General features: G+C 69.2%; 104 protein-coding genes, 1 tRNA gene and 1 pseudogene (2 of these 106 cut by a window edge). 66 read left to right on the top strand and 40 right to left on the bottom strand.

The window, feature by feature from the left end; genetic code table 11:
* Together Ate02nite_RS47675 and Ate02nite_RS47670 are read right to left on the bottom strand one after the other, a co-directional pair.
* Positions 1-1,586 carry the 5' portion of an NACHT domain-containing protein gene (locus Ate02nite_RS47675; RefSeq protein ID WP_203814634.1) on the bottom strand. 496 nt of this gene lie to the left of the window's left edge, so 1,586 of the gene's 2,082 nt are visible here — the first part of the coding sequence; its start codon is at positions 1,584-1,586; its stop codon lies off the left edge, out of view.
* 20 nt (positions 1,587-1,606) lie between these two features.
* Entirely contained in the window at positions 1,607-2,398 is a 792-nt protein-coding gene (locus Ate02nite_RS47670; protein ID WP_203814633.1) for an SAM-dependent methyltransferase, read from the bottom strand.
* Between the two features lie 141 nt (positions 2,399-2,539).
* Here Ate02nite_RS47670 and ald point away from each other — a divergent pair, with 141 nt between their 5' ends.
* The 7 genes from ald (at position 2,540) to Ate02nite_RS47635 (ending at position 9,409) form a co-directional block, all read left to right on the top strand.
* A complete protein-coding gene (gene ald / locus Ate02nite_RS47665; protein ID WP_203814632.1) occupies positions 2,540-3,655 on the top strand; it encodes an alanine dehydrogenase in 1,116 nt (371 codons plus the stop codon).
* The gene (locus Ate02nite_RS47660) at positions 3,637-4,554 is read left to right on the top strand and encodes a site-specific tyrosine recombinase XerD (protein ID WP_203814673.1); all 918 of its coding nucleotides are present in this window, start codon (positions 3,637-3,639) and stop codon (positions 4,552-4,554) included. Before ald ends, Ate02nite_RS47660 begins: the two co-directional genes overlap by 19 nt.
* Positions 4,555-4,675: 121 nt before the next feature.
* Positions 4,676-5,608, top strand: a complete 933-nt coding sequence (locus tag Ate02nite_RS47655) for a ParA family protein (protein WP_203814631.1) — start codon at positions 4,676-4,678, stop codon at positions 5,606-5,608.
* Positions 5,609-5,611: 3 nt separating this feature from the next.
* On the top strand, positions 5,612-6,280 hold the full coding sequence (locus tag Ate02nite_RS47650) for a zinc metalloprotease (RefSeq protein ID WP_203814630.1): 669 nt from the start codon (positions 5,612-5,614) through the stop codon (positions 6,278-6,280).
* A 24-nt stretch (positions 6,281-6,304) separates the two neighbouring features.
* The gene (locus tag Ate02nite_RS47645) at positions 6,305-7,501 is read left to right on the top strand and encodes a segregation and condensation protein A (RefSeq protein WP_239148242.1); all 1,197 of its coding nucleotides are present in this window, start codon (positions 6,305-6,307) and stop codon (positions 7,499-7,501) included.
* Positions 7,502-7,794: 293 nt separating this feature from the next.
* Positions 7,795-8,637: an SMC-Scp complex subunit ScpB gene (scpB, locus tag Ate02nite_RS47640; protein WP_307873308.1), complete on the top strand. Its 843-nt coding sequence runs from the start codon at positions 7,795-7,797 to the stop codon at positions 8,635-8,637.
* Positions 8,606-9,409, top strand: coding sequence for a pseudouridine synthase (locus Ate02nite_RS47635; RefSeq protein WP_203814628.1), 804 nt, complete (start codon positions 8,606-8,608; stop codon positions 9,407-9,409). Before scpB ends, Ate02nite_RS47635 begins: the two co-directional genes overlap by 32 nt.
* Here Ate02nite_RS47635 and Ate02nite_RS47630 read toward each other — a convergent pair.
* Complete coding sequence (locus Ate02nite_RS47630; protein ID WP_203814627.1) at positions 9,389-10,330, bottom strand: NADP-dependent oxidoreductase; 942 nt, start codon at positions 10,328-10,330, stop codon at positions 9,389-9,391. The two genes, Ate02nite_RS47635 and Ate02nite_RS47630, sit on opposite strands and share 21 nt — an antisense overlap.
* An 82-nt stretch (positions 10,331-10,412) precedes the next feature.
* On the opposite strand from Ate02nite_RS47630, the gene Ate02nite_RS47625 reads away from it, so the two are divergent.
* From Ate02nite_RS47625 to Ate02nite_RS47615, 3 genes are read left to right on the top strand one after another with little or no spacing between them, the layout of a single operon-like run.
* The gene (locus Ate02nite_RS47625; protein WP_203814626.1) at positions 10,413-11,006 is read left to right on the top strand and encodes a TetR/AcrR family transcriptional regulator; all 594 of its coding nucleotides are present in this window, start codon (positions 10,413-10,415) and stop codon (positions 11,004-11,006) included.
* 33 nt (positions 11,007-11,039) lie between these two features.
* A complete protein-coding gene (locus Ate02nite_RS47620; protein WP_203814625.1) occupies positions 11,040-12,101 on the top strand; it encodes a hypothetical protein in 1,062 nt (353 codons plus the stop codon).
* A 1-nt stretch (position 12,102) separates the two neighbouring features.
* Entirely contained in the window at positions 12,103-12,816 is a 714-nt protein-coding gene (locus tag Ate02nite_RS47615) for a TIGR03943 family putative permease subunit (protein WP_203814624.1), read from the top strand.
* On the opposite strand, the gene Ate02nite_RS47610 is transcribed toward Ate02nite_RS47615, so the two are convergent.
* On the bottom strand, positions 12,817-13,509 hold the full coding sequence (locus Ate02nite_RS47610; protein WP_203814623.1) for an enoyl-CoA hydratase-related protein: 693 nt from the start codon (positions 13,507-13,509) through the stop codon (positions 12,817-12,819).
* A 121-nt stretch (positions 13,510-13,630) separates the two neighbouring features.
* Here Ate02nite_RS47610 and cmk point away from each other — a divergent pair, with 121 nt between their 5' ends.
* The 8 genes from cmk (at position 13,631) to Ate02nite_RS47570 (ending at position 21,366) form a co-directional block, all read left to right on the top strand.
* Complete coding sequence (gene cmk / locus Ate02nite_RS47605) at positions 13,631-14,308, top strand: (d)CMP kinase (protein ID WP_203814622.1); 678 nt, start codon at positions 13,631-13,633, stop codon at positions 14,306-14,308.
* On the top strand, positions 14,309-15,697 hold the full coding sequence (gene der, locus Ate02nite_RS47600; RefSeq protein WP_239148235.1) for a ribosome biogenesis GTPase Der: 1,389 nt from the start codon (positions 14,309-14,311) through the stop codon (positions 15,695-15,697).
* Positions 15,698-15,747: 50 nt separating this feature from the next.
* A tRNA-Pro gene (locus Ate02nite_RS47595) sits at positions 15,748-15,821 on the top strand.
* Positions 15,822-15,928: 107 nt separating this feature from the next.
* Positions 15,929-16,894 (top strand): tyrosine-type recombinase/integrase, encoded by a 966-nt coding sequence (locus Ate02nite_RS47590; RefSeq protein WP_203814621.1) that lies wholly within the window; start codon positions 15,929-15,931, stop codon positions 16,892-16,894.
* Between the two features lie 81 nt (positions 16,895-16,975).
* The gene (locus tag Ate02nite_RS47585; protein WP_203814620.1) at positions 16,976-17,608 is read left to right on the top strand and encodes a hypothetical protein; all 633 of its coding nucleotides are present in this window, start codon (positions 16,976-16,978) and stop codon (positions 17,606-17,608) included.
* Between the two features lie 167 nt (positions 17,609-17,775).
* Positions 17,776-18,735 (top strand): tyrosine-type recombinase/integrase, encoded by a 960-nt coding sequence (locus tag Ate02nite_RS47580; RefSeq protein WP_239148234.1) that lies wholly within the window; start codon positions 17,776-17,778, stop codon positions 18,733-18,735.
* Positions 18,736-18,770: 35 nt separating this feature from the next.
* Positions 18,771-19,052, top strand: coding sequence for a hypothetical protein (locus Ate02nite_RS47575; RefSeq protein ID WP_203814618.1), 282 nt, complete (start codon positions 18,771-18,773; stop codon positions 19,050-19,052).
* Positions 19,053-19,200: 148 nt separating this feature from the next.
* The gene (locus Ate02nite_RS47570; protein ID WP_203814617.1) at positions 19,201-21,366 is read left to right on the top strand and encodes a hypothetical protein; all 2,166 of its coding nucleotides are present in this window, start codon (positions 19,201-19,203) and stop codon (positions 21,364-21,366) included.
* 642 nt (positions 21,367-22,008) lie between these two features.
* On the opposite strand, the gene Ate02nite_RS47565 is transcribed toward Ate02nite_RS47570, so the two are convergent.
* From Ate02nite_RS47565 to Ate02nite_RS47555, 3 genes are read right to left on the bottom strand one after another with little or no spacing between them, the layout of a single operon-like run.
* A complete protein-coding gene (locus Ate02nite_RS47565) occupies positions 22,009-23,511 on the bottom strand; it encodes an alpha/beta hydrolase (protein ID WP_239148241.1) in 1,503 nt (500 codons plus the stop codon).
* A gap of 32 nt (positions 23,512-23,543) precedes the next feature.
* Positions 23,544-26,636 carry a CHAT domain-containing protein gene (locus tag Ate02nite_RS47560; RefSeq protein ID WP_203814615.1) on the bottom strand — a complete coding sequence of 1,031 codons (3,093 nt, stop codon included), beginning with the start codon at positions 26,634-26,636 and terminating at the stop codon, positions 23,544-23,546.
* Complete coding sequence (locus Ate02nite_RS47555) at positions 26,633-29,491, bottom strand: CHAT domain-containing protein (RefSeq protein ID WP_203814614.1); 2,859 nt, start codon at positions 29,489-29,491, stop codon at positions 26,633-26,635. Before Ate02nite_RS47555 ends, Ate02nite_RS47560 begins: the two co-directional genes overlap by 4 nt.
* Before the next feature lie 340 nt (positions 29,492-29,831).
* On the opposite strand from Ate02nite_RS47555, the gene Ate02nite_RS47550 reads away from it, so the two are divergent.
* Together Ate02nite_RS47550 and Ate02nite_RS49330 are read left to right on the top strand one after the other, a co-directional pair.
* Positions 29,832-30,818, top strand: a complete 987-nt coding sequence (locus Ate02nite_RS47550) for a hypothetical protein (protein ID WP_203814613.1) — start codon at positions 29,832-29,834, stop codon at positions 30,816-30,818.
* Between the two features lie 124 nt (positions 30,819-30,942).
* Complete coding sequence (locus Ate02nite_RS49330; RefSeq protein WP_239148233.1) at positions 30,943-31,068, top strand: transposase; 126 nt, start codon at positions 30,943-30,945, stop codon at positions 31,066-31,068.
* Between the two features lie 181 nt (positions 31,069-31,249).
* On the opposite strand, the gene Ate02nite_RS47545 is transcribed toward Ate02nite_RS49330, so the two are convergent.
* On the bottom strand, positions 31,250-32,026 hold the full coding sequence (locus Ate02nite_RS47545) for a DUF8608 domain-containing protein (protein WP_203814612.1): 777 nt from the start codon (positions 32,024-32,026) through the stop codon (positions 31,250-31,252).
* A gap of 77 nt (positions 32,027-32,103) precedes the next feature.
* Positions 32,104-32,763, bottom strand: coding sequence for a DUF6308 family protein (locus Ate02nite_RS47540; RefSeq protein WP_203814611.1), 660 nt, complete (start codon positions 32,761-32,763; stop codon positions 32,104-32,106).
* Between the two features lie 128 nt (positions 32,764-32,891).
* On the opposite strand from Ate02nite_RS47540, the gene Ate02nite_RS47535 reads away from it, so the two are divergent.
* A complete protein-coding gene (locus Ate02nite_RS47535) occupies positions 32,892-36,566 on the top strand; it encodes an NACHT domain-containing protein (RefSeq protein WP_203814610.1) in 3,675 nt (1,224 codons plus the stop codon).
* A gap of 617 nt (positions 36,567-37,183) precedes the next feature.
* Here the strand turns inward: Ate02nite_RS47535 and Ate02nite_RS47530 are convergent.
* Complete coding sequence (locus Ate02nite_RS47530) at positions 37,184-38,596, bottom strand: lipase family alpha/beta hydrolase (protein ID WP_203814609.1); 1,413 nt, start codon at positions 38,594-38,596, stop codon at positions 37,184-37,186.
* Between the two features lie 88 nt (positions 38,597-38,684).
* On the opposite strand from Ate02nite_RS47530, the gene Ate02nite_RS47525 reads away from it, so the two are divergent.
* Positions 38,685-44,027, top strand: coding sequence for a tetratricopeptide repeat protein (locus Ate02nite_RS47525; protein ID WP_203814608.1), 5,343 nt, complete (start codon positions 38,685-38,687; stop codon positions 44,025-44,027).
* A gap of 40 nt (positions 44,028-44,067) precedes the next feature.
* The gene (locus Ate02nite_RS49695; RefSeq protein WP_275423008.1) at positions 44,068-44,193 is read left to right on the top strand and encodes a hypothetical protein; all 126 of its coding nucleotides are present in this window, start codon (positions 44,068-44,070) and stop codon (positions 44,191-44,193) included.
* A 62-nt stretch (positions 44,194-44,255) separates the two neighbouring features.
* On the opposite strand, the gene Ate02nite_RS47520 is transcribed toward Ate02nite_RS49695, so the two are convergent.
* From Ate02nite_RS47520 to Ate02nite_RS47505, 4 genes are all read right to left on the bottom strand, one after another.
* Complete coding sequence (locus Ate02nite_RS47520; RefSeq protein WP_203814607.1) at positions 44,256-45,866, bottom strand: WD40 repeat domain-containing protein; 1,611 nt, start codon at positions 45,864-45,866, stop codon at positions 44,256-44,258.
* Between the two features lie 443 nt (positions 45,867-46,309).
* Positions 46,310-47,809, bottom strand: a complete 1,500-nt coding sequence (locus tag Ate02nite_RS47515) for a M4 family metallopeptidase (RefSeq protein WP_203814606.1) — start codon at positions 47,807-47,809, stop codon at positions 46,310-46,312.
* A gap of 494 nt (positions 47,810-48,303) precedes the next feature.
* Complete coding sequence (locus Ate02nite_RS47510) at positions 48,304-48,489, bottom strand: hypothetical protein (RefSeq protein ID WP_203814605.1); 186 nt, start codon at positions 48,487-48,489, stop codon at positions 48,304-48,306.
* 54 nt (positions 48,490-48,543) lie between these two features.
* Positions 48,544-48,690: a hypothetical protein gene (locus tag Ate02nite_RS47505; RefSeq protein WP_203814604.1), complete on the bottom strand. Its 147-nt coding sequence runs from the start codon at positions 48,688-48,690 to the stop codon at positions 48,544-48,546.
* 272 nt (positions 48,691-48,962) lie between these two features.
* On the opposite strand from Ate02nite_RS47505, the gene Ate02nite_RS47500 reads away from it, so the two are divergent.
* Positions 48,963-50,405 carry a protein kinase domain-containing protein gene (locus tag Ate02nite_RS47500; RefSeq protein WP_239148232.1) on the top strand — a complete coding sequence of 481 codons (1,443 nt, stop codon included), beginning with the start codon at positions 48,963-48,965 and terminating at the stop codon, positions 50,403-50,405.
* Positions 50,406-51,094: 689 nt separating this feature from the next.
* Here Ate02nite_RS47500 and Ate02nite_RS47490 read toward each other — a convergent pair.
* A complete protein-coding gene (locus Ate02nite_RS47490; protein ID WP_239148231.1) occupies positions 51,095-51,829 on the bottom strand; it encodes an MBL fold metallo-hydrolase in 735 nt (244 codons plus the stop codon).
* 96 nt (positions 51,830-51,925) lie between these two features.
* On the opposite strand from Ate02nite_RS47490, the gene Ate02nite_RS47485 reads away from it, so the two are divergent.
* Positions 51,926-52,252, top strand: coding sequence for a helix-turn-helix domain-containing protein (locus Ate02nite_RS47485; RefSeq protein WP_203814602.1), 327 nt, complete (start codon positions 51,926-51,928; stop codon positions 52,250-52,252).
* Between the two features lie 18 nt (positions 52,253-52,270).
* Positions 52,271-52,576 carry a hypothetical protein gene (locus Ate02nite_RS47480; protein WP_203814601.1) on the top strand — a complete coding sequence of 102 codons (306 nt, stop codon included), beginning with the start codon at positions 52,271-52,273 and terminating at the stop codon, positions 52,574-52,576.
* Between the two features lie 7 nt (positions 52,577-52,583).
* On the opposite strand, the gene Ate02nite_RS47475 is transcribed toward Ate02nite_RS47480, so the two are convergent.
* The 3 genes from Ate02nite_RS47475 to Ate02nite_RS47465 form a co-directional block, all read right to left on the bottom strand.
* Positions 52,584-53,000: a hypothetical protein gene (locus Ate02nite_RS47475; RefSeq protein ID WP_203814600.1), complete on the bottom strand. Its 417-nt coding sequence runs from the start codon at positions 52,998-53,000 to the stop codon at positions 52,584-52,586.
* A gap of 788 nt (positions 53,001-53,788) precedes the next feature.
* The gene (locus Ate02nite_RS47470) at positions 53,789-54,352 is read right to left on the bottom strand and encodes a YbhB/YbcL family Raf kinase inhibitor-like protein (protein WP_203814599.1); all 564 of its coding nucleotides are present in this window, start codon (positions 54,350-54,352) and stop codon (positions 53,789-53,791) included.
* Positions 54,353-54,372: 20 nt separating this feature from the next.
* Positions 54,373-55,785, bottom strand: a complete 1,413-nt coding sequence (locus Ate02nite_RS47465; RefSeq protein WP_239148230.1) for an MFS transporter — start codon at positions 55,783-55,785, stop codon at positions 54,373-54,375.
* Between the two features lie 73 nt (positions 55,786-55,858).
* On the opposite strand from Ate02nite_RS47465, the gene Ate02nite_RS47460 reads away from it, so the two are divergent.
* Complete coding sequence (locus Ate02nite_RS47460; RefSeq protein ID WP_203814598.1) at positions 55,859-56,302, top strand: MarR family winged helix-turn-helix transcriptional regulator; 444 nt, start codon at positions 55,859-55,861, stop codon at positions 56,300-56,302.
* Positions 56,303-56,695: 393 nt separating this feature from the next.
* On the opposite strand, the gene Ate02nite_RS47455 is transcribed toward Ate02nite_RS47460, so the two are convergent.
* On the bottom strand, positions 56,696-57,274 hold the full coding sequence (locus tag Ate02nite_RS47455; protein WP_203814597.1) for a TetR/AcrR family transcriptional regulator: 579 nt from the start codon (positions 57,272-57,274) through the stop codon (positions 56,696-56,698).
* Positions 57,275-57,356: 82 nt separating this feature from the next.
* Between Ate02nite_RS47455 and Ate02nite_RS47450 the strand changes: the two genes are divergently transcribed.
* The 3 genes from Ate02nite_RS47450 to Ate02nite_RS47440 all read left to right on the top strand — a co-directional run bounded on the left by Ate02nite_RS47450 (position 57,357) and on the right by Ate02nite_RS47440 (position 59,998).
* Positions 57,357-58,406 carry an NAD(P)-dependent alcohol dehydrogenase gene (locus Ate02nite_RS47450; RefSeq protein ID WP_203814596.1) on the top strand — a complete coding sequence of 350 codons (1,050 nt, stop codon included), beginning with the start codon at positions 57,357-57,359 and terminating at the stop codon, positions 58,404-58,406.
* Between the two features lie 352 nt (positions 58,407-58,758).
* Positions 58,759-59,094 (top strand): hypothetical protein, encoded by a 336-nt coding sequence (locus Ate02nite_RS47445; protein ID WP_354261872.1) that lies wholly within the window; start codon positions 58,759-58,761, stop codon positions 59,092-59,094.
* Positions 59,095-59,161: 67 nt separating this feature from the next.
* The gene (locus Ate02nite_RS47440) at positions 59,162-59,998 is read left to right on the top strand and encodes a helix-turn-helix transcriptional regulator (RefSeq protein ID WP_203814595.1); all 837 of its coding nucleotides are present in this window, start codon (positions 59,162-59,164) and stop codon (positions 59,996-59,998) included.
* Here Ate02nite_RS47440 and Ate02nite_RS47435 read toward each other — a convergent pair.
* Positions 59,950-60,729 (bottom strand): DNA alkylation repair protein, encoded by a 780-nt coding sequence (locus Ate02nite_RS47435; protein ID WP_203814594.1) that lies wholly within the window; start codon positions 60,727-60,729, stop codon positions 59,950-59,952. The genes Ate02nite_RS47440 and Ate02nite_RS47435 overlap by 49 nt on opposite strands.
* 2 nt (positions 60,730-60,731) lie before the next feature.
* Positions 60,732-61,094 (bottom strand): nuclear transport factor 2 family protein, encoded by a 363-nt coding sequence (locus Ate02nite_RS47430; protein WP_203814593.1) that lies wholly within the window; start codon positions 61,092-61,094, stop codon positions 60,732-60,734.
* Between the two features lie 39 nt (positions 61,095-61,133).
* On the opposite strand from Ate02nite_RS47430, the gene Ate02nite_RS47425 reads away from it, so the two are divergent.
* The gene (locus Ate02nite_RS47425; protein WP_203814592.1) at positions 61,134-62,420 is read left to right on the top strand and encodes a low temperature requirement protein A; all 1,287 of its coding nucleotides are present in this window, start codon (positions 61,134-61,136) and stop codon (positions 62,418-62,420) included.
* Positions 62,421-62,505: 85 nt separating this feature from the next.
* Positions 62,506-63,231 (top strand): SDR family oxidoreductase, encoded by a 726-nt coding sequence (locus Ate02nite_RS47420; protein WP_239148229.1) that lies wholly within the window; start codon positions 62,506-62,508, stop codon positions 63,229-63,231.
* Positions 63,232-63,240: 9 nt separating this feature from the next.
* On the opposite strand, the gene Ate02nite_RS47415 is transcribed toward Ate02nite_RS47420, so the two are convergent.
* The gene (locus Ate02nite_RS47415) at positions 63,241-63,852 is read right to left on the bottom strand and encodes a TetR/AcrR family transcriptional regulator (RefSeq protein WP_203814590.1); all 612 of its coding nucleotides are present in this window, start codon (positions 63,850-63,852) and stop codon (positions 63,241-63,243) included.
* Positions 63,853-63,962: 110 nt separating this feature from the next.
* On the opposite strand from Ate02nite_RS47415, the gene Ate02nite_RS47410 reads away from it, so the two are divergent.
* Both Ate02nite_RS47410 and Ate02nite_RS47405 read left to right on the top strand, forming a co-directional pair.
* A complete protein-coding gene (locus Ate02nite_RS47410; RefSeq protein ID WP_203814589.1) occupies positions 63,963-64,943 on the top strand; it encodes a saccharopine dehydrogenase family protein in 981 nt (326 codons plus the stop codon).
* A 13-nt stretch (positions 64,944-64,956) separates the two neighbouring features.
* Positions 64,957-66,012, top strand: a complete 1,056-nt coding sequence (locus Ate02nite_RS47405) for an aldo/keto reductase (protein WP_203814588.1) — start codon at positions 64,957-64,959, stop codon at positions 66,010-66,012.
* 241 nt (positions 66,013-66,253) lie between these two features.
* Here the strand turns inward: Ate02nite_RS47405 and Ate02nite_RS47400 are convergent, their stop codons facing one another.
* The 3 genes and pseudogenes from Ate02nite_RS47400 to Ate02nite_RS47390 all read right to left on the bottom strand — a co-directional run bounded on the left by Ate02nite_RS47400 (position 66,254) and on the right by Ate02nite_RS47390 (position 68,300).
* Complete coding sequence (locus tag Ate02nite_RS47400) at positions 66,254-66,631, bottom strand: DUF2255 family protein (protein ID WP_203814587.1); 378 nt, start codon at positions 66,629-66,631, stop codon at positions 66,254-66,256.
* 24 nt (positions 66,632-66,655) lie between these two features.
* A pseudogene (locus Ate02nite_RS47395) lies at positions 66,656-67,380 on the bottom strand (SDR family oxidoreductase).
* A gap of 425 nt (positions 67,381-67,805) precedes the next feature.
* The gene (locus tag Ate02nite_RS47390; protein ID WP_203814586.1) at positions 67,806-68,300 is read right to left on the bottom strand and encodes a nuclear transport factor 2 family protein; all 495 of its coding nucleotides are present in this window, start codon (positions 68,298-68,300) and stop codon (positions 67,806-67,808) included.
* Positions 68,301-68,382: 82 nt separating this feature from the next.
* Here Ate02nite_RS47390 and Ate02nite_RS47385 point away from each other — a divergent pair, with 82 nt between their 5' ends.
* Complete coding sequence (locus Ate02nite_RS47385; RefSeq protein ID WP_203814585.1) at positions 68,383-68,898, top strand: winged helix-turn-helix transcriptional regulator; 516 nt, start codon at positions 68,383-68,385, stop codon at positions 68,896-68,898.
* Positions 68,899-68,911: 13 nt separating this feature from the next.
* Here the strand turns inward: Ate02nite_RS47385 and Ate02nite_RS47380 are convergent, their stop codons facing one another.
* Positions 68,912-69,517 (bottom strand): TetR/AcrR family transcriptional regulator, encoded by a 606-nt coding sequence (locus Ate02nite_RS47380; protein ID WP_203814584.1) that lies wholly within the window; start codon positions 69,515-69,517, stop codon positions 68,912-68,914.
* A gap of 115 nt (positions 69,518-69,632) precedes the next feature.
* On the opposite strand from Ate02nite_RS47380, the gene Ate02nite_RS47375 reads away from it, so the two are divergent.
* Both Ate02nite_RS47375 and Ate02nite_RS47370 read left to right on the top strand, forming a co-directional pair.
* Positions 69,633-70,073, top strand: a complete 441-nt coding sequence (locus tag Ate02nite_RS47375) for a universal stress protein (protein WP_203814583.1) — start codon at positions 69,633-69,635, stop codon at positions 70,071-70,073.
* A gap of 68 nt (positions 70,074-70,141) precedes the next feature.
* On the top strand, positions 70,142-70,987 hold the full coding sequence (locus Ate02nite_RS47370; RefSeq protein WP_203814582.1) for an SDR family NAD(P)-dependent oxidoreductase: 846 nt from the start codon (positions 70,142-70,144) through the stop codon (positions 70,985-70,987).
* On the opposite strand, the gene Ate02nite_RS47365 is transcribed toward Ate02nite_RS47370, so the two are convergent.
* Positions 70,963-71,631 (bottom strand): TetR/AcrR family transcriptional regulator, encoded by a 669-nt coding sequence (locus Ate02nite_RS47365; protein ID WP_239148228.1) that lies wholly within the window; start codon positions 71,629-71,631, stop codon positions 70,963-70,965. The genes Ate02nite_RS47370 and Ate02nite_RS47365 overlap by 25 nt on opposite strands.
* Positions 71,632-71,769: 138 nt before the next feature.
* Between Ate02nite_RS47365 and Ate02nite_RS47360 the strand changes: the two genes are divergently transcribed.
* The 3 genes from Ate02nite_RS47360 to Ate02nite_RS47350 all read left to right on the top strand — a co-directional run bounded on the left by Ate02nite_RS47360 (position 71,770) and on the right by Ate02nite_RS47350 (position 74,507).
* The gene (locus tag Ate02nite_RS47360; RefSeq protein WP_239148227.1) at positions 71,770-72,225 is read left to right on the top strand and encodes a MarR family winged helix-turn-helix transcriptional regulator; all 456 of its coding nucleotides are present in this window, start codon (positions 71,770-71,772) and stop codon (positions 72,223-72,225) included.
* Complete coding sequence (locus tag Ate02nite_RS47355; RefSeq protein ID WP_203814581.1) at positions 72,222-73,871, top strand: MDR family MFS transporter; 1,650 nt, start codon at positions 72,222-72,224, stop codon at positions 73,869-73,871. Before Ate02nite_RS47360 ends, Ate02nite_RS47355 begins: the two co-directional genes overlap by 4 nt.
* Before the next feature lie 66 nt (positions 73,872-73,937).
* Positions 73,938-74,507: an NADPH-dependent FMN reductase gene (locus Ate02nite_RS47350; protein ID WP_203814580.1), complete on the top strand. Its 570-nt coding sequence runs from the start codon at positions 73,938-73,940 to the stop codon at positions 74,505-74,507.
* Between the two features lie 721 nt (positions 74,508-75,228).
* Here the strand turns inward: Ate02nite_RS47350 and Ate02nite_RS47345 are convergent.
* Positions 75,229-76,173 carry a helix-turn-helix transcriptional regulator gene (locus Ate02nite_RS47345; RefSeq protein WP_203814579.1) on the bottom strand — a complete coding sequence of 315 codons (945 nt, stop codon included), beginning with the start codon at positions 76,171-76,173 and terminating at the stop codon, positions 75,229-75,231.
* Between the two features lie 63 nt (positions 76,174-76,236).
* Here Ate02nite_RS47345 and Ate02nite_RS47340 point away from each other — a divergent pair, with 63 nt between their 5' ends.
* Positions 76,237-76,653, top strand: coding sequence for a VOC family protein (locus Ate02nite_RS47340; RefSeq protein WP_203814578.1), 417 nt, complete (start codon positions 76,237-76,239; stop codon positions 76,651-76,653).
* Between the two features lie 68 nt (positions 76,654-76,721).
* Positions 76,722-77,666, top strand: coding sequence for a phosphotransferase family protein (locus Ate02nite_RS47335; RefSeq protein ID WP_203814577.1), 945 nt, complete (start codon positions 76,722-76,724; stop codon positions 77,664-77,666).
* Positions 77,667-77,756: 90 nt separating this feature from the next.
* Here the strand turns inward: Ate02nite_RS47335 and Ate02nite_RS47330 are convergent, their stop codons facing one another.
* Positions 77,757-78,797, bottom strand: coding sequence for a LacI family DNA-binding transcriptional regulator (locus Ate02nite_RS47330; protein ID WP_203814576.1), 1,041 nt, complete (start codon positions 78,795-78,797; stop codon positions 77,757-77,759).
* Positions 78,798-78,979: 182 nt separating this feature from the next.
* Here Ate02nite_RS47330 and Ate02nite_RS47325 point away from each other — a divergent pair, with 182 nt between their 5' ends.
* From Ate02nite_RS47325 to Ate02nite_RS47295, 7 genes are all read left to right on the top strand, one after another.
* Entirely contained in the window at positions 78,980-79,342 is a 363-nt protein-coding gene (locus tag Ate02nite_RS47325) for a cellulase family glycosylhydrolase (protein WP_203814575.1), read from the top strand.
* Positions 79,339-80,322: a glycoside hydrolase family 5 protein gene (locus tag Ate02nite_RS47320; protein WP_203814574.1), complete on the top strand. Its 984-nt coding sequence runs from the start codon at positions 79,339-79,341 to the stop codon at positions 80,320-80,322. The genes Ate02nite_RS47325 and Ate02nite_RS47320 overlap by 4 nt, the downstream gene beginning before the upstream one ends.
* Positions 80,323-80,461: 139 nt before the next feature.
* Positions 80,462-82,159: an ABC transporter substrate-binding protein gene (locus Ate02nite_RS47315; protein WP_203814573.1), complete on the top strand. Its 1,698-nt coding sequence runs from the start codon at positions 80,462-80,464 to the stop codon at positions 82,157-82,159.
* Position 82,160: 1 nt separating this feature from the next.
* Complete coding sequence (locus Ate02nite_RS47310; protein WP_203814572.1) at positions 82,161-83,150, top strand: ABC transporter permease; 990 nt, start codon at positions 82,161-82,163, stop codon at positions 83,148-83,150.
* Positions 83,151-83,161: 11 nt separating this feature from the next.
* The gene (locus Ate02nite_RS47305) at positions 83,162-84,121 is read left to right on the top strand and encodes an ABC transporter permease (protein ID WP_203814571.1); all 960 of its coding nucleotides are present in this window, start codon (positions 83,162-83,164) and stop codon (positions 84,119-84,121) included.
* Positions 84,118-84,996 (top strand): ABC transporter ATP-binding protein, encoded by an 879-nt coding sequence (locus tag Ate02nite_RS47300; protein ID WP_203814570.1) that lies wholly within the window; start codon positions 84,118-84,120, stop codon positions 84,994-84,996. Before Ate02nite_RS47305 ends, Ate02nite_RS47300 begins: the two co-directional genes overlap by 4 nt.
* Positions 84,993-85,811, top strand: coding sequence for an ABC transporter ATP-binding protein (locus Ate02nite_RS47295; RefSeq protein ID WP_203814569.1), 819 nt, complete (start codon positions 84,993-84,995; stop codon positions 85,809-85,811). Before Ate02nite_RS47300 ends, Ate02nite_RS47295 begins: the two co-directional genes overlap by 4 nt.
* On the opposite strand, the gene Ate02nite_RS47290 is transcribed toward Ate02nite_RS47295, so the two are convergent.
* Complete coding sequence (locus Ate02nite_RS47290; protein WP_203814568.1) at positions 85,794-86,984, bottom strand: ROK family transcriptional regulator; 1,191 nt, start codon at positions 86,982-86,984, stop codon at positions 85,794-85,796. The genes Ate02nite_RS47295 and Ate02nite_RS47290 overlap by 18 nt on opposite strands.
* Positions 86,981-89,173 carry an alpha-galactosidase gene (locus Ate02nite_RS47285; RefSeq protein ID WP_203814567.1) on the bottom strand — a complete coding sequence of 731 codons (2,193 nt, stop codon included), beginning with the start codon at positions 89,171-89,173 and terminating at the stop codon, positions 86,981-86,983. The genes Ate02nite_RS47290 and Ate02nite_RS47285 overlap by 4 nt, the downstream gene beginning before the upstream one ends.
* Before the next feature lie 77 nt (positions 89,174-89,250).
* Between Ate02nite_RS47285 and Ate02nite_RS47280 the strand changes: the two genes are divergently transcribed.
* The 5 genes from Ate02nite_RS47280 to Ate02nite_RS47260 all read left to right on the top strand — a co-directional run bounded on the left by Ate02nite_RS47280 (position 89,251) and on the right by Ate02nite_RS47260 (position 96,424).
* Positions 89,251-91,728: a glycoside hydrolase family 2 protein gene (locus tag Ate02nite_RS47280; RefSeq protein ID WP_203814566.1), complete on the top strand. Its 2,478-nt coding sequence runs from the start codon at positions 89,251-89,253 to the stop codon at positions 91,726-91,728.
* Between the two features lie 8 nt (positions 91,729-91,736).
* The gene (locus tag Ate02nite_RS47275) at positions 91,737-92,579 is read left to right on the top strand and encodes a LacI family DNA-binding transcriptional regulator (RefSeq protein WP_203814565.1); all 843 of its coding nucleotides are present in this window, start codon (positions 91,737-91,739) and stop codon (positions 92,577-92,579) included.
* Positions 92,580-92,661: 82 nt separating this feature from the next.
* Positions 92,662-94,593 carry a cellulase family glycosylhydrolase gene (locus Ate02nite_RS47270; RefSeq protein ID WP_203814564.1) on the top strand — a complete coding sequence of 644 codons (1,932 nt, stop codon included), beginning with the start codon at positions 92,662-92,664 and terminating at the stop codon, positions 94,591-94,593.
* 41 nt (positions 94,594-94,634) lie between these two features.
* Positions 94,635-95,195, top strand: coding sequence for a lysozyme family protein (locus Ate02nite_RS47265; RefSeq protein WP_203814563.1), 561 nt, complete (start codon positions 94,635-94,637; stop codon positions 95,193-95,195).
* A 23-nt stretch (positions 95,196-95,218) separates the two neighbouring features.
* Positions 95,219-96,424 (top strand): SGNH/GDSL hydrolase family protein, encoded by a 1,206-nt coding sequence (locus Ate02nite_RS47260; protein WP_203814562.1) that lies wholly within the window; start codon positions 95,219-95,221, stop codon positions 96,422-96,424.
* 39 nt (positions 96,425-96,463) lie between these two features.
* Here the strand turns inward: Ate02nite_RS47260 and Ate02nite_RS47255 are convergent, their stop codons facing one another.
* Positions 96,464-96,787, bottom strand: a complete 324-nt coding sequence (locus Ate02nite_RS47255; RefSeq protein WP_203814561.1) for a hypothetical protein — start codon at positions 96,785-96,787, stop codon at positions 96,464-96,466.
* Between the two features lie 58 nt (positions 96,788-96,845).
* Here Ate02nite_RS47255 and Ate02nite_RS47250 point away from each other — a divergent pair, with 58 nt between their 5' ends.
* A complete protein-coding gene (locus Ate02nite_RS47250) occupies positions 96,846-97,469 on the top strand; it encodes a hypothetical protein (RefSeq protein WP_203814676.1) in 624 nt (207 codons plus the stop codon).
* Positions 97,466-97,600 carry a hypothetical protein gene (locus Ate02nite_RS49690; protein WP_275423007.1) on the top strand — a complete coding sequence of 45 codons (135 nt, stop codon included), beginning with the start codon at positions 97,466-97,468 and terminating at the stop codon, positions 97,598-97,600. Before Ate02nite_RS47250 ends, Ate02nite_RS49690 begins: the two co-directional genes overlap by 4 nt.
* A 71-nt stretch (positions 97,601-97,671) precedes the next feature.
* Here the strand turns inward: Ate02nite_RS49690 and Ate02nite_RS47245 are convergent, their stop codons facing one another.
* Both Ate02nite_RS47245 and Ate02nite_RS47240 read right to left on the bottom strand, forming a co-directional pair.
* Positions 97,672-98,490: an ABC transporter permease gene (locus Ate02nite_RS47245; protein ID WP_203814560.1), complete on the bottom strand. Its 819-nt coding sequence runs from the start codon at positions 98,488-98,490 to the stop codon at positions 97,672-97,674.
* Entirely contained in the window at positions 98,487-99,440 is a 954-nt protein-coding gene (locus Ate02nite_RS47240) for an ABC transporter ATP-binding protein (RefSeq protein WP_203814559.1), read from the bottom strand. The genes Ate02nite_RS47245 and Ate02nite_RS47240 overlap by 4 nt, the downstream gene beginning before the upstream one ends.
* A 242-nt stretch (positions 99,441-99,682) precedes the next feature.
* Between Ate02nite_RS47240 and Ate02nite_RS47235 the strand changes: the two genes are divergently transcribed.
* The 6 genes from Ate02nite_RS47235 (at position 99,683) to Ate02nite_RS47210 (ending at position 105,657) form a co-directional block, all read left to right on the top strand.
* Positions 99,683-100,399 (top strand): response regulator transcription factor, encoded by a 717-nt coding sequence (locus Ate02nite_RS47235; protein ID WP_203814558.1) that lies wholly within the window; start codon positions 99,683-99,685, stop codon positions 100,397-100,399.
* On the top strand, positions 100,396-101,961 hold the full coding sequence (locus Ate02nite_RS47230; RefSeq protein ID WP_239148226.1) for a sensor histidine kinase: 1,566 nt from the start codon (positions 100,396-100,398) through the stop codon (positions 101,959-101,961). The genes Ate02nite_RS47235 and Ate02nite_RS47230 overlap by 4 nt, the downstream gene beginning before the upstream one ends.
* Before the next feature lie 106 nt (positions 101,962-102,067).
* The gene (locus tag Ate02nite_RS47225; protein ID WP_203814557.1) at positions 102,068-102,580 is read left to right on the top strand and encodes a hypothetical protein; all 513 of its coding nucleotides are present in this window, start codon (positions 102,068-102,070) and stop codon (positions 102,578-102,580) included.
* Positions 102,544-103,764, top strand: a complete 1,221-nt coding sequence (locus Ate02nite_RS47220; RefSeq protein WP_239148225.1) for a peptidoglycan-binding protein — start codon at positions 102,544-102,546, stop codon at positions 103,762-103,764. The genes Ate02nite_RS47225 and Ate02nite_RS47220 overlap by 37 nt, the downstream gene beginning before the upstream one ends.
* A complete protein-coding gene (locus Ate02nite_RS47215; protein ID WP_203814556.1) occupies positions 103,757-104,458 on the top strand; it encodes an ABC transporter ATP-binding protein in 702 nt (233 codons plus the stop codon). The genes Ate02nite_RS47220 and Ate02nite_RS47215 overlap by 8 nt, the downstream gene beginning before the upstream one ends.
* Positions 104,455-105,657 (top strand): ABC transporter permease, encoded by a 1,203-nt coding sequence (locus Ate02nite_RS47210; RefSeq protein WP_203814555.1) that lies wholly within the window; start codon positions 104,455-104,457, stop codon positions 105,655-105,657. The genes Ate02nite_RS47215 and Ate02nite_RS47210 overlap by 4 nt, the downstream gene beginning before the upstream one ends.
* Before the next feature lie 530 nt (positions 105,658-106,187).
* On the opposite strand, the gene Ate02nite_RS47205 is transcribed toward Ate02nite_RS47210, so the two are convergent.
* Positions 106,188-106,838, bottom strand: coding sequence for a TetR/AcrR family transcriptional regulator (locus Ate02nite_RS47205; RefSeq protein WP_203814554.1), 651 nt, complete (start codon positions 106,836-106,838; stop codon positions 106,188-106,190).
* A 198-nt stretch (positions 106,839-107,036) separates the two neighbouring features.
* On the opposite strand from Ate02nite_RS47205, the gene Ate02nite_RS49935 reads away from it, so the two are divergent.
* Both Ate02nite_RS49935 and Ate02nite_RS47195 read left to right on the top strand, forming a co-directional pair.
* Entirely contained in the window at positions 107,037-107,240 is a 204-nt protein-coding gene (locus Ate02nite_RS49935) for an MBL fold metallo-hydrolase (RefSeq protein WP_354261887.1), read from the top strand.
* A 55-nt stretch (positions 107,241-107,295) separates the two neighbouring features.
* Positions 107,296-107,667 carry an MBL fold metallo-hydrolase gene (locus tag Ate02nite_RS47195; protein ID WP_203814553.1) on the top strand — a complete coding sequence of 124 codons (372 nt, stop codon included), beginning with the start codon at positions 107,296-107,298 and terminating at the stop codon, positions 107,665-107,667.
* A gap of 24 nt (positions 107,668-107,691) precedes the next feature.
* Here Ate02nite_RS47195 and Ate02nite_RS47190 read toward each other — a convergent pair whose 3' ends face one another.
* Genes Ate02nite_RS47190 through Ate02nite_RS47175 form a run of 4 tightly spaced genes read right to left on the bottom strand, consistent with a single transcriptional unit; the run spans position 107,692 to position 111,260 of the window.
* Complete coding sequence (locus Ate02nite_RS47190; protein ID WP_203814552.1) at positions 107,692-108,237, bottom strand: hypothetical protein; 546 nt, start codon at positions 108,235-108,237, stop codon at positions 107,692-107,694.
* 1 nt (position 108,238) lies between these two features.
* On the bottom strand, positions 108,239-109,354 hold the full coding sequence (locus Ate02nite_RS47185; RefSeq protein WP_203814551.1) for a hypothetical protein: 1,116 nt from the start codon (positions 109,352-109,354) through the stop codon (positions 108,239-108,241).
* A 26-nt stretch (positions 109,355-109,380) separates the two neighbouring features.
* On the bottom strand, positions 109,381-109,779 hold the full coding sequence (locus Ate02nite_RS47180; RefSeq protein ID WP_203814550.1) for a hypothetical protein: 399 nt from the start codon (positions 109,777-109,779) through the stop codon (positions 109,381-109,383).
* Positions 109,776-111,260 (bottom strand): DUF8832 domain-containing protein, encoded by a 1,485-nt coding sequence (locus Ate02nite_RS47175; protein ID WP_203814549.1) that lies wholly within the window; start codon positions 111,258-111,260, stop codon positions 109,776-109,778. Before Ate02nite_RS47175 ends, Ate02nite_RS47180 begins: the two co-directional genes overlap by 4 nt.
* Before the next feature lie 108 nt (positions 111,261-111,368).
* Between Ate02nite_RS47175 and Ate02nite_RS47170 the strand changes: the two genes are divergently transcribed.
* Both Ate02nite_RS47170 and Ate02nite_RS47165 read left to right on the top strand, forming a co-directional pair.
* Positions 111,369-112,547, top strand: coding sequence for a sensor histidine kinase (locus Ate02nite_RS47170; protein ID WP_203814548.1), 1,179 nt, complete (start codon positions 111,369-111,371; stop codon positions 112,545-112,547).
* Positions 112,544-113,203 (top strand): response regulator, encoded by a 660-nt coding sequence (locus Ate02nite_RS47165; protein WP_203814547.1) that lies wholly within the window; start codon positions 112,544-112,546, stop codon positions 113,201-113,203. Before Ate02nite_RS47170 ends, Ate02nite_RS47165 begins: the two co-directional genes overlap by 4 nt.
* Before the next feature lie 522 nt (positions 113,204-113,725).
* On the opposite strand, the gene Ate02nite_RS47160 is transcribed toward Ate02nite_RS47165, so the two are convergent.
* Positions 113,726-115,343: the 3' portion of a glycoside hydrolase family 127 protein gene (locus Ate02nite_RS47160; protein ID WP_203814546.1), read on the bottom strand. 143 nt of this gene lie beyond the right edge of the window; the window shows 1,618 of its 1,761 coding nt (coding positions 144-1,761); its start codon lies off the right edge, out of view; it ends in the stop codon at positions 113,726-113,728.

Genomic DNA, 115,343 nt, shown 5'->3' with positions numbered 1-115,343 from the left:
CTGAGGCTGATGGCGGCGACGGGGATGAGCGCGACGACCAAGATGCCGTTGACCTGCCGGATGCTGCGTGTGGACCGCACCGAACCGACGGCCGCCGGCGCCGGCCGCCGATGCAACCAGGGAATGAACCAGATGGCGGCGCCGGCGATGAGGCCGAAGAGGGCGCCGAGGAGCAGGCCGCGCTCGAGACCGTTACGAAGACCGAGCACGACGGTTGCCGCCACGGTGGCCAGCACCGCCGTCGTGGCCGCCAGCACCACCCGCACGGCCCGCCCCGCGAGGATGTCCGGCATCTCCCACCAGCGCAGATTGTGGCTGCCTCGTCGATCAAGGAGCGCGGCCAGGTCGGCCAGCCACTGTTCGGCACTCGCGGCGGAAACCCTGAGCCGGCGGTGCCGGCCGGGGTCGGCATAGGCCGCCGCCACGAGCCCGTCGAGCAGGTGCAACCTCAACGCCCGCGGCTCGCGGAACTCCCGGTGCAGCAGCCGGGCCGGGTCGGCCTCGGTGTCGCTGTACTGGACTCGCGCGAGCCACACCATGAGCGGCGTCGACAGCACCTCGGCGAGGCTGCGGCTGCTCGGGCTGTCCGGCCGGTCGCGCAGGTTATCCAGCACGGGAGCCCACTTCGTGCCGGCGCTCGCCGTGCGACCCTGCTTGGTTGTCCGCGGAAGGTAATCGGCCAGGGTATCGGGTCGCAGAGGCTGCAGCTCGATCACCGCCGCGCCGGTGAGCACGTCGCCCGCCTGCACTCCGGCGCGATACTGTGGGGTGCGGCTGGTGAGGACGATGTGTTCGTCCCGATCCAGGACGGCGTTGAGAGTTCGCAGCACACCGGCCTTGAGCCGGGTTGGCAGTTCGTCCAGGCCGTCGAGGACCGGGAGGATGCCGCGCCGGTCGACGAGCCGCCGTGCCCAGGGGACACCATCGCGATCCAGTTCGGAGAGCCGAGGGTCGAGCTCCGTCAGGCGGCCGCAGATCCAGTCCCGGAAGTCTTGGCTCTCCGGGTCCCAGGTGCTGAGCGACAGGACCACCGGAACCGGCTCGCCTGCGAGCCGGACGGCCAGGGATTCGGTGGCGAAGGTCAGTGCGGCGACGGTCTTACCCGCGCCCGGCCGGCCGAGCACGACCAGCCGCCCGGTCGGGACCTGCAGGTATGTCTCCAGAATCGACGTCGTGGGCCGCAGGTGCGGTGAGTGGCCGTTGGAACCGGGCCAGATGTTGGTGGGATGGTCCATCAGGTCGCGGTCGGCAGGCGCCCAGTCCACGGGCAGCAGATCGGGATCCTGCAGCCGCCGGAGCGAGGACTCGGCCGTATAGCCCTCGGACACCATCGTCGCCAGGTTTTCCAAGTAGTCGGCGTCCGGCCGGACCTGGTCGGTGGCGAGCCCGCGCCTGATGCCGACCATGGTGTAGATGGTGAGCAGGAACGATGCGATGTTGAGGAAGAACCCGAAGATGCTCGACCACTGATCGGCGTTCTCCCGGCCCTCGCGGAGCAGGAACACGCCCAGCCCGGTGCTCACGACAATGCCGACAACGAGCACGACGACCCGCGGCTTCCGCCAGGGACGTCGTTGCCGGTTCACCTCACAAGTATCCCGTGGGATTACGCCGCGTTCTTGACGGCGACGCCGCCGGACATCTGGACGTGGGCGTCGTCGACCGGGTCGGTGTCGGGGCGCCAGCGGTTTACCAGGACCACGCCCGGGTCGAGCAGGTCCAGGCCGCGGAACAGGTCGGTCACCTCGGCGTCGGTGCGCTCCTTGGCCGGGATGCCGCGGGCCCGGTAGGAGGCCGCGGCCGCCACCGCCTGCGGATTGTGCGCGGTCACCGTGGAGATGGACAGCGTGCTGCCGGCCGGGAACGGGGCCAGCAGGCCGTCCAGGATCTGGTGGGCCTCGTTCTCGTCGGTGATGAACTGCAGCACCGCGATCAGGCTGATCGACACCGGCCTGGTCGGGTCGATGTTCAGCTTCACCTCGGGCGAGGACAGGATCTGCTCGACGTTGCGCAGGTCGGCGTCGAGATAGGCGGTCGCGCCCTCGGGGGCCGAGGTCAGCAGGGCCCGCGCGTGGACCAGGACGATCGGGTCGTTGTCGACGTAGACGATCTTCGTGGTCGGGTCGACCTTCTGGACCACCTCGTGCAGGTTCGGCGAGGTGGGCAGGCCGGTGCCGATGTCCAGGAACTGGCGGATGCCCCGCTCGGCGGCCAGGTAATGGGCCACCCGGGCCATGTACTGCCGGTTGGCCCGCATGGAGATCGGCAGGCTCGGTGAGCTCTCGACGATGGCGGCCGCGGCCTGGCGGTCGGCCTCGAAGTTGTCCTTGCCGCCGAGCAGGTAGTCGTAGATGCGGGCCGAGTGCGGCACCGAGGTGTTGAGGTCAACCGGGGGCATGCGGCGAACTTACCGCACCGTCTATTTCGTACCTCGATACAGTTCGATCTTCAAACCGGACGAAACGGTCGTTTGCTGGGGGTGGTGCGGGGTAATCTTCGGCTACAGCTCACTCAGCGTCGAGAAGGGCGGATCCGGGTCGTGAAGGTCGGCATTCCCACCGAGATCAAGAACAATGAATTCCGTACGGCGATCACGCCTGCGGGTGTCTATGAATTCGCCCGATCGGGGCACGAGGTCTACGTCCAGGCCGGCGCCGGGGACGGCTCCTCGATCACGGACAGTGACTATCAATCGGCCGGTGCGACCATTCTGCCCGGAGCTGAGGATGTCTGGCAGACGGGTGACCTGATTCTCAAGGTCAAGGAGCCGATCGCCGAGGAATACCCGCGCATGCGACCCGGTCAGGTGCTCTTCACCTACCTGCACCTGGCCGCCTCCAAGGAGTGCACCGACGCGCTTGTCGACCGCAAGGTCACCGGCATCGCTTACGAGACCGTCGAGCTGCCCGACCGGTCGCTGCCGCTGCTCGCCCCGATGTCCGAGGTCGCCGGCCGGCTCGCCCCGCAGGTCGGCTCGTACCACCTGATGCGGTCGGGCGGCGGTCGCGGCGTACTCATGGGTGGGGTCCCCGGGGTCTATGCCGCCAAGGTGGTGGTGATCGGGGCCGGCGTCTCCGGGATGAACGCGGCCGCCATCGCGCTCGGCATGCAGGCCGAGGTGCTCGTGCTCGACCGCAACATCGCCCGGCTGCGGGCCGCCGACGCCGACTACCGCGGGCACCTGCAGACGATCGCCTCCAACGCGTACGAGATCGAGAAGGCCGTCGTCGACGCCGACCTGGTGATCGGCGCCGTGCTGGTCCCCGGCGCGAAGGCGCCGAACCTGATCTCCAATGAGCTGGTCAGCCGGATGAAACCGGGCAGCGTGCTCGTCGACATCGCGATCGACCAGGGCGGCTGCTTCGAGGACTCGCGGCCGACCACGCACGCCGACCCGGTCTACCCGGTGCATCAGTCGATGTTCTACTGCGTGGCCAACATGCCCGGGGCGGTCCCGCACACCAGCACCTACGCGCTGACCAACGTCACCCTCCCGTACGCTCTGGAGCTGGCCAACCTCGGCTGGCGGCAGGCCCTGCGGGCCGACCCCGCGCTGGCCCTGGGCCTGAACACCTTCGACGGCAACGTCACCTACGGTCCGGTTGCGGAGGCGCACGGCATGCGAACCCTGCCGACATCCGAGGTGCTCAGCTGAGCGTTCAGCGGGCCATCGACACCTGGCTGGACCACCTCGCCGTCGAGCGGGGACTGTCGAGCAACACCCTCGCGTCCTACCGGCGCGACCTGGACCGATATGCCGCGTTCCTGTCCACCGACGATCTTGCGGCCGTGCGCGCCGCCGACGTGACCGATCACCTCGCCACCCTGCGCGAGGAGGGCCTGGCGGCGGCGAGCGCGGCCCGGGCGATCAGCGCGGTCCGCGGCCTGCACCGCTTCGCGGCCCGCGAAGGCCTGGTCGCGGTGGACGTGGCGGCCGAGGTCAAACCGCCGTCGCCGCCGAAGCGGCTGCCCAAGGCGCTCGACGTCGACCAGGTCACCCGGCTGCTCGCGGTCAACGACGACACCCCGCTGGGCATGCGGGACCGGGCGCTGCTGGAATTCCTCTACGGCACCGGCGCGCGGATCTCCGAAGCCGTGGGGGCGGCGATCGACGATCTCGATCTCGGCGACGAGGCCGCCGCGATCCTGCACGGCAAGGGCGGGCGCACGCGGTTGGTCCCGGTGGGTGATTACGCGAAGGCTGCGTTGTCCACCTATTTGGTACGGGCGAGACCGGCGCTCGTGGCCAACGGTACGGGCACCCCGGCCGTCTTCCTGAACGCGCGCGGCGGTCGGCTGTCGAGGCAGAGCGCCTGGACGATCCTGCACCGGGCGGCCCAGGCGGTCGGTCTCCCGGTCGAGGGACCGCACGCGGTGAGCCCGCACACGTTGCGCCATTCCTATGCCACCCATCTCCTCGATGGAGGCGCCGACGTGCGCGTCGTCCAGGAGCTGCTCGGGCACGCCTCGGTGACCACGACGCAGGTGTACACGCTGGTCACGGTGGATCGACTCCGCGAGGTGTACGCGACCGCACACCCGCGCGCTCGTTAGACGCTGCGCACCCATAGATGGCGACACGCCGGAGAGGCGCCCCGTTCGGGCGGCGCGTGTGGCGTACAGTCGGGCCACGGCTCCGGCGGTGAGCCGCGAGTCGGGAGGGGGCTAAAGGCGTATGTCGGACAACGGTTCACGGGCTGAGGCCTGGACCTCCGCGCTGCGCGATCAGCAGAACTCCCTGGACCTCGGCGCCGATCTCGGCCCGGCCGACCCCACCGCGTACACCATGCGCCGCCCGATCCCCGAGCCGATGCCGACCGACCGGCACGGCCCCGCGCGGATCATCGCCCTGGCCAACCAGAAGGGTGGCGTCGGCAAGACCACGACCACCATCAACCTGGGCGCGGCCCTCGCGGAGTACGGGCGGAAGGTCCTCCTCGTCGACTTCGACCCGCAGGGTGCCTGCTCGGTCGGCCTCGGGGTCAACCCGCACAACCTCGACCTGAGCATCTACAACCTGCTCATGCAGGACGACGTCGCGACTGAAGACGTCATCATCAAGACCGATGTGGCCGGCCTGCACCTGCTGCCCGCCAACATCGACCTGTCGGCCGCCGAGATTCAGCTGGTCAACGAGGTCGCGCGCGAGATGGCGCTGGCCCGGGCGCTGCGGTCGGTCCGCAAGGAATACGACTTCATCCTGATCGACTGCCAGCCCTCGCTGGGCCTGCTGGCGATCAACGCGCTGACCATCGCGCACGGCGTGCTCGTCCCGCTCGAGTGCGAGTTCTTCTCGCTTCGCGGGGTGGCACTGCTGCTCGACACCATCGACAAGGTGCGCGAGCGCCTCAACTTCGACCTCGAACTCGAAGGCATCCTCGCCACCATGTACGACTCCCGCACCACCCACTGCCGCCAGGTGCTGCAGCGCGTGGTCGAGGCGTTCGGCGACAAGGTCTACCAGACCGTCATCACCAAGACGGTCAAGTTCCCCGAGTCCACCGTGGCCGGCGCGCCGATCACCTCGCTCGACCCGGCCTCGTCCGGTGCCCGCAACTACCGGCAGCTGGCCCGTGAGGTCATCGCCGCCCAGGTCGAACGCAGCTGATCCGTGCTCTTCGCCCTCGGCACTCCGGTGGCTTTTGCCGCCCTACTGGTCTCCTTCCTCCTCGGGTTGGTCGTGCGCGCGGCCGCTATCCGGCTGACCGCCCGCAGTCTGGGCCTGGCCGACCGTAAGGAGAGCATCGGGTTCCGGCCCCGGGAGGACATCGACCCGTTCGGCGCGGTCGCCGCCGCCCTGGGTGGCATGGGCTGGGGCAAGATGCTCTCGGTCGACGACATCCCGCGCTACCGGGGCCGCGGCCGGGCCGCCGCGGTGTTCGCCGCCGGGCCGCTGAGCTGCATCGTTCTCGGCGAGGTCCTGATCGCGGTGTACTCGGTGGTCTACCCGGACAATTTCCTCGGCGTGATGGGCCCGGCCGACGTGCTGCTCGGCATCTCGCTGCCGTACGCCGAGACCGTGCTGCTGTCGCTCGGCGTCGGCCTGCTCTCCTTCGGCCTGCTCGCGATCATCCCGATCCCGCCGCTCGACGGCTTCGGCGTCCTCTACAACGCGCTGCGCCGGCCCGGCCCCAGCATCCAGTGGATGCGGCTGTGGTTCGAGGAGAAGAACGTCGGCGTCCTGATCCTGCTGATCTGCTGCTTCTTCCCGTTCGGCTACCCGTTCCTGCTGCGCATCCTCAACGCCTTGGGCCTGGTCTTCATCCGCATCTGGGGCTGACCCTCCGTCACCCTTGTGATCTTGATGCGTTGTGCCGATGTGAGCCCGGAACAGGTTGTCGTACCGGTGGTCTACGGTCAGCAGGTGCCTGAAGAGCCCGTCGCCCCCGACGCACCCGAGATCCCTGCGGAGGATTCGGGCAAATTCACTGTGCGGCTCGTCAATTTCACCGGGCCGTTCGACCTGTTGCTGCAGCTGATCGGCAAGCACAAGCTCGACGTCACCGAGGTCGCGCTGCACACCGTCACCGACGACTTCATCGCCTACATCCGGGCGATGGGCGACGACTGGGACCTCGACGAGACCAGCGAGTTCCTGCTGGTCGCGGCCACCCTGCTCGACCTGAAGGCGGCCCGGCTGCTGCCCGCCGCCGAGGTCGAGGACGAGGAAGACCTCGCCCTGCTCGAAGCCCGCGACCTGCTCTTCTCCCGGCTGCTGCAATACAAGGCCTTCAAAGAGGCCGCGGCCTTCATTTCCGAACTGGAGGGTACGGGGGGCAAGCGCTACCCGCGGGCCGTGTCGATGGAGCCGCGTTACGCCGAGGCGCTGCCCGACCTGGTGCTCGGCATCGGGGTGGAGCGGCTGTTCAAGCTGGCGCTCAAGCAGTTCACCCCCAAGCCCGGGCCGCCGCTGGTCTCGATCGCCCACATCCACCAGGCCCGGGTCAGCGTGCGCGAGCACGCCCAGCTGCTGCGCGACCGGTTGCGCCGGGCCGGCAGCGCGACGTTCACGCTGCTGATCGCCGACTGCGAGAACACCCTCGAGGTGGTGGCGCGGTTCCTGGCGCTGCTGGAGCTCTACCGCGAGGGCCTGATCGAGTTCGAGCAGCCGGTCTCCCTCGACGAGCTGACCGTGCGCTGGGTCGGCGGCGAGGCCTCCGACGCCGAGCTGGACATCGACGACTACGAGGGCAGCAAACCCGAGCTGGACACGGCGGCCGAGCCACTCCCGGGCGACGAATCGGACACGGAGTTCGATGAGGTGGACCTCTCAGGCTCCGACGGCGACTGGGACGACCTCGACGAGGACGAAGAAGACGACGAGGACGAGGACGAGGTCGGCGGCGACGGTTCGGCAGTTGCTGGGGAGGGCACATCCGGTGCGATTGTGTCCGACTTGGGGGACAACCCGGCGGGCAGATTTGACTTGCCCGAGGACCGCCTTGATCTTGGCGGGGATGACGACGCGGCTTCGGTCGTGGTGGAGGAAGAACGATCGTGAGTGACGACGAGCGGCCCGACACGCTCGCGGACCAGGCCGCGGCCTGGGTGCCGCCGTGGGAGCGCCAGCAGCGGCCGCCGGACCGCGCCTACCAGGCTGCCGCCGAACAAGAGGCTCGTCGGGGCAAGGACCCTGAGTCGGCCGACGACGAGGAGCTGTCGGAGGCCGGGCTCGCCGACGATGACGACGACTTCGACGAGGAGTTCGAGGGCGCCAACCCGCCGGGCTACAACGAGCCCGACGAGGACGAGGGCGAGGACGACGAGGAAGAGGGCGAGGACGAGCCGGGCGACCTGGAGCCGGAGCGGCCCGCGCTCGGGGACGACGAGTCGGTCAGCGTCGATGCTCCGGTCGAGGTGGAGGACGAGCCGGCCGAGGTGGCGCCGGAGCCCTCGGAAGCCGAGATCGGGCCCGTTCTCGAACTGCCGGAGGCGGTGGAGGAGGCCGTGCTCGTCGCCCCGCCGGAGCTGGCGCGGGCCGCGGCGGTGCCCGAGCAGGCACGCGGTAAGCGGGGCGGCGCTGCTGCGGTTGTGGAAGTTGATGCCCGTACAGCTGGAGATGCGGAACCGGATGATCTGCCGGACCTCGCCGATGATGCGGAATTGACCGCGGCGCTGGAAGCTATTTTGCTCGTCGTCGACGAGCCCGTCGCCGAGATGCAGCTGGCGCAGATCCTGGAGCAGCCCACCGAGCGGGTGGGGTTGTTGCTGGAGGACATCTCGGCGCGCTACACGGCGGCGGGGCACGGGTTTGACCTGCGGCGGGCCGCGGGTGGCTGGCGGCTGTACACCCGGCCGGAGTACGCGGCGTACGTGGAACGATTCGTGCTGGACGGGCAATCGGTGCGGCTCACCCAGGCCGCGCTGGAGACGCTCGCGGTGGTCGCCTACAAGCAGCCGGTGACCCGGTCTCGCATCTCGGCCATCCGCGGCGTCAACTGTGACGGGGTCATGCGTACCCTTGCTACGCGCGGCCTGATCGAGGAATGCGGCGTCGAGGGTGAAACCGGGGCACATCTGTACCGGACCACCGACCTCTTCCTCGAGAAGCTCGGCCTCAACTCGGTTGACCAGCTTCCGCCGCTCGCCCCGTTCCTGCCCGACGATGTGGAAGAAGTACTCGATGCCCCAGGCTGACACCGCCGAACGCCTCCAGAAAGTGCTGGCATCCGCCGGTTTGGGCTCCCGCCGTGCCTGCGAAGACCTGATCTTCCGCCGGCGGGTCACCGTCAACGGAAAGGTCGCCAAGCTCGGCGACAAGGTCGACCCCGCCAACGCCGAGATCCGGGTGGACGGGCAGCGGGTGATCACCGACACCAAGCTGATGTACATCGCGCTGAACAAGCCCCGCGGCGTGGTGTCGACGCTCGACGACGAGAAGGGCCGCAGTGAGCTGGCCGACTTCCTCGCCCAGTTCCCGCAGCGGCTGCACCACGTCGGCCGGCTCGACGCCGAGAGCGAGGGCCTGCTGCTGCTCACCAACGACGGTGACCTGACCAACAAGCTGACCCACCCGCGGTACGAGATCACCAAGACCTACCTGGCCGAGGTCACCAACGGGCCGCTGGCCCGCAACGTGGGCCGGCAGCTGCTGTCCGGCGTCGAGCTGGAGGACGGGCCGGCCCGCGTCGACGCGTTCAAGCTGGTCGGCGCGCTCGGCAAGTCCGCGCAGGTGGAGCTGGTCCTGCACGAGGGGCGCAAGCACATCGTGCGCCGCATGCTGGAGGCCGTCGGCCACCCGGTCACCCGGCTGATCCGCACCGCGATCGGCCCGATCCGGCTCGGCAACCTGCGGCCGGGCGGTTTCCGGCACCTGTCCAACGCCGAGATCGCGGCGCTGTACAAGCAGGCCGGCGACGGCCCGGCCGGCGAGTCGCGCGAGTCGGAGTCAGCGGACGAGGACGACTAGTTTCCCGGTCGTGTGCCGGTTCGCGAAGTCGGCGATGGCCTGGCCGGCCTGCTCGAAGGGGTAGCGCCGGCCGATCGTCGCGACCAGACCCGCCTCGGCCACCTCGCGCATCCCGGCGAGCTTGCCGTCCATGTCCAGGACCAGCTCGAACCGCACGTCGTCGCGGTCGATGAAGCCGGGCTGCGGCATCGGGAACGTGATCGTGAACAGGCGGCCGCCCGGCTTGAGGGCGTTCGCGACGTCGTTGAGCTGGTCGCTGGGCAGCACCAGGTTGAGCGCGACGTCGACATCCTTGGGGTAGTCGCCGTAGTCGATGACCTCGGCGGCGCCTCGTTTGCGCAGCAGCTCGGCGTCCGCGGGTTTGCCTGTGGCGATCACCGTTCCTTGAATTAGTGGGAGCACCGTCGTGCCGACGCCGCCGGTCGCTCCGATCACCAGGACCGTTTCGTGGGGTTGTACCTGGGCGGTCTTCATGAGGGCCAGCGCGGTGATGCCGACCGTCGGTAGCGCGGCGGCCTGGACAATGTCGAGGGTCCCCGGCCGGTGGGCGATGAACGGGGTGTCGGCCTCGAAAACCGCGTACTCGGCCAGGGTTCCGGTGGTCAGCGACGGCTTTTCCGCGCCGGCCATCGCCCGCAGCGCGTGCGGAACCGCGTGGCCGAACACCTCGTCACCTTCCTGGTAGCCGGTCACACCCGCGCCGACCTCGGTGACCGTGCCGGCGAAGTCGTTGCCCGGCACGTGCGGGAACGTGACCGGGAGCTGGGCGAAGTCGCCGCGCGGCAGGCGCAGGTCGAGCGGGTTGATCGAGGCGGTGGCGATCCGGACCTGGATCTGGCCGGGCCCGGCGTGCGGAACCGGCAGGTCGCCGAGCTCGAGCTGCTCGGGCGGGCCGTACTGGTGGGCGATGAGTGCCTTCATCGGGTGGGCTCCTCGGTTAAGCGGACCGTGCGGTCACGTTAGGCTTAAGCGGACCGCGCGGTCAACTTGTTAGTGTTCGAGGGTGACCCGATCCCTGCGTGCCGACGCCGCCCGCAACCGATCCATGCTGCTGGCGGCGGCCGCGGAGGAGTTCGCGTCGCGGGGGATGAGCGCGTCGGTGGCCGACATCGCCCGGCGGGCCGGGGTGGGCAAGGGCACGGTGTTCCGGCACTTCCCGACCAAGGACGATTTACTTGCCGCGATCGTGCTGGACCGGATCGAGTCGCTCGCCGCGCTGGCCCGGAAGCTCTACCTGGCCGACGATGCCGGCCAGGCGCTGTTCGACTTCCTCGACGAGGCGGCCGGGCGGCAGCAGCAGCTCGACTTCTCGTTCCTGCGCGACTCGGGCGACATCAACGACCAGCTCCGGGACGCCCGCGAGGGGCTGTATGTGGCGATCATCGCGCTGGTCGAGCGGGCGCAGGCGGTCGGCGCGGTGCGCACCGACGTCACCGGCCTCGACGTGATCCTGATGATGTGCGTCCCGGCCCACGTGGTCAGCTTCGTGCCGGGCGCGGCGCCCGACCTGTGGCGGCGCTACCTGGCCATGGTGATCGACGGCCTGCGGCCGGAGGGTGCCCATCCGCTGGGCCCGCCTTCACCGGCCGCGGTCTGACCCGTACGGTCGTCGGGTGCGTAGTAGGTGGTTGTGACGACTCGTCTCCAGCCGGCCGGGACTCTTACCGCGATCGCGGCCAGCCTCGCCCTGCTGGTGCTGCCCAGCATCGACCGGTCGCCGCCGCCGGCCCCGGTGGCCGCGGCACTGGCCTGGCCGCAGGCCAAGCGGGCCGCGCTGTCGCCCACGCTGGCCGACGGCACCGCCTACCGGCCGCTCGCCTTCCTCGACGCCGAGACGTCGGTCGGCAGCGCGCCCAGCCGCGACGGCAAGCAGCAACGGCTGCTCCTGCGGCAGCCGAACGGGTCGGTGCGGGCCATCCGGTCACTGCCGCAGAAGGACTACCCGTCGTTCCCGGCGGTCGTCACCGACGGGAAAGTGCTGGTCTGGGTCGAGCAGAGCAATCGCACCGCGGCCACCCTGTGGCGCGCCGACCTCAGCGGGGGAGCGGCCCGCCCGCTCACCACCGCCGTCGGCGACCTCAAATCCGACGACTCCGACTCCGACCTGGTCCTCGCGGACGGGCGGGTGCGCTGGGTAGCGGGCGGGCCGTCGGGCACGACCGTGGTGCACTCGGTCGCGCTCGTCGGTGGCGCGGTGGACAGTCAGTCGGTGGCCGGCGACTGGAAGCTGACCGCCTCGCCCTGGCTCGCCGACGGGATGACCGCCGCCTCCGGCACCACCCAACTGCGCAACCTGGTCACCGGTGAGGTGCGCAAGATGCCGGCGGCCTGGCGCGGCGAGACGCAGTGCGACCCGGTCTGGTGCCGGGTCACCCGGATCGACAAGGACGGCACCGTGGTCGACCTGCAGCGCGCCGACGGGAGCCAGAGCCGCCAGGTCGGCGACGGCACGGTGGCGGCCGTGCTGAGCGACCCGGCGCCGCTCGGTAGGTTCACCATCCTCGGCAAGATCGATCAGAACGCCCAGCTGACCAACCACGTCCAGCTCATCGCGTACGAGATCGGCACCCGCCGGTCGGTGGTGATCAGCCCGGACGCGTTCGACGTGGGCTACCGGGCCGGCGTGATCTGGTGGTCGGCGGGCAACGACAACGACTTCATCCGGCACGCGCTCGACCTCCGGACGGTGTGAGATGAATCGGCGCATCCAGGGCATCCTGCTGCTGCTCCTCGGCGGGGCGGTGGTGAAGATCAGCATCAACGGCACCTACCTGCGGTACGTCAAGGCCGGCCTCCGCCCGCTGCTGATCGTGGCCGGGGTGCTGTTGATCGCGGTCGCGGTGGTCACGCTCTGGCAGGAGCTGCGGCCTCATGCACACGCCGAGCACGATGACGACGATGGGCACGGTCACCATCAGTCGCGGATCGGGTGGCTGCTTCTGCTGCCCGCGCTGGGCCTGCTGCTGGTCTCGCCGAAGCCGCTGAGCTCGTTCGCCGCGGCCAAGTCCGGCACCGTGACGGTCTCCGCCCAGTCGGACTATCCGCCGCTGCCGGCCGGCGATCCGGCGCCGCTACCGCTGCTTCAGTACGCGGCCCGGGCCCTGCTCGACGGCGGGCGCAGCCTGACCGGGCGGACCGTGCAGCTCACCGGCTTCATCACCGGGGGACCGGACGGCAAGCCCGCGCTGGCCCGCATCGTGCTGAACTGCTGCGCCGCCGACGGCCGGCCGATCAAGGTCGCGCTGACCGGGGCGCCGCCGACCGGGCTGGCCGACGGCACCTGGGTGCAGGCGGTCGGTCGCTACAGCACCCAGGTCGGCAAGGATCCGCTGAACGACGCGGCCATCGCCTACCTCGAGGTCGCGTCGTGGCAGGAGATCCCGGCGCCGGAGCAGCCGTACGAATAATCAGTTCCTCGGCAACCGGGCGTCCGGCCCGTTCTCCGACTCGGCCGCGAGGGCGGCGAGCACGGAGGCGTACATCCGGGTCTTGATGGTTTGCAGGGTGGGGCCGGCTTTGCCGGCATTGGCCGCGGCCAATGCCACCGCCTTCTCCCGGATCTCGGACTCGGGCAGGGCGCCATCGACGATCTGATGCGTGTACGCCTCGTCGCCGCCATAGCGCCGGGCCGTGATCATCGCCACGTGGGCGGTCTGCGGCGTCAGCCGCGACTGGATGAGCGCGCTCATGCCCACCGAGAAGGGGATATTGATGTCGGCTTCCGGCAGGCACCAGAATCCGCGATCGGCGCGCATCAGCCGGAAATCGTGGCAAAGCGACAGCATCGCGCCGGCCGCGAAGGTGTGGCCCTGCAGGGCCGCCACCGTGACCAGGGGCAGGCTGAGCACGCGGGCGAAGAGTTCGTGCACACTTGCGGTGTACGCCGGGAATTGCTCAGGGTGCTCGCCGAGCCATTCGAGGTCGAGTCCGTTGGACCAGAACTTGCCGCTGGCGGTGGTCACCAGAGCCTTCGGGTCGTCGGCCTTCTCGACCTCGTCGAGCAGGGCGTTCACGCCGGCGAGCCAGTCGGGGTGGAAGCGGTTCTCGCTGTCACCCAGATCGAGGACGAAGACGGTGTCGTGGCGGTCGAGCGTGGGCATGACGACTCCCTCCGGGTTACCGGCAAGTAACATACCCTAGTTAGTCGATGCGCGGGGCGACGGGCACAATGGGACGGTTGGGTGGGGGCTTTTTCCTTGGTGGGCTAACTCTGGAGGAACGGTGGCGGAAGAAGTGCGGCCGGAGAAGTGTGTGGTGGCCGTCGACGGGCCCTCCGGCTCGGGTAAGTCCACCGTCTCCCGGCGCCTGGCCTCCGCCCTCGACGGCGTCTACCTCGACACCGGCGCCATGTACCGGGCGGTGACCTGGTCGGTCCTGCAAGCGGGCGTCGACCTCACCGATCCCGACGCGATCACCAAGATCGCGCTGGAGACCGAGCTCTCGATCGGCACCGACCCGCTCGCGCCGCACTTCGCGGCCAACGGCACCAACGTCGACGAGCCCATCCGCGGGTCCGAGGTCACCGGAGCCGTCTCTGCGGTTGCGGCCGTCCCCGCCGTACGCAAGCAGTTGGTTGCCCTTCAGAAGGCCATCATCGCCGGCCACCCCCGCATCGTCGTCGAGGGCCGCGACATCGCCTCGGTCGTCGCCCCGAACGCCGACCTGAAGGTGTATTTGACAGCTTCCGCCGCCGCCCGCGCGGCCCGGCGCAGCGCGGAGGACGCCACCGACGTCGCCGCCACCGAGGCTTCTCTCGCCCGTCGAGACAAGCTCGACTCCTCCCGTGCCACCGACCCGCTGCGGGTCGCCTCCGACGCCGTCGAAGTCGACACCACCGGGATGGGCATCGACGAGGTCGTCGCCTTTTTGTTGAAGCTTCTGAATTCCAAAGGTGTTTAAGTGAGCGAGCTTCCCGTCGCCGATCTCGACTCCTCCGTTGAGTCGCTCGGCCCGGTTCCCGTGGTCGCTGTCGTGGGCCGCCCCAACGTGGGCAAGTCGACGCTGGTAAACCGCATCATCGGCCGCCGCCAGGCGGTCGTCGAAGACGTGCCCGGGGTGACCCGGGACCGCGTGCCCTACGACGCTCAGTGGAACGGTCGGCGCTTTACCGTCGTCGACACCGGCGGCTGGGAGCCGGACGCTAAGGATCGCGCCGCGGCTATCGCTGCCCAGGCCGAGATCGCCGTGCAGACCGCCGACGTCGTCGTCTTCGTCGTCGACGTAACCGTCGGCGCTACCGACGTTGATGAAGCGGCCGTTCGCATGCTTCGCCGGTCGCACAAGCCGGTCATTCTGGTCGCCAACAAAGCGGACAACCAGAACCTCGAGCTGGAGGCTGTTTCCCTCTGGTCGCTGGGGCTGGGGGAGCCGCACACGATCTCCGCGCTGCACGGGCGCGGGTCGGGTGACCTGCTCGATGACATCCTCAACGCGCTGCCGTCGCCGCCGCCGATCATCGAGGACGGGCCGCGCGGGCCGCGCCGGGTTGCCCTCGTCGGCCGGCCCAACGTCGGCAAATCCTCGCTGCTGAACCGCGTCTCGAAAGAGGAGCGGGCGGTCGTCGACTCCGTTGCCGGCACCACCGTCGACCCGGTCGACAGCCTCGTCGAGATGGATGGCGAGGTCTGGCAGTTCGTCGACACCGCCGGGCTTCGCAAGAGGGTCAATCAGGCTTCGGGTACGGAGTATTACGCGTCCCTGCGTACGGCCGGCGCCGTCGAGGCGGCTGAGATCGCCGTGGTGCTGCTGGACGCCGGCGAAGTCATCTCGGAGCAGGACCAGCGGGTTCTGACCCAGGTTGTCGAGGCTGGTCGTGCTTTGGTGATCGCCTTCAACAAGTGGGACCTCGTCGACGAGGACCGGCGGTTCTACCTCGACAAGGAGATCGACCGGGAACTCAAGCGGATCCCGTGGGCCGTCCGGGTGAACATCTCCGCCAAGACCGGGCGGGCGGTCGACAAGCTTGCGCCGGCCATTCGCCGGGCTCTGGCGTCGTGGGAGCAGCGGGTTCCTACTGGAGCTTTGAACCAGTGGCTTACCGCGCTTACCCAGGCCACGCCGCACCCCGTACGTGGTGGGCGGGCTCCGCGGATCCTGTTCGCGACGCAGGCTGGGGTGGCGCCGCCGCGGTTCGTGCTGTTCACTACCGGGCCGCTTGACGCCGGGTACCAGCGGTTCATCGAGCGCAAGCTCCGCGAGGAGTTCGGGTTCGAGGGGTCCCCGATCGAGCTGTCGGTCAAGCCGCGAAAGAAGCTGGGGCCGGGGGGTCGCGGGAAAGCCCACGGCTAGGGGTTGGTAAGGTGTAGTTGTTGCCGCGCGGTGAAGCTGCCGGGTGGGATCGGGCTGTAGCGCAGCTTGGTAGCGCACTTGACTGGGGGTCAAGGGGTCGCAGGTTCAAATCCTGTCAGCCCGACAGCGAGAGGGTCTCTGCAGGTCAGAGGCCCTCTTTTGTGATCATGGGACGTTCTGCCGGGTCGAGCACGCCGCTTGTAGACCCCTTGACTCGGCAGGTGACGATCCATGGCCCTGTACCAGCTCGACACCCTCTGTGACGGCCTCGACGAGACCGACTGGGGCGGCCTGATCCGCGACTGGGACCGGTCGCTGAAGGCCGCGAACCACCCGGAGACGACCCGCTACAACTATCTGATCGCCGCCGCGCAATTGGCCCGGTATCTGCGCTCGGAGGAATCCGAGTACGCCGGCTCCGCCGCCGCGCAGGGCCCGGCCGCGGTGAAGAAACGGCACCTGGAGGCGTTCCAGGGATGGATGCTGCAAACGCGTAAGGCGACCACCGCGCTGAACAAGCACAAAGCCTTGCAGCAGTTCTTCAAATGGCTTGTCGGTGAGGAGGAGATCGAATCCTCGCCGATGCTGCGGGTGCCGCAGCCGAAGACCGAGGACAAGTTGGTCCCGGTGATGAAGGACTGGGAGACCAAGAAGCTGCTCGACAGCGTTCGCGAGAAGAAGGACTTCTCCGCGCTGCGCGACGAGGCGATCATCCGGCTGTTCTACAACACCGGCTCCCGGTTGTCGGAGATCGGCCTGCTGATGCTGACCGATCTGGACATGAACACCCAGTCGATTCTGCTGCACGGCAAAGGCGCCAAACAACGGCGCGTGCGGTTCGGCCCGAAGACCGCGAAAGCGATCAGCGCGTACCTGCGGGCTCGGGCCAAGCGGCGTTACGCCGACGAGATCCCGCAGTTGTGGATGGCCGAGCGGGGCAAGGTCGCGCTGACCCCGAACGGGATCAAGCTGATGCTCAAACGGCGCGGCAAGGCCGCCGGGCTCGGGCACGTGTATGCACACCGGTGGCGGCACAACTACGCCCACGAATGGCACCGCGCCGGCGGCAACACCGGCGACCTGATGCTGCTGCTGGGCTGGTCGTCGGATGCGATGCCGCGCCGCTACGGACGTAGCGCCGCCGCCGAACGTGCTCAGGAACTCCAGACCCAGCTTGGCATCGGCGAGAGGGTCTGAACCGGGGGTGGCGGGACCGGGCTCCTGGTCCCGCCACCGCTCGGGCTGATCATCAGCCTGTAAACGCGGATCGAGGATGCGATGAGACGAGAAATTCCCTTTCCGGTTCCGGCCGGCACTTCTCCTTCCTGCCTGCGCTGCGCACGCCCCGACCGGCTGTCGCGAGTCGAAGCCGTTGTCCGCCAGCAGCGCACCACGACCGTCGTGCACGGCCAGGTGACCGGGCCGTACGGCTACGCCGTACCGGTGCGGGCCCACGCTGTCCACACCAGCCGACTGGCATCGGCCCTCGCGCCACCCCGAGGCCCGCGCCCGCCCGCGAGCCTGGCTCTCCTCGCCATTGTGACGACGCTCGGCGCAGCGAGGAGTCTGGACACCGTCGTGGCTTCCGCCGGCGCACACGGCAAGACCGGCGCCATGGTGATGGTCGCGCTTGCGGCTGCCGGCTGGTTGCTGGTTCGCGCACGTAGCGCCGACCTGAGCAGATCGCGGACGGTGGCCGACCGCGCGCTGTGGCTGTGGAAGCGTTGCTGGTACTGCCACCGGTGCGGCGGGGTCAGCCTGTTCACGCCGAACGGCTCGGCGACGCTGGCCGCCGATGCCCTCGCGCTGACCCTGCTGGATTTGGCATCCCATCTGGTCTGGCCGCCGGGTTCGGTGCCCGCCAGAACGGCGGAGCAGGCGAGTCCCGCGGCGGGACAGGCCGCGAAGTGATGATCTGGCGAGTCAAGGGTCGTCCCCTCCCGTCAGGTCGGCACAGGTGGTGACAGGTTCCCCCCGGCGGCAGCGCGAATCATGCTCGAGACAGTTGATCGGCCGCGGCCCCGCTGATGCTTGCCGCACGCGGACGTCGCGGTCGATCACCTGTCGGTGTCGAGGGGGTGACGGATGTGCTGGACCTGACCAAGGTCTGCCGCGGCGTCACACCGGTGTGGTTCGACTACATACGCGACTGGGACCGGAGCCTGCGGGCGGGCAACTATCCGGAGACCACCCGATACAACTACCTTCTCGCGGTCGCGCAGCTCGACCGGTACCTGCTCGACGAGACAGACACACCGGACGTGCAGGCGGCCGCCAGCGATCCAGCCGACGTGCGGCGCGGCCACGTGGAGGAGTTCCAGGCGTGGATGGTGCGCACCCGGTCCGCGTCGACGGCGCTGAACAAGCACAAGGGACTGCAGCAGTTCTTCAAGTGGCTGGTCGCGGAGGAAGACCTCGACCGGTCCCCACTCGATCGGGTGAAACAGCCCAAGACCGAGCAGCGGCTGATCCCGATCCTCGGCGACGACGACACCGCCAAGGTCCTCGGGACCTGCCGGGGCGGGGACTTCCTGGCGCTGCGTGACGAGGCGATCATCCGGGTTCTCTACAACACCGGGGCACGTCTGTCGGAGGTCGCCGGCCTCGCCCTCGACGACCTCGATCTCGATCACGATTCGCTGCTGTTTCACGGCAAAGGCATGAAAGACCGCCGGGTCCGGTTCGGTCCCCGCACCGGCCGCGCCCTGAGCAAATATCTGCGGGGCCGCGCCCGGCGGCGTGCTGCCGCCTCGCCGGCGGTCTGGCTGCCCGCGAACGGCGACACGCCGCTGTCGTCCAACGGCATCAAACTCATGCTGCGACGCCGCGGACAGATGGCTGGCGTCGACAACGTGCACGCGCACCGGTGGCGGCACAACTTCGCGCACGAGTGGAAACTGGCCGGCGGTGATACCGGCGACCTGATGATGGTGCTCGGCTGGGCGTCCGACGAGATGCCGCGCCGCTACGGTGCCAGCGCCGCGGCCGAGCGGGCGCAGGTGACTCATGCGCGGCTGCGGATCGGTGAGCGGGTCTGACAATGGGGGAGGGGCGGGGGAGTGGCGAGGGCGGGTTGACGCTGGCGCAGCGTAGCCGCCGGGCGCGGATCGCCGCGCATGCGTCGTGGGCGAACACCGCCGACCGGGCCGGTCGTACCGCGCCGGCGACGGCGTCGTTCCTGGCCCGGTTCGAGCGCCAGGTGGATCCGCTGGGCGTGCTCGAGCCGGGAGTGCGTGAGCAGATGGCGTTGCACGCGCGCAGGGCGTACATGCTGCAACTTGCTGAGCGCTCTGCCAAAGCGCGCCGCAAGGCAGCCTCCAGAGCACCTGGCACGAGCCGTCGCTCGGCCGGGTGACTTGCCCAGCGATGGCTGCGCCGGGAACATCGGTGGACATCGGTGGACATCGGTAGGGATCGGACGTCAAAAGCCTGACTGCGCTGTTGGCACATTCACCGAATGATCGACACACATCCACACATAGCCGCAGGGGAGAGCGTCACTGATGCCTGAGCCGAGTCAGCCCGATATCGCCGCAGCCCGCAAGGACGGGGAAGCCGCGTTGAGCCGCCTGCTGCGGTTCAACGAGCCGGGCCGGCTGAGCCTGGCCGGCGCCTACGCCCAGGGCTACGGCGCGCTGGGCATGGCGCAGATCGACGACGACGCACCGGACTGGTACGACCAACTGGATCCGTTGGACGCTCTGGTGCTGGGAACCGCATTCCCGCAGCGGTTCGCCGATATTTACGAGTTCGCCAACACCCGTGACCGCTGGCTGGACCTCCTGCGCGGCACGGTGCACGGCAAAGGCATCGAAGCGTTCGTGCGTACCGCTGTGCGCGCCAGCGAACAGTTCGGCCGGCCGGTCGACGATGGCGAGCTGATGCTGATCATCGCCGGGCTGGTGGAGGACGCGCGACTCGATCAGCGCAAGCTTCCCCGTGAACTGCTGCCGGGTGTTGCGTTGGCCAGCAGCCGGGCGGTAACCGGTCCCTCGGAGCGGGCCGCGTTGCCGCCGCCCGCGGACAACGCCGCCGAACGGGTCGAGCGTTTCCTCGCCTCCGTCACCTCGGAGTTGGACGTGCCGCACGACGGCACGGCCGCTGACGCGCTCCGTCAGGGCATGTCGGTACTCGGCCGGGCCGGGATCAACGCCACCACCGAAGCTGCCGCGCTGTTGCCGGCCCTGTATCTGGCGCTGGTCGCGCAGCCGGACGAGTTGCTGGCCGACGCCGGTGAGCGGGCCGAGGCATGGGCGCAGGGTCTGGACGACGACTCGCCGCTGGTCCCCGTGGTCGACACCATCCGCAACGGCGCAGCCCGGCAGTTGAGCACACCAGACATCCTCGCCCGGCTTCATAGCCTGCCCGCGTTCACCGCCGACGTGCGTGCGCAGGACCGCCGCTGGCACAGCAGCCCCGGCCTGGCCTTGCCGGCGCTTGCCTTCGAGCTCGGCTTCGGGCAGGTCAGCACCCGTGAACACACCGTCGTGAAACTCGGCGAGGGCGCAGCTGCGACGCTGCGGACACAACGGGAACGCTTCGAGGAAAAGTTCGGCCGCCCCCCGGCTCCCGACGAGCCGATCTTCTTCGACCCGGCTGCGGACGAGCCCACCCCCATCGACCCACTGACAGCGGAAAACAGTAGCGTCGCCTGGCTGGAGGCACTCGACATGTCCCCAGCCTGGATCTACGCCACACAGCACACCGATGGGCTGCTGCCCGGCCTTGACGGCAACTTCCGCAACGACAGCGATCGCCGCGAATGGCACGACGCCATCACCCGCTACCTGAGCACCCACCCCGGCACCGTCGTCGACCCCAACGAGCAACTACGCAAACTCCGCATCGGAGCGGCCATCTCGGCCCTGCACACCGCAGCCGGCAGCCCGAGCTACGCCGCCTCGCTGCTGGACCGGATGCCACAGGCCACTGCCACGCAGATTGATGACGCCTACCTGGCCCGGACCGTTCTCGACAGCATGGCCACGGACCTGCTCGATCGGCTCACCCAATCGCCCTCAGCGGCCGCTACGGCCAAGGAGTTCGCCCGAGCATGGGCCGACGCCGACCTCACCGCCGCTGTGGACGCCGCCGCCACCGGTGTGGTCACTCCCGAGACCCGTCTTGCTGTTCTGCTGGCGGCTTTCGCCGCGACCAGCAGCAGCGGCAACCACGACCCCGGCGGGGACGCCGTCGATTTCAACCTCGAGGCCACGGATCTCTGCGAACAACTGACCGCCGCGATCCTCGATCGCCGAACGCCGGGCATCGCCCGCGACCTCATCGAGTCGCTGGTCAAGCTCGACGACCCGGACGAAGGCGGACGCCTGATCGCTCACGTGATCGCCCAAGGGATGGGCTACCTGCTGGCCATGCGTGACCTCGACGTCACGCCGCAGCAACTGGACGGCGCTGTCACCTGGCTCGGCACCACCTTCGGCGCCGGCTACGCAGGTCCCGCGGCGGTCGTCTCCTCCATCGCCGGCCATCCCGAAGGCCGTGCGATCCTCGCCGACCGTACGGGCACCGATGATCCCACCGTGAGCGACTTGAGTGACCTGCTGGGCATCGACCTGTTTCCCGCGATGATCTGGCTCTGCGCTGGCCTGGTCGCGACCGCGGGCAACTACGACATTGGTTGGCTGCATGCCTATCGCAGCGGCGAGTGAGCGTGTCGCAAATGGGGCAGCACTGAATCGGTTATTCTCGATATTGGCCGGTAGGGGTGATGGGTGACCCCCACACTGCCAGTGTGGTGCGCAAGGTTCGTCCTGGCTGAGGAATCGTTCCTGCCTTCAGGCTAGAGGATGGAACGAACCGGTGTCCGGCAGGCGCCGGCGGTCCGGCATCACAAGATCGCGCTCAACGAGAGCTCGGCTGTTGTTGTAGACGTTGCGGCCAGTCGCCGCGATGTGTCGCGCTCACCTTTCCCGGAACGTCCGCGGCTGACGCATGTCGTCGGGCGCGGTGCACTCGAATCGTTGCATTCGTTTCTTCGAAGCGCGGTAGTCGGTTTTGTGCCGACGCGCCGCCCGCGCAGGGTGACCAGGCGACGGCCGGCGTCGAGTTCGCGGCGGATGAGCTGGGCGGCCTGCGCGTCGCTGGGGCGTTCCAGGCGGATCGCGCTGGAGGCGGGGATGAGGTCGTTGTCGAGGTAGGCGCGGCAGCGGTTGACGGTGTCGGGTTGGCAGGCCGGCGCGCGCCTCGGCTTCGAACCAGCGAAACACCCAACGTGCGATGGCTCACTGGCCAGCCACGCGAATGCGGCCAGGCAGCCATCCTCAATATCGTCGTTTTGATGGCCGCGAAGGTCAGGGGCGGAACTTCCAATAGGGCTTCCCGGTGGGGGAATCCATCGCCTGCGCGAGTCCGACTCGCGACTGCGGGTCGTGGCGGCCGTACAGGACGGCATTAATGTCTGCGAGGACTTCTCGGGCTTGGGCGTAGTAGCTGTGGCCGAGCAGATCGAGGTCGAGGTCCGTGGTCTCGATGGTGGTGATGCCGTCGACCAGTGTCAGCGGCGGTGTCAGGCCGGCTCGTGCCACGTGGTGCATGATTCTGCTGGCTTGCAGGGCGCGGTCGGCGGCGCCGGTGTAGGCGGTGACCGTGTCGCTGATGCGCGGGTAGGCCGGTGCCTCGGTGGTGAAGAAGCGGCGTCCGACGTCGGCTGCGGCCAGGATGACGTTGCCCAGCCGTAAGTCGGTGGAGTGGGGCAGGGCGTCGGCGATGCGCATGGCGACCCGAAGCATGGCCCGGTTGCCCATGCTGTGGGCCAAGATATCGATGCGTTCGGGGTGCACGTCGTCATGCAGCTGGGTGAGGAATTGCAGGAGGTAGCGTTCGGCGTGCTGGACGGCTTCCTCGTCGGCCCAGTAGCCGTTCGCGGTGCCCTGTGACGGCCAGCTGAACGCGGCGGTCGTGCCGGGATACTTGAGGTCGCTGTGCAGTTGCGCGGCGCGGGTGACGGCTTCTTTGAAGCGGGTTTTGTATCCGTGGATATAGACGAGGGCGCTGCGCCGGCCGACGGATTCGGCCTCGAGGCCTTCGCGGAGCAGGGTGAGGGTGTCGAGAGTTTCATGCTCGGTGATCTGGTAGCTGCTGGGTTCGGTGCCGCGGCGTGAGCGGCGTCCGCGCAAGCGCCCGACTGGCACACTGGCCGGGACGTGTACGACGCAGCGGCCCAGGTGCAGCTGGTCGTCGGGCTCAGCGGTGTAGTAGTCCGCGTCGTCGCTGGGCTGCCGGTTGGTGCCGTACCAGACGGTGACCTTCGTGGGTTCCACGTCGGCCGGACCCCGGAAGACAGCACGGGCGGCCGGGTCGCGGTCGTGCCAGTGGGGTTGCAACTGATCGGGCAGGTGGTGCAGACCGGTGGCGGCGAGTGCCTCGTCGAAGGCCTCGCGCGGCGGCATGGTTCGCGCGGCGCTGTACCAGGTGACGGCGAAGGCGGTGGCTCGTTCCCGGCCAAGACGGCCCGGCAGGCCCAGAACACTGATACCGGATACGGCCAGGCGGTCGGCCAGCTCGGGCTGGTAGCAGCCGTCCAAGACGACGGTCTCGACGGATTCGGGGAACTGTTCGGCGTCGCGAATGGCATCGCGGTAGGCGTCGGATGGTTGCGGGGGCGGGTCGATCGGGGCGTCGGAGCCGTCGTCGGGCACCACCAGATGCACCGTCCGCGCGCCGAGGTTCTGCGCAGCGGCGATGACCGGTTCGCTTTGTACGTGGTGGACGTAGCCGGGGAGCGCGGCGGCGAGATCGCCGGCGACGCCGGCGGGGTCAGCGACCACGATCGGGGTGAACGGGACGGACGGCACAGTCAAGAAACTCCTCCGAGGACGTGACGGACTTACGGGCCCATGTGCACGAACGGCGCCCAGATGGCAGGCCGGTCCGGATGGGCGGTGCGCAGCTGCTGCACGGCGTCGTACAGGGCATGGGCCGGCGCCGCGTCGTGGGTGAGGGCGGTGTGGAAGGTCTCGGCGACGTCGGCGGCTTCCCGGTCGGACACCGGCCAGAGGGCTGCGATGACGTGCTGCGAGCCCGCAACCACGAATGCAGCCGCAACCGTCAGGGATTCTTCCGGCAGTAGGTCGCTGCCTTGGGCGGTGGAGCACGCGGATAAGTAGGTCAGCCAGGTTCGGGTCAGCGGCAGCTGGCTGATGTCCTCGACGGTGAGGTCATCGTCGGCCAGTTCGAGGCCGCTACGAGAGGGTCGGTGGGCGTCGGTGACGCCGTGAGCGCAGATGTGGGTTATCGCGGCATCGGGCAGGGTTTGCCGTGCCCGCTCGACGGTGGCCTGCGCTGCGGTGAGGAGGTCGGCGTGCGGGTGGTGCCGGGTGACCGCGGTGATTTCACGGTCGAGTTCGGGTAGGTCGTCGGCTGGGGCGAGGATCAGCGCCTGGTGTTCTGGCCGGTGTCGGGTGACGGCGGTGGTGAGCAGTTGCAGGGTCGGCGCATAGGAGGAGATCGTGCCGGCCGGTACGGCGGCATGCAGGGGGAGGGCGGTGAGGGCGCCGGTGGGGGACCACCAGAGGCGTTGCGGCAGGTGTCCGCGTTCGGCGAGTCGCTGTAGGACCGGGCCGGTGACGGTGTCTGCGAGCCAGGTGATCGTGTCCTTGACCAGCTTGTTGGCTTCGGCTTCCAGGACCCGGTGGGCCGATGATCCCGCATCCTGTAGCGCCTGGACCGCCCGCCGGATGGCGGCGGCGCGCGTGCGGACGGTGTTGGGGTCCAGCTGCGGGAGCGGGACGACGGTGATGTCATTGCCGGTGAGGATCAGAGCATCGCTGCGGAGCTCTTCGACGTTGACGACCACGACCGGGCCGTCCACACCCGTGCCGAGCGCGGTGTCCGACGCTGTGAACAGGGCTGCCAGGTCCGGGCGGCCCTGGATGCGCTGCAATGCCGTACCTGGTTGGACGGTGAGCAGGTCGGCCAGCTCCGGCGCGTGGTGGCGCAGCGTGCGGGAGGCGGCGTCGGGGTCGGTGCTGGCCCGCAGCAGTACGCCGCGGGCTCGCTCGAGCAGCCGGCACGCCAGCGGTGGATCGTCGGCCGTCAGCGCCCAGGCGGCGCCTTGAGGCCCGAGGCCGCGGGCGAGAAGCAGCGCGTCCACTTGATCGGCCCGGTCCAGCGATGCGGCCGCGAGCTGTGGCAGCAGCTCCACGGCCCGGCCCAGTGCTTCGGCGACCGCGGCCGGGTCGCCGCGGCGGGACTGGAGTTCGGCTGCTGTCCGCGCTGCTTCGACGCGCAGCCGGACCGGGGCGCGCTCATCGTCGGCGGCTTGCTGGGCGTACGTGATTGCTTCGGTGATCTCGTCGCCGGTCACGGCGGTCACGGCGAGAGCCTCGGCGAGGTTGTGCCGGTGCAGTGCGCGGTCGAAGTCCTTGGCGCCGGGCAACTCGGCCGCCGCGCGCAACAGTTCGACCGCTCGTGTCAGATCGGTGGGGTTGTGGTCGTGGCGGTAGCGGGCGAGCAGCATGATGCCAAGGTTGCCCAGGCGGGTGCCGCGGTCGATGTGGCCGTCCGGGGTGAGGTCGTGGGCGAGGCCGGCGGCGTGCAGGGCGGCGTCGAGGTCGCGCCGGTGGTGGCCGCGTTCGTACCTGGTCCAGTACCCGTTGGCGACGTTGCCGGCGAACCTTGCCCGTTCGGCGTGCCCGTCGGGGGTGCGGTCGAGGACTCGGGCCAGCACGATGATGCTTTCGTCCAGCGCGCCGCTGTCGGGTTCGCGGGTCGACAGCGTCCACAGGGCCAGGCCGAGGTTCGTGCGGTAGCGGTTGGCGTCGGGCTGTTCGTCGTCGGTGTGTTCGACGGCCCGGCGGGCGGCCGCGACGGCGTGGTGCAAGGAGCCGACGTGCCCGGAGCGTTCGTAGCGGGTCCATAAGGCCAGCGACAGGTTGGAGGCGTAGCCGGCGTAGCGGTGATGGTGCTCGGGGGTGAGCTGCTCGGCCTGCTCGGCGTAGCCGATGGCCTCGTCCAGGGTTTCCGATGTGCCGGTGTGCTCGTACTCGAAACGCAGCGCCGACGCGAGGTTCGAGGCGTAGATCGGATACTTGGGATGCTCGGGACCAGCGAGGTCGACGGCGTCGCGGCTGTGCCGTACGGCGTCGGCGAGGCTGTTCAGATCGCCGGTGGCTTCGTAGGTCATGCGCAGCGCGAGCCCGAGATGGGTGAGCCGGCCCGGCAACGCGGGGTCGTCGCGGGCGGTGCCGGACACTGCTGTTTCTCCACAGGTGACGGCGTCGCGTAGCACACCCTGGTCGCTGGTGGCCTCGAACCGGTCCTGGTACATGGCGCTCAGGTTCGAAGCCCACAACGGCCGGTCGGGATCCGGCTCGGGCATCGCGGCGAGCATGCCGGTCATCCGGCCGATGGCCTCGTCGAGCGCGTCGGTGCGGCCGGTCTGCTCGGCCCAGTCCTGCAAGGCCAGGGCCAGGTTCATCGACACCGCCGGCCGGTCGTCGTCGTCAACGGCGGTCTCGGCGTCGCGCAGTACCCGGATGGCCTCGGTCAGGGTGGCCTGATCGCCGGTGACATTGAACAGGTCCCGTAGCAACAGACCGGCGTTGGCCAGGTGCCGTGGCCGCTGTGGGTGGTCCACCGCGTCGTCGTACAGAGCGTGCAGCGCGTCGGCGGTCTCCTGGAGTGCGGCCGGCTCACCGGTCAGGTCGGCTTTCGCCCACAACGCGAGGCTCAGCGCCTGCCCCGCTTCGGCACGGGCGCTGCTCCCGGTCGCGGCGGCGTCGCGAATGTGCCCGGCGATGCCAGCGGCGCGGTCGAGCACCGCGACGTCCTCGGTCTGTTCGCCGAGCATCCGCAACGCCTCAGCCAGCGGGAGCGAATCGGCGGCCTCGTTCTCGAGGGCGGTGACCGCCGCGCGCAGCAGCTCTAGGTCGCCGGTTTCCTCGAACCGGGCCAGGAGGTATTCGCCGGGGCTGTTCACGCGACGCTCCGGGCGCGCACCTCGGCAAAACCCGCCCAGTGATAGGCGACCGCGCTGTCCGGGCGGTGCCGCCAGGCCGCCAGTCGGTCACGGAGGAATGCGGCGTGCCCGCGCACCGGATCGACGACCATGTGCCGCACGAGCAGACGCTCTGCCTCGGTAGCGGCCGGGTCGTCGAGACTGGGCCACAGCGTACCGACGACCCGGCTACCGCCCGCGCGCAACAGGGCGAGGGCGACGCTGGTCCACTCCGCTCCGGTTGATGCCCCCAGCGACTCACAGCCGAGTAACACCGTGGTAGGCGGGGCGGTGATGGTCGCGGCGGCCAGATCACGGGCCGTCAACACCGCCTCGCCACTATCGTGGTCGGCCAGCAGGACACCCGCGCCGGCCGGGTTGTCGTCGGTCGGCTCGTCGACGTGAGCGGCTAGCACCAGCGTGCCGGGGCGCTCCTCACGTAGAGCATGTAGAACACGGTCGGGCGTGGCGAGCCGGTTCGGATCGTCCAGCCAACGGCCGCCGAGCACCCGGTCGGCCGTCGCGGTGTGGGCTCGGGCTGCGGGAAGGTCGCCGAGTGGATCGGCCACCACCAGCACATCAGCGTGGCCGTCCGACGACGCCACGGCGGCGGTGCCAGCGGCAAACACGGCCGGCGGAACGTGTACAACATCGGCCACGTCGGCCAGCCGCGGAGTCAACCGGCCCTCGCCGTCACCCGGCGCGCGCAGCGGCAGCAGCGCCCACGGCACCCGTCCCATCGCCGGGACCGGCGCCACCGCCAGCACCGGCCGAACCGGTGCGGCGCTGGCGTCAAGCAGCACCCGGCGTAACGGTTCCGGCACCAGGACTTGAGCCAGCCGCCACAACAGGCCAGCCTCGCCTTCCCGGCGAGCGAGCGCGACCGCCGGATGCTCATCGACGGCCCGCCGCTGCGCCGCCGAAAGCCGCTGCGCCCACCGCTCCCGCAGCGCGCTGTCGGTCAGGAGCACCCCGCGGGCGGCACGGTAGGCGGCCACATCCAGCGCATCACCGCGACCGTCGGCTGCGATGCGCGCATCGACTGGGAACACTGTGCCCATCGACGCCAGCAGTGCCAGATAGGCGTCGACGTCGAGCGCGGTGTCTGCGATGAACGTTGGCTGCGGGCCCAGGGCGGCCATCACGGCCCGCTCACGGTCGATCCAGCCGTTCACCCACCATGTGCCCGGACCGCCCACCGTCTCGGCCAGCTCGGACAGCACGACCGTGCCTTCGCGTTCGTATCCGGCCGCCCGGCCGCCCGGCCGGCCGGCAACTGCGCGCGGCACGGCGAGCGGGAACGGTGCCCCGGCGGCGAGAAGGCCCAGCCCGCGATCCGTGCCCACCTGGTCGGCCGGCACGGCATGAGTACGGGTGATCTCGATCAACGCCGCGACCAAGTCGACCTCACCGGTAGCGGCTGCAGCATCGATCGCTGTGGCGTAGGTCGTGCGTTCCTGGCCCGACAGCACACCCTCGCGGTGCCCGGCCGATTGCAACGAGTACCGGAACGCCTCCACTTCGGCGACCGCCGCCAATACCGGGTTGAGGACCAGGTCAGGATCCGGGGCGACGCCCGCCTGCTGAGCAGCCCGCAGACCGAACGCGGCGATGTTGGTCTGCACATGAGCGGCGATCAGCCCACTCAGCCGCCCCGTGCCAAGGATCTGCCAGCCCAGGTCGGCTGCCTCGCCGGGCCGGCCCGCGGCGTCAAGGCCCACCGCACGCGCCATCGCCGCGCGTATCACGTGGACGGGCAGATCTGCTTCAGTGAAGATCCGCGTCGCCTCGCCGAACGCCGACTCGGCGGTGTCATCGTCGTCCAGCCGGGTCGCCAGCAGGCTCCGGTTGAGCCACCAGTCACCGGCCTCGACAACGCACGACGGGTCGGTCAGATCCTCGTCGGTGACCGACTCGGTCAGCAGGCGCAGCGCGGCACTCGGGTCGGCGTCGGCGCGCACCGCCGACCTGCCGATCACTGAGCGAAGGAACAGTTGCCGGTCGTGCGCCGCGCGGGCGTAGCGCAGCACGATGGCGTAATCGGACTCGGACTGCTCTGCTCTGCCCAGCCGATCGGCCACCGCCGCGGCGCCCGACAGCGCCTTCATGGCTGCCGCGTGGTCACCGGCCCGGTCTAGCATGTCCGCAGCCCTGCGATACAGGTCGAGGGCCAGCTCCGGCTGATCCGAACGGTTCGCCGCGAACGCCTGGTTCAGCAGGACCGTCGCGCCTCGCGCTGGCATACCCAGGCCCTCGTAAAGACGCGCGGCAACACCGAGCTCGCGTCGGGCTCGGGCGTCCTCACCCAGCGTCAGTCGTGCCCCGCCCGCATTCGAAGCGGTCAGCGCCGCGAGCAACGCCCGGTCCTCGGCGGCCGTCGTGCGATCAGCCCGCAGCTGCTGCCACAGACCGTCCAGAATCCGCAGCGCCTCTCGCAACCGCGACGCGGAAATCAATGCAGCCGCGCGATTCACGATGCTGCGACGCGCCGACGACACATCACCCAGACGAGTGAATGCCCTCTCCGCCTCAGCGTACGCACGGGCGGCCCCAACCGGGTCCCCACCAGCGGCCAGCAGAGCCCCGAGGGCGCCGTTGCCCCGCGCCGCCTCACTGGACCAGCCCTCCCGATCCAGCACGCTGGCCGCCTCGGCTACGTCCTCAGGGCGGGCGCCCGTGTCCGGCACGAACGCGCGCCGCACCACCACGAGCGCACGCTCAAGATCACCCGCCGCCCGGCCGGCGGCTTGAACCAGCAGCGATCGTGCGAGGCCGAACTCTCCCTGCTCGGTAGCAACATCAATCTGCTCGAGAAGCAACTCGACCGACGGCTGCACGCCACGTCCTTTCAAGCCACGCGCCGACGCAGCGCTGCCCAGCGGCGGAAGGTATGCGCAGGGTAGCCAAACAAGACGCTGCCGGCACCGCCAACTCGTCCGAAGGACACCCAACCGAACGCACGAAAACGACAACGATCATCGCCACGACGACAGCCACCGGGTGCCACGGCCGGTACTGAACTGGCCAGGTGAAGTGAACGCTTTTCCATGAGGGAGAAGATGTGAGACATTTGTTGCTATGCCCAGCCTCTTTTCTCCGAAGGTGTCAGACAGTAAAGCGAACCCATTGTTCCTGCAGGTGCGAGATTCTCCCGCATATCGGCCTTGCCGAGAATTGATGGACGCTATCTTCGCGGAATACAGGGATAAAGACAAGAACTTCATCAAAGACTTTCAACAAACTGGATTCTCGGCGCGAGTTTGGGAACTCTCCCTATTTGCGTTCCTGCGGGATTGCGACCTTGATCTAGACGAGTCGTATCGCTATCCCGACTACGTGGTGACGCGACCTCATGAATTTGCGCTTGAGGCGGTCACCAGTCAGCCGACCCAAGGTGTGGTTGCAGATCCCAAGCCGAGTGCGCTTTCACTGGTCCCCGAGGACGTCGAAGCAGGCCAAAAAGAGCTTGTTTTCCGGGTTGGAGACGCGATTCAGAAGAAGATCAACAAGCGAACAGCTACGGGACAGGCATACTGGGAACTCGACCACGTGGCAGGCAAGCCATTCGTGATTGCTGTCGAGGCCTTCCACAGCGCGAGCTCACTATTCCATGCCGTCACTTTCGTTAGCCAATACCTATACGGCCAACAGGCAGTCGGGACACGTGGCACTGATGGGCGGCTCGCGGTTAGCGCCAAGCCGATCACGGAACATGTCTGGGGAAAGAAGTCGAAGCCAAGTGGCCTATTTAATAGTCCCGATGCGGAAAATGTGAGCGCTATATTGTTCTCGAATGGGGCAACTGTTGCTCAATTTAATCGTATTGGAATCCAGGAGGGGTTTGGGCTAGACGACGAGATTGTGGTGCTGCGTCAGGGCACCTGCATGGACTACGATCCAGACGCGAGCGAGCCTGTAACCTTCGCTTATATCGTCGGCGACCCGAACAGTCCGTACGAGGATTTCAAGCAGGTGATGAATGTCATGTACAACCCGAATGCAAAGATTCCGCTACCCGAAGGGGCGTTCCCTGGAGTGGCGGAACATCACTTCGAGGCGGACGGAAGAGTTTCGGTGACTTGCCAGGGCTTCCATCCATTTGCAAGCGTCACGCAGATTTTCACAGGCCGCAAAGCCGCCAAAATTCGAGCGCAACTCACGTAGCGTACGGCGTGTTGCACGGTCTCAGCAGGTGTTTTGGAGGGCTGTCGGACGGCGTGTCCGCGGTGATCTGGGGCTGTTCGGCGACGGTCTGGGTGTGGGTCGTCACCGTGCTTACCCGTCGGATGTGACTGACGAGCAGTGGGAGATCATCGAGCCGATGCTCCCGCTGATCAAGGAGCCCCGGCCGGATCCCGAAGCATCCGTTGCGCGACATCGGAAGATCGCGGTCGCTGACGTCTGCTCCGGCTGATGCCGGGCCATAGCTGTGCCCGGAGCGCACTGTGGCGTCCTGCCTGCATCGCTGACTCCGGCTTACTCCACGCTCGTCCCCCGCGCGGTGGCGGTTGTCCGCCATTGTGGCCGAGTGCTGCAAGATCCCGTGCGCCGCGGCGATTGGGTAGCCGGAATGGACGGTTGCGGCGACGGCCCAGTCACGGCTTGGGGCGTGCTGCCGTAGCAGGGCGGCGAGGTGCCGGTCCTTTGCGCTGGTTGACCATCTTGACGCGGTGCGCGAGTTCGGCCTGGCTCGGGTCGTAGATCAGGTGCAGGGCGTGAGTGAGCATCTGCGCGCCCTCTAGTACGTCTTCCGTACTGAGACCGGATTCGTGCGCGCCGCTGTTGCCGATCCACTTAACCGCCATGAGTACGTCGGCGACGTCCGGGTTAGCTGCGGCGAAAAGTCTGATCCGCGCGTCGGTGGTCAGTCGCTTGCCGCGCATGCCAGCCTTGGCCGGCCCGAACTTTCTGACCTTCCGCGCGTTGAGCAGCTCCTCGACGGCGACGCGGAGCCGGCCCGCGGCCCCGGATGGGTCGGCCCAGATGACCTCGGCTGCGTCGCGGGTGGCAGCGCGGATCGCCTCGGGCGTCCTTTTCGGGCAGGTCACGATGTCCAGCGGCGGGCGGGCATAGGTGAGCAGATAGTGCCCGATCACGTCCAGCGTGCCGGTCCGGTCGTCAGCGAGGCGGAAGTCGCCAGCGACGACGACGCGTTCGTTGCACGGCGAGTGAGCGCATACCAGTACGCGGTGGAACACGCCTCTGACCCAGGTCGGGTCCCAATCGGGGTTGCTGTGCACCCGCTGGGACGCTGCCGACTCATGAGTGACGAACTCCTTCACCCGGCGCAAGTGCCCGAACGAGCACGTCGGGCACCGCATGCGGGGAAGATCCACGAACCAGTTCGTCAGCTCCGCAAGAGGGTGATCCATGCCGCGCACGGTATCGCGGCACGCCGATCAAGGTCGGTCGGGTCCGCCCGGGTGTGCACCAGTCGGGCGTGTGCCCATCACAGCGGTCTGACGGTGCCGCGGCCCGGGCAGGCGAGGTCGGCGTTGCGGCGATGCTGCTGGTGGTGGCGCATCCACAAAACGACGTCGAGGACCCGCAGCAGGCTGACCGCGGAGGGCAGCCCGGCTTGCTCGTGTAGCCCGGCAAGCGTGGCACGGACGCGGTCGTCGCGTTCCAGCCGGTCGTGCAGCAGTTGCCAGACGTGCCGGGGGTGGCCGAATTGGCAGCGGACTACCCGGTCGTACACAGGAATCAGGTGCGGGCGTTTACGAGCCAGAATCTTCCCGGCGATCACGAACTCGACACCGTCCTGGGCAACCAGCAGCGACCAGGCCCGTTCGGCGGAACCACCGTCGGCGATCAGTTCGGCCGCTGCCGGGCTGCCGAGGGTTACGCCGACGTCGATCTCACGCAGGCAGTCGGCGATGCTATGTCCGACCTGCCCGTCGAGCAGGTCGATGCTCACTTCGGCCGGCACGCGCACGCTGAGCATCTGAACGGCGACCAGGTCGCTGGGGGCGATCCGGTCGCGTATGTCCGGGCGGGTGCCGCCGCCATCCAGGGTGTCGAATCGCCGGCCGGTGTAGCGCGTGTTTGTGTTCTCGGCGAAATAGGTGTGCACAGCTATGGCGGCGGCCGGCTCACGCAGCACGTCCACCAGATCGACACCCATCCCGCTGAGCCTAGTGCCGGCTGCCGCGGTCCGCCCGGCTCGGGTCCGCGAGCCTTAATCAACCAGCTAGTACGGCCGTGGAGTCACACTGAATCGCCTCGTACGATCCTCCGGTGACTGGTCTTCCCGAGGTGTCCTGGCAGCGGTACTGGCGTGCGCGTGACGGCAATACGATCGCGGCCGAGAGCGCGGTGCTGCTGGATATCGGGCTCGTCGACCAGGCAGGACTGATCCCCACTCAGCGGGTAGCGAGCAATCGCTGCACCGTTCTGCTGGCGCCGCCCGGCGCGGGTAAGAGTTACGAGCTTCGGGTGCTCACCGGCAGCTGGCAGGGCGACGCGCGGCGGATCTCCCTGGGCGGCGCGGGCGGTCCCGAACGGCTGTTAAGCCGGATCGACGAGGCGCTGTGCGACCTGGACACACCGGGTGCGATGCTCGCCCTGGACAGTGTCGACGAGACGTCACTAAGGGTCGCCGAGCTGATCGAATTCATCGACGACGTCGCCGCCCGCCTCCCCGAGGCCGCACGTCTAGTCCTGGTTTGCCGTAGCGCGGCCTGGCTCGGCTCGGTAGAAGACGTCCTGCGCCGACATTTCGACCGAAGCGTCGGAGTCTTCGTGCTGCAGCCGCTGACCGACGCCGACGTACTGCTCTACGCCCGGGCCGCCGGAGTGGACGCCGCTGCGTTCCGGACGGCGGTGCGCGCCTCGCGAATACCCGGTCTGGCGGGCAGTCCACACACGCTCTCCCTGCTGGTGGAGGAGTACCGAGCCGCGGGCGACCCCGGCCGGGCCCTACCTGGGAGCCAGCGGGACCTGTTCGCGCGCAGCTGCCGCAGGCTGGTGTCCGAGCCCGCTGGCCGGCACGACCCTCGCCGTCCTGCCGATGTCGAGAACCTCCTGATCACGGCGCGTCACCTGGCGACACTCAGCTTGTTCTCCGGACGTCACCTGTTCACCCTCTCCGACGTCGCCGGGGCGGATCACCTCACCGCCGCGGACTGCGGCGTCGAAGGCTATGCCGCTGTGCTGGGCACCGCCCTGTTCGACACCGCCGGGGAGGACCGGCTCGCCTTCTCCCACCAGACCGTCGTGGAGTTCCTGGCCGCCGAGCACCTGGCGGGCACCGGCCACTCGGTGGAACTGCTGCGGAGGTTGATGCACGGTCGTGGCGGGCGGCTCGCGCCGCAGATCCAGGCGGTCGCGGCCTGGCTGGTCGTCATGGCGCCGGACCGTTTTATCAGCCTACTTGACACCGATCCGGTAGCGTTCATCCGCAGCGGCGTGGAGCTCACCGAACCTGGCTACCGTGAGGCCCTCGTCGATCGACTGATCGATCTCGCGCAGGCTCACGAACTGCTCCGCATCCACGAACTCGACGTGGCCGCCCTCGGTCATCCCGGTCTCGCCCGGCGACTGCGAGCGGTTCTCACCGACCCGGCGAGTACGCAGGACGCCTGCGCCCTGGCGATTCGCATCGCCCGGCACACCTCGCTCGTCGAGCTCAACGATGTTCTGATCGCCACGGCACTCAACGATCACCGGATGACCGCCACCCGATCCGCAGCCGGGTCAGCCTCTCTCGCCCTCGTCCCAGCAACGCCGGACAGCCCCCTGCTAGCACTGGTGAATCCCTCTCTCGACCTCGACGATCCCGACGACCAGCTGCTCGGCGTGGGTCTGCGCGCTCATCTGAACGCGGGAACTCGGGTACCCGCCGTGCTGCGCCTTCTCCGGGAGCCGAACAATCGCGACCTCTTCGGCACCTACCGGGTAGTTCTCCTCAAGGACCTGCCGGAGAAGTTCGCGAACGATGAAATCAGCACCGAAGAGGTCCGCGACTCGCTGGCCTGGGCGGCTGCCACGCAACCGACCGTGGACGACCACCGGGGTCTCTGGGGTATCACCGAGGAGCTGCACGACGCTATCCTGGCCGCCGGCCTTCGTCATCTGCTCGACGATCAGGTCCGGGAGGCGGTAGCAGACCTGCTGGTAATGCGGCTCGACAACCACCGGCCGGTGCCACGGAGCCGAAGAATCCGAATGCCCGTTCCACCGGACAAAACCCGCCAAAACCTGATCGACGCGCTCCGTGACCGAGGGCTCGAACGTCCTGATCTGTTTCGACTCGTTCGGGCGGGCATCCTCGTTCCGGACGATGTGCCCCTCTCCGCTGCGGTCTTGGCCGCTGAACCCGACGACGAACCCAACGACGAACCGGAGTCTCTCACCGAGGACGAACTACGCGGACACCTGACCCAAGCACTGCGGCAGAAGGCCGGCGAAGCCTTCCCCATGTTCTGCTACTGGGCCCGATTCACGCCGGGCGCAGCTGACGACGATCCGAGGAGCAGCCTTCGAGTCGTGACGCTGCCGGGCTGGGCTCTAGCTGAACATGACGACGTACTGGCCTCGGCCCGGGATCACCTCGCGGTTGCCTCCGACGATGGGCAGGCGTACTCCACGGCTCAGGCTCTGGTCCTACTGTCCGAGGACGGTGACCGGCCTACTTTGCCGGACTCTCAATGGCGATCACTGGCCCGCACGATGATGGGGGTTATCGCTCCGTCCAGCGACGATCCCGCCTTGGCGCCGTCGCTTCAGTGGATCTATGGCCGGGCACGGCGCGAACTTCTCGACGCGACGAGCGCCCGCATGCGCGAAAGCCCGGACTTCGCGCAGTTCCCGTTACGGCGGCTGGCCCCGGTCCTCACCGAGAAGGACGTGGCCTGGCTTCGCTGGATCATCACCGATCCGGTCCACCATGACGAGACCGCCGCGGTCGCCTGTGACCGGCTCGTCAATCTCGCCCCAGCGACAGCGATTGACCTGTTGCCGAGGATCGGGCCGGACCGAGAACGCTGTCTCGCGGTCGCCCTCCTCCGGCATGCAGGTCCGGCCGGATGGCCCGCAGTCCGCGATCTCATGGTCGGAAACGACGAGTTGATTAGGCAGATCATCGGGAACATCGCCGGCCACGGCGAGGCGATCGCCCGGCCCCTGGACGCGGAGCAGACGGTCGAGCTGTGGATGCTCACCGACAGACTATTCCCCCGCGGCGGTGACCCCGACGTACAGGGAGCCCATCTGGTGAGTAACCGGGAGAGCGTGGCGATCCTCCGAGACCGCATGTTGCCCGGCCTCGCCGAGCGCGGGACACCAGAGGCAGTGGCGGCGTTGGAACGCATCGCGGCGGAACGCCCTGACGAACCTCTGTACAAGCGCATCGCTACGCTGGCGCAGGCCGCCTTGGCACGCACCGACTGGCATCCCCTCCAACCCCGCGAGATCGTCGAGATCCTTGCCTCGGAGGAGGTGTTGGCGCTCACCACGGACGAACCTGCCGACCGGACCGGATTCCAGCTGTTCAGTGCCGATGTCCGCGGGATCTCGGCCGGGCTCGTTTTCTGCGCACTCATCGCGGCGGGGTTGTGGGGGCGTGACGGTTTTGAGGTCGCGACTTGGATCATCGCGGGAGCGCTGACCGTCGGCGGAGTTACGGGATGGCTAGGGGACGGCAGTCTTCCGAAACCGCAGAGCCATGGATGGCGCCGAGTCCGGCGCCATGGGACCTTCTTTCTCGGCAGCGTCTTGGTATCGGTGTTGCTTGTCGCGTTTGTGCAGCGTGGCGAGGGCAGACGCGAACCGGCGACCAGGCCCACTCCCGCGCCGCCCTCGGCCAGCGCCTCGACCGCGGTGAAAGCGACCCCTGGGGTCGTGCAGCCGGGCGCGGCCGGATCCGGGCCTAGTGTGTCGTTCTCCGGAGCCGGCCCTCCGCCGGGCCGATGACCCCGGCGGTCGTGGTCAGGTCGGCGGTGCTGGAGTCGCTGACGTAGAGGTCGAAGGTCGGCGCTCAAGGACTTGGGCTCGGCTGAAGAAGTGTCAGTAGCGGCGCTTGGTGGGACCGATGGTGAACCGTACCGGCAAGGCGGTCTTTGCCGGGATGGCAGCCCAAGAGGGGCAGCAGGTCGCCCTTGAGTTGGCCCTCTTCGGCGGAGCGGCTCCGCCAAAGAGGGGAGAACTCGGCTGGTGCGTCGACGGGCAGCGCTGTCGCTCGTGCCCCGAATGGTGGGGAGCACGCCGAGGCGATCTGGCGCCTCGAGTTGCTCTGGCGATTCTGGGAGGCCAGCCGTCTGTCCGCGACCGGCATGTCCGGACGGTCCGCCGAGCTCAGCCGGCACACCGCGAGCTGCAGGGCGAGGATGGCACTTCCGCCAGTGCAGGGGAGCGGAGGACGACCGCGACGCAAAGCAAAGGGAACTCGCCACCGCTACGGCCGAGCCCGCCCTCGACGGCTGGTGGGACTAACGACGTCCCGGAGGGCAGGCCAAATCATCGTCGAGGTGATCCTGATCAGCCGATGGCGAGGCTGGTCGACCGTTCCACGCTCGCCGAAGGCTGCCGGATCAATCGGCTTCGACAACCGCCACAACGTCGCTGCTCCAGAGTGTGCTCCCGTCTGGGGTGCTGCCTGCCTCGATGGTGACGTGGTAGTCGCCAGGTGGCTGAGGGGGGAGTTCGCCGTACCAGCCGCCGCCGGGATCGACATCGAGGTCCGTGGTCTGGGTGGCGGCGCCGCCGTCGAGGGGGCGGATCGTCGCGGTGACCCGGGCGCCGGGCGGCGCGGTTCCTCCCCACAGTCGAGCGCCCACCGGGATCGGCGTGCCGGCCGCCTCCAGGTCGTTGAGGTCGAGGCCGAGCCACGGCTCTGCCGGGGCGGTTCCCCGGATGGGCTGCAGGGATTCGCCGGCATAGTTGCGGAGGGCATCGAGCACGGCCGGCGCGGTGGCCATCGGCAGATGTCGCTGAGCGACAGCCTGCCACCCGCGGCGGTCGTCGGCTTCGTCGTTGGGCAGGGCGGCGATCGCCGGCACGGTTCCGTCGCCCAGCCAATCCTGGTTGGGCAGCCACTCGGGGCTGTGTTTTCGGCTGACGTAAAGGTGGTCGTCTTCGATCCAGGCGCGGTGGGGTGTGGCATGGCCGCGGCCGAACAGGGCGACGATCTCGGGACGGTGCCCGTCGATACGCTGCCAGGCCTCGTCTACTTCCTGATGGGTTCGGTAGGCCCTCTGCGCAGCGTCGGTGAAGGAGCCGTCGACGACCGTGCTCAACTCGTGCGGATAACGGGCTTCGCCATCGACCAGTACGGCCGGATAGCGGGGGAGCAGGTCAAAGACAGACGGCCAGGAGCGCAGCACGTCCGTGGCCGTACGGAGCGGCAGCCCTCCCGCCCTGACACCGTTGACGAGCCAGTCCAGCGCCTTCGGTGCGCCGCCGTAGGGCGTCCCTACGGTGATCAGCGCCCGGCATAGCGGTGCCCCGTTCAGACGGCCGAGCCAGTACCTGGCGACCAGACCTCCCATCGAGTGCCCGATGACGATGACCCGTCGCTGGCGTTGGTCGTGCGTCAATGCCGACAGACGTGACTCGACCGCATTGCTGAGCTGTTCGGCAGCCGCGGCGACGCCAAGCCGGAAGTCGTACGGAAACAGCAGGATGCGGACATCATTGCGGCCGGTACGGCCGGGAGCGGCGACGTCGACCTGCTCGGCCGGGATCCGCAGCTGACGACGTACGGCGGTGACGAGCTTGTCGTAGCCCGGGACAAGCAGGGGAGGGGCGACGCCGATGGTCGGCAGCAGACCGACCGGGGTGAGCGCGGGCTCGGTGAGCAGCTCCAGGCGTCGCGGCCGGGGAAGGGTCGTGGCGATGCCGGTCGCGCTGCCCCAGACGATCCGGCCCGAAGAATCTTGCAGGACGCTGCCTCCGATGCCCGGCACGATGACGATCAGGTGCTCGTTGGTCACCACCGGTTCCATGGAAGAACGGTAGCGCCCGACGGCCCGGGCGTCCCTCGTGCGTGCACCGTGGTGGCTTCGAGGTCACCGGATCGGTAAGGATCACACGATGGAGTCGCGCACGGAGGGAGGCCGGATGATGGCGCAGTGGCCCCCGTGGGACCGTCGTCGGCCCGACTATCTCGCCCGCTATGTCCAGCCTGGCGTCCTCGGCAGACTGCTGCCGGTCGAGCTTGCCCGCCGGCTGCCCGGACCGTCTGCGGGGCCCGTCCTGGGCCGCCTGCGTCAGATCTTCGAGGTGCTGGCCGACGCCGGTCTGCAATACGCCGACGAGGAAGCGGCCGTCGACGGCCACGTCCAGCACCTGCGACCGCCGGACCAGATCTTCGTCCGTGGCGGCGTAGGCAACTGCGTCGACCTGGCGGTGGCCTTTTCGGGCGCCTGCCTGGACGCCGGCCTGCATCCGTCGATCAGCGTCACCGCCCCGCGCGGCCGTCACGGCGCCGCGCATGCGTTGGTGGTCGTCTGGCTCGCAGGCTCGTGGGCCGGGTTCGCCTCCGCCGACTACCCCGGGTCCGAGAACGTCAGCGACGGAGTTCCCCCGGAGATCCTCGGCTCACTGCGGACTGCCGTGGACCAACCCGGACAGTTTGTCGCAGTGGACGTCACGGCCGTGACCGGCGACGTGACCTTTGACGAAGCTGTCACCGAGGCGGCTCGGCTGCTGCGCACCGGCGCACGCTGGACGGTCGACATCGGCAGCCTCTACGAGGCGACCCACCGCTACCCGATGCCCGCCGGCAGCGACGAGGACCCCCTGGTCGCGCCCTACCTGCCGCTGTCCGGATCGGTGGCTCCGCTGCAACAGATCCGCGCGAGGCACGGCCTTGTCAGGTTCTGCGCGCGCGACGAGCTCACCCTGCTGCTCGACTGGTGCCTGCACGACAGCAGCGGTGCCCTGATCACCATGCGCGTGATGCACGGTGTCGGCGGCGCAGGCAAGACTCATCTCGCCGCCGAGCTCTCTCGCCGCCTGGCCGAGGAGGGCTGGCACACCGGCTTCCTGGCGCGGCATCCCAGCGCAGCCGGCCTGGTCTGGCTCGGCACGGTGGTGAGCCCGCTGCTGATCGTCGTCGACTACGCCGAGACATGGGAACCGGCAGCCCTTCTCGACCTCGTGAAAGCGCTGGCCGGCAAGCCCGGCGGACCGGTGCGTCTGCTGCTCACCGCCCGCCGCGTCGGCAACTGGTGGCACGAGAGCCTCGCCGACACCCTCGATGCCGACGGCCACCCCTACCAACTCGACGCCCCGGTCCCGCTGTCGCGCCATCACCCGCTACCTCGGCAGGTCTTCGCCCACGGCGTGCGGGCATTCGCAGCGCTTCGCAACCGGTCGGCCGTCACCACGCAGCTCCCGCAGCCGCGCGGCGAATGGACCACTCTCGACCTTGTCATGCTGGCCTGGCTCGCCGGGCAGGGCACAACATCCTTGCCGCAGGACCGCAACGACCTGTATCGCGAAGTCCTCGGGCAGGAACTGCGCTACTGGAAGCGAACCATCAGGTCGCGGACCGGCGCCGACCTGCCGCGAACCGTATTGGAAGCCGCGGCCGCCGGCGTCAGCCTGCTTACCCCGCAACCGCCGCGCCTCGACGCCGTCCTGACCGCGATCCCTTCGCTGAGCCGGGTCGCCGCAGCGCTGCCCGGCGTGACGGCGTCGATCGCCACCTTGATCCCGGCGGACAGCGACGACGGATCGGTCGCGGTGCGACCCGATCCTGTCGCCGACTATCTGATCACCACGGTGGCCGCCACCCGGCCCGCCCTGCTGGCCGCCTGCATTGCGGTTGCCGACCCAGCCGAACGCGAGAACCTGTGCACCACGATCACCCGCGCCGGCGACACCGAACCCGACGTCGCCGGGCAGCTCGCCGCCGACGCCGTTGCCGTGCAGCCCGAGCTACTTCAGCCCGCGCTCAAGGTCTCCAGCGCCCAGGCGGGCCCGTTCCTGGCCGTTGTCGAAGGTGAGGCGGCCAGGCCTGGTTCTCGTGTCGACCTGACCGAGATCGCGCAGAGCACCCCGCCCGGACACGGGGCGCTGCGGCGCCTGGCGCGACTCGCTGCCGAACGGACCCGCTCCCTGATCGACTCCGCCGGCCTCGCGGAACAAGCCGCATGGTGGAACAACTACACGATCCGACTGAGCGACAGCGGCGAGCACGATCGGGCCCTGCAGGCCGCGCGGGAGACCGTCGGCCGCTACACCGACCTCGCCGACACGGACCCGAACCATGCGACGTCGCTGGCGATGGCTCTGAACAACCTGGCGATCCAGCTCTACAGCACCGGCGCCTACGGCGAAGCCGCCGACGTCGCCTCCCAGGCCGTCGAACGCTACCGCTCCCTGGTCTCCGGCTCGGCGAACCGCCACCTGCGACGTGACCTCGGCGCCGCACTCAACACTCTGGCCGTAGCCCTGTCGCACCACGACGAGCATCGCTCCGCCCACGCCGTCATCCAGGAGTCCGTCGACCTGCACCGCCAGCTCGCCAACGACGGCACCCCCGCCGACCAAGCGGCGCTGGCCGCGGCCCTGAACACCCTCGCGAACGAAGAATTCCGGCTCGGCAGCGCCGTCGACGCGTGCGCCGCAGCACAACAAGCCGTTCGCATCTACGGCAGCCTTTCCGAGAATTCACCGCAGACCTACCTACCCGATCTCGCAATGGCGCTGAACACGCTGGCCAACCGGCAAGCGGCCCTCGGGGAGCATGACCAGGCACTGGACGCCTCCGACCGATCTGTCCGGGCCTACGCTGAACTCGCCCGGCGCGATCCGCAGGCGTTCGAGGCCAACCTGGCCATGGCGCTCAACGGCCTGGCCAACCGCCAGGCGGCCTACGGCGACCTGGCCACCTCCGTAGTGACCGCCGAGCGCAGTGTCAACCTGCGCCGCCGGCTGGTCCAGACATCGCCGGCTGCGCAACCGCAACTGGCCATGAGCCTCAACAGCCTCGCGGTCCGCTACCGGGACGCCGGTGACCTCGACCGGTCGATCGAGGTCGCAGGCGAGGCCGTCGGCATCTACCGGCAGCTCGATCCGAGCGGCGCGGACGTAGCCCGCGCTACAGCGATGGCGCTGAGCAACCTCAGCGTCGCCTTGGCCGACGACGGCCGGCGCCACGAGGCGCGCACTGCGGCTGCCGAGGTCGTCGCCACGTACGAGGCAATCCGGGACACGATGCCCGGCGCGTACGAGCGGGAGTACAGCGTCGCCCTCAACAACCTGTCCCACCGTGAACTCGCGATCGGCGCCGAGGACGCCGCCGCGCAGTACGCCGAGGCAGCGGTCGCGATTCGCCGTCGGCTGCTCGCCGGCGACGTGGAGTCGCGCGCCGACCTCGCCTCGGCGCTGACCAATCTGAGCAACCGCCAGACGCGAATCGGATATATCGACGCCGCGTTGGGCAACGCCGTCGAGTCGGTCGAGCTCTATCGCGTCCTGGTCAGCGCCGACCACGCGACCTGGGAGGATGAGCTCACCCGGGCCCTGAACAACTACGCGATCGTCCTGAGCATCGCGCATCGCCACGACGATGCGCTCGCGGCGATGCGGGAAGTCGTCCACCGCCGCCGCAGGATTGTCGAGCAGCAGCCCCACCTGCTGTCGACTCTGGCGTCGGCGCTGAACAATCTCGCCGTACGGCATGCGGCAGTCGGCGATCTACCGGCCGCGTTGCGCAGCGGTGAGGAAAGCGTCCGTCTGCTCGAAGCTCTCGCCGCTGCACGGCCAGCCCGCCACGAACCTGACCTTGCGCTGGCGCTCGGTACCCTGGGCAGTCGATACTCCGAGGCCGGCCGGCACGACGACGCCATCGCCGCTCACCAGCGCAGCGTCGCCATCTACCGCCGGCTTGCCACCGACGACCCGGTCACCTACCAGCCGCGGCTGGGACCGGCTCTCACCCGGTGTGCCGAGGCCCTCGGCGCGGCCGAACGGCGTCTGGAGGCAATCGCTATCGCCCGCGACGCGGTGGCTCTCACCGCTGCCCTGGTCGAACAGGACCGTGCTCGGCGCCCGATCCTGGCGTCCGCGCTCGTCGCACTCAGTGCCCAGCACGCCGCCCGCGGCGACCTCGGACCCGCCGTGCGGTACCAGCAGGACGCCCAGCGTATCTACCGGGAGATCTCCGCTATCGACGCCAGCACCTACCTGCCACGACTGATCATGACGACCGAGAACCTCACCAGCCTCCAGGCCGCGGACGGCCGTCCGGCCGAGGCCGCAGCTCACCGCGCCGAGGCCGTGCAGCTGTGGCGTCAGCTATTCGCCAGCCGGCCGACCGCATCGGTCGCCAAGGCGGCGGCGTTCCTGCTCAGCGAGCCCGGCGTAGTCGACGAGCCGGCACGGGCGAACGAGGTCAGAGCCGTCGCCGGGTGCGCGTCTCCCGGCAGGGGCGCCCAACTGCTCGCGGCCTACGGGGCTTACCTGCTCGGCCGCGGCGGCCACGACGCTCCCGCGGTCCTCCTCGATCTGGCCGTCACGCAATGCGATAGGGAGGAGAACAGCACGGTCCAGGGGGAGGCGCGGCGCAGCGTCCGCCGTGCGGTCCAGGCTCTGCTTCGCATGCAGCAGCCTGGCGCAGCGGCCCGTCGTTGGCCTAATTGGGCCGCGGCACCGGCCGATACGGCGCTGCTGACGGCCGTCGACGCGTGGCTGGCCGCCGACCTCGACGGTCGCGAGGAACTGCTGCGGTCGATGCTGGACACCTTCACCGGTCCGGGCGCCGCGGATACTCGCGCGATAGCGCAATTGTTGCATCCCGAGGACGCCGGTCACGCCGAGCTACGCGATGCTCTCGATGCTATCGCCGGCCGGGGCCTGCACGAGGGTATCGCGCGGTACCGCGACGACGCCGAACACCGCCGCCTGATCGACGAGTGGACAACGCTCACCGACGCTGCGACGTCGCTTTCATTCCTGCGGGAACACCCGTCGCTGCCCACCGACCCTCGGACTCCTGCGCGGCTTGCGACGCGAGTCTCTCCTGACAGTGTCCAGGTGTCGCTTCAGCGACTCGCCGGCCATATTGAGCTGGGCGACCTGTCTGCCGCGATCGGTGACCCCGACGCTGCGGAGGATCTTGTCCTGCGTCTCATCGACGGCGGCGAGCTGGAGTATCTTGCACCGCTTCTCAGCTTGCTGCCGGACCGCGTTCTCAGCCCGGTACGCCGCGCTGAGACAGCTGCCCTCGCTGCGCTCGCGATGGACCCGCCGGACATGCTGGCGGCCGAGAGGCAGATGGAAGTCTTCCGGGTTCTCGCCAGCGCAGAGCGCCTCGCCTTCGCCGTCAGTCGGCTCCGACTGCTCGCCCGACGCCACCTGAACCTCCGCGACCACCTCGCCGCGATGACCGAGATACTCACCTCGTCCAGTAGGTCCGAAAGCTGATGTTCAGCCGAGGTTCCACATCGGGGCGCATGAGCTTGCCTTGTCCGCGAACTACCGCACGATCGGCCCGCACCAGGTCCGGCATGTGATCGCGTCGACCCTGCTCGACCCGGCTACGGCGTCCACGAAGTCGCCGGGCGCCTCGGTCACGAACCGGCCCTGGTAGCGATTCTGATCCCGAGCTACGGCGCTCGAATTCGATGTCGGCCTGAGTCTGCCTGCGTCGGCTCAGCCCGGCGCCGCCCGCAGCAGTGCCACCTCCCAGCCGAAGGCGACGAGTAGGTCACCGAGGTCAGCCGGTGTCAGCACTCGTACTGCATCGGGCAGGTGGTAGGTGCCGAGAGGCCGCCCGCTGAGCGGGTGCCAGAGCCGCAGCGTTCGGTCGTTGCCTCCGCTGACGAGTACCGGGTCGGGGCCGGGCAGAAGCGCGAGTGCGTGTACTTCGTCGGTGTGCCGGTCGAGGCGGTGCAAGATCTTGCCGTGTTCGGCGTCCCAGACCCGTACGAGGTGGTCGTCGCCGGCGCCGGCCACGATGAGGCGGCCGTCGACCTCGGCCAAGACAACCGCGTTGATGCAGTCGGCGTCATCCAGTAGAGCCGGGCCGAGCTGGTCGCCGGTGCCGGCGTCCCAGAGCCGTATGGCGCCGTCGTTGCCGCCGCTGGCGACGATCGGACGGCCGTCGACGACCAAGGTCGACAGCGACGTGACCCAGTCCGTGTGCCCGTCCAGGATGTGGAGCTCTTGTTGGGTGCTGGGGTTCCAGACGCGCACGGTCTGGTCGTCGCCACCGCTGATCAACAGCTGCCCATCGGCGACGTCGACCGTGGCGAGGGCGTTCACCGCATCGCGGTGGTGAGTGACGCTCCAGGCCGGGGAGCCGTCGGCGAGTGACCAGGCGGCAATGGTGCCGTGGCTGCCGCCGGCCACGACGAGGTCGCCGTCGGCAAGATACGCGACTGCGAACGGTGTGTCCTCGCCTACCAGGTCCGGCCAGTCGGCGAAGTCGACGACGCGCGGCCGGGCGCCGGTGGCGAGCTCCCAGACGGCGACGCGGCCGTCGTCAGCTGCGCTGAAGGCGTGTCCCCGGTGAACGGCCAGAGCGTTCACGTCGCCGTGATGGCCCACGGCCGGCGGCCGGGTGAGGTCCGACGCGGCGTCCCAGAGCCGGATCGTCTCGTCGCGGGCGCCGCTGAGGATGACGATGTGGTCGCCCATGCGCCCGGCGGCCATGGCAGTGACCGTCTGGGTGTGCCCGGTGCGTGGCAAGCTCCGTCCGAGCGTCACGTCCCATTGGCAGACGACAGAGTCTCGCCCGGCTACGGCAACCTGTGGATGTTCGCCGTCGCCGGGCAGGACGGTCAGGGTTGCGAAGGAGTCGTTGTCCGACTGCAGGGTGGCGACCTTTTCCCCGGTGCGCGGATCCCACAGTTCGACGCGGTCGCCGGCAGTGGCGACCAAATGCCGGTGGCCATCGTGCAGCAGCGCCACGTCTCTGATCTCGGATTGCGTCGTCAGCGCGGCTACCTGCCCGTTGGTGCGCGGGTCCCAGATCCGGACCGTGTGATAGGTGCCTGCGCTCACCAGGACCGCAACGCCGTCGAAAACGCCGGCCCGCAGCGCAGTCACGGTGCCCTCGTGGCCGGCGAATGGTCGCCGGGGCTGACCGTCGAGTGTCCATACCTGGACCGGGCCGCCCCGGACCGCGGCCGCCACCAGCGGTGGCTCGTCTGCCACCAGCGCTGCGGTTCCCAGAGGGCCGCCGCCGTTGATCGGCTCGTGCTGCTGGATGCGGGCGCGCAGGTTCCAGACCCGGACGGTGCCGTCGTCGCCGGTGGTCACTGCGGTTGGCCGGCCGCCGGGTGTCCCGACCGCGAGGGCGGGCGTAGGAATTGCAGCCCCAGATGGGGACCGATGTGCCGCCTGGCCGCAGGTCGCCCCAGCGGTGCCATTCAGTCTGAACCCGCTACCGCCGCAAGGTTGGACCGAATCATTGGGCCTCGCCGGCCTCCATTCAAGTTGGTCGGATAGATCAAGCAGTACTTCGGCCGCAGCTCCTCCAGCACGTTGATCGGCAAGATGCGCTCTCTCGGCCTGCTGGAGGCGTCATCGAACCTGGCCGACAAGCGCAGTGTCATCGTGGGCTCAGCGAGGATGGCCGCGAACGGGTCGCCGCGACGCTGGACGACCGCGGCGAGGTGTTCCGCGACCGCACCCGGGACTGGCCCGACGAGGACCTCGTCCAGCTACTCCGCCGGCTCACGTCCGAGCGACACGACCGGCCGTCACGAGCAGGTGTAGGCGCGGATGTCGTCGAGCCACCATGCTGAGATGTAGTTCTTGTCAATGACGGAAACGAAGCGGATCTGGACTTGGTGCCCGGCCAGTGGGGTCAGGTTCAGCCGGCTGGCGGTGTAGCCGTGGGTGCTGCCGGTGAAGCCCGTGCGGGCGCCGTAGCCAGTGGATTTGTCGAGGGCGCCGGTGTACCCGTTGTCGGTGAACAGCTTGCCGGCGTCTTGCCATAGGCCGCCGTCGAGCCGGAATTCGACGTAGCCGGCTCCGAGGTTCTTGCCCTCGTCGACGGACATCTGCCGGGCCTGCTGGAATCGCAGATAGGTGGTGGTCGCGGCCGGGACGGTGAGGGTGGTCTTCCACGTCGCGATGCTCTGGCGCGGTGGCGGCTTGTCGAGCAGGTCGCTGGGGGTGTAGGACTCCAGTGCGCGTTTACCCTCGCGCGCGTAGGCGTGGTACTCGATGTCGGTGTAGGCCGGGTCGGTGCCTTGGGCCGGCGGGTTGCGCCACTGTCCGGTGATCGTCCAAGGACCGGTTCCGGGGTTTTCGAAGCCGTCGGCGGCCAGGACCGTGGCGCTGGTGTCGGTCGGGCACACCGGCGCCGGGGGAACGAGCGCGGCCGCGGGCGACAGCGGCGGGAGTCGCATCTCGGTGGCGATGACGGCCCGCTCGACCTGGAGGCAGTCGGTGGTGGTGATGCCCTCGGTTTGGTGCGCCGAGAGGTAGGCGCAGGAGGTGGTCAGTGCGTCAGCCAGGTCGGGGTAGTTGGCCGCCGACGGCAGCGTCTGCAAGACGCGGTAGTAGATCCGGGCGGCCTTGGGAATGCCGATCCCGGTTACCCGCTGCCCGTTGAACACGTGGATGCCGGGCGCGGCGATCAGCCAGGCGGCCTTGTTCCCGACGCCGCTGTTGTAGTGCACTCCACCGCTGTCGTCCGGTGAGCCCGGGTCGATGTCGGCTGCGGACACGAAGTAGTGGGGCGAGTGCATCCTGTCCGGCGAGCGGTAGCCGTTTCGGCCCAACGCCCTGGTGGGGTCGGCCAGGCTGCGCACCGGTTGGTAGCGGGCCTGGTCCTCGCCGAACAGCCAGTCGTTCTTCGGCTGGTCGTTGGTGCCCGGGACCGCGGTGACCTGGTCCTCGAACTCGCCGAAGATGTCCGCGAACGATTCGTTGATCGCGCCGGACTGGAAGGTGTAGGCGAGGTTCGACGTGTAGTCGATGATGCCGTGCGTCAGCTCGTGGGTTGCGATGTCGTCGCCGGCCGCGATGTCGTCGCCGACGACGAAATGGTCGGTCGCCCAGAAGCTGCCCGCGACCGGGCAGCTCGTTCCGTCGCAGGCGCGGACCAGCGCCCTGAGCGGAATGCCGTTCCCGTCGACGGAATCCCGGCCCAGATACGTGGCAAGGAAGTTGTAGGCGGCGCCCAAGTTGTCGTAGGTCTGGTTGACGTCAGCGAGTTCGACCGCGGGTCCGCCCTCGACCCTGGCGGCCACGGCGGGAGTGCAGCCGGACTTCAACGACGAGATTTCCTTGCCGTTCAGATCGCAGACGACGCGGTACAGCGAATGAGGCCTCGCGATTGGCACCGCACTCGACGCAGCTGACTGCGGACTCGTCCCGCTCGCGACCGAGTGCGGACTCGTCCTGCCCGCGACGACCACCACCGCGACCACCACGACTGCGGCAACGAACACAGCCAAAACCAATGTGTACCGTGATCGACTACGCACGGCGGCAGGGTATCATCGTCCTGATAGGACACCGCAGGAAATGTCACGAATGACCGTTCATCGGACGTCGGTACGCATCAGTCGGTAGGCGGCGGCTCATGCGGCGAAACCACCAATCCAGCTCCCGGGCTCAGGGTGTTGCTGTCGTGGGCGCTGAAGGGCAACGTGCGGGTGGTCGGCGCCGTTTCGCTCGGTGTGGACGGTCCAGTAGTGCTCGGCGATGGTGTCGGGCTGGGTTTCCGTGCCGCCGTGGCGATTCAGACGCTCAGCGGGACGTACGCCACGTTAACGCCGTGTTCGGCGACGGCGGCGTTCAGGCTGAGGGCGTACGTCCGCAGGCTGCCGGCACCGATGGTGATGTTGCCGAAGGTCCGCATCATGCCGGGGTTGGCGGAGAATCCGCCGGTGGTGGACAGGATCGTCCCGGCGCCGCGTTCGGTCATCGCGGGAAGCACCTGCTGTGCCGCGGCGATGCCGCCGCCGAGGTAGAACTCCAGCTACTGGACGCTCCCGGCACTCATCGTCGGCACCGCGTCGCCCTCATCCAGCGCCGGGTCGCCGACCTGCTCGCCGCCGTCGAGCCGGTCCGGGTCCTGCCGTGCCCGGTCCCGGTCGCTCCGTTGAAGCTCGCCCTGTGGTGGCATCCTGTGAACGCCGCCGGCGCGGCCCACCGCTGGCTACGCGGCGTAATCGTCGACGCCGCCCGCGAAGTGACGTGATCATGGGGCCTCGCGGCTCGCCGCGACCAGATACTGTGCACCCCGGCATCGATCGAGACCGTGGGGGAAAGCATCGTGTCGAGGCAGCCGTTGGGCGCGAACGATCCAGACCACCTGGGCGTTCACCAGTTGCTCGCCCGCCTCGGCTCGGGTGGCATGGGCACGGTGTTCCTGGGCGCACGCCGCAGGGCCGGCTGGTGGCGATCAAAGTGGTACGGTCCGACCTCGCCCACAACGAGGAGTTCCTCGGCCGGTTCCGCAGCGAGGTCACCCGGGCCCGGCAGGTGCCGCCGTTCTGCACGGCTGAGGTGCTCGACGCCGACGTCGACCACGACCCGCCGTACCTGGTCGTCGAGTACGTCGACGGGCCAAACCTGTCCACCGTGGTCCGTGAGCAGGGCCCGCTCGCCGAGAGCGCGCTGCACAGTGCGGCCGTCGGCATCGCCACCGCGCTGACCGCGATCCACGGAGCCGGGGTCATCCACCGCGACCTCAAGCCGGCCAACGTGCTCTTCGCACTGGGCGGCCTCAAGGTGATCGACTTCGGCATCGCTCAGCCGCTGGAAGCCACCAGTCAGCACACCGGTACCGATCAGCTGGTCGGGACGGCCGCATACATGGCACCGGAACGCTTCGACGAGGATCCCGGGCTGCGGGTCGGCCCCGCCTCCGACATCTTCGCCTGGGGCGCGGTCGTCACCTTCGCCGGCACCGGCCGCACACCGTTCGGCGGAGACTCACCGCCGGCCACCGCAATGCGGATCCTGACACAGCCACCGGCGCTGGACGGCCTACCCATGCCGCTACGCCTCATCGTCGCCCGGACCCTGGCCAAAGACCCGGCCGAACGCCCGACCGCTCGGGAACTGCTCGACCTGCTACTGGCCGTGGCCGAACCGGCCCCCGCGCCACCGACCGAACCACCCCGCCCACCGGCGCGGCGGATCAAGCGCCTGGGCATCATCGCACTCGCCGTCGTCGCCCTTCTCGCCGCCGGCCTGGCCGGCTACCGCCTGTTCCCCAGCGGCGACGACAGCGTTCCGCAATCCGTCAGCTCGCCGGCGACCGGGACACCCTCGGCCAATCCGGGAACCACCGGCGACCAGCCCGCTGCCGGCTCACCGCACCCCGCAGCCCCGATCCCCGACACGCCACCGTCGTCCTCGCCGTCCTCGTCGTCACCACAACCGACCCGCCCGGCCTCGACCCGCCCAACCCCGGCCGCCTCATCGGCACCGGCCAACACTTCTGGGCGCAACCTCGCGCTGGACGGCACAGCCACCGCCTCGAGCATGGAGGGCACCGGGCTGGCCCGGCAGCCGTCGTACGCGATCGACGGCGACCCGGGAACACGCTGGAGCAGCGGATTCAGCGACCCCCAGTGGTTACGGGTCGACCTCGGCACCACCTGGCCTATCAGCGAGATCCGGCTGAACTGGGAGAACGCCCACGCCACGGCGTACCGGGTGGAGCTGTCGACCGACGGCACGGCCTGGAAAACGGTCTACAGCACCACCAACGGCCAAGCCGGCGAGACCAGTGTCAAGGTCGCGAAGCTCTCCGCCCGTTACGTGCGGATCTACTGCACCCAGCGCTCGACCGACTACGGCGACTCGTTATGGGAGCTCGAGGTCCGCTGATCTTCTGGGCAGGCCAGTAAACGTTTACCACGAAGCCCTTGTAGCATCGGTCCGCCGCCCATAGCGTGCCCTTGGTAAGCGCTTACCAGGGAGGCTCATGCCCGCGCCGACGATCGCCGGGCTCTACCCCACCATCCGCGCCGCACGCCTGTCACCCACGGAAGTCCTCACCGCGACCTGACGCACCCGCCAGGCCGTCCGCGCACCGAGGGCCGACCCGGCCCTCGGCATTCACCGGCAGCGTGCTGGCCGTCACTGCCCCTCCCAATGCGGCAGTGACGGCCAGCCGCAACACACCCCGCTCCGACTGAACCCATGACTTCCGGCGCCGTCGGCGTGCGGCCGTCTGGCCGGTATTCACAGGTACCCACACGCGCTCGACACCAGTTCCTTGGCCTCATCCTGGCCGTCCCTGTCGCCTCCAGCCGTATCCCCGCGGGGGGCTGGCGCCGCGAGCCGCATGGGCGCGCCCGCGCCGCAACCGCCAGCCGGCCCCGGTCAATTCCAGGGGTCATGGATGCGGGCGCAGGTCAGGCCGCCGGGGCCGGCGCCGATGATGCTGGTCCCACCGGACAGTTGCGAACTATCTGTATGGGATCTACCCGAAGCTAAGGGATCACCAGCCGTTTCCACCTGCTGACGCCATCGGCGACGCCGAGGCCTGATTCAGCGTGGATGTCGCCGTCCGGTCAGCGCTGACCGGCTAGGCGGGCCTGCTCGACGGCGGCCTGGGGGCTGCCGGTGAACGGCTCGCCGTGACCGGTCAGCACCAGCGACGCCGGCACCTGCGCCAGCCGGTCGAGCGACGCCAGGGCGTTCGCGCTGTCCTGGGTGAAGCCGCGGTTGACCAGTGTCGGGCCGGTGTGCCCGGTGAGCCCGTCCGCGGTGACCAGGGCATCGCCGGTGAACAGCAGTCCGAACTCGGCGAACAGGTAGGCCGTACTGCCTCCGGTGTGCCCGGCGACGACGATCGCTTCCGGGCGCCCGGGCACCTCGGTGAGGATGCGGTCGGCGTCGAAGGTGCGAACCTCGCGCACCGGCCCGGCAGTGAAGGCACCCATCCGGGCCAGGTGCAGCGGCGTCCCGATCGCGGCGGGGCGGCGCAGCAGGTACGGCATCATCGAACGCTCCGGCTTCGCGTGACGCATGGCGCTGCGCGGCCCGTCGGCCAGGATCGGCGCGTCGTGCTCGTGGAGCCAGATGTCGGCGCCCGCGGCGTGCAGTGCGGCCGCGAGGCCGGTGTGGTCGGGGTGTCCGTGGGTCAACAGGACGGCGCGGATGTCACGCTCGGTGCGCCCGGTGCGGGCCAGATGTTCCCGCAACTGCGCCAGGTGCCCGGGTAGGCCGGCGTCGACGAGGACCAGGCCGTCGGGGTGGTCGATCAGGTAAAAGTTGACTATGCCGTCGCCGAGACGTTCGACCACGGATGTGTGCTGGGACATTGCTCCCCCGATTTCCGGCGGCCACCCGGCCACCAATTGAGTACAGTACGCTGTAATCAACTTGAAGAGGTGTGAGCCGTGCCATCATCCGGATCACCTGAACGGGCGTACGACTCCCGCCAGCGCCAGGACCTCGCCCGCCGGAACCGGACCGCGGCGCTCACCGCGTACGAAAGGTTGTTGTTTGATGTTGGTCATCGAGCGACGACCGTCCGGGCGGTCGCCGAGCAGGCCGGGGTCTCACCGGAACTGATCTACAAGACGTTCGGTGGCAAGGCCGGCCTGTTGAAGGCGTTGTGGGACGTCACCCTCGCCGGCGACGACGAACCCGTGGCCATGGGCGAGCGCGCACAGCTGCGCGAGGTCTGGGCCACGGCCGATCCGAGAAGAAAGCTTCATCTGTAGGCGGGGTTCGTCCGCGGTGTGCACGAACGGCTGGCCCCGTTGCAGACGATGCTCGTTCAGGCCGGGCCCGAGGTCGCCGAACTGCTGCGTGTCAGCGAGCACGAGCGGCTGGTCGGGGTGGGCAATTTCGTCGCCCACCTGGATGCGAAAAGCGTGTTGCGCGCCGGCGTCAAGCAGTCCACGGTCACGGACACCTGCTGGGTCCTGACCGGCTCGGAGGTTTTCACCCGGCTGACCGCCGACCGCGGCTGGGACGGCGACGCGTATCAGAACTGGCTGGCGCAGATACTCGCGGCGAGCCTGCTGGGCCCCGTCACAGCGTGAAAAGCCGTTAGGTGCTTGCCGTCTCCAAGCCCATCCGGTGGTAGACCGGTTCGCCGCCCGCCCTGGCCTGCAAGGTGGTGCGGAGCCGGGCGAACAGCGCGGCCGGTGCGTGGCGCCGCGATGCGGATGCGGCGCCTGCCATCTGGGCGGCTTCGGCTCCGTTTCCGAGGTAGGCCGCTTGAGCCGTTTGACTCGGAGTTCGGTCCGGCGCGCCGAGGATCAGCCGACAACGACGGCCACGGCGTAGTCCGGACGCTACCGTCCCGACGATGTCCCGCCGCGCCGGCATGGTCTCGTCGACCGCCTCCAGCGCGCTCAGATCGTTGACCGGGAGTGCAGGACCGGGGCGAGATAACCTGACTTGATCAGCGCCCAGCACCGACTCCTCGCCTGCGTCGTCGTCCGGCACCTCGACCGCGACCAAGGCCCGGAGCCGGGGGGCCCTTCGACGGGCAGCCGCACCGCAAGCCGGCCGGTCAGCGCCTGCCCGCCCTGGTGCAGCGCTGAGCGCACGATCCGACCGGCTGCCGGCGGCTCGATCCTCTCGGCCCGGCACCGGCCGAGCAACTCGTCGCGGACCAGGTCCGACCGGCGCTCGGCCTCGCACACCGCGTCGGCCGGCCACGGCGTCAGCTGGTCGGCATCGGCCACCGTGCACTCACGGAAGCCGAGATGGCTCCGGACTGCGCCCAGCGATACGTGATCGTCGAGCCCGTCCACTCGTAGAGCCCAAGCTCCGCCGGGTCCGCACCGACCAGCCGGGCCACCAAGTCGACCGGCTCGTCGGGCAGTTCCCTGCGTCCGCGGGGGAACCGGCCGACCCGCATTTTGATCGCGCCATGGCCGGAGATCATGGCTTACCCGACGTCGAACTCATCGCACGGGCTCGCCACGCTCGCGGTCGCTGCTCTGGCCAGGACGATCACGCTCGTTTGCGGGTGGTGACACGTTTCTTAACAGCACTCCGGTCGGCGCACGCGGGCTCGCTCCCCGACGCTGCTCTTGGAGATGGCTGGTGTGATGACGGCCTGGGTGGCGCCGCGCCCGGTCAGGTGCGCTCGTAGAGCCTGGTGTCGTAGAGGGCACTCCAGCGCGCCCTTCGAGATGGCGGGGTCGGGCTTGTGGCGTACCAACTCGGGCGGCAGGCCGGCCCGGCCGTCGAGGAGCGGGCCGCCGATGCTGTTTCGGTTCAGGTTCTGCTTGGGTGCGCAGTTACCGGATTTCGTAGGTGCCGTCGAGGCGGGCACGGGCGATGACGTGTCCGGTCATGGCGTGCAGGGTGTCGGTGAGGGTGAACGTGTCGGGCAGCTTGGCACGGTGGTCGAGGGCGAAGAGTTGGAAGACGTAGTTGTGGGGGCCGTGAGACGCGATGGGCATTGGGCCGGCCCAGCCGCGGCGGCCGAGGGGGCCTTTGCCGTGTTTGAGTCCGCTGATCGGGCTGGGCTGGGTGAGAGCATTCTCGGGGATTTCGTGGAGCGCCGGGTCGATGCCGACAGTGAGCGCGTGGGTCGCGGGTTTCCCGAACGGTACGTCGGGGTCTTGCACGACGAGCACGAGTTCCGCGGTGCCCGCCGGTGGTGCTGTCCAGGTCAGGGCCGGTGAGATGTTGGCACCGAAGAGCCGGCCGCGGTGGCGTTCGGGGATGGGGGTGCCGTGGTCGAAGGCGGGGCTGGTGAGGGTGAAGGTCTCGGGTGCTTGCAGGTCGGGGTTGGCCCAGACGAGGGTGTGGTGTCCGGCGTGTCGATTGCGCAGCGCACGGCCGAGTGGGTTGGGCATGGGTTGGACCTTCTTTCTTCTCAGGTTTGGCTGGTGGGCCGGCCTGGGCTGTTGAGGGTTCGGTCGAGGACGGTGAGGGCGACGGCGGCGATGCTGACGCTGATCATGATGAGGGCGATGTGGTGGACGCCGCTGTCGGTGACGCTGGTGTGGAAGACGATGCCGGTGATGGCGGAGGAGGCGATGGAGCCGATGTAGCCGAAGGTGCGGAACAGCCCGGATGCGACGCCGAGTTGTTCGGGTGGCGCCTGGGTGTAGAGGGCGATCTGGTTTCCACTGACCCCGGCGCCGAGAGCGACGCCGAAGAGCAGGGTGATCAGCACGATCCAGCCGGTGGGAGTATCCGAGGTCAGCAACAGCACGCCGGCGGACCCGGCCAGGCAGGCCACAGCGGCGACGATGACGGGGCCGCGGACCAGGTTGCGCCGCGAGATCGGTACGACGACGACGCCGGAGATGACGCTCGTCGGCAACAGCAGCAGCCCGGCGGCAAGGGCGGAAGTGCCGCGGCCGGCCTGCAACCATTGGGTGATGCCGTACAGGACGAGGTACACGCACAGGGCGACCAGGGCGTACCGCAGGTAGGTACGGGTCAGCGCCCCATTGCGGACCAGCAGCCGCACGTCGACGAACGGGTGCTCGGCGCTTAGCTCCCACCCGGTCAGGACGACGAACAGAACCACCGCAGCGGCCAGAATGATCCAGTTCGGTTCCGGGATCGAGAACAGGAACGCCAGCAAGGCCGCCATCGCCAGGGCGAAGCCAATGATGCCGGTCAGGTCGATCCGGGAGAGGACCTCGCGGGCGTTTCTCGGGGTCTGCTGCGCGGGGTCGCGGGGGATCCAGATCAGTGCCGCGGCCAGGGCGATCAGGGCCACGGGCACGTTGACGAGGAACACCCACCGCCAGCCGGCCGTCTGGACCAGGACTCCACCGATGGGCAGGCCGAGGGAGGCGGTGGCGACGCCGGCGATCTGCAGACCGCCGAGCACACCACCGGGTGGTTTCTGCATTCCGGCTGCGTTGGCACGGCGCTGGATGAGCATCATCGCCGTCGGATAGGCGCAGGAACTGCCCAACCCGATCAGCACCCGAGCGATCAGTAGGGTGAGCAGGTTCGGCGCCACCCCGCCGAGGACACCGCCGAGCAGGACCAGCACGATCCCGACCAGGAAGACGCGGCGGGCGCCGAAGACCTCCGCAACCTTCCCGGCCGTGGGCTGGGCAATCGCGCTGGCCAGGTACAGGGCAGTCACCAGGGATGCGGTCTGACCCACCGAGACGTGCAGGCCGGCCGCGATCGGCACGAGCGCGGTGGCGATCATGGAACTGTTGATCGCGTTCAATGCGGAGCCGACGAACAGCGGGGTGGTGAACCGCCACGAGAACGGACTTTCCGTGCTCGCCTGGCCGACGGCGATAGGTGATGTCACGGCGCTCCGATCGACACGTCAACCTTGGACCTTAGGTATACTAAAGACTGGTGTTTAGGTACACTAATGACCCATGGAGACGGATGCAACCGGCACCCCCGACGGGGCTGGGCTCGGCGGTCAAGTGAGATCAACGGTGGCGCGGCTCTACCGCCGGTTCCGCAGCGAACGCCCGGAAGGAAGCCTTGGAGACACGGCGCTCGAGGTCCTCACCCGGCTGCACAAGCACGGCCCGCAGACCCTGACCCAGCTCAGCGACCACGACCGCGTCGCCCCCGCCTCGATGAGTCAGAGCGTGAACCGGCTCACCTCGGCCGGCTACGCGATCCGCACTCCCGATCCGAACGACCGCCGCAAAGTGCTGTTCAGCACCACACCCCAAGGGGCCGAACTCGCCCACGCCGCCCGCACCCAACGCAACGCCTGGCTGGACGCCCACCTACACGCACTCAGCCCCGAAGATCAGAACACGATCGCCCGCGCCTGTGTGCTGCTCGGCAACATCGCCGACTCCTAACGCGGCCGGGTACGCCCAGTGACTCGGGTACTGGTAAAACGTGTCACCAGCACAAACGAGGTTGATCTTCCTGGTCAGCGGCTGTCCCCCGCCGGCACCACGGCGATGACGTCGACCACCGAGCGGCACGCATGTTCCTGCGTTGAAGTCCTTGTGTCAGTAGGTCATCCGGGCGATGCTGTCGCGCCTTTGTGCAAGTGAACCTCGACCGTCCGGGAGCATTCGATGCAGGCGGCTTGCTCGCCGAGTTGGCCGCCTGGTGCGCTGAACCAGCTCGCCGTCGACCGCCCGTTGTTGCCGGGCCGATGTCCGCGGATCGGGCCCGGTGTGCGGGCTCTTCGCAGTTGACGGTGTGACGGCCGACACCTCAGGTCGCGGCGGGAGGCGGGCGTGTCATCGGTTGGTGCGGAGTCCGGTGAGGTGGATGCGCAGGAAGCGGCGCCAGGCGTTGTCGTCTCCGTCGGGTGAAGCGGAGACGACCCCTCGGAGGGCGATGATGAGTGCCTTGATGTCGTCGCCGGTCGTGCCCGGCGCGAGGACTCCCGCGTTGACCGCCTTCTGTGTGAGCTGCCGGACCTTTTCCGCTGTCTGCGCGCTCACGTCTTCACTGACGACCCGGTCGGTCAGGGCGGCGGCGTAGCGCCGTTTTTCGGCGTTGAAGACGCCGACGAACTCGAGGAACCCTTCCAGGCCGGTGCCGGGGTCCGGGTCCTCGAGCGCGGCTGTGGCGGCGTGGTCCATCTCCTCGGCGAAAAGCTGTGCGATGGCGTCCAGCAGCGCGTCTTTGCTCGCGAATCGCCGGTAGATCGTGCCGACGCCCAGGCCGGCGCGGGAGGCGATGGATTCCATGCTGGCGTTCGGTCCCTGTTCGGCGAAGACCGCGCGGGCCGAGTTGATCAGGACCGTGTCGTTGCGGAGCGCGTCCCGGCGCGGTGCGCGGGACCTGGGTACGGAGTTCGATCGTGTGGCCACCGGCACAAGTCTACTAAACGGAACCTTGCTTCAGCATCGTGTTATGGTGAATGCAGATTCCGTTTAGTGAAGGAGCATGACCATGAGGACGACCACCGGCTGGCAGAGCCTGGACCCGACTACTAACGCGCTGACCCGCGTCACCATCGAGCGGCGTGATCTGCGCCCGGACGACATCGCCGTGCGCATCGACTACTGCGGCGTCTGCCACAGCGACCTGCACCGCATCCACGGGATGCTCGGCGAGAAAGACCTCGTTCCCGGGCATGAGGCGACCGGCGTCGTGGTCGCCGTCGGCCCGGCGGTCACCGGGTTCGCCGTCGGCGAGCCGGTGGCGATCGGCACGATCGTGGACTCGTGCGGCGAGTGCGCCATGTGTTCGGTCGGGCAGGAGAACTACTGCTACAACCGCCCGACCACCACCTACGGTGGCACCGACCGCATCGACGGCACCCCCACGAAAGGCGCATACAGCCGCGAGTACGTGCTGCGGGAGAAGTTCGCTCTCCACCTGCCCGCAGGGCTCGACCCGGCCGCGGCGTCGCCGCTCCTGTGCGCCGGCGTCAGCGTCTGGGAGCCCATGCGGGCGGCGGGGGTCGGCCCCGGCAGCCGGATGGCGGTCGCCGGTCTCGGCGGGCTGGGTCACCTCGCCGTCAAGATCGCCGCGGCCCTGGGTGCGGAGGTCACCGTCCTGAGCCGCAGCGCGAACAAGGAACAGGACGCCAAGGCTCTCGGAGCGACGCAATTGCTCGTCACCACCGACGAGACTCAGGTCGCCGCCGCGCGTGGCAGCTTCGACTTCATCCTCGACACCATCTCGGCCGACCACGAGCTCACACCGCTGATCGGCATGCTGGGCCTCGACGGAACCCTGTGCGTACTCGGCAACCCCCTGCTCGCCGGGCCGAAACTGTGGGAACTCGGCGCCGGCCGCAAGAAGATCACCTCTTCCGGCACGGGCGGCCTGCGGCAGACCGTCGAGATGCTCGAGTTCTGCGCCGTACACGGCATCACTGCCGACGTCGAAATTCTGCCCTCAAGCGAGGTCGAGACGGCCCTCGACCGGCTGGCCGCCGGCAATGTTCATTACCGCTTCGTGCTGGACATGTCCGACCTCGACGCATCCGTGTGATCGCCCGCCCCGGTCAACGGTGGGGCGCCGTCGCACGGTAACGACGAAAGACGCCGATTTACGGAAGCTTCACGTCGTCCAGCCGAAAGACCTTGGAGGTGCGTGACGCTCCGCCGAGGCCGCCGCGTACGCGGATGGTCGGCCAGACGTGGCGGAGGCCGTGTTCAGCGGCGTGGTCGGGCAGGGGCCGGCGCCGGTGGTGTCGGGGCGTTCGCGGGGGTGGCGTGCACGCTGATGAGGTGTCCGTTGGTGTCGACGATGATGTGGCGTTTGCGAGGACCCCTTCCGGCGCGACTGGGACCGCACGCTGCGGGCCGGAAGTCACCCGGAGACAACCCGCTACAACTACCTCTTGGCCGCCGCCCAATTGGCGAAGTATCTGGCCGACGAATCACCGGATCCGGACGCCGACGACGCAGCCCAGGACCCGACCCTGGTGACGAAGGTGCACATCGAATCGTTCCAGGCCTGGATGATCGAAACCCGGTCGGCTTCGACCGCTCTGAACAAGCAGAAACTCGTGCCGATCATGGGCGACGACGACACCAAGAAACTGCTCGACTCCACCAAAGGCAAGACGTTCATGGCATTGCGGGACGAGGCGCTGATCCGGCTGTACTACAACACTGGTGCCCGCCTGTCAGAGATCGGGAATCTGCTGCTGACCGGGTGCATGCAGCTCGGCTGATGTGACCAACACTGCCGGGGTGTGCGACACCCTGGCAGGCGGCGCGGATCTTCCTTAGGCTCACCGCATGGCACATGCGAGCCCGCTCGGGCAGTTTCTGCGGGCCCGCCGGGCGCAGGTCGACCCGGCCGACACCGGCCTGCTCGTGGGCGGCGATCGCCGGGTGCCGGGTCTGCGGCGTGAGGAGGTCGCCGTGCTGGCCGGGGTGAGCGCCGACTATTACGCCCGGCTGGAACAGGGCCGCGAACGCAATCCTTCGCCGCAAATCCTCGACGCGATCGCGCGGGCTTTCCGGTTCGACCCGGACACCCGCGGACACCTTTACCGGCTGGCCGGGCTGAATCCAGGGCTCACGCCGACGGCAACCGGTGATCACGTCCACCCGACTCTGCTGACCCTGATGGGCGGGTTTCCCCGAGCGGCCGCGTACGTCTTCGGGCCGGCCTTCGACGTGCTGGCGGCCAACCCGCTCGGCGCGGCGCTGCTGGCCCCGTTCGGCGATCGGCCCAGCATGGTCCGGGTGGTGTTCCTCGACCCGCAGGCCCGTACGTTCTTCGACGACTGGCCCTCGGCTGCCGACGCCGTGGTGCACGCACTGCGTCTCAATGCAGGCCTGTTCCCGGACGACCCGGACATTCTGGCGGTGCTGGACGATCTGGTCGACTGCAGCGAGTTCACTCAGCGCTGGGGCCGGCAGGGTGTCGGCGCGCTGCTGCGTACTGACAAGACCTTCCACCATCCCCAAGCCGGTCGCGTCGATCTCACCTACCAGACCTTCGACGTACGCGACGCGCCCGGCCAGCAGTTGCAGGTGGGCACGGCGGAGCCCGGCAGCCGCAGCGAGCAGGCCCTGACCTACCTGGGAGCGCTCGGGACGCCGGCGAGCCGGCATGCCTCCGGGTGACCTTGCCGCACCAGGCGCCTGAGCCCTCGTGCCACCAGGCGGTGCAGGTCGTCGTCCGGGATCGTGAGCCAGCGGTCCGCGGTTCGCAGAGCCAGGTGCGGATCCTGGCGGGCCAGATCGGCCAGATGGTCGGCGACGGCCCGGCGTACGTACTCGCTCCGGTCGCGGTGCAGCAGCTCGAGGATCGGCACGGTGCTGTGCGGGCCGGCCAGGATCGCCGGCACCCGCTGCGCCCACGGCAGGTGCGGGCGGGTGCCGGCCACCGCGAGCCGGCGCAGATCCTCGTCCGGAGAGCGCGCCCAGTCCTGCGCGATCCGCAACCCGTGGCGCAGGTCGTGAACCAGCAACGGGCGCACCGCGAACTCCGAGGTGAACCTTCCGGTGATCTCGCCGAGCAGAGACATCGCGTCGGCGTACGCCCGGCTGCTGCCGTCACCGCGGGCGCGCGCGGCGACGGCCGTCGTGACCGGCAACAGCATCCAGCCGCGGAACAGCACGGGGGAGTGGTACGCAGCGCGGACGGGAGCGGCCAGGCCGGCGTACGTGCAAGGCAGGTCGGCCAGCAGCGCACGCCGCAGCAGATCGCTGCGCGCGCGCAGGGTCCCGGACCCGGCCGTCCGGGCTGTCGCGGCGAGCGTGCGCAGCGACAACCCGGGCGCGACGGCACTGAAGGCCGCGACGAGCTCCCGGACAGTGTGGGTGCCGAGGAGATCGTCCGCGTAACCGGCCATGGCTACTTGATCTCGTTGTTCCACATACGGAGCACCACGCACTTGCCGGCCTCGTTCAAGGTGACGACCCACAGGTTGTCGAAGTTCCCCAGCTCCCGGTAGGCGCCGACGCCCTTGACCGCGAACGTGTCGCCGTTGATCGCGAGCAGCTCCCAGTCGAAGGTCCAGCCGCCCTTCTGCCAGTCCTGCCGTGACTGCCAGCCCGTCACGATGGCATCCAGGCCGATCCACGCGGTGTCGTAGGGCCACTCGTGGGACTCCGCGTCCTCGGCGAAGACGGCGGCGATGTCCGCCGGGTCGGTGCTCTTCCAGGCCTTGACATATCCGGCGACCCAGTCCGCTGCCTGCTTCTCAGAAATCCTCATGAGCTGAGCCTGGCGCTGGTGCGGCGAACGGAGAAGGTCGTGTCTTCCCGGGTGCGCGGCACCCAGGAAGCCGTGGCCTTCTGCCGGTCCTTCCCGCTGCCCACACTCGGCCGGGCCATACGACAACTGCTGAGGGGTACGGGCATCGTGCACAGCCGGACAGCATCACCAGTACGGACGGCGCCTTCGGAGGACCATCGGGCCACGCCGCTCGAGCTTTTCTTCGACGTCATCTACGTGTTCGCCTTCACCGAGGTGACCCACTTGGCGGTCGAGGACGCGAGCCTGCTGGGCGTGTTGCGGGCGCTCGCCGTCTTCGGCGTCCTGTGGTGGTCGTGGGCGTCCTACGCGTGGCTGGCCAATCAGATGCATGTCGGACGAGGCATCGGCCGGCTGGGCACCCTGGCCGCGATCGTGTTGGTGTTCATGCTGGCCCTCGCCATCCCGGAGGCCTTCCACCGCCTCGTCGGCCCCTTGGTCTTCGCCGTGGGCTTCATCCTGGTCTCCGTCATCTACACCGCTGTCACGTTCGCCGCGGCGGGTACCGACGCCCGGCTCCGCCGGCAGGTCGTCCGCACCATGGGCACGACCTTGCTTCCGGTGTCCGTCGCCCTGCTCGCCGGAGCGCTGATCGGCGGCACCGCGCAGCTCGTGCTGTGGCTCGCCGCCGTCGTGGTCGAAGGGGTGACCATCCGTATCACCTCGCGGGGCGGGGCCTGGCGGCTGCCGTCCGCCGGTCACTTCGCCGAACGTCACCAGCTCGTGGTGATCCTGGCGCTGGGCGAGTCCATCATCTCGATCGGCTCCGGTGCCGGCGCGCACCGCCTCGACGCGGGCGTCCTGACCGCGGCGCTGCTCGCCGTCGGGCTGGCCGTGGCCATGTGGTGGACCTACTTCCCGCACCTCGCGCAGGCCGCCCAGCGCGCGGTGGCCGGCCGGGCGGGGGAGAGCCGGGCGTCGCTGGCCACGGCCGGCACCTATCTGCACGCCGGGATCGTCGGTGGCATCCTGCTGGTCGCGGTCGGCCTGGCGACGGCGTTGCACGGGGCCGAGACCGGCGGTGCGCTCGGGGGCTTCGGCGCCGCCACCCTGGGCGGCGGCCTCGCCGTCTACCTGGCCATCACCGCGCTGTACGAGCGCAGCATGACCGGCCGCGCGACGGCGGCGCGCTGGGTTGCCGCGCTGCTGGCGGCGATCTCGGTACCCGCCCTGGCCGCGATGCCGATCGTGGCGGGACTGCTCCTGGCGGTCGTGATCGGGCTCTGCCCGGCGATGCCTTGGGCGTCACGGCTGTCACTTCCTGGGCGCCTCACACCCAGGAAGTGACGGCCTTCTCCGCGCCGGTAGCGCGCCACAAACTCTGTTGCGGTGGCCGGAACGGGTCGCCGTGCCGAGACCTGGGGGAGTAGTCGTGTCGATCAAAGTCATTCTCATCACCGGTGCCAGCAGCGGAATTGGTGAGGCGACCGCTCGGCGGCTCGCCGCCGACGGCCATCAGGTCGTGCTCGGGGCCCGCCGTATTGACCGGCTCAAGGCCCTGGCCGAGGAGCTGATCGCGGCCGGGGGTGCGGCCGAGTTCCAGGAGCTCGACGTCACCGATCTGGAGAGCTTCCGCGCGTTCACCGCGGGCGCCCACGACCGGCACGGTCGCATCGACGTGCTGGTCAACAACGCCGGGGTCATGCCCCTGTCGACCCTGGACGCGCTACGCGTCGAGGACTGGAACCAGATGATCGACGTCAACCTGCGCGGGACGCTGCACGGCATTGCGTCGGTGCTGCCGATCATGCGGGCGCAAGGGTACGGGCACATCGTCAACGTCGCCTCCACCTCGGCGTACCGGGTCGACCCCACGGCGGCGGTGTACTGCGCGACCAAGTTCGCGGTGCGGGCCGTCTCGGAAGGGCTGCGCCAGGAGAACACCGACGTGCGGGTAACTGTGGTCAGCCCGGGCTTCACCCGGTCGGAACTGACCGACCGGGGCGGTGACCCGGACGTCCGGGCCGCGGTGCAGGCGGCCTCCGACGAGCTCGCGATCCCCGCGTCGGCGGTCGCGGACGCGATCGGTTACGCGATCGCCCAGCCCGCGAATGTGGATGTCAGCGAACTGATCGTGCGGCCCACCGCGCAGCGGTGACGCCTGGGTTCATTCCGGGGGCAGGGTGCTCGTCGCCGGCCCCCGGAGCCCGTCGAGCGCGATGGCGATCGTCCGCCGCCACTGACCCTCGCCCCGGGTGGCACCGAGGCACTCCTCGCCGCCGATCGGGGCGATCGAGATCAGCACCAGGTCCCGCCAGGTCACGTCGACCCGCAAGGTGCCGTGCTCCTGCGCCCGGCGTACCAGCCGGTCGATGGCGGCCGCGAGCTTCGAACCATGCTCGGCCACCTCCGGCGGAAGCTCGCGTGCCTGGCCGCTGGTGAACTCGGCCAGCCCGAGATTGGCCAGTTGTGCTTCGGTGAAGGCGTAGAGGAAGCCGGACAGGCCGGCCCAGGGGTCGGGATCGTCCAGGGCGGCGTCGGCCCACGCCTGGATCTCCGCCAGGCCGTCGATCAGCACATCGGCGACCAGCGCCTCCTTCGAGCCGAACCGCCGGTAGAGCGTGCCGACCCCGACCTCGGCGCGTTCGGTGATGTCGGTCGTCGACGCCTGGAGCCCGTGCTCGGCGATCGCCGAGCGGGCCGCCTCGATCAGACGCAGGCGCTTGCGCCGTGAATCCGCTCGCTCCTTGGGCGCCTCGTCGGTCACCGCATTCACCATTAGCCAATCCTAGCTCAGCGGACGTTATCCCTCCCGACGGACCAAGTCGCTCCGGATGGACTATCTCACTCCGAACGGAGAGCACCTCTCCGTTCTGCTACGTTCGGTCCATGGAAACGATGCTTCTCATCTACGGCGCCACCGGTTACACGGGGCGGCTGATCGCCGAGGAGGCCGCTCGCGCCGGGCTCGACTTCGCTGTCGCGGGTCGTGACCGGAGCAAGGTCGAGGCGCTGGCTGAGCGCCTCGGCGTCCCTGGCCGGACCTTCGCGCTGGACGACCCCGCTACCGTGCGGGAGGAGCTGCGCGGCGCCCGGGTCCTGCTGAACGTCGCTGGTCCGTTCAGCGCGACCGCCGAGCGGCTCATCGACGCGTGCATTGCGGAAGGCGTGCACTATCTCGACACGACCGCCGAGTTCGCGACCTTCGCCCTGGCCGAGGAGCGGTCTGCGGCCGCGGCGGAGGCCGGGGTGATGCTCGTGCCGGGCGTCGGCTGGGACGTCGTGCCGAGCGACGCGGTCGCCGTGCACGCGGCCGGCCGGACGAAAGAACCGGTGGCGCTCCGCGTGGCCCTCAAGGTGACCGGCGGGTTTTCCCGCGGCTCGGTCGCGAGCTCCGCCGGGATCGCCGACCTGATCGGGCTGGTGCGCGCCGGCGGGCAACTGGTGCGCAAGGCCGACACGGCGCCCGCGGCCTTCGACTTCGGGGCCGGCCCCGAGGATTGCGTTCCCGTACCGATGGGCGACCTGATCACCGCCGTGCACTCCACCGGGCTCCGCGATGTCGAGGTCTTCATGCGCTCGGACGGCGCCATTCCCGCCCCCGGCGCCGAGCTGCCGGAGGGGCCGACCGCCGCCGAGCGTCTCGAGGGCCGTTACTGGGCGCTAGCCGAAGTCACCGACGCGGACGGAACCGTCGTCCGCTCGATCATCGAAACCCCGACCGGCTACACGTACACCCAGCTCTCTGCCGTCGAGGCCGCTCGCCGTGTGCTCGCCGGGCAGCACTCCGCCGGCTTCCGGACGCCGTCCTCGGCGTTCGGCCGGGGATTCGCCACCAGCATCGCCGACAGCAAGATCACCGACCTCTGAGAGGGACACTCGCATGCGCTACACGACCTTCGGACGGCGCTCGGGCCTGCGGGTCTCCGAGTACGCGCTCGGCACGGGCAACTTCGGAACGGCCTGGGCCAGCGGCACCGACGCCGCGGCCGCCCGCACCATCTTCGACCGGTTCGCCGAGGCCGGCGGCACCCTGCTGGACACCGCGGGCATGTACCAGGCCGGAGAGTCCGAGACGATCCTCGGCGACCTGCTGACCACCGACCGGGACCACTTCGTCGTCTCGACCAAGTACGCCGCGAGTGACACCACGCAGCCGCACGTCTCGCTGACCGGCAGCGGGCGCAAGAACCTCGTGTCCTCGGTGGAGGCGAGCCTGAAACGGCTGCGGACCGACCACCTGGACCTGCTGTTCGTCCACTTCCCCGACGGCGTCACGCCGATGGACGAGATCGTCCGCGGGATGGACGACCTGGTCCGCTCCGGGAAGGTCCACCACATCGGACTGTCGAACTTCCCGGCGTGGCAGGTCTCCGCCGCGGCGACCCTGGCCGACCTGCGCGGCTGGGCGCCGATCGTCGGCATCCAGACGGAGTACAGCCTCGTCGAGCGGACCGCCGACCGTGAGCTGCTGCCGATGGCCGAAGCCCTCGGGCTGGCGGTGAATCTGTGGTCACCGCTGTCCGGCGGCCTGCTGACCGGCAAGTACCGCACCGGTGGCGAAGGCCGGGCGACCGACCCCAGCCGCTTCGTGACCCCGGAGTCCACCACCCAGCGCACCGCCGTCCTCGACACCGTCCTCGCGGTCGCGAAAGAGTCCGATGCGAGCGCCGCGCAGGTGTCCATGGCCTGGCTGCGCGAGCGCGGTGAACGGTCCTCGGCCACTCTGGTCCCGATCGTCGGGCCGCGCACCCTGGCCCAGCTCGACGACTACCTCGGCGCGCTCGACGTGACCCTCACCGACGACCAGTACCGTCGGCTCGACGAGGTCAGCGCCGTCGAGCCGGGCGTCCCGCACGGCATCAACGCCATGATCCGCCCGAGCCTGCTGGGCGGTGACGTGAGCCGATTCATCACCCCGCTGATCCCGATCGGCTGACTGCGGCTGACTTGGTCCAAGCTGCGCCGCTCGTGCGAGTGTGGCCACCGCCCGACCCGTTCCGCGGTGGACGACGTACTCGATGGTCTTGGCCAGGGGGCTGGCGTCGTTGACGGCGTCAGGCTTGCGGTGAGAGGCGACGACGACCGGGGATCGCCGCTCTAAATCTCCGTCAGGGTGGCGATCCAGCCCCTGCGGGTATCGGGGGCGCTTTCACAGGGGCGGGCGTCGGGACCCCGCGCTACTCGGGGCTGAGTCGCAGTGTGGTCGCCACGGCGGTGGCGTTGACCATGGAATCGGCACCACCGCGGCCGTATTTGGTGCGGTAGGCCTGGGTGACGTCGGCGGTGACTTGTGCTGACGTGTCGGCGATGTCCTCGATGGTGATGTCGGCTTCCATGCCCGGCACACGGATGCGTGCACGCTGAGCATGCACGGCCTGGCCGAACCAGCCGGTGTCTCGACGGTGCCAGGTCCGCACGTATACCTGTTCGCCGGCGCACACGACCCAGATCGGCACCCACCGCCGCAGGCTGCCGTCGGGGCGCCTGACGGCGATCTCCAACTCTGCGGCTGCACTGACAAGACGCAGATCCGCTGCGGACCATTGGGTAGTCAACGGCGTCGAAACCTTTTTCGGTAGTCACCAGGCAACCGTCCCGTCGTCGTCGAACAGGCCGCCGGTCGGCCCGTCGTCCGCTAGTGCCGCGAGCCGCACGGCGATGGCCGCGCCCTGCTGGGCAGTGCTGGTTCCGGCGAAGCCGTTGAGGTCGGTCGCCACGTATCCGGGGCATGCGTTGTTGATTTTGCTGTCGGTTTCGGCGAGTTCCTTGGCGTACTGGATGGTGACGGCGTTGAGCAGCGTCTTCGACGGCGTATAAGCACCGTTAGCCGCTCCTAGGTCGACACCCGGGGTGGTCTGCAGGGTCAGGGAGGCGACGTGGCTGGACCGGTTGACGATCCGGGGGTGCGCCGACTGGCGCAGCAGCGGCAGCATGGTGTTGATGACGCGGACGACACCGACCACGTTGGTCTCCAGCACCGCCCGCAACGCCTCCGGGGTGACGGCGGTGGGTGCTCCCGGCACACTCCCGCGACACCGGCGTTGTTGACCAGCACGTCGAGGCGACCGAAACGCTCGTCGATCAGCCGGGCGGCGGCGGCCACGCTGGCGTCGTCGGTCACATCAAGGGCGACCCCGAACGCGTCCACGCCGTCCGCGCGCAGCTTGGCCACCGCCTCATCGCGCCGCTGTTCGTCGCGGGCGCCGACGCCGACAACGTAACCGGCGGCGCCGAGGCCGGCCGCGATCTCGTATCCGATTCCCTTGTTGGCGCCGGTGACCAGCGCAATCGTCTGCTCGCTCATCTCCCGATCGTGACCGGCAACGATGCGGGCACCAACACCGCCTGGGCGGCGCACCGATACCTCAGAAGTATCGATGCAGGCTAGTGTGATGGTGTGGATATCAGAGAGCTGCGACAATTCGTCACCGTCGCCGAAGAACTCCACTTCGGCCGGGCCGCCGTGCGGCCGTGAACCAGTAACCTGCCAGGATTCCTTGACGTCAAGCGGGCCGGGGCTGGACTACCGAGGGCCCGATGACGGGCGGGAGGGGACGTTCCGGCCCGGGCCGGAGATCAGCGGTCCAGGTTCCTAGGATGCTCTGCACGAGGTGCGCACTGACCGGGTCGTTGATATCGATGCCGAGCCGACTGGTGGGCCCGATTGTTCGCGCGTGTACGTCAGTGCACGTTTCTCGGACGCGAGTGATCCTGACAACGTGAATGGTTCTATCGGGGTGCGGCTCTGGGCATGATCTTTCGTTCGCCGGTGTCGGCCATCGAGTGCAGCAGGCCGCCGGCGAGTGGGATCAGCCGCGCGAAGGCCGGCTGCCCGTTGCGCCGAGCCAGTTCGGGTCCGAGGCGGGTCATCAGCCGGGTGAGTGCCGGAAGGGGCCGGATAAAGAGCGTGATCTCGGTGATCAGGCCGTCGTCGTCCAGGCGTAGCCGCTGGGCTTCGTAGAGGCGGGTCCCGTCGACGTTCGCCTCGTAGAACAGTGCCACCGTGCGGTCCTCGGCGACCTGATCGGTGTAGGTGATGCCGTCGATCGCGGTCAGGGCGACCTCGAGCAGGGAGAGCACCTGCTGATGACCGCGGAAGGTGAACTGTTCGGTGATCGGCGAGATCAGGGTGATGTCGGGGCTGAGGGCGGTGACTGCCCGGGCGGCGTCACCGGCCTCGCCGGCCGCCCGCCAGGTGGCGACGGCGTCGAACTGTTGATCCACGAGAGGCTCCTCAGTGACGGTCGAACCGTGGGTCCACGGTGCCCGAGTAAGTTCAATCGTGCAACCCACTACCCTGGGGACCATGCGGCAGACCAGCTTCTCGGAGATGCACTGTTCCCTGGCCCGCAGCCTGGACGTGGTGGGCGACTGGTGGTCCCCGCTCGTGTTGCGCGACCTCTACCTCGGTATCGACCGCTTCGACGAGTTGGTGCGTGACCTGGGTATTTCCCGAAACCTTCTGACCGTACGGCTGGACCGGCTGATCGCCGGCGGTGTGGTGTGCAGGCAGCGGTACAGCGAGCATCCGCCCCGGGACCTCTATCGCCTGACCGCCGCCGGACGGGACCTGGTGCCGATCCTGATGGCGCTGACAGCCTGGGGCGACCGATGGACCGATCCCGAGGATGGCCCACCTATCACCTTCGAACATCGCGCCTGCGGGCACCGCTTCGTCCCGCAGGTCCACTGTTCCCACTGCGGCGCCCAGGTCAGCGCGGACGAGGTCGCGCCGCTGCCGGGCCCGGGCGGGCGGCCGGGCCCGGGCACGATGCGCGTCGGTGACTACCTGGGCGGAGAAGGAACCGCGAACAAACCGTAACGCCGCTGCTCGCTCACTGAAGAGCCGAAGTGGTGACGGCGTTGAGCAGGAAATCGACCAGTTGCCGGGCGTGCCGGATGATGTCCCGGGCCGTCATGGGCCGTTTGTCGGCCGGGGAGGTCAGTGCCCGCATCATGGCGCCGCCGATCAGAGTGTTCAGCAGCAGCGTGACCGACGTGCCGGCCGGAAGCTCGCTGCGCGCGATGCCGCGGCGGACGATGGCGCGGGCGGCGCCGATCTCGGCTGTGCGCATCGCGTCGTAGTGTCCGGCCAGGCTGGGGATGGTGGCAGCCTCCAGCGTCAGACGCAATGCGGCCCGTCCGGTGTCGCCCGCGTAGGCCCTGAGCACCTGGGCGGCGAGTTCGGTGAGGTCACCTGGCAGGGTGCCGGTGTCGACATCGGCCACCCGGCCGATCCGGAGCGTCAGCGCGTCGGCGAGCATGGCCTCTTTGCTGCTCCAGCGCAGGTAGAGCGAGGCCTTGCCGACCCCGGCGCGCCGGGCGACGGTCTCCATGGCGAATCCGGACCAGCCGGCCTCGGCGAAGACGTCCAGTGCGGCCTGGGCGATCCGGCGGTCGACCTCAGGATCCCGCGGCCGCCCGACAGGAGCCGTCTCCATGCTCATCATTCATCCCCGGGACCCGATTGCTGAACGGTTTCCGTCAGGATACCGTTCGAATAAGTGAACGTGAATCGTTCAACTATTGGAGGCCGGCAGGAGCGGGAGGGATGGGATGAACGGTGTCTGTAGTCCGGCGGCGATCGTCGTCGGCATCGACGGCTCGCCGTCTTCCCTGCGCGCCGGGGCGTACGCGGCGGGGCTCGCGCGCCGGCAGCATGCGCGGCTGGTGGCGGTCTATGCCCGGGCCCAGCCCGGTGGACTGCTGGCGGTCGTCGACACCAGCGGGGCCGCCGTCGCGACGACGATGGAGATCCAGGACCAGATCGAGACGGAGCTCGTGGCCGCGGCGCGGACACAGTTGACGCGGGATGTCGACGCACAGCTGCTCGTGCGGTTCGGCGACCCGTTCACGGTGCTCTGCGAGGTGGCCCGGGAAGTGCAGGCGGGGACCGTGATCGTCGGCCGTTCGGACAGCCTCGCCCATCGCATCGCCGGATCGCTGGCCCTCCGTCTCGTCAAGTGTGGTCGCTGGCCGGTCACTGTCGTTCCTTAAATGGGGAGTAAGTCCCCGAATAGCGTTACGTTCAGTGAACTGAGCTGCGCTTACGAGGAGGATCCGACATGGCTGGAGAGCTTTCCGGAAAGGTTGCCGTCATCACCGGCGGGACCAGTGGAATCGGTCTGGGCACGGTCGAGCTGTTCGTCGAGGAGGGGGCGAAGGTCGTCGTCGGGGATGTGCAGGACGATCTGGGCGCCGAACTCGAGAAGCGGTTCCCCGGCGACGTCAGTTACCGGCACGCGGACGTCACCGACGACGACCAGGTGGAAGGCCTGGTGGCGCACGCGGTAGCCACCTTCGGCCGGCTCGACGTCATGTTCAACAATGCCGGCGCCGGCGGCGACCAGTCGCCGATCCTGGAGCTCGGGTCGGCGGGACTGGACCGCACCCTGCGCCTGCTCACCGGGGCGGTGGTGGCCGGGCACCGGTTCGCGGCCCGGCAGTTCATCGCGCAGGGGACCGCCGGATCGATCATCACCACGGCCAGCGGTGCCTCGTTCGAGGGCGGCTGGTCCAGCGCCGGCTACACCATCGCCAAACACGCGGTGCTGGGTGTGATCCGGCAGGCCGCCGGGGAGTTGGGCGGCTACGGCATTCGCAGCAACGCCATCGCCCCCGGGATCATCGTCACGCCCATCATGACGAAGCCGCTGGGCCTGTCGCCGGAGCGGACCGAGGAGTTCCGGCAGTTCCTCAGCAACCGGCTGGACGGTTCGCAAGCCCTCGGCCGGGTCGGTCAGCCGCGCGACATCGCGCAGGCGGCCCTGTTCCTCGCCTCCGACCGGTCCACCTGGATCACCGGCACGACGCTGCCGGTCGACGGTGGCCTGCTCGCCGTCACGCACAGCACCCTCTACGGCGACATCGGTGCCGCCGCCCGCGACTACCTCGGCGGTTCCGCCGCCTGATCGGCGGGCCCACGGTGCAGCCGCATCGCGGCGAGCATCGCCGCCTCCGACGGTGGCGGGGGAGCGGCGGTGGCGGCGGCTTCGCGAAGACCGTCGAGGGCGAAGGCCAGCTGCCTTCGCCAGCCCTCCGGGGCGTACGTGGTGGTCCTGCGCACCACTCCGGCGTTCGCCATCAGCAGCAGGGCGAAGTCCTGCGGGGTGAAGTCCGGGCGCAGGCCACCGGGAGTCTGCGCCCGGGTGATCACCTCGGCCGTTCGCTCCCGGCCGAGTTCCCGCAGCCGGGTGAGCCGGTCGTCCACGTCGACGATGGTCGTGGTCAGCAGCTCTGAGATGCCGCGGTCGGTGGCCTGCAACTCGCACAGGTAGGCCACGTAGTCGACGAACGCCGCCCACGTGTCGGCCCTGGTCAGGGCGTGGTCGGCGGCGCGCAGGTAGTCGGCCATCCGGTCGGCGAAGACCTCCCAGATCAGCTCCCGGCGATCCGGGAACCGCCGGTAGAGCGTGGCGTTGCCGACGCCGGCCCGTTTGGCGATGTCGTCGAGCGGCGCGTCGAGCCCGTGCTCACCGAAGACCTTCTTGGCCGCGGCGAGCAGGGCGGCCCGATTGCGCTGGGCGTCCGCCCGCATCCGATTCCCCGCGGCCACACCCCGAGCCTACCCAACTTAACGGGGAGTAATCCCCCGTTTGCTGTCACGTCTAGTAACTTTCTCGCCGGGAAAACTTGCGCACTGAGAAAGGTAAGAGGATGCTTGCGTTCAACAACCGGTGGCATCGGAGGGGACGTGGACGCGAAACGTGAGCTCGGGCTGCGGCTGCAGGACCTGCTCAAGTGCATGCGCCTGATCAAGCAGAGTCGTGCGATGGAGCGACCGGGGATCCCGGCGGGCCTGCTCGCTCAGATAGACGACCTTCCCGCCGGCTGCCATGCCCGGGAACTGGCGGCTCGCACCTCGCTGGACCCGTCCACGATCAGCCGGGCGGTTGCCGCCCTGGTCGCGCACGGACTGGTGGAGCGGCTGCCCGATCCGCACGACGGCCGCGCCAGCGTGCTTGCCGTGACCCCGGCCGGGCGGGTCGCCCTGGCCGACATCGCCGACTGGCTCGGCCGGGTGCTCGATCGGGCCCTGTCCGGCTGGTCGGCCGAGGAGGTCGCGGCCCTGACCGTTGCGCTCGCCCGTTTCACCCACGACATCGAGGCTTCCTTCGCCTCCCACGACAATCTGGAGGTCGCGCGATGAGCGCACCCGCACCGACGATCGACGACGCGGCCGAGGGCGCGGCGCCGATGAACCACCGGCAGACCCTGGAGGCGCTCTCCGGTCTGCTGCTGGTTCTCTTCGTCGCCATGCTGAGCAGTACGGTCGTGTCGACCGCACTGCCGAAGATCATCGGCTCGCTGAACGGCTCGCAGACCCAGTACACCTGGGTCGTCACGGCGACCCTGCTCACCGCGACGGCGACCACCCCGATCTGGGGCAAGCTCGCCGACCTGTTCAACAAGAAGCTGCTGATCCAGCTGTCCATCGTGATCTTCGTGCTGGGCTCGGTGATTGCCGGCTTCAGCCAGAGTGCCGGTCAGCTCATCGCCGCACGCGCCTTCCAGGGCATCGGTGTCGGCGGCCTGCAGGCCCTGGTTCAGGTGGCGATCGCGGCGATGATCCCGCCCCGCGAGCGCGGCCGCTACAACGGCTACCTCGGCGGCGTGATGGCCCTCGCGACCGTCGGCGGGCCACTGCTCGGCGGCCTGATCGTGGACACCTCTTGGCTCGGCTGGCGCTGGTGCTTCTTCATCGGCGTCCCGGTGGCGATCGTCGCGCTGATCCTGCTGCAGCTGACCCTGCACCTGGCGACGATCCGCCGGGAGAACGTCAAGATCGACTATGCCGGCGCGTTCCTCATCGCCGCCGGTGTCAGCGTGCTGCTGGTCTGGATCTCCTTCGTGGACGACTCGTTCGCCTGGTTGTCCTGGCAGACCTTCGCCATGGTCGGCGGGTCGATCGTGCTGCTCGCGCTGGCTGTCTGGGTCGAGTCCCGCGCGGCCGAGCCGGTCGTGCCGTTGGACATCATCCGCGAGCGCACCACCGCCCTGTCCATCATCGCCAGCCTCGCGGTCGGCATGGCGATGTTCGGCGGCGCCGTCTTCCTCGGTCAGTACTTCCAGATCGGCCGCGGCTACAGCCCGACCGAGGCCGGCCTGCTGACCATCCCGCTGATGGCCGGCGTCCTGGTCACCTCGATCGTGAGCGGCCGGATGATCACCGTGTCCGGCAAGATCAAGCCCTACATCATTGCCGGTACGGTCGTGCTGGTCGCCGGGTTCGGGATGCTCTCCACCATCGACCACGAGACGCCGCTGTGGTTCGTCGGTATCGGCATGTTCCTGGTCGGCAGCGGCGTCGGCATGTCCATGCAGAACCTCGTGCTCGCGGTCCAGAACACCGTCGCGCTCAAGGACATCGGCGCCGCCAGCGCCTCGGTGGCGTTCTTCCGGTCGCTCGGCGGCACCATCGGCGTCTCGGTCCTCGGTGCTGTGCTTGCCCGCCGGGTGACCGACCAGATCACCCACGACCTGGCCGCGTCCGGTGTCTCCGCCCCGGCCGGCGGCGGCGCCAGCACGCTGAACATCAGCGCGCTGCCGGAGTCGTTCCAGCACATCGTCCGGGCCGCGTACGGCGATGCCACCGGGCACATCTTCCTGATCTCGGCGATCATCGCGGTGGTCGGTGTCATCGCCGCGGTGCTGCTCAAGCCGTCCACCCTGCGGACCAGCGTCGACCTGCCCGACGCCGGCCGATCCATTGCCGTCGCCGCCGACGCCATCGACGGGGCGCCCGCCTTCGACGAGGTGAGCATCGACCCGGGTGAAAAGCCGACCCGCCGCTGATCCCGGTTCTGCCGGCCCCGCCACGGACCCGTGGCGGGGCCAGTTCCTTGATGGGAATCGAGAAACATGCTTATTCAGATCATCACCGGCACCACCCGCGAGGGGCGCTTCAGTGAACGCGTGGCCGGCTGGGTGTTCGATCACGTGAGCAAGCGGGCGGACGCTGAGATCGTCGACCTCCGCGACCATCCGCTGCCGTTCTTCGACGCGCCGCCGCCGGCCAAGGCGCCGCGGGAGTACGCGAACGACGCGGTTGCGAGGCTCGGCACCACCCTCGACCGGGCCGACGGCTACATCGTCCTCACCGCCGAGTACAACCACGGCTATCCCGCGGTACTCAAGAACGCCATGGACTGGACGTTCGTCGAGTGGACCCGTAAGCCGATCTCGTTCGTCGGCTGGGGGAACGTCGGCGGTGCCCGGGCCGTCGAGCAGTTGCGTCAGGTCGCCGTGGAGTTCGAGATGGCGCCGCTGCGGCACGCCGTGCACATCCTGCCGGACACCATGATCGCCGCCCGGCAGACCGCCGACCAGGCCATCTTCAGCCCTCTCGAGCCGAGACTCGAGCTGCTCACCGAGGACCTGCTGTGGTGGGCGGCCGCGCTGCGCGCTGCCCGGCCGCACCAGGTCTCCTGAGCGCGTTGACGGTCGTCCCGCGCTGGTACTGGAGAACGGCGTGGGGCGCACCGGGGCGGCATGACCGACACCGAGATGCGGAGCCACCGCGCGCTGACCGCCGTCAACGACGTGCGATCGATGACCTCGGCGACGAACGCTGGACCGCGGCCGCCTGACCGTCACCCCGCGGCGACGAGGTCCTCGTCCAGTTCCTCTCCGAGTCCCGGGACGGCTCCGACCTGGCCGACACCCGCGGCACCCGCGACGGCGACGTGTTCATGCTCAACGCCTCGAAGATCCGGAGCTCCAACGCGTACGCCGCGGACTACGGCCTCTGCCTGGCCCCGCACCGACTGGGACGCCCCGAAGCACCGTGGCCTGACCATGCTCATCGTCAAGGCGCACCAGCCAGTCGTCGAGATCCGGCGCATCGAGCAGGTCAACGGCAACATGGAGTTCTGCCAGGAGTTCTTCGACGACGTGCCGACCAGCTCGCCGTGCGGGTTACCGACGGCATCAGTGCGGGCGAGTTGCCCGACGCGGCGTCAACTTCCTGTTCCGGCAGGGAGCCAGCCTCGGCGGTGGCAGCAGCGAGATGTCCCGCAACCTGATCAGCGAGCGCCTGCTCAACATGCCACGCGAGTACGCCGCCGACCGCGACGTGCCGTTCAGCCAGGTACGCCAGAGCAAGACCCCGGCGCGCTGACCAGGCGTCATCGAGGAACCCCCGGCAGCACGCTTACATCGCCTTGTTGCCGGGGGTGTACAGGGCTGTCAGCTCGGAACCGATGCGGGCGAGTTCCGTGCGTACCTCCGAGGGTTCGATCACCTCCACCACCGCGCCCCAGCCGGAAAGGGTGCGTGCGATGTCGCGGGGGGTCGGCGCCCCGACCCGGACGTGTACGCGGCCGTCGCCGAGCACCTCGCCGGGGTGGCAGTGCCGCCCGAAATGGTCGCGCAGCACCCAGAGGAAGCGTTCCGGGATGAGCAGGGTGGCCCAGGTGCGGGCTCGGCGTTCCTCGATCGTCCCGACCACCTGGTCCCACGCGGTGTCCAGGCTGAAGCCGGTCGGCCGGGTGAAGGTCTGCCCGGTCACGGTCAGGTCGGCGATCCGGTCCAGGCGGAACGTGCGCTGCCCCCGGTCGGTGCCGGCGATGAGATACCAGGCGCCGTCCTTGTCGATCAGGCCCCACGGTTCGGCCTCGCGCTGTACGCCCTTGTAGGTGAACCGGATCCGGTGCTGCCGGACCACCGCCTGCTGCAGTGGTTCCAGCCCGTCGGGCCGGTCGTGGCCGTGCTCGCCCCAGCCGGCCGGGTCGACGAGGGTGGCCCCGGCCGCGGCCCGCGCCTCGGTCCGATACGTCTCGGGCAGTGCCCGCAGCAGTTTGCGCAGCGCTGTCTTGACCTCGTCGGAGGACGCCGCAGCCGGTCCGGCGAGCAGGAACAGCGCCTGGGCCTCGGCGTTGGACAAGCCGCTCAGATCGGTACGCGCACCGCCCACCAGCTGCCAGCCACCGTGCCGGCCGGGTTGCGGGTAGACCGGGATTCCGGCCGCGGACAGCGCCTCCAGATCACGGCGGGCGGTGGCCACCGAGACCTCCAACTCGGTGGCGAGCTCGGCGGCGGTGACCCGGCCACGCGTTTGCATCAGCAGGAGGGCTGCGACGAGTCGGTCGGCACGCATGCCCCACATTCTTCTCCCGAAAAGTGCTCAGAGGGTGAGCACTTTTGCTTCCAGGATGAGGTCATGACCACTTCAGCAGCGCTTCGCGGACTGACCACTGTCACCTTCTTCGCCGACGATCTCGACGCGGCCCGTGCCTGGTACACCGAGGTGTTCGGGATCGAGCCGTACTTCGTGCGCGAAGGGGCCTACCTGGAATGGCGGATCGGTGACTACCAGCATGAGTTCGGTGTCCTGAACAGCCGGTTCGCACCGCACCCGCACTCCGGGCGACCCGGCGGTGCGATCGTCTACTGGGCCGTGGACGACGTCGAAGCCGCGTGTGGCCGACTGCTGTCGCTCGGTGCGTTGCCGCATGGCGAGCCGACCGAGCGCGGTGCCGGCTATGTGACCGCTTCGGTGCTCGACCCGTTCGGGAACATCCTCGGAGTGATGCTCAACCAGCACTACCAGGACATGCTGCCCGATCAGCGCAGGTGACCGAGAGCGACAATCATGCGGTTGGAAACTCGTATTGCCGCAGGCCCCTGACAAATAGGCTCGCGCTCATGACCGGAGGCGACTGGAGAGACGGCGGGTTCAGGCAGCGTCGGCCCTCCGCGGAAACTCTCGCCTGGGTTGCGGCCTCGATGGGGCGAGGTAGTCGCATCGTCGGCTATCGACGATTGACCGGTGGCGTCTGCTCCGCCGTAAACAGGCTGACGGTCGAACGACACGGAACGCGAACATTCGTCGTACTGCGGCAGTACCCGGGCGGCTTCGACCTGCACGAAGCCCTGGAGACGGAGATCGCCAACCTTGGTGTGGTGGCAGGAAGCGGGCTCCCGGTTCCAAGCATCCTGGCTGCTGATGTCACCGGCGCTTCGACCGGGGGCGCGCCCGCGTTGCTGATGACCCGATTGCCGGGGCAGGTGAACCTCAATCCGGCGCAACCTCGGTCGTGGATGACGAGGATCGCAGAGATTGCCGTATCGGTGCATTCCCTCGATCTCCCTGCCAAGATCCTCAGGCCGTGGACGGATTCCTGGATCGCTCCGCGGGACGGGTCTCAGATACCGGCTGGCGCAAAGAAGCCAGCTGTATGGAAGGCGGCGTTCGGTGTCATGGCAGGGCCGCCACCAAAGGACACGGCCGTCTTTCTGCACTGCGATCTCCTACCGGTCAACCTGCTCTGGTCGCGCGGGAGGATTACCGGTCTGACCGACTGGAACTCCATCCATCGAGGGTCGCGTGCGATCGACGTCGGGCACTGCCGGCGATACCTGGCGGCGCTCTACTCGCCCGAGTGGGCAGAGCAGCTCCGGTCGCTCTATGAGTCGATCGCCGGGGTGACCCTCGATCCATGGTGGGACCTGTATGCCCTGCTGCACTATGACGACAGCGGGCCGAAGTGGGTCCGTGGACAGGTCGCAGGGCGCCGTCCCGTCGATGTGCCCGGCATGACTTCCCGGGTCGAGGTCGCTATCGAAACAGCGCTACGGCGCCTCGGGTAACCGCGAGTCCTGCTCCAGCTCGGCGAACCGCTGCTGTACGACGGTCAGCATGATGGCCGGCTGGTCGGGGAAGTGGGCGTCGCCAGGGCGTCAACCCATCGTGTCGGCCATGACGTTCGACGGGCGGCCGGTGCTGCCCCGCGGGACGAGGAACGCCGTCGCGTGCTGGTAGCTCGGCGCCGTGCCTTCGCTGATGACGGTCAGCAGGTGCCGGGCGGCGACGGTCCCGTACGCGGCGACGTCCCGGGACAGGGCGGTCAGCGGCGGGTGCACCACGCTGCACAGCAGGGAGTCGTCCCAGGCGACGAGGGACAGGTCCCGCGGGACCGCGATGCCCATCTCGTGGGCGGCGCCGAGGCCCGCGACCGCCATGATGTCGTTGTCGTAGATGATCGCCGTCGGCCGTTCCGCGGAGCTGAGCAGGCGCCGGGTGGCCCGGCCGCCCTCCTCACCGGTGTAGTCGGAGGGCACGGTCACGGCGTGCTGGACGCCGAGCCGCTGACAGGTGGCGGCGAAGGCCTTCGTGCGGATGACCGTGTGCAGCAGGTCCGGCAGGCCGCCCACCCTGGCGATGTTGCGATGACCCAGCGCGGCAAGGTATTCGACGGTGTCGGTGATGGCCGCGGCGTCGTCCGACCACACGCTGGTGATGCCGCCGAAGTCGCCCGGACCGGCGATGGCGACGGCCGGCAGCCCGAGCCGGCGTACGGCTTCGAGGCGTTCGTCATCGACCCGGACGTCGACCAGGAACACGCCGTCGACCCGCCGCTGCGCCGCCCATCGCTCGTACACCTCAAGCTCGGCGTCGTGCCCCGGCACGACGTGGATGGTCAGGTCGCAGGAGCTGGCCGACAGCGTCGCTTCGATGCCGCTGATCAGCTCCATGAAGAACGGCTCGACACCGAGAATGCGGGCCGGGCGGCAGATCACCAGTCCGGCCGCCCGAGTCTTGCCGGCGGACGGCCCCCGGCCGCCGCGGCTCGGCGTGAACCGCAGCTGCTCGGCGATCTGGAGGATCCGGTCGCGGGTCGCGTCGGAGACGCCCGGCTGCCCGTTCAGGGCGTACGACACGGCTCCCTTGGACACGCCGGCCTCGCGGGCGATATCGGCGATCGTCACTCGCTTGACCACGGTCCTCCTCTGCCCGGTGTTACCGGCTCAGTATGTCGCAACAGGACACGACGGCGGCGACCTACTGAACGAAGAGCTTAACAAGGTCGGCATAGACATCGCTTGACATCAATGTCTGCTGAACTTAACGTTCTCGAAACTTACAAACTTCAGTGGGATGCATCACAGGAGGGTCGCTGCTCGTGATCGTCCGGCTACCGGTGGACTGCCGGTTGTGGAGCGTCGAACCCGACGCTCGCGACTCCGACGAAGAGATCCTGACCCGGATCGACAATGCGGTGATCGCCTGCTGCCAGCGCGGGCTCCCTCTCCTGCTCAGCCTGCACCCGACACCCGTCCCCGCCGACCGGCGGACTCAGGACGCCTTCGTGGCCGTCTGGGAGCGCATCGCCCTGCGCTACCGCTACGTGCCGAACACGGTGCTGAGCTTCGGCCTCGTCGACGAGATGCGCATGACCCAGGACCAGGTGATCCGCCGAACCGTCGCCGCCGTCCTCGCGGTGACCCCTGATCGCCCACTGACCGACCCCGGGAGTGACTCATGAAGATCACCGCGAAGCTGGCGTTGACGCTGGCGGCGGCGCTGCCGCTGGGCGCCGGCGCGCTGGCCGTCCCCGCGTATGCCGCCACCGGCATCCACGTCAGCGGTCAGGCCGTCCTCGAGAGCAACGGCGCCTCGTTCATGATGCGCGGCACCAACCAGCCCCACGCGTGGTTCCCCGGCAACACGGCGACCGCGCTCGGCTGGCAGAAGGGCTGGCGGGCCAACACCGTCCGGGTGGTACTCAGCGGCGGCCGATGGACCAAGAACAGCGCGTCCGATGTCGCGAACGTCATCGCCATCTGCAAGTCCAACAAACTGATCTGCCTGCTCGAGGATCACGACACCACCGGGTACGGCGAGGCGAGCGGCGCCTACAGCCTGTCGTCGGCGGCCGATTACTGGATCAGCATCAAGAGCGCCCTGCAGGGCCAGGAGAACTACGTCATCATCAACATCGGCAACGAGCCGTACGGCAACAGCAACGTGTCGAACTGGACCGCCGACACGAAGGCCGCGGTCAGCAAGCTGCGTAACGCCGGCCTCGATCACGCGCTGGTCGTCGACGCGCCGAACTGGGGCCAGGACAACAACGGCGTCATGAAGAACAACGCCGCCTCGGTCCAGTCGGCCGACCCCCGGCACAACGTGATCTTCTCGGTGCACATGTACTCGCAGTACGGCAGTTCGTCGACGATCAGCTCGTACGTGAACACCTTCAAGAACAACAATCTGCCGCTGATCATCGGCGAGTTCGGCCCCTACGACGCGTACGGCGACATCAACGAGGACGCGATCCTGTCGGTGGCGCACAACGCCGGTTACGGGCTCCTGGGCTGGTCCTGGAGCGGCAACAGCAGCGACCTGTCCTATCTCGACCAGGTCGCCGGCTTCGATGGCAACAAGCCGACCACCTGGGGCAACCGGGTCTGGTTCGGCGCCGACGGCATCTACAGCACCAGCTCCGAGGCCGCCATCTACTGATCCTTCGAGAGTTTGTTACGACCCGGCACCTACCAGGTGCCGGGTCGCGATCAGCTCTTGACAGAAGAATCTTAAGCCACTTAATAATGTCCCCACTCACTCGCCGCTGGCGGCGGCGATCCGATCGAAGGACTCGCTGATGAGGACACGCATCACTCGCCGTCGGGCCGCGAGCCTGACCGTGGCATTGATAACCGCCGCGTCGCTGATCCTGGCCGGCTGCTCGGACGACTCGTCCAAGGCCAAGCCCGGTGGCGCCGCGAACAGCGCGATCACGATTTTCAACGGCGCCAACGGCACGATCGTGGAGAACTGGAACCCGTTCTCACCGACCTTCCTGCAGCCGACCGAGGGCCTGATCTACGAGACGCTCTACTACTTCAACCTGGCCGCCGAGGCGGCGCCGCAGCCGATGCTGGCCACCGCCTACTCCTGGAACTCCGACGGCACCCAGTTGACGATCACCACCCGCGAGGGCGTCAAGTGGTCCGACGGTCAGCCGTTCACGGCCAAGGACGTCGCCTTCACGTTCGACCTGATTCGCCGCACGCCGGCGATCAACGCGACCGCTGTCAAGATCACCTCGGCCGTGGCCAAGGACGACAAGACCGTGGTGCTGACCTTCCCGAAGGCGTCGTACACCGAGGAACCCAGCCTCATCGGTTACACGCCGATGCTCCCGGAGCACGTCTGGAAGGGCATCGCGGACCCGGGGAAGACCATCAACCCGAATCCGGTCGGAACCGGCCCGTACAAGTTGAAGACCTTCTCCTCGCAGAGCTACGTGATGGAGAAGAACGCGTCCTACTGGCAGCCGGGCAAGCCGCAGATCCAGACCGTCCGCTACATCTCACTGGCCACCGCCGACGCCGCGAGCGCGGCGTTGATCGCCGGACAGGTCGACTGGATGAGTTCCTTCCTGCCCGGTCTCGATCAACTGCTGAAAAATCACAAGAACCTGACGTACGTCAACACGCCGGCCCTCACCGCATCGATCTTCACCTGCTCGGACGCGGGCCTCGGGTGCACCGGCGCGCAGACCGATCCGGCGGTGCGGCAGGCGATGTACTACGCGATCAACCGCGACCAGCTCAACAAGCTGGCCGGCGGCGGGTTCGCGGTGCCCGCCTCGCCGACGCTGCTGCTGCCGGAGCGGGACAAGAAGTGGATCACCGACTCGAGCCTGGTCACCGTGCCCGGCGGCGCCGATCCGGCGAAGGCCAACCAGCTCCTCGACCAGGCGGGCTGGGTCAAGGGCGGCGACGGCATCCGGGCCAAGGACGGCAAGCGGCTGTCGCTGACGATCCAGACGGTGACCGGCTGGAGCGACTTCATCTCGCTCAATGACGCGATGAAGCAGGAGTTCAAGGAGGTCGGCATCGAGCTCAAGCCGACCCAGCTGTCGTGGAACGAGTGGAGCGACAACCAGGTGCAGGGTAAATACCAGCTGTCGCTGGACTCGATCGGGCTCGGCCCCTCGTCCAACCCGTTCTACACCTACAACCTGAAGTACTCCAGCACGACCACCGCCAAGGTCGGCCAGCCGGCCGGCCAGAACGGCAACTACGCCCGGTACCGCAACACGACCGTGGACAATGCGATCACCGCGGCCGGAGCGACCAACGACGAGAACATCCAGAAGCAGCAGTACGCGATCATCCAGACCGAGATCGCGAAGGATCTGCCGTACATCCCGATCTACGTGAACTCGATGCTCACCGAGTTCAACACCGATCGCGCCACCGGCTGGCCCACCAACGACAACAAGTACGCGTTGCCGGCGTCCTGGAAGGTGTGGGACAACGGCATCGTCCTGGCGAACCTGAAGGCCAAGTAGCGTGCGCTACCTGTTCCGGAAGATCGGCTTCTACCTGGTCGCGCTGTGGGCCGCGGTGACGGTGAACTTCATCATCCCGCGGCTCATGCCGGGTGACCCCGTCGACATCCTGCTGGCCAAACTGGGTCAGCGCGGCCCGGTCACCCCGGAGACCCGGAAGTCGATCGAGGCACTCCTCGGCGCCGGCACCGACCAGCCACTGTGGTCGCAGTACACGGAATATCTGCACAACCTGGTCACCGGCAACCTCGGCGTCTCGGTGACCTTCTTCCCGGCGCCGGTGACGACGATCATCGAGCAGACCCTGCCGTGGACGATCGGGCTCATCGGCCTGGCCACGCTGATCTCGTTCGTCGTCGGGGTCGGGCTGGGCACCCTGGCCGGCTGGAAGCGCGGGTCCTGGCTGGACAGCCTGATCCCGGTCACCACGATGTTCCAGTCGGTGCCGTACTTCTGGCTCGCCCTGATTTTGCTCTTCGCCCTCGGCAGCATCTGGCCGGTCTTCCCGCTCAACGGCGGCTACGACGTCTACACCGTGACGCCCGGCTGGAACGCCGCTTTCCTGCGGTCGGTCATCTACTACGGGACCCTCCCGGCGCTGACCATCATCCTGTCCTCGGTCGGCGGCTGGATGCTCGGCATGCGCAACATGATGGTCTCGACGCTCTCCGAGGACTACCTGGTCACGGCCGAGGCCAAGGGCCTGCGACCGGGACGCATCCGGCTGCGGTACGCGGCCCGAAACGCCATCCTCCCGTCGATCAGCGGGTTCGCGATCTCGCTCGGTTTCGTCGTCGCCGGGTCGATCGTCACCGAGGCCGTGTTCTCGTACCCCGGCATCGGCTCGGCCCTGCTGCAGGCGGTCAGCGGCAACGACTACGCCCTGATGCAGGGGATCTTCCTGGTCATCACCCTGTCGGTGCTCGGGGCGAACCTACTGGTCGACCTCCTGTACTCGGTCATCGACCCGCGCACGCGGACGCGTGGCTGAGAGGAACTGCCATGACACTCACCACGCAGGCCGCCGACCCGGCGGGTGCCACCCTCGCCGAACCCAGTCGCCGTCGCCGGTCACTGCCGCCGATGACCACCAAGCTGGCCATCGGCCTGACCCTCGGCGGTCTCATCCTCCTGTTCGGACTCCTCGGACCGTACGTGACCCAGGACCCGTCGCTGGTGCACGACTATGGGCTGACCGGGCCGAGCGGAGCGCACTGGCTCGGCACCACCCAGACCGGTCAGGACGTGCTGGCCCAACTCGCGCACGCCACCCGCGGCTCGCTGACCATCGGGGCCATCGTCGGCGTACTCACGCTGTTGTTGTCGGCGTTCTTCGGCGTCGTCGGCGCCTACGCGGGTGGCTGGGTCGACGAGGCCTTCTCCCTGTTCACCAACATCATGCTGGTCATCCCGGGACTGCCGCTGGTGATCGTGATCTCCAGCTACGTGCCCGACAAGAGTCTCTGGCTGGTGGCGCTGGTGCTATCGATCACCGGTTGGGCCGGGTCCGCGCGGGTGCTGCGCGGCTACACCCTCAGCCTGCGCAACCGTGACTACGTGATCGCGTCGCGGGTCGCCGGGGAGAAGCGGTGGCGCGTCCTCACCGTGGAGATCCTGCCCAACCTCATCCCGCTGCTGGCCTCCCAGGTCGTCTTCGCGGTCATCTTCGCCATTCTCGGCGAGGCCGGCCTGTCCTATCTGGGTCTTGGCGCGAGCGGTTCGTTCACCTGGGGCACGATGCTCTACTACGCGCAGAACGGCCTGGCCCTGCGCCTGGGCGCCTGGTGGTGGTTCGTTCCGCCGGGCCTGATGCTGGCGCTGTTCGGCGCGGCGCTGTCCCTGATCAACTTCTCGATCGACGAGATCATCAACCCGAGGCTGCGGGACCAGACGCGTGCTGCCCGGCGCGGCTGGCGGATGTCCCGGCAGCAGCTGGCGAAGGCCAAGGAGGCCGGGCTGTGACCGTGCTGACCGTCGAGAACCTGAGCATCGACTATCTCGTCGAGCCGCCGGTACACGCCGTTCGTGACGTCTCCTTCACCCTGCAACGTGGCGAGGTTCTCGGTCTGGCCGGGGAGAGCGGGTGTGGCAAGAGCACGCTGGCGTACGGCATCGTCCGCCTGCTCAAACCGCCGGCCGCGATCGTCTCCGGGCGGGCGGTCTTCCACTCCCGGGACGGCGTCGACGTCGACTGGAACGAACTCGGGGCGAAAGAACTGCGGGCCACCCGCTGGGATCAGGTCTCGATGGTGTTCCAGGGTGCGATGAACTCGCTGAACCCGGTCATCTCGATCCGCGACCAGCTCGAGGACATCTATCTCACCCATCGGCCGGACCTGGGCCGCCGCGAGCGGCGCAAGCGGTGCGGCGATCTGCTGGAACGCGTGGGGGTGGACCGGGCCCGGCTCGGCGCTTACCCGCACGAGCTCTCCGGCGGTATGCGGCAGCGCGTGATGATCGCGATGGCGATGGCCCTGGAACCGCAGGTAATGATCATGGATGAGCCGACCACGGCACTGGACGTGGTGGTGCAGCGCGAGATCCTTCGTGAGATCACCCGGCTGCGCGACGAGCTGGGCTTCGCGGTCGTCTTCATCACCCACGACCTGCCGCTCCTGCTGGAGATCAGCGACCGGATCGCGGTGATGCGCGAGGGGGAGATCGTCGAGCTCGCCGACGCCCTCACGCTCTATACCGACCCGCAGCACGAATACACCAAACGGCTGCTGGCGTCGTTTCCCAGCCTCACCGGCGACCGGGGATCGTTCGTCCGCGGTTCCGTCGACGATCGGCTGCTCGCCATGGACGCGGTACACATCGACGGGAGCGCATCGTGACGACGCTGGAGGCGCGGAACCTGGTCAAGGAGTACCACCTGCGGCAGGGTCTGCACACCAGGCGGCTGCGCGCGGTCGACGACGTGAGCTTCGCCCTCGACCCGGGGCGGACGGTGGCCCTGGTCGGGCAGAGCGGCAGCGGCAAGTCCACCATCGCCAAACTGCTTCTGCAGGTGGAGCATCCGACGGCGGGGGAGATCCGGCTGGACGGCGTGCCGGTGGCGCGGCGTGGGGCCGGCTTGCGCGACTACCGCCGTACGGTGCAGATGGTTTTCCAGGATCCGTTCGCGTCGCTGAACCCGTACCACACCGTCGAGCATCACCTCGAACGCCCGGTGCGGCTGCACCATCCCCGGATGCCCGACGCCGAGGTGCGGGCCCGCGTCCTGCACCTGCTGGAGCGGGTCCGGCTCACCCCGGCCGACGTGGTCGCGCGGCGACGCCCGCACGAGTTGTCCGGCGGGCAGCGCCAGCGTGTGGCGATTGCCCGCGCGCTGGCCCCGGAACCGGGCATCCTCATCGCCGACGAACCCGTCTCGATGCTGGACGTCTCGATCCGGCTGGGCGTGCTCAACCTGCTGGCCGCGTTGCAGCGCGAAGAGCACCTCGGGGTCCTCTACATCACCCACGACCTCGCCACGGCCCGGCATTTCTCCGACGAGATCCTGGTCATGTACCAGGGCCGGGTCGTCGAGCGGGGACCGGCCGACGACGTGATCCTGCGACCCCGGCACGACTACACGAAAACCCTGGCCGCGGCGGCCCCGAACCCCGAGCGGCGGATGACCGAGCTCCGGTCATCCCCGGATGTGTGACTGCAGCACCAGGGCGGCCGCCCCGGTCGCCGACGCGGCCGCGGCGGCCGTCGAGACCGTCACGCGCACCTGCCGATGCCAGGTGCGGCCGTCGGCGGCGGCGATCCGGCTGGTGATGGCCGGGCCGTAGATGGACGAGGCGGCGGCGAACCCCGGGCCGGTCAGCACGATCAGATCGAGGTCGAGGAGGTTGACGATCGACTCGGCGGCCGCCGCGACGTACCGTGCGGACTCCTCCAGCAGGGCGCCGCACCGCGGTGCGCCGGCTCGCGCGGCCCGGGCGACGGCGGCGAAACCGGCGATCACACTCTGCCGGGGCGCGTCGGGATCCAGCCCGGCTTCGGCCGCCGCGACCGGGTCCGACGCCGCGGCGCCCACCACGGTGCGTGGCCCGGCCAGGATCTCGAGGCAGCCCCGGCTGCCGCACCAGCAGGCCGGCCCGTCGACCTGGACGCAGAGGTGGCCGAACTCGCCGGCGTTGCCCCCGCCGCCGCGCATGGCCCGTCCTTCGATGATCAGCCCGGCGCCGAGGCCGCTGCCCATGTACAGGGCGGCGAAGCCCTGCTGCGGGCCCAGCCGGGCCACCCAGTACTCGCCGACCGCGGCCGCGGTGGCGTCGTTCTCCACCAGGACCGGCCAACCGGTCGCCTCGGCCAGCCGCTTGCCCAGCTCGTCGTCCCGCCAGCCGCGCAGGTGCGGGGGAGCGTCGTCCGGGTTACGCACGCCGTTGCGCGGCCCGGGCCACACCACGCCGATTCCGAGGCAGCGGGCGCGATCCACCCCCGAGCCGGAGAGCAGCACCTCCACGTCGGCGACCAGCCGGTCGAGCACCTCCTGCTCGTCGCCGCTCTCCGGGGCGGGCCGGGCCAGCCGGGACAGCACGCCCCCGGTCTGCCCGGTGAGCACGTACGTCGTGGTTTCCTCGTCCAGGTAGATGCCCACGGCGAGCCGCGCGGCCGGGTCGAGGCGGAGCATGGTGCGCGGTTTCCCGGCCGTCGGCTCCCGCCCGGTCTCGACGATCAGGCCGTCGGCGAGCAGCCGCTTCACGGTCATCGAGACCGCCGCCTCGGTGAGCCCGGTCATCGTCGCGAGCTGGACCCGGCTCAGCTGCTCGGAGGCGCGGATCGCGTCGAGGATGCTCTCCCGGGCACCCCGGAGGCGCGCCTCTTTCACTTGCTCTCCGTGGGGTGCGATGGGTCGTCCACAGCCGTCGCCCGGACGAGCAGGACGCGGTCGGGATAGAGAACCGGCATCCGGAGCCCGGCCGTGTCGAGGGTGCGGCCGGACAACCGGACACCCTGTGACGTGCACCAGGGTAACGCAGCGCCCCAGGCTGCGGCGTTGCCGTCGGGCCGGTCACCCGGCGGTTGCGGGCGGACGTGGTAGACCCGGTGCGGATCGAGGCCGGGCAGGGCGACGGTGCCGGGCGGGTAGGAGCGGCTCGTCGCGACCGCGGTCAGGTTGTAGAGGGCGTCCGAGCGGTCCGGCGCGACGACCCCGGTCAATTCGTACGCCGGATCGGCCAGGTCCCCGTGCACCAGGGTGCCGGTGTGCAGCAGCCCGCGCAGCTGTTTGTAGAGGGACACCCATTCGGTCAGCCGGGCCTGCTCGTCCGGGTCGGCGGTGGTCAGGTCCCACTCGATGCCGAGATGCCCCCAGATCGCGGTGCCGGCGCGCATGTCGAGGGTCAGTTCGCGGCCGGTGGTGTGCGACCGCGGGGCGCCGATGTGCGAGCCGATCAGCTCCAGCGGCAGCAGCAGGCTGGTCCAGCGCTGGATGGTGAGCCGCTCGTGGGCGTCGATGCAGTCGGAGGCCCACACCCGGTCGGTGCGTTGCAGGATCTCCAGATCGACCCGGCCGCCGCCGGAGGAACAGGACTCGATCTCCACTCGCGGGTGCGCCGCGCGCAGCTCGTCCAGCAGGCGGTAGACCGTGTACGTCTGATCGTGCACCCCGGCCCGCCCGGTCGCCGGATGACCGGCCTCGACCAGGTCGCGGTTGTGGTCCCACTTCAGGAACGCGATGTCGTGGTCGCGCAGCAGGGCATCGAGACTGTCCCGGATATGGGCGTAGGCCGCGGGCTGAGTCAGGTCGAGCACCTGCTGCGACCGAGCGGGCAGGGGCAGCCGGTCACCGGCCGCCATCATCCAGTCCGGATGGGCCCGGGCCAGATCACTGTCCGGGTTGACCATCTCCGGCTCCACCCAAAGACCGAAATCCATGCCCAATTCGCGTACGGCGGTGATCAGCGGCCCGAGTCCGTCCGGCCACACCTCGGCCGAGACGACCCAGTCGCCGAGCCCCGAGGTGTCGTCGCGGCGCGAGCCGAACCATCCGTCGTCCAGGACGAATCGCTCCGCCCCGACCGCCGCGGCCGCCTTGGCCAGCCCGGTGAGCCGGTCGAGATCCTGGTCGAAGTAGACCGCCTCCCACGTGTTGACGACCACCGGGCGTGGCGTGCGGGGATGCCGCGGCCGGGCCCGGAGGAACTCGTGGAAACGCCCGGCCAGTTCGTCCAGCCCCTCGGCGCCGTAGGAGCCGTACAACCAGGGGCTGGTGTAGGTCTCGCCGGCCTCCAGGCACACCTCGCCGGGCAGCAGCAGCTCCCCGCCGCCCAGCGCCGACCGCCCGTGGAAGGTCCGTTCGGCGATCGTCCTCGAGTTGCCGGAGAACGCGGTGTGCACACCCCACACCTGCCCTCGGCGGTTCGCGAAGCCGGTCGTTCCGGCGCAGAGGACGTGCGCGGCGTCGTAGCCGGTGCGGCCGGTGCGGTTCTCCCGGGTCCGCAGGCCATGGCTGAACGCGGTCCGCTGCGGCGATCGCTCGCGCAGGTGGTGCCCGGTGAAGTCGAGCAGCTCGGTGGTCTCCTCGGGCACCGGCAGCAGCAGGGCCAGATGCTGGAGCCAGTACCGGCCGGGCCGGGTGCTGGTGAGCCCGGCGCGGGTGCGCAGCACACCGCTGCGATGCAGTTCGAGCTCCAGTTCCAGCACCAGCCCGGCATCGTCGTCGTAGGCCGTGACGATCACGGCGTCCGCCGAGTCCCGGCCGGCACCGCACTGGTCGCGGTGCACGCCGGCGATGGCGAAGGCGCTGGACCACGACCGCCCGTCGCGGTGCCCGGCCAGACCCGGGAAGCCCAGCCAGCCGGCGGACTGTTCCGGCAGCAGCGAGACCGGCACGGGCGCGTCCGCGGAGAAGCCGATCGGCTGCGGTGCGGTGGCCAGCACCAGGTCGGCGAGGCGTTCCGGGGCCGGGTCGGTGAGTCGTGGACCCCAGTGCGCGACGGTGGGCAGGCCGGGTCCGCGGCAGTCGATCAGGACGCTGACGTCTGCGGCGCTCAGGTGCACCAGGCCGTCGCCCATCCCGTCCCCAATCTCGTTGACGACATTCTTCAGTTGCTTAAGAATGCTAGGCGATCGCAACGACGGGAGCGACTGACATGATCAGAATCGACCTGGACGCGGGCTGGACTCTCCGGGCCGTGGGCGGACCGGTGCCATCGGAGATCGCCGCAACGGTCGTGCCGGCCACCGTGCCCGGCACCGCGCACACCGATCTGCTCGCGGCCGGCCTCATCCCCGACCCCTATCAGGGCACGAACGAGGCGGATCTGGCCTGGTTCCACCGGGCCGCTTGGCTCTACGAGACGACATTGCGCGCCACCGCGCCGGCCGCGGACGAACGGGTCGACCTGGTCTTCGACGGCCTGGACACGGTCGCGTCCATCGCTCTGGGCGGTCGGGAGGTCGGGCGCACGGCCAACATGCACCGGGGCTACCGCTTCGACGTTCGCGACCTGCTGAGCGGGGAACCGCTACCGCTGACCGTACGGTTCGATCCGGCGCTCGAGTATGCCGAGCGGATCCAGGACCAGATCGGCGAGCGCCCGCACGTCAATGCGCACCCCTTCAACGCCGTACGCAAAATGGCCTGCAGTTTCGGCTGGGACTGGGGACCGGATCTGCAAACCGCGGGCATCTGGAAACCGGCTCGCCTGCAACGGTGGCGGACCGCGCGACTCGCCGAAGTGCGTCCACTGGCGACGCTCGACGACGACGGCCGGACCGGCCGCCTCACGGTCCACGTGGCCGTCGAGCGGTCCGGCCTCGGCCCGGCCGGTGACCTGAGTGCCCACATCGCGATCGGTGACCTCCACGCCGTCCTTCCGTTGAGCGCCGGCTCCGACCGGGAAGCGGTCGAGGTCGTCGTTCCGGAGGCGCCGGTGTGGTGGCCGGCCGGATACGGCGAGCAGCCGCTGGTCACCGTCACCGTCGACCTGTTCGACGGGGACGAACAACTCGACACGTACGCCGGGCGGGTCGGCTTCCGCAGCGTGCGGCTGGACGAGAGCCCCGACGAGTACGGGCACCGTTTCGCCCTGGTCGTCAACGGCCGTGATGTCTTCGTCCGGGGCCTCAACTGGATCCCCGAGGACCACCTGCTCACCCGCCTGACCCGGGCCGACTACGAGGCCGCCGTCGACCGGGCGGTGGAGACGCACGCCAACCTTCTGCGTGTCTGGGGTGGCGGCATCTACGAGTCGGACGACTTCTACGACGTCTGCGACGAACGTGGCGTGCTGGTCTGGCAGGACTTCCTGCTGGCCTGTGCGGCGTACGCCGAGGAGGAACCGCTGCGCGGGGAGATTCTCGCCGAGGCCCGGGAGAACATCGCCCGGCTGTGCCCGCACCCGTCGCTGGCCCTCTGGAACGGCGGCAACGAGAACATCTGGGGCCACGAGGACTGGCAGTGGAAGTCCCAGCTGGACGGCGCCACCTGGGGCGCCGGCTACTACTACGAGGACTTCCCGGCGCTGCTCGCCGAACTCGACCCGACCCGGCCCTACCACCCGGGCAGCCCGTCCAGCCCGGGACTCGACCCGGCCGACGTGCATCCGAACGACGACCGCTACGGCACGCGGCACGAATGGGAGGCGTGGAACCTGCGGGACTACACCTGGCACGACCGGAGCATCCCGCGCTTCTGCTCCGAGTTCGGCTGGCAGGCGCCACCGGCGTGGTCGACCCTCACCACCGCGCTCGCGCCCGCCGACCTGAGCAAGGACAGCACCGCTTTCCGCTCGCACCAGAAGGCCGAGGACGGCACCGGCAAACTGGACCGCGGACTGGGGGCACACCTGCCGGTGCCGGTCGACTTCGCCGACTGGCACTGGGCCACCCAGCTCAACCAGGCCCGCGCGACGACGTTCTCGGTCACCCACCTGCGCGCCCATGCGCCGCGGACCATGGGCAGCATCCTGTGGCAGCTCAACGACTGCTGGCCGGTCACCTCCTGGGCGGTCGTCGACGGTGCCGGCCGCCGCAAACCGGCCTGGTACGCACTCCGGCGTGCGTACGCTCCTCGGTTTCTGGCCTTTCACCGGGTGGCGGGCCAGTTGATGATCGTGGCGATCAACGACGACGACGCGCCCTGGCAGGCGGACGGCGTCGTGCGCCGGATCGGCCTGGACGGCACCGAGAACGCCTCGGGCCGGCTGCGTGTCCAAGTGGCGGCTCGTTCGGTCCAGCTGATCGCACCGGCACCGGAACTGCTCACGGCGGCCGACGTCGCGCGCGAGGTGCTGGTCGCCGACCTCGACGGGCGGCGCGCCACCCACCTGTTCGCCGAGGACCTGAACCTCGCCTACCGGCCGGACCCGCTGACCGCCCGAGCCGAGCGGTCGGCGGGCGGTTACCGGGTGACGGTGACCGCGTCCTCCTTCGCCCGCGACGTCGCCGTGCTCGCCGACCGGGTGGCGCCCGACGCGGTCTGCGACGACATGCTCGTCGACCTCCTGCCCGGGGAGTCCCATACCTTCGATATCGCCACCGGCGCGGACGTCGACCCGGACGCCTTCGTCGGGCCCGCCGTCCTCCGATCGGCCAACTCGCTGATCGCCCCGGCCGGCGTGCGGTGAGGTGAGCGATGACCGGCGGACTGATCGGGCTGGTGCTGACCGGGCGGGCGGCCCGGGTGGGCGTCGAGCCGTTCTTCATGGAACTCATCGCGGGCATGGAGGAGGCTCTGGCACCGCACGGCGCCACCGTGCTGCTGCTGGTCGTGCCCGACCTGGACGCGGAACTCGCCACCTACCGCCGCTGGGCCGCCGACCACACGGTCGAGGCCGTCGTCATCGTGAACCTGGTGGACGACGACATCCGTCCCGCCGAGCTCGCCGGGATCGGCTTGACGGCGGTGCTCGCGGGCCGGCACGGCGGCGATTCATCCTTTCACCGGGTGGTCACCGACGACGCCGGTGCGATCACCGCGGCGATGGACATGCTGGCCTCGCTCGGGCATCGGGTGGTCGGCCGGGTCACCGGACCGGCCGATCTCGTGCACACGGCCGAGCGGTCCTCGGCGATGCGCGCCGCGGGGGAGCGGAGCGGCATCGGCATCCGCGTGATCGAGGCGGACTACAGCGCCGAGGACGGTGTACGCGGTGTCCACGACCTGCTGGCCGGCGACCCGCGGCCGAGCGCGGTGATCTTCGACAACGACGTCATGGCGGTGGCCGCCGAACAGGACCTGATCCGGGCCGGCGTCGCGGTGCCCGGCCAGATGAGCCTGCTGGCGTGCGACGACTCGCCTCTGTGCGAACTGGCCGTCCCGCCGATGTCGGCGCTCAGCATCGACGTTCACGAACACGGCCTGACGCTGGGCCGGGCCGTCCTGGAGGCGCTCCGCGGTGTGGAACCGCGCGACCACGCTGGACCGCCGATCCGGATTCGCCGGCGGGAGAGCACCGCGCTTTTCATCGAAGTCTGACTATTTTCGCAGCTTGACGGCTAACTTAAGCAGGTTTAGATTCTCCGGGAGTCCTCCTCCCGCACCTGCTCTGGAGCAAGCCATGAAGATGCGATACCTCGCGCTCGGCGCGGCCGTGCTTCTCGCCCTCACCGGCGCGGCCGTCCCGACCGGTGTCGCCCCGGCCTTCGTCACCAGGGCCGGCGCCGACCTCCGCCTGCACGGCAAGCCGTTCCGGTTCGCCGGCACGAACAACTACTACCTGCACTACCAGTCGCCGGTCGCGCGCGACAACGTCCTCGACACCGCGGCCGCCGCCGGTTTCCAGGTGATGCGCACGTGGGGCTGGTTCGACACCGGGACGGCCGACGGCAGCAACCCGACGGCCGGCAGCCAGAACGGGGTCTACCTGCAGTACTGGGACGGCTCCGGCCACCCGCACTACAACGACGGCGCCGACGGGCTGGCCCGCCTGGACGCCGTGATCGCCCGGGCCGGCCAGGACGGCCTGAAGCTGGTCATCCCGTTCACCAACAACTGGGGCGACTTCGGCGGCATGGACAAATACGTCGAGTGGGCCGGCGGCAGCCACCACGACGACTTCTACACCGATGCCCGCATCCGCGGCTGGTTCCGCGACTACATCGCCCACCTGCTCGACCGCACCAACTCCATCACCGGCGTGAAGTACAAGGACGACCCGACGATCATGACGTGGGAACTCGCGAACGAGCCGCGCTGCGTCGGGTCCGGCAAGTACCCCCGGTCGGCGGCCTGCGACACCGACACGATCACCGCCTGGGCCGACGAGATGTCGACCTTCATCCGCTCGGTGGACCGCAAACACCTGATCAGCGTGGGCGACGAGGGCTTCTTCGCCGACCAGCCGGGCGGGGACGACTGGACCCACAACGGCGGCGAAGGCATCGACACCGTCCGGCTGGCCCGCCTGCGCAACATCGACGTGATGAGCTACCACCTCTACCCCGACGGCTGGGGCAAGACCGCCGACTGGGGAACCCAGTGGATCCTCGACCACGCCCGCGCCGCGCGTCAGGTGGGCAAGCCGGTGATGCTCGGCGAGTTCGGCTACCGCGACAAGGCCACCCGCAACACCGTCTACCAGCGATGGACCGACGCGGCGTACGCCTCGGGCACCAACGGCGCGCTGTACTGGATCCTCTCCGACCGGCTCGACGACGGCAGCCTCTACGGCGACTACGACGGCTTCACGGTCTACTGCCCGAGCCCGGTGTGCACCACGATCAGCAACTTCGGCCGGCGGATGCAGGGCCGGGCGCTCACCTTCGCCCCGGTCGCCGACGACGACACCGCCACCGTCGAGTACGGAATGAGCACCTCGCTGCAGGTCGTCGGCAACGACCTCGTCTACCTGCCCGCCCGGCGGCTCGACCTGCGCACCCTCAAGCTGAATCCGGACGCCACCGGCGGCACCTTCACGGTCGGTGCCGGCGGCACCGTGGCCTTCACGCCCGCCGCCGGATTCACCGGACGGGCCACCGTCACCTACACGATCGCCGACAACCTCGGCCGCAGATCCAACCGGGCGACCGTCACCGTCACCGTGAAGCCGCAACCGCTCCCGGAGCAAACCCTGTTCGACTTCGAGGACGGCACCCAGGGCTGGGGTCCCGCGAGCTTCAACCCCACGGCCGGCACGGTCGCCACCACGAGTGAGTTCCACGCCGACGGCGTGCAGGGGCTGCGGTTGACCGGCACCGACGGCGGCTGGTTCGGCGCGTCCCTGCCGGCGCCGACCGACCTGACCACCCGCGGCACGCTGAGCTTCGCCTCCCCGTCGGCCAACGGTTCCTTCGCCGTGTCCTTCCAGACCGGCCCGGACAGCGTGTGGTGCCAGGGCGACGCCCGCCCCTCGGCCACCAGGGCCGGCTACTACGAGCTCGATCTCACCGCCGTCGCGGCCGGCTGCCCCGGCCTGAGCGACGTGCGGACCGTGAACCTCTACATCGGCGGCAACCAGCAACAGGACATCGATGCCATGACCATCAGCTGACCGCGCTTCCACCGGTGCGGTCCGGAGAATGGAGATCCCCCATGAGACGCCTGCTGAGCCTGGGCCTGGTCGTCCTCACCGCCTTGCTCGTCGCCCCGGCGCCCGCGCGGGCCGCGGACCGTGGCTCGTACACGGTCTCCGGCCTCGGCAGCCGGAAGCAAGCGGTGCTGAACAACGGCGGAACCGTCCTCGACCTCGCCATCGCCATGCTCGAGACGGAGCGGATGACGACCGATTACACGTACGGCGACGGGAAGTCCGGTGACGCCGCCAACTTCGGCATCTTCAAGCAGAACTGGTACATGATCCGCCAGTCGGTGTCGCAGTACAGCGGCTACGGCCCGAACGAGTGGAACGCTGGCGCCGCCCTCAACAGCAACCTCAGCTGGGACCTGCAGATCCGGCACGCGGCCCAGAACAAGTGGGGTGAATACACCTGGTTCGCCGGCCACCGCAACGGCCAGACCGGCCTGAGCAACCCGAACACCCAGGACATCGCGAACTACCGCAACGCCGTCTACTGGATCCGCGACCAGATCAACTCGAGTTCGCGCTACCGCACCGACGACACCCGCTTCTGGGTGAACGTCCCGGCCATCTAGCACTCTTCGTCGGAGGTGAGGTCATGCGAAAACGAAACGCTGTCCGAGGAGCTGCGGCGCTCTCGCTGGTGGCCGCATTGCTGCTGCCGGCATCGAGCGCGGCCGGCACCGCGACGGCCCAGGTCGCCGCGGCTGCCGCGGTCAAGGTCATGCCGCTGGGTGACTCGATCACCGGGTCACCCGGATGCTGGCGGGCCAAACTCTGGACCAGATTGCAGAGCAATGGCTACACCAACGTCGACTTCGTCGGCACGCTCGGCGACCCCGGCTGCGGCGTCTCCTACGACGGCAACAACGAGGGCCACGGCGGTTACCTGGCGACCAACATCGCCAACCAGAACCAGTTGCCCGGCTGGCTCGCCGCCACCCAGCCGGACGTGGTGATGATGCACCTCGGCACCAACGACGTCTGGAACAACCTGTCGCCCAGCACCATCCTGGCCGCCTACGGCAAGCTCGTCGACCAGATGCGGGCCAGCAATCCGGCCATGAGGATCCTTGTGGCGAAGATTCTCCCGATGAATCCCAGCGGCTGCTCGGACTGCGCGCAACGGGTGATCAACCTCAACAACGCCATCCCGGGCTGGGCCGGCGGCAAGAGCACCTCCGCGTCGCCGATCACCGTCGTCGACCAGTGGAGTGGCTTCAGCACCGGCTCGAACACGACCGACGGGGTCCATCCGAATGACAGCGGCAACGTCAAGATCTCCGACAGGTGGTATCCGGCGCTGACTCCGTTGCTGACGTCCGGCGGTTCGGGACCAGGCTCGAGCGGGTTGCTCGAAGGGTTCGAGTCCGGTAGCAACGGCTGGGGTGCCGGCGGTGCTTCCGGCGGTCCGTGGCAGGTCAGCGAGTGGGCGGCGCAGGGCAGCTACTCGTTGAAGGCCGATGTCGCGCTCGGCAGCGGCCAGAGTTACTCGTTGTCCAAGGTCGCGACGCAGAACCTCGCCAGTGGATCGACGCTGCGGGCAACGGTCCGGGCCGCGACCTGGGGCACGCTCGGCAGCGGTCTCACGGCCAAGATCTATGTCAAGAGCGGATCGGGCTACACCTGGTACGACGGCGGCGTCGCGACGATCACCACCGGCACCGGCGGCACGACGTTGAGCCTGAGCCTGTCGGGTGTCGCCGCCCGGAGCGACGTGCGGGAGATCGGCGTGCAGTTCTTCGCGGCCGCCAATTCCAGCGGCACCACCTCGATCTACCTCGACAACGTCACCGTGGCGTAGCGGGCCGCGCCGGTCTCCGGCAACCGGATTTCGGCGCGGTCACCGGGTTCCCGGTTCGAGGAGGCGCTCGGTCTCGGTCCACAGATCGGCCTGCCAGGCCGGGTCGTTGCCGGGTGCGCTCGGCTGGATCTGCCGGGTGCCGCGCGCGGTGTAGTAGCCGCCGGAGTGCCCGGAGAAGGCGGGGTCGCGGCGAGGGCCACGATGAGGCCGGCGCCGCGGGTCGGGTCGCCGATCCCGAGCCGGGTGACCATCTTCCCGAGAGCACCGGCGAAGCGGAGCTCGCGGCCGAGGCCGGTGGTGTTGAAGCCGGGGTCGAGGCAGTTCGCGGACCGAGGTGCCGGCCAGCCGAGGGGCGAGCTCCATGGTGAACATGATGTCGAGCAACTTGGTCTTGCCGTAGTGCTCGGACGACCCGCGGGCGGTGAACGGGACCGTCTGGGTCAGGTCCTGCGGGATCCGCAGCGTGCCGTGCCGGCGTCGGCTTCATCTCCGACGCGCCCGAGGGCGTGCGGGTCGCCGAGGAGTTGCGGCGCGCCGACTGCGACCTGATCGTCCTGTTCCTGACCACCTACCTGACCACCGGGGCCTGATCAACCAGGAGGCGCAGGTTCTCGACGCCACCGACAATCTCTACATCGCCAGCGGCGACTCGAGCACCAGGAGGCTGTACATCGAAACGGCGTCCAAGGCGTCGGGCTGGACCGACTGGGCGATCCGGTACACCTCGTCGGCCGTCTACTACTCCGATCCGCTGATCGACCACCAACGCCTCAAGTCGCTCGGCGTGATGAGCATCTTCGCCCCACGGTACGGCGGAGGCCAGATCGACGTAAAGGACTGGAGAAGCCAGCGGCTAGGAGGCCGGCGGCACGGTGGAACGTCGCAGCAAGACAACCAGCACGGGAACGCCAGCATCGCCACCGCCGTGCTCGCCTCCATCCCGGCCACCCTGTTGCTCATCGTTGCGCAGCGCTATGTCACCGCCGGGGGTGACCGCCGCCAAGGACTGACCGACCCTGCTCAGAAAACAGGCCGCACGCCATGACCGTCGCTCCACAGAGCCCGGCCTTCGCCGCCCAGGACATCCCGTTCAGTTACCCCGGATCCTGGTTCGACATTTCCCCGGTGATCGCCGAGAAGACGTACGCCGACGATCTGCATGGTCGAAGCCGGTGACGTGCCGCCCGGTCACGGCGTCGCCGGCAACGACGGTGCTGCCGCGGATCAGGCCGCGCAGCACCGAATCGCTAGGCGTCGGTGCGCATCAGTCGGTAGCCGGCGGCGCCGACTGCGGCTGCTGCCCATGCGGCGAAGACCAGCAGTCCTGCTTCCGGGCTGAGGGTGCTGCTGTCGTGGGTGAGGGCGTAGATGGAGGCTCCGGCGTTGCTCGGCAGGTATTTGCTGATCGAGTCGGACATGTCGCTGGGCAGCAGGTCGGTCAGGACCGGCAGGAGCATGAGCAGGACCACGACGGAGGCGATGCCGCCGGCGACCGAACGTAGCAAGCCGCCGAGTCCGATGCCGATGACGCCGACGAGACCGAAATACAGGGCGGCTCCGGTGAGGCCGCGCAGGATGCGGTCGTCCGTGAGGCCGGCTGCGATGTCGGTGTCGGCGAGGGCGCTGTGCCCGGCGAGGAACGAGACGAGGACGGCGGCGAACGACGCCACCGTGACGACGCCGAAGAACATGGTCGTCTTGGCCAGCAGGACGGGAAGGCGTTTCGGGACTGCGGTCAGCGTTGAGCGGATCATGCCGGTCGAGTACTCGCCGGCCATGACCAGAACACCGAGGACACCGATGGCCAGCTGGGCGAATTGCTGACCGCCCATGGCCGCAGCGACGGCGTCCGTGACCGAACCGCCCAGCCGACCGGTGTGATCGGAGGTGGGGTCGTAGCGGGCCGCGGAGAGCAGCCCGAAGCCGATCAGCAGCACCATGGCGATCCCGAGGGTGATCCAGGTGGAACGCAGATCCCAGAATTTGGACCATTCGGAGCGGAGAACGCGCGGTCCGGTCACCCGGTGGATGTCCCGTTGCGGGCGGGCGTGCGATGCCGTCGTCATGCCATGCTCCTCATCGGGGCGCCGGGGTTGGCCGAGGGTGCTGTTGTCGTTCCGTGGTATTCCACGGACTCGCCGGTCAGCGACATGAACGCCTCTTCCAGTGATGCCGTTTGGGGGGTGAGTTCGTAGAGGACGATGTGGTGGGCTGCGGCGATCTCGCCGATGGTGCGGGCGGCGACGCCTTGGACGTGCAGTTCCTGCGATCCGGGTGTCCCGGTGACCGTCACTCCAGGCCGAATGACCGCGGCATACAGTCGCTCCGGATCGGAGCAGGCGACCTTGACGCCGCCGGCGCTTTGCTCGGCGATGAAGCGTTCGACGGTGGTATCCGCCAGCAGCCGGCCGCGACCGATGATGATCAGATTTGTGGCGGTCTGCGCGACCTCGCCCATCAGGTGTGACGACATGAGCACGGTTCGGCCCTGTCCAGCCAGTCCGGTCAGAAGGTTGCGGATCCAGAGGACTCCTTCGGGGTCCAGGCCGTTCACGGGCTCGTCGAGCATGATGATCTGCGGGTCGCCGAGCAGGGCTGCGGCGACGCCGAGCCGCTGGCCCATGCCGAGGCTGAAACCGCCGACCCGTTTGCGGGCTACCGCAGTGAGGCCGGCGAGTTCGATGACCTTCTCGACGCGTCGCATGCTGATGCCGTGGGTGAGGGCCAATGCCCGCAGGTGCCCATAGGCCGTACGGCCCGGATGGACCGACTTGGCTTCCAGCAGGGTGCCGACCTCGCGCAGGGGCGCGGAGTGCTGGACGTAGGGGCGTCCGTTGACGAGCGCGGTTCCTCGCGTCGGCGCGTCGAGCCCGACGATGAGCCGCATCGTGGTGGACTTCCCGGCGCCGTTGGGCCCGAGGAAACCGGTTACCACGCCGGGCTGAACGGTGAACTCCAAGCCGTCCACCGCCGTTTTTGTCCCATATTTCTTGACAAGTTGCCGAACCTCGATCATGGGTTTCCCTCGTTCAGCCTCGGATGTGAATGCCGGTGCGGGTGTCGCGGCAACGAGAAGCGCTCATGGACCGCCGGCCGGGGGTCGCCGCGAACGATCGCGCTGCGGCGGCCTAGGGAAGAGCGTGCTCCCTGAGCAACAAGAACGGATGAGCCGCTGATCAGAGTTTCATCAGTGAGCGGGCCGGTGCCGATGATGGCTTTCTCATGAGACTTTGATGTTTGTCCGGCATGGTCGACAGCATGGCCGACGAAGAGACCGGGGCACGCGTCCTCGTCGTGGATGACGAACCGAACATCTGTACGCTCATCGCGTCAACGCTGCGGCTTGTCGCCTTTGAGACGCGCGAAGAACATTCCGGCACCGCGGCCTTGGCAGCTGTCTCGGAGTTTACGCCAGCTGTGGTGTTGCTGGATGTTATGTTGCCTGACCTCGACGGCTTCGAGGTGGCCCGCCGGCTGCGCCACGACGGCTATGACGTCCCGATCCTGTTCCTGACCGCGAGAGATGCGGTGGCGGACCGGGTGGCCGGGTTGAGTTCGGGTGGCGACGACTATGTGACGAAGCCGTTCAGCCTCGAGGAGATTGTCTGGCGCATCCGCGCGATCCTGCGCCGCACCGCCCCGAAACAGGCGCCCACGGACACCGACCTGCGTTTCGCCGACCTCGAACTCTCGCAGGACACCTATCAGGTCCGCCGCGCCGGCCAGACGATCACCCTGTCGGTCACCGAATTCAATCTGCTGCGGTTCTTGATGCTCAACGCCGGACGTGTGCTGAGTCGATCCCAGATCCTCGACCGCGTCTGGGATTACGACTTCAACGGCGACGGGCAGATCGTCGACACCTACGTCTACTACCTGCGCAAGAAGCTCGACCAACACGGCCCGCGGCTGATCCAGACAGTCCGGGGTGTCGGCTACTGCCTGCGAACGGCCCAGGGTCCCGGCGCGTCGTGACCGAGTCGACGACCCCCACCACGCGCGCCGCGCGGCTGCGGGCGTGGCGGCCCCGTCGCTGGGCGCACTGGACCGTCCGGTCCCGCCTGGCGGTGACGATGGTCATCGTTTGCGGCTGCACACTGCTGGCGGTCAACGTCGTCGGCACCGAACTGCTGCGCAGTTATCTCGCCGACCGCCTCGACGGCCAGCTCGACCGGATCGGGCAGACGTCGCTGTCGTCCCGCGCGTTGCCCGATTCGCCCCGTGAGACGGCGGTGGCGCAGCGGCTCGGCGGACTGTTGGGTGCTCCCATCAACGTCGGCAGCTACGACGCCTCGGGACAGTGGAAGGCTCTGCTGACCAGCCCCGAGTTCGCCGCGCCGGTCGCCTCGTTCGCCTCGGTGACCGTGCACGCCGACCGCGGCCCGTACACGGTCACGGCCGGCGCCGATGCCGCGAGATGGCGGATCATCGCAGTGACTAGCCCTGATGGCGGCTTTACCACCATCGCGCTGTCTCTGCAGGAAATCGACGCCACCGTGGATCGAATGTTGCTGGCCGGCCTGCTGCTCAGTGTCTTCGCGATCATTCTGGTCGCCGCGGTGGCCGTCGGCGTCGTGCGCGTCGGGCTACGGCCACTGACCCGCATGCAGGACACCGCCGCCGCGATAGCCGCCGGATCGATCATGGCGCGGGTCGCCGATACTGATCCGCACACCGAACCCGGTCGCCTCGGCATCGCCCTCAACACGATGCTCGCCCGTATCGGGGATGCGCTCGCCTACCGCGAGGCCACCGAGCAGCGGCTCCGGCAGTTCCTCGCCGATGTCTCCCACGAACTGCGAACACCATTGACCTCGGTGCGGGGCTTCGCCGAGCTCTATCGCCGCGGCGGAGCCGCGACGGTCGACGAGCTGGACGCCACGATGCTGCGCATCGAGCAGGAGGCCACCCGGATGACCGCGCTGGTCGAGGACCTGCTGCTGCTGTCGGCGCTCGACGAGGACCGCACCCTGGAGTTGCTCCCGACCGACCTGACCGGCATCGCCGCCGACGCTGCCCGCGACGCCCAGGCCCGCCATCCCGGCCGGGTGATCACCCTGGACGCCGTCGCGTCCGCACCGGTGCGTGCCGATGAATACCGGCTGCGGCAGGTCGCGACGAATCTGGTCGCGAACGCCATCGCTCATACCCCGGCCGACACCCGGATAGCCATCCGGGTCAGGTACGAGCCGCCACCTCCCGCCGACCCGGTGGTCGCCATCGGTCAGATGCCCGGCGGTCCCCTGGCCGTGCTCGAGGTGTCCGACAACGGCCCAGGCATCCCCGTCGAGCACGCTCCGCACATCTTCGAACGCATGTACCGGACCGACCCCAGCCGCGGCCGCAAGGCCACCGCCGACGGCTCCGGGCTCGGACTATCCATCGTGGCAGCGATCGTGACCGCGCACGCCGGTCGTATCGAACTGCTCCGTCCGGCACCCCACGGCGCCACCTTCAGGGTGCTCCTTCCCGCCGATCCCACCCTGCTCGAGGGCACCTTGTCTCCCACCGCACCGCCCTCGCCGCCTCGCTGCTGACATTCGGCCGGGCCGTCTGATCAGATTCTGATATCGGACTCATGGGCCTTTGCCATCCGCCCCGCACGCTGAACTCATGACCACACGATCACGGCGCCGCGCCGCAATGACGTTGACCGCGCTCGCCCTTGCCCTGACCTGTTTGGCCGCCTGTGGCGGAGGCGGCACCGAGGACACAGGCATCGCCTCCGCCGGCGGCGCGGCCACACCGTCGGCCAGCGCCAGCGCTGGTGCCACCGGTGACGGCCTGAAGTTCGCCGCGTGCATGCGGGAGAACGGCATCGACATGCCCGATCCCGATCCGAGCAGTGCCGGCGGCGGACTCCAGTCAGTGCGCGGCAGCGCCGACCAGACCAAGCTCAACGCCGCCTTGCAGAAGTGCCAGCAGTACCGGCCCACCGGCGGTCAGGGCAGCGCCCTGTCGGACCCGGCGAACCAGAAGCAGCTGGAAGAACTCGCCAAGTGCTTCCGCAGTCACGGCGTCGACGTCCCGGACCCGGACCCCGCCACCGGCTTCCGAGGGCTCACCACGCAGCTGCAAACGCTGCAGGCCGACCCCGACTGGAACACCGCCATGACCGCATGCCAGAGCCTGATGCCGACCGGAGCGACCCGATGACCAGGACCGGCGATGTCAACGCCGCCACCACGGAGCCGGCCATCGACGGCGCCCCGGACACCACCGCCCCCAGCCCGGCAGTCGGCGTCGGCGGCACCGGGCGCAAGCGACGGCGCGGGCGCGCCGTCGCGTTCGCCGCGATCGCTCTGGTGGTCGCCGGTGTGGGCGCCGCGGCGGCCGTCGGCTTCGGCGGATCCGGCGACACCACGGCCGACTCCGCCCCGGCAGCCCCCAAAACCACCAAAGTCGTCAAGACCACGGTCACCGAGACCGCGACCGTGGACGGCAACCTCGACTACGGCACCGAGACCACCCTGTCGGCCCGGCCCGGCGCCGGCGGCGTGGGCACCATCACCTGGCTGCCCGGCGAGGGCACGACCATCAGCCGCGGCAAGACGGTCTACAGCATCAACGCGGACCCGGTGGTCCTGTTCTACGGCAGCATGCCGCTCTGGCGCACCCTGGTGCCCGGCTCCAGCGGCGCCGACGTCAAGGAAGTCGAAACCAATCTGGCCGCGCTCGGCTACACCGGTTTCACCGTCGACGACGACTACACCGATGCCACCGCCGACGCCGTACAAGACTGGCAGGACGACCTCGGCCGCGACGAGACCGGCACGCTCAACCCGGAAGACGTCGTCGTCGCCACCGGCCAGATCCGCGCCGCCACCCAGAAGGTGCAGCTCGGCGCGGCAGCCAACGGACCGGTACTCACCTACACCGGCACCAGCCGGGTGGTGACGATCAACCTGGACGTGTCCGACGAGAGCCTGGTCAAGGACGGCACGACGGCCACGGTGAAACTGCCCGACGGAAAGTCCGTGAAGGGCACGGTGTCCGACGTCGGATCGGTCGCCTCCAGTGCAACCACCGGCACCGGCGTGCAGGCGCAGACCACCACCACGATCCCGGTCACCGTGAAGATCAGCGACCAGAAGGCCCTCGGCTCCCTGGACGCGGCACCGGTCGACGTGGACCTGGTCTCGGCCAGCGCGAAGGACGTGCTGGCGGTGCCCGTCAACGCACTCGTCGCTTTGGCCGAGGGCGGCTACGGCATTCAGGTCCTCGACGGCGCCACCACCCGGTACGTGCCGGTCAAAACCGGTCTGTTCTCCAGCAGCAACGTCGAGGTCTCCGGCACCGGCCTGACCGAAGGCATGAACGTGGTGATCCCCAATGCCTGAGCAGCCCCCCACCCACGCCGCTATCGCGCTGGACAAGGTCACCAAGACCTACAGCGGCGGCGTCGCCGCCCTCTCGGCGGTGAGCCTGCGGATCGGCCACGGGGAGATGGTGGCCATCGCCGGGCCGTCGGGATCCGGCAAATCCACGATGCTCAACATGATCGGCACCCTCGACCGGCCCACCTCCGGCACCGTCTGCATCGACGGGTACGACATCTCCACCCTCACCGACCGCCAACTCTCCGCGCTGCGGCAGTCACGCATCGGCTTCGTCTTCCAGCAGTTCCACCTGGCCGCCGGCATCCCCGCACTCGACAACGTCGCCGACGGACTGCTCTACGCAGGCGTCGCCATCCGCGAACGCCGCCGCCGCGCGACCACCGCCCTGCAACGCGTCGGCCTCGCCCACCGGCTCGACCACAAACCCCACGAACTGTCCGGCGGCGAACGTCAGCGCGTCGCGATCGCCCGCGCCATCATCGCCGACCCGCCCATCCTGCTCGCCGACGAACCCACCGGGAACCTCGACTCGGCCTCCGGCACGACCGTCATGCAGCTACTGCACCGCCTCCACACCGCTGGCACGACCGTGGTCATCATCACCCACGACCGGGACATCGCGGCCAGCCTGCCCCGCCAGATCCACGTCCGCGACGGGCGCCTGCAAACCGACCAAATGGCCGGTGTCGCATGAAGAACCCAGACCTCGCACCGGCGCGGATGAAAGCCGGCGACGTCCTGCGTGTCGGCGGCGCCGGGTTGCGCGCACGCCCACTGCGCGTTTTCCTCAGCGCTCTGGGCATCGCCATCGGCATCGCCGCGATGATCGCCGTCGTCGGCATCTCCAGCTCCAGCCAGGCCGAACTCAACCGGCAACTGCAGGCCCTCGGCACGAACCTGCTGCGCGTCACGCCCGGGCAGACGCTGCTCGGCGACTCCGCCGAACTTCCCGAGGCCGCCATCGGCATGATCGGGCGCATCGGCCCGGTCGAGTCCGTCAGCGCCACCGCGACCGTCGACGCCAAGGTCTACCGCAACGACAAGATCCCCACCGCCCAATCCGGCAGCATCGCCGTGCTCGCCGCGAAAACCGACCTACCGCAAACCAGCGGAGCCACCATCGCCCAAGGCGTCTGGCTCAACGACGCCACCGCCCAATACCCCACCGTCGTCCTCGGCGCCACCGCCGCCCAACGCCTCGGCATCACCGCACCCGGGCCCGGCGTCCAGGTGTGGCTCGGTGACCAATACTTCACCGTCGCCGGCATCCTCAACCCCGCCGGCCTCACCCCCGAACTCGACCAGTCCGCCCTCATCGGCTGGCCCATCGCCGAGAAAAGCCTCGGCTTCGACGGCGCACCCACCACCATCTACACCCGCGCCGCCGAACAACAGGTCACCGCCGTACAGGCCATCCTCGCCAACACCACCAACCCCCAGAACCCCAACGAAGTACAGGTATCACGCCCCTCCGACGCCCTCGCCGCCAAGAACGCCGCCGACGCCACCCTCAACGGCCTGCTCCTCGGCCTCGGAGCAGTCGCCCTGCTCGTCGGCGGAGTCGGCGTCGCCAACACCATGGTCATCTCGGTCCTCGAACGCCGCGCCGAAATCGGGCTACGCCGCTCCCTCGGCGCCACCCGAGGCCAGATCAGAAACCAATTCCTCGCCGAATCCCAGCTCCTGTCCGCCCTCGGCGGGATCTGCGGCGTCCTCATCGGCATCGCCGTCACCGCCGGCTACGCCACCTACCAGGGCTGGACCTCCGTCGTGCCCGCCTGGGCCATGGGAGGCGGACTCGCGGCAACACTGCTCATCGGCGGCATCGCCGGGCTCTACCCCGCCATCCGCGCCGCACGCCTGTCACCCACCGAAGCCCTCACCGCAACCTAACCAACCGTCGTGCCACCAGCACTGTCTCCATCCCAAGCGCTCTGCACCACCGGAAACGCGCCGGCCGTCACTGCCCTACCCAACACGGCAGCGACGGCCAGGCGCAGGACCTGACACCGCGAGCCCGTTCCCGGACCGTGGAGTTCTTCATCCCCGGCGGAGACCCGTTCAGGGTGCTCTCCGACGTGGCTCGCGAAGTGCGAGCGGGCACCGTGATCCTGGGTCGCTCGGGCAGCCTTGCCTATCGCTTGCCGGGTCGCCGGCCCTCCGTCGGCGCAGCCGGCTGGTGGCATCATCCCGACGGGCCCCTCGATGTTTGATCGTCGATGAGCAGACCGGGCAGGTGCTCACCGGCGACAGTGAGAGCGTCACGGGCTCTGCGCGGCCGGCCGGAGCGCCGTAGGCGTCTGCTCCAACAGATGCTGAAGTGGATCGCGTCGACGACGTCGCGCGGGTCGATAACCGGCGATCCCGGCCGGGACGTGCGGGGTCAGGATCGCCCATTCTGCGCGTCGACGGTCAGGTAGTCGTCACCCTGTAACCGGGCTGAGAAGGTTCGTTGCCAGGATCTGCGCCAGCCAGTTCTGATAAGCGTCGCCATCCCAGCCACGGTCGACGGTGAGCCGGATGAAAACCTCCGAGCCGGTCAGTATCCAACAGGTGTCCGTCGCCTGGGACCGCTCGACAGCGGTGTGCAGCAGGCTTTCCGTGCCGAGGTGCGCGACGAATTTACCTACCCCGATCAGGCGTTCCTGCTCGCTGACGCGCAGCACCTCGGCGGCCTCGGGTCCGGCCTGCGTCAGGATCATCTGCAACGGAGCCAGCCGTTCGTGCACGCCACGGACGAACCCGGCGTACAGATGAAGTTTTCTTCTCGGATCGGCCGTGGCCCAGACTTCGCTTAACTGTGCGCGCTCGCCCATGGCCACAGGTTCGTCGTCACCGGCGAGGGTGACATCCCACAACGCCTTCAGTAGGCCGGCCTTGCCACCGAACGTCTTGTAAATCAGTTCCGGTGAGACCCCGGCCTGCTCGGCGACCGCCCGGACGGTTGCCGCCCGGTGACCCACGTCGAACAACAACCTCCCGTACGCAGCGAGCACAGCGGCCCGGTTGCGTCGGGCGGCGTCCAGGCGCTGGCGGGAGTCGTACGCCCGCTCGGCCGATCCGGAAGATGGCACGTCTCACACCCCCTCAATTTGATACAGCGTACTGTACTCAATTGGCGGCCGGGTGGCTGCCGGAAACCGGGGGAACGATGTTCCAGCACGCGCCCATGGTCGAACGCCTCGGCGACGACGTGGTCAACTTCTACCTGATCGACGACACTGACGGCCTGGTCCCTCATCGACGCCGGCCTACCCGGGCACCTGGCGCAGTTGCGGGAACACCTGGCCCGCACCGGGCGTTCGGAGCGCGACATCCGCGCCGTCCTGTTGACCCACGGCCACCCCGACCACACGGGCCTTGCTGCCGCACTGCACGCCGCCGGCGCCGACATCTGGTCCACGAGTACGACGCGCCGATCCTGGCCGACGGGCCGCGCAGCGCCATGCGCCACGCCAAACCGGAGCGCTCGATGATGCCGTATCTGCTGCGCCGCCCGGCCGCATCGGGACGCCCCTGCACTTGGCCCGGATGGGCGGCTTCACGGCCGCGCCGGTGCGCGACGTCCGCACCTTCGACGCCGACCGCATCCTCGCCGAGGTGCCCGGGCGCCCGGAAGCGATCGTCGTTCCCGGGCACACCGGAGGCAGTACGGCCTACCTGTTCGCTGAATACGGCGTGCTGTTCACCGGCGACGCCGTGGTCACCGCGGACGGGCTCACCGGGCGTACCGGCCCGACACTGGTCAACCGCGGTTTCACTCAGGACAGCGCGAGCGCCCGGGTGTCACTCGACCGGCTGGCGCAGGTGCCGGCGTCACTGGTTCTGACCGGTCACGGCGAGCCGTTCACCGGCAGCCCCCGGGCCGCTGTCGACCAGGCCCGGCTCGCTGGTCAGAGCTGACCGGAATCGACGTCGGCGGCCGGTCTATGTCATGGCCAGGGGCAGTAGGTTGCGCGACGGGTGGACCCGGCGCCAGGTGAGCACCAGAAAGATGATCATTGCGGCGGACGGGATCGCGCAGATCGCCCAGCTGAGCCCCATCGGGGGGCCGGGCTGGGCCAGCACCGTCAAGCCGGTCAGCGACCCTTTGCCGGTGCCCTTCGCGCCGGCGACGGTGAAGGTGAAGGTATACGTGCCCGGGGCGTTCAGCGACTCCACGTCCAGCCCCCACACGTCTAGGCGCCGGGGGTGGCGGACCAGCGGGGCGGCCCGGTTACGACCCCGGATGGCGGGGCCTGAGCGGAGCAGCGTCCCCGATTTGCCGACGATTCCTTCGTCGGGCACGAAGGTGAAGTCCAGCGACTGCATCGCTCGCAAGGGCCAGACCGAAAAGCCAACCGTGATCCCGTACGGACCGGCCTGCACGTGTTCGGTGTGCACGATATTGACCGGCTGATAGGCCAGCGCCGGCGAGCCGGTCAGCAGGATCAGGATTCCGGCCGTGAGCAGTGAGAACAGGGCTTTTCGCATCTCAGTACGCCTCCTGGATCCGCAGCACCGGAGCAGCGGCCGGCGGCTGCTCGCCGCGCAGCACCCCGGCGAAGCGCCAGCCGAGGAAGCCCGCAAACGCACCGAACGCCCCGCCGATCAGGGTCTCGACGACGAACTGGCCGGCCACCGGCGCCGGGCGGGTGCTGATCAGCAACTCCTGCAGCATGAACGTCGCCGCGATCAGCAGGCCGGAGACCGCTCCCGCGACCTGCGGCACCCAGCGGGCCGACCAGTGGTTGCGGGCACCCAGCCATACCGCGAGATCGATCAGCACCGCGCCGGCGAGCAGGAACATCGGGATGCTGGCCGGCACCTGCGGCGGCCTGCCGCCCACGTCGTCGCGCAGCGGCAGCCCGACAGCGTCCGCATACGTCCGCGCCGCCCACGGCGCGAACCACCACAGCGCCAGCTGCATCGCGCCCAATACGGCGGCGAACGCGGTCGCCGCCCCGGTCCGGGCCAGTGTCGCCCGGCCCAGGACCAGCAACATCACCACGAAGAGAACCATGCCCGCGCTGGCCGCGTCGAACGGCAGCCGCAGCGCATTGAACGCGTTCGTGGTGATCGGGCTGTACAGCATCAGGATCGGCAGGCTGATCAGTAGGCCGGTCCGGCCCCAGCGGGTGGCCCGGGCCGAGCCGCAGATGACCACCGCACCGACCATGGTGATCGAGATTGAAGTGAACAGGGCGATGTGCGGTGGTGAGTCGAGCACCGCGTCGAAGCCGTAGATCGAGTGCCACCACAGGTCGACCAGCCCGAAGATCAGGAACGACGCCGAGCCGACGCCGGAGACGAGGAAGCCGAGCGGGGCGGAGAACGTGCCGAAGACCCGGACCGGGCGGCCGCCCGCCTCGGGGCCTACCGTCCGCCCGGCCCGGGTGGCGGCGGTCGCGGCGATGACTATGACCAGGCTGGCGATGCCGGATACCGCGCTGCCCGAGTAGAGCAGCAGATGCGGCAGCGTGAAGAACGTGTCCGGGCCGACGTCGACGTGCCACTGGATGTCCCAGGTGGTGCCGACCAGTGACAACGCTGCGCCCAGCAGGACGACGGCGGCGCCGGTGCGGCCCGGTGAAATGTTCGGAGGACTCATCGGGTGACGCTCCTTTCGAGGGGAGTTCATCCGGTGACCGTGACGGGCACCGGAATCCGGTCCGGCCCGGCGGCGCCGGGCACGGTGACTAGCAGCTGCCAGCCGCCGGGGGCCATCAGCGAGACGCCGGCGGCGACAAACCGGCCGCTGTTGACCGACGGGGCGGTCTGGACCGGGCTCAGGTAGCCCATCGTGGGCAGGACCGCGACCAACTGGATGGACCGGGCGGTTTCGGGGGCGCCGGCCCGGTCGGTCACGCTGACGGTGATGTCGTGGTCACCGACTCGGGCCGAATCAAGCGTGACGGTGACGATGTGGGTCGCGCTGCCGATGGTCAGCCGGACGCCGCCAGGGGACGGCCACAGCAGCCACCAGCCGGCCGCGATGACCGCCAGCACCAGCGCCGGCGCCGCGAGGCGTCTCACGTGCCCACCGTGACCATGATCGGCACCGTGATGATCGTGTAGTTCCGCTCGGCCTGCACCCACACCTGGTAGCGGCCGGGCAGCGGGAACGCGAAGGTGAACCCGACCGTCGGTCCGTATGCGGCCACGGTCTCGTCGGGCAGCGTGGCGCCGATCGCCGACGCGACCGGGACCATCGCGTCGCTCGCGCCCATCGCCATGCCCGCCGCCGCGCCCATCGCGTGCGCGTGTGCCCACAACGGCGCGGTCTGCGCGCCGCCGGCCCCCAGCGGGCCGACTACGATCAGATGGCCGAGCATGCCCAGCCAGGGCTGCAGATCCGCCCTGTCGCCGACTTGCGCCCGCAGCGTGACCGGCGTCCCGGCGACCGCCGGCAGCATCGCGACCTGGACCGCGGTGCCGTCGATCGTCCGCGACCCGCCGGTGGCCGGCAGCGGCGCCGCCGCCGGAGCAGCGGTCCCCGGCCCGGTCACGTCGAAGCCACTTGCCGAGCGCAGCATCTGCACCCCGCCGCCCCGGCGCTCCACTTCGCCGGCCACCGCGTAGTGCCCATTGCGGGGTGCGGTGAACGTGAAGGTGAAGGTCCCGGGCGCGGTCCGGGCCGGGTGCAGATGCCACAGCTCGCCGCCCGGACCGACGATCATCAGGTGGATCAGCGCGCCGTCATGCACGACCAGGTCGTCGACCGGCAGGCCGGTCGCCGCGTCGCACAGGGAAAGGCCGATCGGGGTGGCCGCTGCCCGGGGCACGGCGGTGGTGCCCAGCAGCAGCGTGGCCGGCGGGCGGGAGAGGCCGCCCGCACGCCAGATTTCCGCGTACGGGTCGGCCGCGTTCGCCACGGTCGGATCCAGCTCCTGCCCGGGCATCGGCGGCGCCGGCGTGGAGGCGGACAGGACCGCTCCGGTGACCGCCACCGCGACGGCCGCGACCAGCGCCGCGCCGGGCAGGGCGGGCAGCCACGTACGCCGGGCGGCGACCGCCACGACAATGCCGGCCAGCAGGCAGACGCCGGCAGCGACAAAGCCGCCGTAGACGCTCTTCTCGGCCGGTGTCGACGCCTGACCGGGCACCACGAACGGGATCCGCGCGACGTTGAGCCCATCGTCGACGGAGAGTTCCCACGGCCCGGTCCGGTCCACGGTCAGCACGGCCCCGGCAGGCCCGGGCGTGCCGCTCAGGGCCAGCGCTGCGGTGCTGGTCACCAGCCCGGAGGGCGGCCCGCCGGTGGTAGCCCCGACCGGGGTCACCGCCAGCTGAAGCGTCCCCGGCCCGGAGCCGGCATGGGTGATCACGTCGACCCCGAGCGGTCCGGGCACGCTGGTGACCCGGCGCAGGGTCACCGTCAGCTCCCGGCTGCCGAGCGTGGTCGCCACGCTGACGTCGGCGCCGGTGCTGCCGCTGTCGGCAAGTGCGGGCGCCGGGCCGGCCAGGAACGCGGCCGACACGAGGAGCCCGGTCGCCGTCAGGGCGAAGTGGTTCATACCGGGCGACGCTAAAGATCCCGAGCGCCGGAATCGTCACGGTTGCGGGGGAGTGCGATCCCCCGATCGGGGGACTCGTCGCTGGCATCGACGGCGCATGATCGATGGGTGAGCGTGTCGCCGGGCCAGCGTGACCCGCGTGCGTCCCTGATCCGGCAGTCGATCCTGGTCGCGGGCGCGTGCATGATTATCGACGTGCTGGCGCTGGTCGCCCACGACCGCGACGGGCCGCGAGCGCCGTGGATCGCCGTGCTCGTGGCGCTCGCGGTCGCCGACGCGGCGCTGGCCACCCCGGCCCGGTGGTCGGGCGGGGTCGCGGTGTTCGCCTCGGCGGTCACGCTGGGCGGAACGTTCCTGCTCGGCGGCCATTTCGTGTACGCCGGGATGCTGATCGCGGCGTACCGGGCCGGCGCCTGGCTGCGGGGCGCCCAGGCCGGTGGCGTGCTGGCCGCGATGCTGGTGGCGCAGGCGTTGTGCGCGCGGCATCCCGGCTGGGAGCTGCCGCTCGAGGCGCTCAGGGACGTGCTGCTGCCGTGGATGGTCGGCCGCTACACGACCACCCGCCGGGCCTACCTGGATGATCTCGAGCGCCGGGCCGACCTGCAGCGCCTCGACGCCCGGGCGGCGGTCGAGCGGGCCGTCGCCCAGGACCGCAGCGCCATCGCGCGCGATCTGCACGACGTGATCGCGCACCACGTGAGCGCGATCAACGTCCACGCGGGGGCGGCCCGGCTGAGCCTGGCCGGTGCGGCCGGCGACGCGGCCGGGTCGCTGCAGGCGGTGGAGACCGCGAGCCGGGCGGCGATGGCCGATCTGCGGCATCTGCTGGACGTGCTGCACGGGGAACATCCCGACGCTGTACGCCAGCCCGGGCTCGACAACCTCGACGAACTGCTCGACGGGCTGCGGGCGGCCGACGTCCCAGCCCGGCTGAGCACGAGCGGGACGCCACAGCCGGTCCCGGACTCGCTCAACGTGGCGCTCTACCGGATCGCCCAGGAGATGCTGACGAACGCGATGCGCCACGGCGACGGCACAGGTGTTGAGGTGATGGTGAGCTACGGCTCTGAGGCCCTCGAACTATCCACAGTCAATGGGCTGGCGGCCGGGCCGGTCCAGGCGGCCGGTGAGGGTCCACGCCGGGGACTGGCCGGGATCCGCAACCGGGCCCGGCTGTTCGCCGGATCCGCCAGTAGCGGCCCCGGGCCCGGCGGCCGGACTTGGCATACGACAGTCCGGGTGCCCCTGGCCGCAGATGCCCTGCTCGGCTCGGATGCCGGCCGGTGACCGTAACTGTGCTGGTCGCCGACGACCACGCGCTGTTCCGGTCGGGCCTGCGCGCGATCATCGGCACCCAGCCCGATCTGGAGTGCGTGGCCGACGTCGCCGACGGGCGGGAGGCGGTCCGCGAGATCGCCCGGCTGCGTCCCGACGTCGCCCTGCTGGACGTGCGAATGCCCCGGCTGGACGGGCTCGGCGCGACCGAGGCGGTGCTGGCCGTGCCGGGCAACCGGACCCGGGTGCTAGTGCTGACCACCTACGACAGCGACGAGTACGTGCACCGCGCGATCACCGCCGGGGCCAGCGGCTTCCTGCTCAAGAGCCTGCCGCCGGAGGAATTGATCGCCGGGCTGCGGATCGCCGCCCGGGGTGACGCGTTGATCGATCCGTCGATCACCCGCCGGCACATCGCCCGCTTCGCCGCCAGCCTGGCGCCCTCGTCGGAACCGCCCGAGCTGGCCCACCTGACGGCCCGTGAACGCGAGGTGCTGACGCTGCTGGCGGGTGCGTTCAGCAACGCCGAGATCGCGAGCCGGCTGCACATCGGCGACGAGACCGTCAAGACCCACGTCTCCCGCATCCTGGCGAAACTGGGGCTGCGCGACCGTATCCACGCCGTCGCCTACGCCCACCTGAACGGCCTGGTGCCACCGCAGGTATAGCCCGTGATCAGCGGTGGTTCTGGGCGGGCGCCCGGTGCACGCGATTCGCTGACCGTGGGCGCGGCGATCAGTGCCCGACCGTGGCGGAGTCCTGGGTCGGGCAGATTTGGAAGCGCTTCCAGTTTGTTCAATCCAGCGATGTCTATGGTGATTTTGTAACGTAGCGGTAAACATGTCAAGGATAGGTAGGCGTATCAGGCTCACTGCCTGGAAAACGACCGTCACGTCCGTCCAGTCCGCGACCTGAATCGAAGTGGGAACCCGATGGTCTGGAAACCCCTGCTTTGCATCGATGGGTGTTAGCCGCACCTAGTGACTGGAAGCGCTTCCAATCTATGGAGAGCGCTCTCACGTTCTGTTTGGAGGGGACATGCGGAGGCGAACACTGATGTGCACCGCGGCTGCCGCTGTGACGCTGGCGATCACCGATGCCGGCACTGCGAGCGCGCACGCTCCCTCGGTTGTGGCGGGAACCGGCCGGGGTGGACCGGCGGACTTGCCGCAACCGATCGAGATTTCCGTCTACCGCGACGGCCCCGGACGCATGGACCAGAGTTGCCAGGTCGGGATCCAGACCCGCATGGCCGAGGGACCGCGTCGCGCCCACCGTCGATAGGGGATGAGTGGGATCGTTGCTTCCTTGCCGGTTCCGTGATGCCGGACAACCACATCCGTCGTGGTGGGGTCGGCCGAGACGAGCTCGGCGTCTGCCAGCGTCCACCCGGCCGGGAGGTCGACCGATTCCAATGCCAGCACGTCCGGCCCGCGCTGGACGGCCACGCAGCCGCGGACGGCGTCGGCCCGATGGTCGGGGCGGGTCACCCGGGTCCGCATGTCGACGTCGACCATGATCGTGTCGCCGGGCTGCCAGATTCGGGTCAGCTCGGCGTCCGGCAACGGCGGCGACCATTCCGGTTGCCGCAGTGTGATCGTGGCGGGCGCGGTGGGCGCCCGGGTCACGGTGATCGATATCGTGCCGGTCGCGGGGTAGTCCGTCGCCAGCTCGAGCGTGAAGGATTCACCGCCGATCGTGGTCTCGAGCAGCGACGGCATGTACTGGTGGATCCGGATCCCCTCGTCGTCCGTCGTGGCGAGGTAGTCGTCGAGGCTCGCCAGCGTGCGGGCGAGGTTCGGCGCGCAGCAGGAGACCTCGTACCAGGGTTGGCGTTCGCCGGCGCCGCCGCGGATGCTGACTCCGTCGTCGTTGACCGGGACGTCGCCGCCGGGGTGCCGCTGGTGCAGGGTGTTGGCGTAGAAGAAGGACCGGCCGTCGTCGCCGGGGGCGGTCGCGAGGATGTTGTAGAGCGTCCGTTCGATCTGGTCGGCGTACCGGGACTCGCCGGTGGCCAGCAGCAGCCGCTGACTGAACATGATGGATGCGACGCCGGCGCAGGTCTCGCAGTAGGACCGGTCGGCGGGCAGGACGAAATCCTCGCCGAACGCCTCGTCCATGTGGTGCGAGCCCATGCCACCGGTGAGGTACGTGCGCCGGTCCACGGTGTTCTGCCATTGGGTCTTCAGGGCCGCCAGCAACTCGGCATCGCCGGTCTCGACGGCGACGTCGACGGCGCCGGCGGCCAGATAGAGAGCGCGGACGGCGTGGCCGCGCAGCACGGTGGCCTTGCGGACGGGCAGGTCGTCCTGGGCGAAGGCTCGCCCGAACTCGATCAGGGGAAGGGTGCCGTGGCCGCGCCGGTCGAGGAACAGCGCGGCCTGGTCGAGGTAGCGGCGTTCCCCGGTCTCCCGGTAGAGGGCGACCAGCGCCAGCTCGATCTCGGCGTGCCCGCAGACCCGGTTCAGCCCGCGCGGCCCGAACATCACGCAGATGTGGTCGGCGAGCCGGACCGCCACGTCCAGCAGAGCCGTGCTGCCGTAGGCGCGGTGATGCGCGACCGCCGCCTGCAGCAGATGGCCGGCGCAGTAGAGCTCGTGCCCCCAGGTGAAGTCGCTGTAGCGGGGCCGCTGCCAGGGCCGGCCGAAAAGGGTGTGCAGATAGCCGTCGGGTTCCTGGGCGGCGGCGACCCGCCGGACCAGATCGTCGGCGACCACGTCGAGCTCGCCCGGCCCGGACCGCACGTGCTCCAGCGAGATCGCTTCGATGATCTTGTAGATCTCCGAGTCGGCGAACTCGCGGCCGCGG

The sequence above is a fragment of the Paractinoplanes tereljensis genome, from assembly GCF_016862435.1.
GTDB lineage: Bacteria > Actinomycetota > Actinomycetes > Mycobacteriales > Micromonosporaceae > Actinoplanes > Actinoplanes tereljensis.
This window is presented reverse-complemented; position numbering and strand designations above follow the sequence as displayed.

Bases quoted from the DNA above. Each gene is read 5' to 3' on its own strand.
- Ate02nite_RS47645 (WP_239148242.1), top strand. From the start codon at position 6,305: ATGCGTTGTGCCGATGTGAGCCCGGAACAGGTTGTCGTACCGGTGGTC.
- Ate02nite_RS47220 (WP_239148225.1), top strand. From the start codon at position 102,544: ATGCCAGAGCCTGATGCCGACCGGAGCGACCCGATGACCAGGACCGGC.
- Ate02nite_RS47235 (WP_203814558.1), top strand. From the start codon at position 99,683: ATGGCCGACGAAGAGACCGGGGCACGCGTCCTCGTCGTGGATGACGAA.
- Ate02nite_RS47525 (WP_203814608.1), top strand. From the start codon at position 38,685: ATGGAGTCGCGCACGGAGGGAGGCCGGATGATGGCGCAGTGGCCCCCG.
- Ate02nite_RS47585 (WP_203814620.1), top strand. From the start codon at position 16,976: ATGAGACGAGAAATTCCCTTTCCGGTTCCGGCCGGCACTTCTCCTTCC.
- Ate02nite_RS47450 (WP_203814596.1), top strand. From the start codon at position 57,357: ATGAGGACGACCACCGGCTGGCAGAGCCTGGACCCGACTACTAACGCG.
- Ate02nite_RS47590 (WP_203814621.1), top strand. From the start codon at position 15,929: ATGGCCCTGTACCAGCTCGACACCCTCTGTGACGGCCTCGACGAGACC.
- Ate02nite_RS47275 (WP_203814565.1), top strand. From the start codon at position 91,737: ATGACCGGCGGACTGATCGGGCTGGTGCTGACCGGGCGGGCGGCCCGG.
- Ate02nite_RS47630 (WP_203814627.1), bottom strand. From the start codon at position 10,330: ATGAAGGCACTCATCGCCCACCAGTACGGCCCGCCCGAGCAGCTCGAG.
- Ate02nite_RS47350 (WP_203814580.1), top strand. From the start codon at position 73,938: ATGCTTATTCAGATCATCACCGGCACCACCCGCGAGGGGCGCTTCAGT.
- Ate02nite_RS47255 (WP_203814561.1), bottom strand. From the start codon at position 96,787: ATGGAGCTCGCCCCTCGGCTGGCCGGCACCTCGGTCCGCGAACTGCCT.
- Ate02nite_RS47245 (WP_203814560.1), bottom strand. From the start codon at position 98,490: ATGACGACGGCATCGCACGCCCGCCCGCAACGGGACATCCACCGGGTG.
- Ate02nite_RS47385 (WP_203814585.1), top strand. From the start codon at position 68,383: ATGCGGCAGACCAGCTTCTCGGAGATGCACTGTTCCCTGGCCCGCAGC.
- Ate02nite_RS47635 (WP_203814628.1), top strand. From the start codon at position 8,606: ATGTGGAAGAAGTACTCGATGCCCCAGGCTGACACCGCCGAACGCCTC.
- Ate02nite_RS47260 (WP_203814562.1), top strand. From the start codon at position 95,219: ATGCGAAAACGAAACGCTGTCCGAGGAGCTGCGGCGCTCTCGCTGGTG.
- Ate02nite_RS47550 (WP_203814613.1), top strand. From the start codon at position 29,832: ATGGACGCTATCTTCGCGGAATACAGGGATAAAGACAAGAACTTCATC.
- Ate02nite_RS47285 (WP_203814567.1), bottom strand. From the start codon at position 89,173: ATGGGCGACGGCCTGGTGCACCTGAGCGCCGCAGACGTCAGCGTCCTG.
- Ate02nite_RS47670 (WP_203814633.1), bottom strand. From the start codon at position 2,398: ATGCCCCCGGTTGACCTCAACACCTCGGTGCCGCACTCGGCCCGCATC.
- Ate02nite_RS47610 (WP_203814623.1), bottom strand. From the start codon at position 13,509: ATGCCCACGCTCGACCGCCACGACACCGTCTTCGTCCTCGATCTGGGT.
- Ate02nite_RS47510 (WP_203814605.1), bottom strand. From the start codon at position 48,489: ATGACCGAACGCGGCGCCGGGACGATCCTGTCCACCACCGGCGGATTC.
- Ate02nite_RS47460 (WP_203814598.1), top strand. From the start codon at position 55,859: ATGGAGACGGATGCAACCGGCACCCCCGACGGGGCTGGGCTCGGCGGT.
- Ate02nite_RS47545 (WP_203814612.1), bottom strand. From the start codon at position 32,026: ATGGATCACCCTCTTGCGGAGCTGACGAACTGGTTCGTGGATCTTCCC.
- Ate02nite_RS47265 (WP_203814563.1), top strand. From the start codon at position 94,635: ATGAGACGCCTGCTGAGCCTGGGCCTGGTCGTCCTCACCGCCTTGCTC.
- Ate02nite_RS47435 (WP_203814594.1), bottom strand. From the start codon at position 60,729: ATGGCCGGTTACGCGGACGATCTCCTCGGCACCCACACTGTCCGGGAG.
- Ate02nite_RS47195 (WP_203814553.1), top strand. From the start codon at position 107,296: ATGGGCGGCTTCACGGCCGCGCCGGTGCGCGACGTCCGCACCTTCGAC.
- Ate02nite_RS47175 (WP_203814549.1), bottom strand. From the start codon at position 111,260: ATGAACCACTTCGCCCTGACGGCGACCGGGCTCCTCGTGTCGGCCGCG.
- Ate02nite_RS47215 (WP_203814556.1), top strand. From the start codon at position 103,757: ATGCCTGAGCAGCCCCCCACCCACGCCGCTATCGCGCTGGACAAGGTC.
- Ate02nite_RS47430 (WP_203814593.1), bottom strand. From the start codon at position 61,094: ATGAGGATTTCTGAGAAGCAGGCAGCGGACTGGGTCGCCGGATATGTC.
- Ate02nite_RS47190 (WP_203814552.1), bottom strand. From the start codon at position 108,237: ATGCGAAAAGCCCTGTTCTCACTGCTCACGGCCGGAATCCTGATCCTG.
- Ate02nite_RS47415 (WP_203814590.1), bottom strand. From the start codon at position 63,852: ATGGTGAATGCGGTGACCGACGAGGCGCCCAAGGAGCGAGCGGATTCA.
- Ate02nite_RS47335 (WP_203814577.1), top strand. From the start codon at position 76,722: ATGACCGGAGGCGACTGGAGAGACGGCGGGTTCAGGCAGCGTCGGCCC.
- Ate02nite_RS49690 (WP_275423007.1), top strand. From the start codon at position 97,466: ATGACCGTCGCTCCACAGAGCCCGGCCTTCGCCGCCCAGGACATCCCG.
- Ate02nite_RS47225 (WP_203814557.1), top strand. From the start codon at position 102,068: ATGACGTTGACCGCGCTCGCCCTTGCCCTGACCTGTTTGGCCGCCTGT.
- Ate02nite_RS47380 (WP_203814584.1), bottom strand. From the start codon at position 69,517: ATGGAGACGGCTCCTGTCGGGCGGCCGCGGGATCCTGAGGTCGACCGC.
- Ate02nite_RS47470 (WP_203814599.1), bottom strand. From the start codon at position 54,352: ATGCCCAACCCACTCGGCCGTGCGCTGCGCAATCGACACGCCGGACAC.
- Ate02nite_RS47270 (WP_203814564.1), top strand. From the start codon at position 92,662: ATGAAGATGCGATACCTCGCGCTCGGCGCGGCCGTGCTTCTCGCCCTC.
- Ate02nite_RS47655 (WP_203814631.1), top strand. From the start codon at position 4,676: ATGTCGGACAACGGTTCACGGGCTGAGGCCTGGACCTCCGCGCTGCGC.
- Ate02nite_RS47280 (WP_203814566.1), top strand. From the start codon at position 89,251: ATGATCAGAATCGACCTGGACGCGGGCTGGACTCTCCGGGCCGTGGGC.
- Ate02nite_RS47345 (WP_203814579.1), bottom strand. From the start codon at position 76,173: ATGCGTGCCGACCGACTCGTCGCAGCCCTCCTGCTGATGCAAACGCGT.
- Ate02nite_RS47320 (WP_203814574.1), top strand. From the start codon at position 79,339: ATGAAGATCACCGCGAAGCTGGCGTTGACGCTGGCGGCGGCGCTGCCG.
- Ate02nite_RS47530 (WP_203814609.1), bottom strand. From the start codon at position 38,596: ATGGAACCGGTGGTGACCAACGAGCACCTGATCGTCATCGTGCCGGGC.
- Ate02nite_RS47570 (WP_203814617.1), top strand. From the start codon at position 19,201: ATGCCTGAGCCGAGTCAGCCCGATATCGCCGCAGCCCGCAAGGACGGG.
- Ate02nite_RS47370 (WP_203814582.1), top strand. From the start codon at position 70,142: ATGGCTGGAGAGCTTTCCGGAAAGGTTGCCGTCATCACCGGCGGGACC.
- Ate02nite_RS47240 (WP_203814559.1), bottom strand. From the start codon at position 99,440: ATGATCGAGGTTCGGCAACTTGTCAAGAAATATGGGACAAAAACGGCG.
- Ate02nite_RS47315 (WP_203814573.1), top strand. From the start codon at position 80,462: ATGAGGACACGCATCACTCGCCGTCGGGCCGCGAGCCTGACCGTGGCA.
- Ate02nite_RS47355 (WP_203814581.1), top strand. From the start codon at position 72,222: ATGAGCGCACCCGCACCGACGATCGACGACGCGGCCGAGGGCGCGGCG.
- Ate02nite_RS47305 (WP_203814571.1), top strand. From the start codon at position 83,162: ATGACACTCACCACGCAGGCCGCCGACCCGGCGGGTGCCACCCTCGCC.
- Ate02nite_RS47410 (WP_203814589.1), top strand. From the start codon at position 63,963: ATGGAAACGATGCTTCTCATCTACGGCGCCACCGGTTACACGGGGCGG.
- Ate02nite_RS47375 (WP_203814583.1), top strand. From the start codon at position 69,633: ATGAACGGTGTCTGTAGTCCGGCGGCGATCGTCGTCGGCATCGACGGC.
- Ate02nite_RS47505 (WP_203814604.1), bottom strand. From the start codon at position 48,690: ATGCCACCACAGGGCGAGCTTCAACGGAGCGACCGGGACCGGGCACGG.
- Ate02nite_RS47340 (WP_203814578.1), top strand. From the start codon at position 76,237: ATGACCACTTCAGCAGCGCTTCGCGGACTGACCACTGTCACCTTCTTC.
- Ate02nite_RS47185 (WP_203814551.1), bottom strand. From the start codon at position 109,354: ATGAGTCCTCCGAACATTTCACCGGGCCGCACCGGCGCCGCCGTCGTC.
- Ate02nite_RS47210 (WP_203814555.1), top strand. From the start codon at position 104,455: ATGAAGAACCCAGACCTCGCACCGGCGCGGATGAAAGCCGGCGACGTC.
- Ate02nite_RS47405 (WP_203814588.1), top strand. From the start codon at position 64,957: ATGCGCTACACGACCTTCGGACGGCGCTCGGGCCTGCGGGTCTCCGAG.
- Ate02nite_RS47615 (WP_203814624.1), top strand. From the start codon at position 12,103: ATGAATCGGCGCATCCAGGGCATCCTGCTGCTGCTCCTCGGCGGGGCG.
- Ate02nite_RS47440 (WP_203814595.1), top strand. From the start codon at position 59,162: ATGGCACATGCGAGCCCGCTCGGGCAGTTTCTGCGGGCCCGCCGGGCG.